Genomic DNA, 115343 nt, shown 5'->3' with positions numbered 1-115343 from the left:
GAAGCAGGGATTCGCGGCGTTGATCCGGGTAACTGGGTGATCACCATGGGACAAAATTTGTTGGCCGGCAATTCCGGCGTCGCCCGCGTTCGTCCGGTCGATTGGCAGTGGGTTGCAAAATTGCAGCACATCCAGCGTCAGGATTTGATGGAAGATGTTATCAATCGTAAAAAAAGTGCGGAAACCGATACCGCATCAATCAGTGGACAAACCCATACATCACCATAAATTATGAATATTACAAATACAGCTGTCAAACGCCCGATCGCCACAACGATGGTATTTTTGATTGTCATTGTTTTGGGTGTGATGGGATTTCGTTTTTTACCGGTCGATTTGCTGCCAAAGATCGAATATCCGCAGCTAACCGTGCGGACCAATTATCCGAATGTGGGACCTGAGGAAATTGAAACGATCATCACCGATCGCGTTGAAAATGCCGTTGCCGGCGTTCCGAATGTTGAGGTTGTGCGATCGCAATCGGAAGAAGGGCAAAGCCGGGTAACGCTGGAATTTACCCAGGGAACCAACATCGACGAAGCCGCAAACGACGTGAGAGCGGCAATTGACCGGATTCGCGATGATTTTCCACCGGAGGTGGAATCACCACGGCTCTGGAAATTTGACCCGGATAATTTTCCCGTGGTTATTTTGGGCGCAAAATCGAGCCGCGATATGGAAGAGCTCACCCGGATTCTCGAACGCGAGATTTCCCAACGGTTTGAGCAAATTCCCGGCGCCGGTTCCGTTGATGTGTGGGGCGGCGTTTACCGCGAAATTCAGGTTCGGCTGAAACGCGACCGGCTGGCATCCAGCCAGCTTTCGGCAACGGATATTCAGCAGGCATTGCTGCGGGAAAATGTTACGTTACCCGGCGGCGATTTGCGCGAAGGCGTCAGCGATTTATACGTGCGCACTCGCGGCGAATTCCAGTCTGTCGAAGAAATTGCCAACACAATTATCACCTTGGTCGATGGCAGACCGATCCGCATCCGCGATGTTGCGGAAGTAGTGGACGGTTATCAGGACCTCAATCGCCTCGTCCAAATTGACGGACAACCGATGGTCCGGATGGGCATTCGTAAACAATCCGGCGCCAATACCGTCGAGGTTGCCGAAAATGCCCGTCGCGTAATGACGGAAATCAATCGCGAACGCGACGATATCGAACTGATGATGGTCATCGACCAAAGCGATTTTATCCAAAATTCGATAAACAACGTTCAGCAATCAGCCATTTGGGGCGGTTTGCTGGCTATTTTAATTCTGTATTTTTTTCTGCGAAACGGTTCGACCACGTTTATTATTGCGCTGTCGATCCCGATTTCGATTATTGCAACCTTTGGCTTGCTCTTTTTCAACGGACTGACGCTCAACCAAATGAGCTTCGGCGGACTGGCATTGGGCATCGGGTTGATTGTTGACAACGCCATAGTGGTGCTGGAAAATATTGTGCGACAACGTGAAAACGATAAACCGTTGGAGGAAAGTGCCCTCATCGGCACACGACAGGTTTCCGGGGCAATTGTTGCATCGACCCTAACCACGATGGTCATTTTCCTGCCGATTGTGTTTATGCAAACCATTTCGGGAATGCTGTTTAAAGAGCTGGCGCTGGTTGTCGTTTTTGCGCTGTTCTGCTCGCTGCTGGTTGCGCTAACGCTGGTGCCGATGCTCGGGAGCCGCTATCTCACTATCAAATCCGGCGATCATCGCGGGACAAACTTAAAATCGCGAATCGGACAATGGCTGGACCGGCTCGAAGATTCTTATGCCAAACTGCTCAACAAAGCCATTCACCGGCGGAAAACGGTTTTCGGCATAACTTCAGCAATGTTGTTGGTTACATTGTTTTTGTGGCCGCTTATTCCGGTTGAACTCGCACCGCAAACGGATGCGGATGAAATTGATGTTGATCTCGAAATGGCGCAGGGCACCAATATTGCCGTGGTAAATGAATATTTGTATGAGCTGGAACGCATCGTTCGAGAATCCACGCCGATGGATCAGGTGCGCCATTTAACCATCGAAATTCGTCCCGGCGATGCGGAAGTTGAACTGTCACTTTTGGGCGCAGATGAACGAACCATCGACAGCTTTGAATTAGCCGACCAGATTCGCCGGAATGTGGAAGGTAAAATTCCCGGCGCAGAAGTGCAGGTAGAAGCACAGTCCGGATTGTGGATGCTGCGGCGATTGTTCGGTTCCGCCGGCGGTCAGGCGGTTCAACTGGAGTTGCGCGGATACGATCTGGCTCTGGCAGATCAGCTGGCGCTGAACATCAAACAAATTATGGAACAGGTGCCGGAAATTAAAGACGTGCGCATCAGCCGCCGCGAAGGACGTCCGGAGCAAAACCTGATTGTTGACCGCGAAAAAATTGCCGATCTCGGGCTTTCCGTGAGAGATGTGGCGGAAGTCATCCAAACCAACGTCGGCGGCAGCCGCGCCGGTGTTTACCGCGAAGGTGGCGAAGAATTTCCGATTGTTGTCCGGTTACAGCCGGAAGACCGGTTGAGTTCGCTGGATTTGGGCAACGTTTCGCTGCGCACCAATAATGGCGAAATTATGCCCGTTTCGTCGGTTGTGCGGAAAGAACGGCGTCGCACGCCAACATCTATCGAACGTATCGACGGACAGCGGGTAACCTATATTTCCGCCAATCTGCAAAGCGGCGCGGCGCTCGGCGATGTGATCCTGAAAGTTCAGGAACGCCTCCGGAATGTGACCCTGCCCGGCGGTTTTTCGCTGGTTTTCGGTGGCGAATTTGAAGAACAGCAAAAAGCACAGGGCGATTTTACGCTTTCCATCCTGATGGCGCTGGTGCTGATTTATATGGTGATGGCAGCGCAATTCGAACGATTTTTAGATCCGCTGATAGTGATGGTTGCCGTTCCAATGGCGATTATCGGGGTGGTTCCGGCGCTGTTAATTACCGGCACATCGTTGAATATCCAAAGCTTGATGGGAATTGTGATGTTGATTGGCATTGTAGTAAACAACGCCATTGTGTTGGTTGACTACATTAACCTGATGCGCAGGGAGCAAAATTTAGGCGTGATGGAAGCTGTGATGCAATCCGGACGATTACGGCTCCGTCCCATTTTGATGACCACCTGCACCACAGTTCTCGGAATGCTCCCGCTGGCATTCGGCACCGGCGCCGGCGGTGAAATTCAGGCTGCTCTGGCGCGCGCGGTTATCGGCGGGCTGACAGTTTCGACCCTGATTACGCTGGTGCTCATTCCTGCGGTTTACATCAGCGCCAATGACCTTCTCGACAAAGTTCGGGCACGGTAAAACCACATAGAAATTTAGTCTAATGCAGAGCGAAGCGATTGAAATCGTTTCGCTCTTTTTTTTGGTCAATCCTCCCCTTCCCGCTTTATTTCAAAATGAAAAATCCGGTTTCATACTGAAACATGGACAAAAAAGGTCGGTTTTTGCAAATCGCTCATAACGCTTTTTTGTTTGCCAGAATTTGGATTTTTACCGCCCAAAATCATTCTTTTTGCCTGTTTCGCCCAAAAACAGGACCAATTATCACTTTGGCACATGATTTGTCATATATCCGTCCTATTTCGAAATGGATAAGTAAATCTTTCACATAAGCAGAGCAGATGGAAAAAAGATGGAAGCACTGATTTACGCATTGAATATAATCCTGCCGGTTTCGTATATCACGGTTACAATTATGTATGGATTATTTTTCTTCCGTTCCGATCGAACATCCAGTAAATACATGAGCAAATTGCTCACCGGAACCGTTACTATCCATTTGATTATTCTGGTGTTACGCGGATATAAATTCGGCTATTTCCCATCAGCCGATATTTTCGAAATGTCCAGCGTTCTGGCATTTGCCGTCGCCGCAACTTATGTGTATCTCCAACATCGCTTAAAAATACAATCCACCGGATTTTTCATTTTAATTGTGGTCTGTTTCCTGCAATTACTGTCCTCCATTTTTATCACTTTCGATCCGGAAATTCCGGAAATCCTGAGAAGCCCGATGTTCATTTTACACACTTCAACGGTCATTTTGGGATATTCCGCATTGTTTGTTTCCGCTGCATACAGCGTGATGTATTTAATGTTGTTTTACGACCTCAAAAGTGCCCAATTCAGCGTCATTTACCGCAAAATGCCATCGCTCGAAGAGCTGCTCGAAATGAGCATGCGATCGGCGTTTATCGGCTTTATTTTCTTCACGATCACCATTTTTTTGGGCATGATGTGGCGCAAATATGAATTTCCCGAACTGTCCCATTTCGACCCGAAAGTGATTACTTCATATGGCATCTGGTTGATTTTCGGAACGGTTCTCTACGGCAAAAAAATTGGCAGCTGGACGGGAAAATGGCTTGCCTACGCCTCCATTGGCGGGTTTTTGTTCATCATTCTTTCGATGGTGTTCATCAAAATGATTGTGGATAGTTTTCACCAATTCGGATAAATCGGTATGAGCGAATTTGACATTTTTATTTTTGGACTGAACCACAAAGTTGCACCGGTTGAACTGCGGGAAAAAGTCGCGTTTAACGAAAGCGAAATCCCGGATATTCTCATTCAACTGGTGACAAAACTGGAATTTTCGGAAGCATGCATCCTTTCGACCTGCAACCGCAGCGAGATTTACGTTGCTGCGCCGTCCACCGAAGATGTCCCGTTTCGGTTGAAAAGCCTGCTCACCGGGTTGCGCGACGGCATCAGCGATGCAGATTTTGAGCATTTCTATTTTTTGCGGGGCGAAGATGCCGTGCAACATTTGTTCGCCGTAACATCCGGGCTGAACTCGATGATTTTGGGCGAACCGCAAATCACCGGTCAGGTGAAAGATGCATTCCGGATCGCCTCAGAAACCGGCACGATCAGCACGCAATTACAGCGATTTTTTGATTCTGCGCTGCAAACCGCCAAACGGGTGCGCACCGAAACAGAAATTGCCTCCGGCGCCGTCAGTGTCGCATATGCCGCAGTTGAGCTTTCGCAGAAAATTTTCCGCGATCTCGGCAAACAGCAGGTATTGCTGATCGGCAGTGGCGAAACCGGACAATTGGCTGCCCGCCATCTCAAAAAGAAGGGTGTCGGCAAAATTTTTATCGCTAATCGCACATTCGAAAAAGCCCACAATTTGGCAAAAGAGCTGGACGGCCAGGCGTTTCCGTTTCCATTGATGAAGGAATTGCTGCCGCAAATTGATCTGGTTATCGGCGCCACTTACGCACCCGAATTTGTGCTGACGAAAAATGATTTCAAAAAGATTCTCCCCTGCCGATCACCCAAACCATTGTTTATGATAGACATAGCGGTTCCGCGAAATTTCGATCCCGAAATTAAGCAATACGAAAATATCTTTTTGAACGATATGGATTCGCTGCAGAAAATTGTGGAAGGCAACCTCAGCCGACGTCAGCAGGAAGTGCAGGCAGCCCAGCGAATCATCCATCAGGAAATGCTGAAATTCCGCCAGTGGCGGCAATCGTTGAATTTAACACCGACCATCGTTTGTCTCCGGAAAAAGCTCGAAGAAATCCGCGATGTCGAATTAAAAAAATACCAACACCGTTCATCACCGCAGGAATTGGAAATGATCGAGCAGGCAACCCGTGGATTGATGAACAAAATTTTGCACCTGCCGCTATCGCAGTTGCGCCGATATGGCAACGGCACGCAGGAAAGCCAGCAGCGGATAAACGTGGTGCGGGAAATGTTTGATTTAACGGACGAACACTATGAACAATAATATTATCATTGGCACACGCGACAGCCAATTGGCACTCTGGCAAACGGAATGGGTAAAATCTCATTTGCAACATCATCTGCCGGAATTGCAGTTTGAAACCGAAGAAGTGAAAACAATTGGTGATCGCATCCTGGACATCCCACTCTCGGACATTGGCGATAAGGGATTATTTACAAAGGAATTAGACGTTGCACTATTGCAAAACAGAATTGATTTGGCAGTCCACAGCTTAAAGGATTTGCCAACAATTCTACCCGATGGATTGACCATTGGCGCAATCACCGAACGATGGGATGTCCGCGATGCGTTCATCTCGAAACATGGGAAAAATTTGGCGGAATTACCGGAAAACGCGGTTATCGCGACGGGCAGTTTACGCCGGAAAGCGCAGTTGCTCAACTATCGCCGCGATTTCAAAATGGTCGATATTCGCGGCAACCTGAACACCCGTTTCCGCAAATTTGACGACAGTAATTGGGACGGGATGATTTTGGCAGTTGCCGGCATCGAGCGGCTCGGCTGGGCGGATCGCATCAGCGAAAAAATTTCGATGGACGTCATGTTACCGGCAGTCGGGCAGGGCAGTTTTGCCGTGGTTTGCCGGGAAAACGATAGCCGGATTTTGGAAATTATTCGCAATATCAATCACCGGCCATCCGAAATTGCCGCGACTGCTGAACGTGCCATGTTGCGCACGCTGGAAGGCGGCTGTCATGTGCCGATCGGCGCATTTGCGCAGGTTTCCGGCCAGCAATTGCACATCAGCGGATGCGTTGCCAGTTTGGATGGCAGCCGGTTGCTGCGCACAGAAATGGACGCATCTATCACAAATGCAGAACATACCGGATTTACGCTGGCAAAAGAATTGCTGAAAATGGGTGCCGGTGAAATTTTGGCAGAAATCAGCAAAAACGAGGCGCAGTCGAAATGAGTGCGCTGAACGGAAAAAATGTGCTGTTCAGCCGACCGCAAAATGCCAGCGCAGCTTTCGAAACCGCGTTTCGATCTGCCGGTGCAAATGTGGCATTTTTCGAACCGTATCGTATCGAATTCGCCGATCCGAAGGAACAGCATATTTCAGAAATTATCAGCGAAATTGACACATTCGACTGGCTGCTGCTCAGCAGCCAAAACGGGGTTGATGCGCTGGTGACTGCACTGGAAAAGCAGCAGATTGATCTGGCAATTTTATCGAAAATTCTGGTTGGAACCGTCGGCGTAAAAGCGGCGAAGCGGCTGATCGAATTGGTACCGGACGCTGAAATTTACGCGAAAGCGGCCAATTTGCAATCGTTGCTGAGCCATATTTCCAAAATTCACCCGGAAGAAACCGTTCAATTGATGCATGTAACCAGCGTTCAATCGCTGGAAAATATTGCACCCGAAATTCCCGTAAATGTTATTTTGCAACGCGTTCCGCTGTATCAAACCATCGCAAACGAACGCTTTGACAGCGATATTTTGGCGGAAATTCTCACCGGAAAATTCGATGTTTTTGTATTCAGCAGCCCGACGTCGTTTGATTATTTCCGACAAATAATTGCCGGAAACGATCTGTTGCCTTCAACTGCAATCGCCGTTTTCGGTGAAACTACAGCCATGCATCTTCGGGAAAACGGCATCGATCCGCAGATTATTCCCGACATCGTTTCGCCGGAAGAATTGTGTAAATCGACCATCGATTATTTTGAACAATCGAGCAAACTTGAACATTTATCGAACCACTAAAAATAAAGCAAGGATATACAGAGCCGATGAGTGAACAAAACAACCACCTGTTTATAGACGCCTGTTTTCGGAAACCGGTTGCACGCACACCGGTCTGGATGATGCGGCAAGCTGGTCGCTATCTTCCGGAATACCGCGCGGTGCGGGCGAATCACGATTTTATAACAATGTATAAAACACCTGAATTGGCTGCGGAAGTAACTTTGCAGCCGGTTGATATTATTGGAGTGGATGCCGCCATTTTGTTTTCCGATATTTTGGTGATTCCCGAAGCGATGGGAATGGAATTGCAATTTCATGAAGGGCGCGGACCGGTATTCCCCTCGCCTATCCGCAGCGAAAAAGATCTGTCCAGATTGCACAATATTGACGCGGCAGCCGAACTGGATTTCGTGATGGACGCGATCAAACTGGTGCGAAACACACTCGACGGCAAAGTGCCGTTGATCGGATTCAGCGGCGCACCGTGGACGTTGGCAACTTACATGATTGAGGGCAGCGGCTCCAAAAATTTCAAACATATTAAAGAATGGCGATATGCGCGACCCGATTTGCTGCACAAATTGCTCCACGCAATTTCCGATGCGGTGATCGATTATTGCCGTGCAAAAGTTACCGCCGGTGCGCAAGCCATCCAGATTTTCGATTCGTGGGCCGGCATTTTGGACGAAGACGGTTTCAACGAATTTGCGCTTGTATATGTTAAACGGATTATTGCAGCGATTCGCCAGCAGGGCGTGCCAATTATTTATTTTGCCAAAGGCGCAATGAGCTGGCTGGATAAAGTGGGCGAAAGCGGCGCCGATGTTGTGGGGCTGGACTGGACGATAAACCTGAGCACCGCACGAAAAACGCTCGGCAATCGCGTTGCGCTGCAGGGCAATCTCGATCCAACTGCGTTGTATGCTTCGCCGCAAAACATTCGTCAATTCGTCAAAAAAATGTTGGCGGAAAACGGCTCTGCAAACGGGCACATCGCCAATTTGGGACACGGCATCTTACCGGATATTCCGGTCGAACACGCCCGCGAATTCATCAACGCCGTAAAAGAAGAAAGCGTTATTTATCATCAATCTTAAACCATTGGGTTAATAAGATGAAGCAAAATTATAAAGTATCCGTCGATTCAGATTTGTTAAAAAAATACAACCAGCCGGGACCGCGCTACACCAGCTACCCGACCGCGCCGCACTTCCACGAAGGCTTTACGCCGGAACATTTTTTACAGGAAATTGAGGTGACCAACGTCAGCAAAAATGCACCGGATTTGTCGCTTTATTTCCATTTTCCGTTTTGCCGAACCCTTTGTTATTTCTGCGGTTGCAACGTGATCATTACCCACAATCCGAAACGGATTGAGCGCTATCTGGACTATCTCAAAAAAGAGATTGATCTGGTGAGTGCGAAAATCAATCCCCACCGGAAAGTTGTGCAATTGCACTGGGGCGGGGGCACGCCGACATACCTCACACCGGCGCAAATCACGGATATTTTCAGCTACATTAAAGCCCATTTCAACTTTGCGAACGATGCGGAAATCAGTATCGAAATTGATCCGCGAACCATTAAAAACTACCATTTATCGACCCTGCGGCGTTTGGGTTTCAATCGAGTGAGTTTTGGTGTACAGGATTTTAATGTGCAGGTGCAGGAAACCATCAACCGCATCCAAACGGACGAGCAAAACCAATTTGTGATCGACGAAAGCCGTCGGCTCGATTTTGATTCCGTGAACGTGGATTTGATTTACGGATTGCCGTATCAAACCGTGGAATCTTACAAAAAAACGCTCGATCGCGTGATTGAACTTTCACCGGACCGGCTGGCAATTTTTAACTATGCGCATGTGCCGTGGTTGAAAAAACACCAGCAGATCATTCCAGAGGAAGCTATGCCGGACACCACTGAGCGACTCGCTATTCTGAAACTGGTGATCGAACGGCTCACCGAAGCTGGCTACGTTTATATCGGAATGGATCACTTTGCCAAACCGGACGACGAACTGACCAAAGCGTTGGCGGAGAAAACGTTGTATCGCAATTTTCAGGGATACAGCACCCGCGCCGGTGCGGAAGTTTACGCAATGGGCATCACCGCCATCAGCCAGTTGGATTATGTGTATGCCCAAAATGTGAAAACCACCAAAGAATACGAAACGATGTTGGACAACGGGCAACTGCCGACAATGGTAGGCTACCAATTAACGAAAGATGACAAAATTCGCCAGTTTGTGATTACCGAAATTATGTGCAACAATCGCGTATTGAAAGAAGAAGTAACCCGACGATTTAGCATCAATTTTGACGAATATTTTGCGGGATTTGAAACAAAACTGGAACCGTTTGTGCTGGATGGATTGGTCGAAATTTTGCCTGATCGTATCGAAATTTCCGATGCCGGACGGTTGGTGGTGCGCAACATCGCGATGGAATTTGACGCGTATCTCGAAAAAGATCGCCAGCGCGAAAAACCGATTTATTCCCGCACGGTTTGAATTAACAGCGGTTTATAAAGGGTTGAGTAGCTACGAATTTTGGGGGCATAAATGAAATCTGAAATAAAAACCGACGTTGCCATTATCGGTGCCGGAATTTCCGGTCTGACCGCGGCGCATTTTCTTGCGAAATCCGGAAAAAGCGTGGTTGTTTTGGAGAAAAACAGCCGCATCGGCGGATCGATCCACAGCGAAAAACGCGACGGATTTTTGATCGAACACGGTCCGAACAGCACACTGGAAACCACACCGATTTTGGGCGAATTGTTTGCCGACCTGAACATACAATCGCAGTTACAATACGCCACAGAAACCGCCAACAAACGCTATATTGTGCGATACGGCAAGCTAAACGCACTTCCGGCATCGCCGCCGGCGTTTATCAAAAGCAGCTTATTTTCGGCATCCGCGAAATTGCGGTTGTTAAAAGAGCCGTTTATCAAACCGGCGCCACCGGAAAAAGATGAATCGCTGGGCGCATTTGTGCAGCGCAGACTCGGGCAGGAATTTCTGGATTACGCGATCAACCCGTTTGTCGCAGGCGTTTATGCCGGAAAGCCGGAAACGCTGTGTATCAAAAGCGCATTTCCGAAGCTGCACCAGTTGGAACAGGAATATGGCAGCCTCATCAAAGGCGCAATTTTGGGTGCGCGAAAACGCAAAAAATCTGCGGAAAAAGCCAAATCGCACGCCAAAATGCTGTCGTTTCAAAACGGTTTGCAGACGGTGACGGATGCCATCGGCAAATCGTTGGCAAAGCAGATTTTCACTGAAACGACTATCGTGAGCATTCGCCGCGATGGCGGACAATTTGAAATCGATGTTCAATCGCCGGACGGCGAATCGCATATTTCCGCAACTTCGCTGTTGCTGACCGTTCCGGCGCATCAGTATGAAAAACTGCCGTTTGAATTCGATTTTCCGTTGCAGGGGCAATTTGAAAATATTTATTATCCGCCGGTGAGCATGGTTTATTTCGGCTACAAAAAACAGCCGGATTGCGTGCCGCTGGACGGATTTGGTTTTCTGGTGCCGGAAAAAGAGCAACGCCAGATTTTGGGAACGTTGTGGAGTTCCAGCATTTTTCCCGGGCGAATGCCCGATGGCGGCGCGGCGCTTACCACGTTTGTCGGTGGTAGTCGACAGCCGGAAAACGCGCTATTGCCGGACGAGCAGTTGAGCGAACTCGTGCAAAACGATCTCCGCGAATTAATGGGCATCAGCCAAAAACCGGATGTGGTTGTCATTCGCAAATGGCAACAAGCGATTCCGCAATACCGGCTCGGGCATCAGCAATTGATGCGCGACATCGAAACATTTGAGCAAAATAATCCGGGAATATTTATTTCCGGTAATTTTCGCGGCGGCATTTCCGTTGCCGATTGCGTCAAACAGGCGCACGGCATGAGCGAAACAATCGCCCGATTTTTAGTTGAAAACAAAAAAGTTACGCTCGAAACCGCGTAATTGAATTACTTCGAGCTTCACTGGAACAACAGAAATTGTTCCACAAAAATATTCGAAAATTTAACGGAGCAAACATGTTTACCCCATATTACCGGATGCGCCGTCTGCGCAAAAACCCGCAAATTCGCAACATGGTTCGCGAAACGATCGTTACGCCAAACGACTTTATTTATCCGCTGTTTGTGATTCCCGGAAAAGATAAAATCAACCCGATCAGCAGCATGCCGGGCAACGCCCAAATGTCCATCGATCATTTGGTGAAAGAAGCAAAAATCGTTCGCGATTTGGGCATTCAATCGGTCATTTTGTTCGGGATTCCGGAACACAAAGATGCCTGCGGCAGCGACGCCACCAGCGAAAACGGCATTATTTGCCGGGCGTTGGTTGCGCTGAAAGAAGCCGTTCCGGAACTCTATTTGATCACCGATGTGTGCTTTTGTGAATACACCGATCACGGTCACTGCGGTCCGCTGAAAGGCAACGAAGTTGATAACGACGCAACGCTGGAACTTCTGCAAAAACAGGTAGTTGTGCAGGCAAAAAGCGGTGCGGACATGGTTGCGCCATCCGGAATGATGGACGGAATGGTCGGCGCAATTCGCGAAGGTTTGGACAGCGAAGGCTTTGAAAATATCCCCATTATGAGCTACGCGGCAAAATTTGCGTCCGGGTTTTACGGACCCTTCCGCGAGGCTGCGGAATCGACACCGCAATTTGGCGATCGCAGCAGCTACCAAATGGACCCGGCAAATGGCAACGAAGCGATTCGCGAAACCGCGCTGGATGTGGAAGAAGGCGCTGATATTATCATGGTGAAACCTGCGATGCCCTATCTCGATATTCTGCAGCGAATCAAAACCGAGTTCGGCTTGCCGACTGCGGCGTATCAGGTTTCCGGCGAATTTGCGATGATTAAAGCGGCTGCCGAACGCGGCTGGCTGGATCATGATCGCGTAATGCTGGAATCGCTGACCTCCATCAAACGCGCCGGCGCAGACCTCATTTTGACCTATTTTGCAAAAGAAGCGGCTGAGCTGCTGGGTTGAAAAAATTGAATTCGATTGATTTTTTGTAAAAAAACGGACGGGTCGCGACCGTTTCGATAGAATCACAGTAACTACCTGTTTATATTTCGGTTGGAGAGAAAATGCGTAACACAGAAAAAAGCAAATTATTATTTCAACGCGCCGCGAAAGTATTGCCCGGCGGTGTGAATTCACCGGTTCGGGCGTTCAAATCAGTTGGTGGCGAACCCATCTTTTTCGAACGCGCCGAAGGTGCGTATTTGTTCGATGCGGATGGGAATAAATACATCGATTACGTTGGCTCCTGGGGACCGATGATCGTGGGTTTTTCCCACCCGCAAGTGATTGACGCGATTCGCGAAACCGCCCAAAAAGCGGTCAGTTTTGGCGCATCCACTGAACTTGAAATCGATTTGGCGGAAAAAGTGATCGACATGGTGCCATCCATCGAAATGGTGCGGATGGTCAACTCCGGCACAGAAGCCACAATGAGCGCCATACGGTTGGCGCGCGGTTACACGGGACGTCACAAAATTATCAAATTCAGCGGTTGTTATCACGGGCATGCAGATAGTTTTCTGATTCAGGCCGGTTCCGGCGCAACCACGCTCGGCGTGCCGAACAGTCCCGGCGTAACACCCGGCAGTGCGGCAGATACGCTGATCGCGCAATTCAACAGCATGACATCAGTTCAGCGATTGATCGATGAAAATCCCGCAGAAATTGCTGCAATTATCGTCGAGCCGATTGCCGGAAATATGGGGCTGGTGCTCCCGAAAGACAATTTTCTGCAGCAATTGCGCGATGTGTGCACCAAAAGCGGCATCGTGCTGATTTTTGACGAAGTGATGACCGGTTTCCGGGTTGCGCGCGGCGGCGTTCAGGAACGTTATGGCGTCACGCCGGATATGACGACACTCGGCAAAATTATCGGCGGCGGGCTGCCGGTGGGCGCATACGGCGGTAAAAAGGAAATCATGGAAATGGTCGCGCCGGTCGGACCGGTGTATCAGGCGGGCACGCTTTCCGGTAATCCATTGGCGATGCGCGCCGGTTTGGAAACGCTGAAACTCATCGACCAACCGGGATTTTACGAATCGCTGGAAACCAAATCTGCAAAACTGGCCAACGGCGTTCGCCAGAATATGGAAAAGCTGGGTGTCGATTTTTATCAATCCCGTTGCGGGTCGATGGGCTGTTTGTTTTTCTACCCCGAACCGGTTCACGATTACGAAACTGCAGTGAAATCCGATACAGCCGCATACGGTAAATACTTTAATTCACTGCTGCAAAACGGCGTATATTTTGCACCTGCACAATTTGAGGCATTTTTCGTATCTGCAGCGCACAGCGATGACGATATCGAAAAAACTATCGAGGCAAATTTTATCGCTTTGCAAAAAGCAATTTCGAAATAAGTGAGGAGTAATTGTGTAGCTGAGCAAATAGCTTGGAGATTCCTGCCTTCGCAGGAATGACCGGTTTATTGTCTCAAAAATGAAAGATCGCTTTCCAAATACATGAGGAAAATATTCGAATGAAATATTCAGAAAATAAACGAGGCGTATTGTTGGTGAATCTCGGTTCGCCGGATTCGACGAGTGTCGCGGATGTTCGCAAGTATCTGCGCGAATTTTTGATGGATGCGCGTGTCATCGATGCCCCGTATCCCATTCGCAAAATGATTGTGGAGCTGTTCATTCTGCCCTTTCGCCCGAAAAATTCAGCGCACGCATATCAAACCATTTGGTGGGACGAAGGCTCACCGCTGATTGTGCTCAGCCAACGCCTGCACAACGGCGTGCAGGAAAAGCTGGAAATTCCCGTCGAATTGGGTATGCGCTATGGCAACCCGTCCATCGAAAGCGGCATTCGCAAGCTGATAAATCAGGGTGTGCAGGAAATTTTTCTGTTTCCGCTGTATCCGCATTACGCAATGGCAACTTACGAAACCGTGGTTGTGGAAGCCGAACGGGTGCTGAAAAAATTGAAATCCGGCGTCAAATTGACCAAACAACCGCCGTTTTTTGATCATCCGGGTTACATTTCCGCGCTGTTCGAAAGTGCCAAAGCATATCTGGAAAAAGAGTTTGATTATCTGTTGTTCAGTTATCACGGCGTGCCGGAACGCCATTGCAAAAAAACCGATCCCACCGGCGAACATTGTTTTAAAGTTGACAATTGTTGCGAAGTGCCGTCACCGGCACATTTGACCTGTTACCGGCATCAGGTATTCCGCAGCACCGAAGAATTTGTGAAATTGGCAAATATTCCCAAAGAAAAATATTCGGTAGCGTTCCAGTCGCGATTGGGAATGGACGCATGGTTGCAACCGGCAACTGCGGAAGAAGTGCTGCGTCTGGCGGAAAACGGCGTCAAAAAACTGCTGGTGATGTGCCCGGCGTTTGTTTCCGATTGCCTCGAAACGTTGGAAGAAATTGGCATTGGCGTCAAACAATCGTTTCTGGATGCCGGCGGCGAAGAATTTACCATGATTCCCTGCATGAACGATCACCCGGAATGGGTTGCGCAACTTGCAGAATGGTGCGAAGTTGAAAGCCCTGTTGAAAAATAATTGATTCGTGTTTATTGGCTTACGTTTCCGTAATTTCCAATAAACAACATCGAGAAACATTTATGTGATGAAAAAGCACATCTACCGGAATTTGAAACTGTTTGTCCGCACGTTAAGTTTCAAACTATTTTTGGTCTTTTTTCTGATCATCGGTGTGCTGTTTGCCATTTATACCCGGCTGAACCACAACCTGCAAATGGATATATTTGAGGAAATGGTTCAGCACAGCGCCTATCGCAGCGGCGATCTGATCAAATATTCCCTCCATCGGTTAATGCTCCTCAACACCCGCGACGACCTCGATGCGACCATCAAAACCATCGGCGATGAACCGGGCATCGAACATATTCGCATCTACAATAAAGAAGGTGAAATCTCGTTTTCGAATATCGATTCGGAAATCGGCGAAGCGGTTGACATGAAGGCGGAAGCCTGTTTTGTCTGCCATTCTGTGGAAGAGCCGTTCAAGGAATTGCCGGTCGAACTGAAATCCCGTGTGTTCCAAAGCCCGGACGATCAGCACCGGATTATGGGGTTGATCATCCCCATTTATAACGATTTGGAATGCAGCAACGCCGATTGCCACGCCCACGATGAAGACCAGGTTGTGCTGGGGATTATGGACGTGCAAATGTCCATGAAAGAAATGGACGAGGCAATTACCGATGGCGAAAATGAGGCGTTATCCATCGGATTTTCCATTTTACTGATCAGCATCGCGATGGTGGCGTTGGCGGTTTACTGGGTCATTTATCGCCCGATTCACGAACTGCGCATCGGCACAGAAAAACTCGCGACCGGCGATATGGATTATCGCATTCAGCTGAATAGAAAAGACACGCTCGGCGATCTCGCCAATTCATTTAATTACATGGCGGAAAACCTGAAAACAGCTTACGGCGAACTCAAAGAATGGTCCGAAACGCTGGAAGAACGGGTGCAGGATAAAGCCGCCGAGCTGGAAAGCATCCACAAAGAATTGCTGCATGTGGAACGCATGACGTCACTCGGAAAAATGTCCGCAACGGTGGCGCATGAGCTCAACAACCCAATTTCCGGGATTGTCAATTACGCCAAATTGCTCCAGCGAAAAGTGGACCGCACCATGCCCGAGGCACCGGAAAAAACACAAATTATCGAACGGCTGGATTTGATTCGCGCAGAAGGATTGCGTTGCGGCAACATCGTAAAAAATTTGCTGCTGTTTGCTCGCGGATCATCCGCACATTTTCAGGAAAACCGGTTGCGGGAAATTGTGGATCGAGCGGTCAGCCTGGTGCATCACCACACAGAACTTGCCGGTATCGACACTTCTGTTGACATCGACATTCAACCGGGAACGCTGGTTTGCGATTTCGATCAATTGTTGCAAGCGATGATTGCGTTGCTGATGAACGCCATCGAAGCGATGCCGCACGGTGGCAAACTGACCATCTCCGCAACAAATCAGAAAGAAAATGTTCTGCTTTCCGTTCGCGATAGCGGTCCCGGCATTCCCGATGAAATTAAGGATAAAATTTTCGAGCCGTTTTTCAGCACAAAAAATGACAACAAAGGCGTGGGGCTGGGTTTGGCTGTGGTTTACGGCATCGTGCAGCGCCATCGCGGAAAAATATGGGTGGAAACGCCACTATCGGGCGGTACAATATTTCAGATATTGCTGCCGTTGCAACAGGAAAAATCGGTTTCAAACACAGTTGTTGAGACATGAGGGGAAAAATGAAGCCTTACAAAATTCTCATCGTTGATGATGAACCATCGGTGTGCAACTCGCTGGGCGAGTGGTTTCTCGAAGATGGATTTAACGTAGAAACCGCGCAAAGCGGTGAGATAGCGTTGCAAAAAATGCACGGTAATACCTTCGACATTATTTTGCTGGACATCAAAATGCCGGGAATGGACGGCATCACGCTGCAGAAAAAAATTCGCGAAATCGATCCTAATATCATCGTGATTATTATGACCGCATTCGCCTCGGTGGAAACCGCTGTCGAAGCGCTGAAACTGGGTGCGTTTGATTACATCACCAAACCGTTCGACCCGGACGATCTTTCCCGGTTGGTGCGAAACGCCATCAAACAAAAGGATTTGAGCGACGAAAATGTGCAGCTAAAAGATCAAATTACCGAACTTCGCGGGATGGACGAAATTGTCGGGACAAGCGATAAAATCCGTGAAGTAATGGAAATGGTACACACCGTTGCCGAAACCGATTCCACAGTGCTGATTCGCGGCGAAAGCGGCACCGGAAAGGAGCTGGTTGCCCGGGCGATCCACAGCCACAGCAAACGGCGCTATCTGCCGATTGTTGCGGTAAACTGCGGCGCGATTCCGGAAACACTGTTGGAGAGCGAGCTGTTCGGTCACGAAAAAGGGGCGTTCACCGGTGCGCAATATCGACGGAAAGGGCGGTTGGAAATGGCCCACGGCGGCACGCTTTTTCTGGATGAAATCGGTGATATTTCGCCAAAAATGCAGGTGGATTTGCTGCGCGTCATCGAAAGCAAACGCTTCACCCGATTGGGCGGCACGGCTGAAATTCAGGTGGATTTCCGGCTGGTTTTCGCCACGAATAAAAATCTGGAAAAACTGGTGGAGGAAGGTCTGTTCCGGGAAGATTTGTATTACCGGATCAACGTTTTCACCATCGTCATTCCGCCGTTGCGGGAACGTCGGGCGGATATTTTGCCGCTGGCGCGTCATTTTATCGGGAAGTATGCCCGGGCAATGGGACGACCGCAAAAGAGCATTTCGCCGGAAGCGGAGGCAATTTTACTGCGCCACCCGTGGCCGGGAAATGTTCGGGAATTGGAAAATGCCATCGAGCGGGCAATGGTTGTCGGCAAAAAACCGGCGGTCGCAGCGGAAGATTTGCCGTTGCAAGTGAATAATTCCAACCACGATTCCGGCGAAACACAAACGTTGGAAGAACTGGAAAAACAGCATATTATTAAAGTGCTCGGCGAGGCAGCAGGAAACGTGACACAAGCTGCCGGTGTGTTGGGCATCGATCGCGTAACGCTGTATAACAAGCTCAAAAAATATAAAATCAGCCGGGATAAGTGAAGGTTTATCTTACATTTATCAACAATCATTTTCCGCCAAACTGGGACAGGCTTGCGGTCGATTTGCAGCGATGCGTGCCCTACGCATTTGCCCACAACCGGCTGGAAATTTCGTTAAAACCGTTTTATTCTGCCGACCGGCAGCAGTATTACTCCACCCAAATTTTGGCGGAATTGCTCAAAAACATGCCACCGGATGGCGCCAAAATTTTGGGCATCACTAATGTCGATATTTTTGTACCCATTTTAACCTTCCTTTTCGGCGAAGCTCAATTAAACGGGCCGGGCGCGCTGATTTCTACTTTCCGGCTGCGCAACGAATTTTACGGACTACCCGCAGATAATGCCCTGCTGTACGATCGGACGCTCAAAGAGGCGTTGCACGAATTGGGGCATACGATGGGTTTGGTGCACTGCCAGAATTTTGAATGTGTGATGTTTTCATCAACTTATGTGGAAGATAGCGACATAAAACAGGCGCAGTTTTGCCCGGCGTGCCAGAATATTTTGGGTATCAATTGCCGTTGAATTTTCGGTTTTGGTAAAAAAAAAACAGCCTGCGACGCTCACCGGTTTTTGAACCGGATACACGCCGCAGGCTGACATTCACTGATCGCATAATGGTTTTCTAAAATAGTGCTTTTACAAGCTCGTCAAACGCCGCTTTCCCGATGACATTTTCCAGATCGGTTTGAACTTCGCCGCCGTCCGCCATCGTAACGCCAACCTGCTGTAAAGCCATATTTTCCAGCTCTTTAGCAAGTGTTTGTTTCAGGTGACCGACCATTTCTTTATGCCATTCCAATCCGCGGGTGTTGCCATATTGTTCGGGAAAATGGAAATTTTTTCCGGCGTCCATCACAAACAAATGTTCATCGTGATTGATGAGTTCCTCAAAACCACGGGCAGCCAATTCAGGATTGACTGCCGTGACCACACCCTCGAACGGCGTATATAACGGAACGGTTCTGCCTTTGCGGATCAGCAGCGCTATCAGTTGATGATTGCGATACATCTGCCCGGTTTGTGGCGGGATGAGCTGATCCACCGGCGCAAGAATTTTGAAACTTAGCGGACTAATGCCGATCTCAATTTGTCCGTTACCCACCGGTCTGCCCCAAAAATGATTGGCAAAATAATAACGGTCCAGATATATCCTGTAATTTGCAAAAAGCGATCGCAAATATTGATGAATCAACGGGACAACCGGTTCATTTTCGTCCAACTGGTCATCTATCCTGTTGCATCCGCACGGTTCCGTAACGGCTATGGATTCGGCTTCGAGCGGCATAATGCCGCACATGACTTTGTGAAAATCACAATGTTCGCACTGAAATTGCATTTCGCATAATTTGTAATTCACAACACCGGCAGTCATCCAGATGCAACGTTCATCATTCGCGACGACATTCTTTTTGGCAATCATGATACACCCCGTTTAATAAGCGGTAACTTTTTTTGTCAAGTCTGCTTTTTTGACAACATTCACCCGAATCACTTTTTGCGCAACGGCCGGCAGTGGTTCGCTTTCTTCAAATATCGGGAAGTTTTTGGCGATAAACCGGAACGCCGCAAAGCCGATCGCGACAATCATCAGCGTAACGCTGGCTTCCATCCACGACGGGAAATAATTTGCCTGCGTATAAGCTTCCATTCCGGTGATCGAAACATTCAACCGGCTCATGATGAATCCGATAACCACCATCAAAGCGCCACCAAACAATGCATGATCGTTTCGGCGAATTTTAGGAATTGCCAGCATTATCATCGGAATGATCAGCCCGATGACAACTTCTGCCCAATAAAACCAGGTTTCTGTGGTGTTAATAAACAGATATCCCAATTTGTCCAACCGGGTGATATCCTGAATTTTTATCAACAACGCGATTGCCAAAATGAATACGAGAATGCGTGCGACTTCCATCAAAATCGGTTTTTCCAACTGTTTGTTGAAAGCTCTGGCGCTCAAAAATGATTCGAAAATTACCATTGCAAACCCGACGGCGACAGCCGTTACAAAGAAGTGAACGGGCAGCAATGAAGAATACCACAGCGGATATAATTTTTCGGGAACGATCAAAAACAGGGAACCGAGTGAAGATTGGTGTAGTGTTGAAAAAATCACACCCAAAATAACCAAAGGAACGGTTATATTTTTGATCCACCGCAGCGGTTTTTCCATCCGCAATTTTTCGAAAACCACCGGACTGAATTCCAGCGCCAGCACAGTGGTGTAACAGGTTACGCACCAGCCAACTTCGAACATCACCGAATGGGGATTCCACATGATCAGCGGATGCCAAACGCGCAACGGCTGACCGAGGTCGAACAACAGCGCGACAATCACCAGCAAATATCCCAAAAATGCGGTCAAAATTGCCGGACGGACAATCGGTTTTAGCCGTTTGATGTTGAAAATATAGACCATCGCCGCCATCGTGAAACCGCCGGCAGCCAATCCGACGCCGCAAAGCACGTCAAATCCGATCCACAATCCCCACGGGAATTTGTCGCTCAAATTGGTTGACGCACCTAATCCGTAATAAAACCGGACGAATGTGGCATACAATCCGAGGATGAGCAAAATGCCAAAAATAGCTGTCCAAAAAGTAAACCGGAAAGGTTTCTGTGATTTCAAGAAGTTCGTTTTCATTATGCTTCCTCCTCTGCAACCGCTTGATTTTCTTCAACTTGTATCTTCTGCAGCGTCATTCTGCGATTGATAATCCACCACAACCCATACATAAATACACCGCTAAAAGACACCACATTCGGGACTTCTTTCATCACTTCCCAGGTCAGTTTCGGGAATGCTTGCTGGAAATTTTTCGATTTGAGACCGATCTGATCCAGCGGGAATGCCGCCAAAATCAGCACAGATGTGCCACCAGCTTCGGTAACGCCGTAAATATAGGGATGGTAACTATCCGGGTCGTTCTGCATTCTGCGCCGGGCGATGCCGATCAGCTCATCCCGTTCGCCAAAAACGGTTGCGCCTTCTTCGCAGGCTTCTGCGCATGCGGGCAGTTTGCCTTCTTTAATGCGATCGTAACACATATCACATTTTTGAACCAACGGCTGGCGGGAATCCCATTGATATTTCGGCACATCAAACGGGCAGGCAAACATGCAATACCGGCAACCCATGCATTTTGAGGGGTCGTAAGTCACTGGACCTTCTTTTGTTTTTTCAAGTGCACCAACCGGACACACAGATGCGCAACTCGGGTTTTCACAGTGCATGCACATTTGGCGAAAATATATTTCTTCATCGTTGATCGCTTTAGTTTTGACAACTGTAAAATTGGTTGCTGATAATTCGTAATTCTCAGTATCCGGTTGGTTATGAACTTCATGGCATGCATCCATGCACGCTTCGCAGCCGATACACCGGGTGGTATCGATTAACATTCCGTAGCTCATTTTTTCTCCTTTTTCAAATTCTTTGCGTCGAACAGTTCAGTTTTGGATTCAGCAAGCGACAATAATCAGCTGCCGGTTTCGCAGAATTCCGTTTCAAATTTTTTCCATACTTTTTCATCAAAATGTGCCAAAACACCGACCGGAATATCCCCGCCATCGGCGAGTGTTAATCCGAGACCGTTATCCGGAACTTGTTCGGCAAAGAAATTTTTGAGCTGTTGAAGTTTTGTTTTTGTCCAGGTTTCTGCTTTTTCAGCGAACTGCCATTGCGGAATTTCGTTGGCAATTTGTTCCGGCTTCAACACAAACAACCAGTTTTTGCTGAGGCTTTCCCAGGTCGGATGTTCGACGACTGAAGAATTGATCGCCATAATTTGTCCGACAACCGGAGATTTGAGAACCAGCGAATGGTTCCCTTTGCGGATGTTAATCAGCCCCTCCCCTTTTGCAATTTGCAATCCGGGTTCGTGCAGTTCGATGGCATCCGGTTCACCGACAACACCCATCAAAATCGGGTGAATGCCAACAGCAATTTCGCCATCGTCCAGAATTTTTGTCCACGTCATCGACGGTTGTAAAAAGATGCCTTTTGGCAATAATGAAAGGGTGCTGGAAATGGGTGATACGCCTAATGCCGGCGATGATGCAAGCCCGATTTGTTTTCTGCGTTGAATAACATAATCAACAGAAATGCCCAGCACGATTGTTAGAATAACCATTAATACGACCATGATATAACTCCTTAATTATAGTTGATTACATTGTAAATCATTTCACATAAGTATAAGACAATTCCTGTGCCATAATATTTACTAATCCATCAAGTAATTGTTTTTATTATACTTAGATGGGTATCATGTAAAAATTATCATCAACTGTAAAAAAACGATCGTTGAATTAATTTACACCGCAATAGCCGCCGCAAACACAGCAAAGCCGCAACGCATTGTTATTAAAAGACTTAGCTTTGTAAAGAAATTCAACGATCGTTGTAAACAAATTCAACGAATTGGAAAATCGGTGTGTTAAATTTTGAAATAGAGAGATTTGCGAAAATGTATTTCGGAAGGAAATGTGAAGCCAATTGTTTGCGAACGATAATCTCGCTAACAAAGCAAGTCAAAATTTTACAACCACTTAACGAATGGATTCAAATTGCCGCATGCACATAAACAGCGCTCGCGGAACATGAAAACAGCCTTTCCACTTGCCGCCTTTCAATTGCAGCAGCGGCTCGCCCCGACGATTGAGATAGCCGAACCATTCGCCAAATTGCGGATCGGGAAAATGCTGCCAGCTGTATTCGTGAACGCGTTGATACCACGCCAGACAATCCGCACGTCCGGTGAGCCGATATGCCATCGCCAGCGCAACCAGCGTTTCCAGATGCACCCACCACAATTTTTGATCCCACTCTAACTGCTGCGGCGGATTGTTGCGCACATCCAAAAAATAGAAAATGCCGCCAACTTCGGCATCCCACCCAAAATCCAGCGTATTTAACACAACCGTGATGCAGCGATCAATCAGCGAAGCATCGCCGGAACGTTCGGCGATATCCATCAAAAACCACATCGCCTCGATGCCATGCCCGGGATTCACTACCCTGCCCTCAAAACAATCCAGTAATTCGCCATCCGGCGATACATTTTCCATCAAAATGCCTTTTTCCGGATGCAGAAATTTGCCGAGCACCTGTTCGATGCACATGTTTGTGGCATCGTCAACGGTTTGTTTATCGAGCATCCACGCCAGTTCAATCGTCAGATTTGCCAAAATCATCGGCAGCGCCAGATTGATCATCGGGCGCGTGCCCGGCACAATTTTATTGTATTTGCCTTTGGGATTATCCGTTCGCCGGAGAATATTGCGAAAAGTCTGTTCAGCGATATCTTTCGCTTTTTCATCATTTGCAGCCAGCGCAAATTGACTGAACGCCATCGCAGCAAAACAATCGGAGAAAATATTGTATGGCTGAACCAGTGGTTTCCCGTCGCGCGTCAGCGAAAAATACCAGTTGCCGTTGTCATCCATCCCATATTTTTTGAGAAATTCTGCGCCGTTTTTGGCGATTTCCAGCCAGCTCTCCCGCTGTTCCAAACGATTGTAAAGCATCGAAAACAGCCAGACCTGCCGCGCTTGTAGCCAGATAAATTTATCGGTATCAAACACGCTGCCGTCGCGATTGAGGCAGGTAAAATAACCGCCCATTTCCCGGTCAATCGAAAATTTTTCCCAAAACGGGATCACATCGCTGAGCAATGCATTGCGATATTGGGCTGCCAATTTCGCACCATCGATTTTCGGGTTGCTGTTCACAATAATGCCTCGGCGTAACGATCAAATAAATTGCGCGCTGCCGGCCACACCGACTGCGGGCTCATAAAATGGGAAAATTCAAACGTAATTTGTTTTTCAACAAATGGTGAAGTGATGCGCAATTTTTCCAGCAATCGCCGGTAATCCGTCGGCGGAAATTTGATCGGAAAATCGCGCGAAAACGTTTCGGTGTTGTTCCACAGCTCAATCCCGGCTTCCGTGCAAACGGTTTTGATGGTTTCCATATACATCGGCAATTGCTCCAATCGGCAGGTGCCATCCTGAAATGCGCAAATATCGATCGATGAAATTTTGCCGAGCATGTTGCGCCATTCATCAGCAAATTCGTCCATATTCCGCACCATTTCGTTTTCCGCATGCACCACACCGCTCGAATAATATGGCGAAATCAGCACCGGTTTTTCCGGCGTAACGTCTTTCATATGATTGCTGATGTGGTGATAAAAATCGCGGATGCCCGGCACAAAAACGCTGGTTTCGTGGGAAATATACCAGCCGTGAAACGCGGGCGAATCGCCGTAGCGTGACAGCACTTCCGCAATAAATTTTTGGTTGGCGGCGACTTCTTCGCGCCACAAATCCCATTTACCCTGTTCAAAAATGCCGGTATCGAAAATGCCAAAATAGAGTTTGACGCCGTTTTTATGCGCCGCATCCAAAAATAGTCGTGCGAGATCGGTCGTATGCGTATCACCGACAATTTTGGAGGGAAAAACGCTGTGGCGTTTGTAGCCGCCGCGAATAATGATTGCCGTATCGATACCGATTTCATTGAAAATTTCAAACTCCCGCTGCCACTCTTTTTTGCCCCAGTTTTGCGGGGGAATGTCAAATGTTATTTCGTCGATAAACGTTCCTGTAATTTTTTTCATCACTCTCTCAAGTCCGTGGAATAGGTTATAATTTCAGCAATATCAGATAGTTATCAAAACTCAATTTTGTATGTTCGGATCTCGTATTTCCCCAAATTCACCGTAAAAGTTGTCTCGTTGTCCGGTGAAACGAGCTCCCCGGTTTCTTCGTTGAGATTGGTTAACTGCACTTTTCGGATCGGTGCAAACGCGGTCGCGGTCGCAGAAATTTGGGTATCGCCCGGATTGTAAATCCGCACGATGATGCCGTTGCCATCATCGGCAATCTTCATTGCGCTGATGCAAATTTCGGGATGATCGAAGTGAATCAAGCTAATGCTTTGCCATTCTTCGGGGAAATTTCCGCTGAACGATTGGGCAAAAACCTGCGTTGCAAAATTGTGCGCCTGATGAAAAACGGCATTGGTGCGCCATGATTTTTGGTGCGGAATCAGCGCATATTCGAACACATGACTGCCGGGACATTGCGCTTCCGGCGTGGCAATTTTGGGTCCCGCCTGAATGACACGCGTGATAAAATCGTTGCGCGACAACCACCCGACACAGCGCAATAGCGTGAGTGCAATCATCGCTTTTCCGTTTTGCTCGATGATTTCGTATTCCGGCAAACCGCGATTGGCGAGCATCAGCCCGGACTGTTCATCCGCAACACTGACGAACGTATTTTGGTGGCGCGTGGCATAATATTCCGACCGCGTCGCAGCCGTCGGTTTGCCCGGATAATAGCACGGTCGTTCGATCACCGCAAAATGGCCGTCGGCAAAACAGGTTTTGGCAGTGCTGCCGCTCGGGAAAAGCACCCGCAGCCGGTGATCTTCCACAGCGTTGTCAAATTCAGTGCGACATTCGATGCGCCGGGTGTTTGCCAAAAGCGTGATTTCCGTGCGCAATTTACACTGCACCATTTCGCTGCTGCGGATTTTGCGGTCGTTGCTCAGTTTCGCCGGCAGCAAAAAATCACCGGAAATTTCGATGGTCGCAGAAAACGCCCCGGATGCCTTCAGCCGGATTTCCGGTTGAAAATTTTCCGTGGTAATCGTTCGACTGTTCTCCGCCCAAGAATAGGTGTATTCGTCGCCAGTATCCTCCGTATCTTCAAAAATATGACAATTTGGATAGTTTACGCCGAATTGTTTATCCACAATATTGAACGAGCCGTTGGGGTTCACATCGATGCGGTAAAACGCATTTTCGAGAAATCTATCACCGGCTCGAAGATCGGTTTCAGTCGCTGCTTCCACATCCGGCACGATATCAAAAATGGCGAACCCGTTTGCCGGAAGTGCATCCGCAGCAACGCGAACATCGTATTCGTGGTAATTCACATCTTTGAATAATTCCATCCGGAATTGCGGTTTTTTGGAAATTATTTGGCAAGGATGCAGTTTGCCCTGCGTGTCTTTCAGCGCAATCGATTGGTGAAATTGCTGCTGCTCGTCCGTTACCGGGATGCGAATTTTTGCAGAAAACACATCGCTCCGTTGCCAGTTTAAGGGATTGAAAACAAACAACTTGCGCGTATCATTGCTATCGGGATTTTTTTCCGCGATATCGAGAATTGCCCGCTCGGAAATGTAATCGCCGATTTGCCGGACACGCTGGAAAAACGTCATATTTTCGCGATGCACTTCGTCGGTGCTGCAACCGCAAATATCATCGTGCGGATGATTTTTGAGCAGCGTGCGCCAGGCTTGTTGCAAAAATGGCGTGAAATCCGAACCGGCTGCCAATTTTGCCAGCACCGAGAGCGGCTCCGCAAATTTTTCGAGCAACTGCTGGCAGTGGAAATTTGCCTGTTTGAGATACATTCGCGCGGAATACACGCTCAGCAAAATCGGGCGATGGTAATTGTCGATCAACTCGCCGCGAATGGTTTTCAGCGATGGATTTGCGGCGATAACTGCGTCCACATAATCCGAAAATGTGCCGTGGGTGAGCTGGATGTTGTCGGAATGTTGATTGACATATTCGATCAGTTCCGGCACTTCCGGCTGAGGTGGCAGATGATCTACACCATTGTTAAACAATAAGTTAGGCGTGGTTGAATCACCGGCAATTTTTTCGATGGACGCCAGTACGTCTTTGAGCGCCTGTTCTTTTTCCGGTTTCCGATTCCGGTAATCGCCGAATTCGAACGGGAATCCCCAACTGGCCAAATTGCCGTAATTATCGCGCTGGTTGAGTGCCAGAATTTGCGATCCGTCCGGCGCTTCCCACTGAAATTCGCTGCCGGTTTGCTCGATTTCCGCGCCCATTCCCCGCGAAAAAATGAACGAACGAATGTCGAACCCGCGCAAAATCTGAGGCATTTGGGCAATGTGCCCGAACGGGTCCGGCACGTAACCTTCTTTCATCATGCCGCCAAATTCGCGGCAAATGCGATCGCCGAGCATCAAATTTCGGATGAGCGATTCACCGCTCACCAAAAATTCATCGGGCAAAATATACCACGGTCCGATGAACAATTTTTTCGATTTGACCAGTCGTTCGAGATCTGCGCGTTTTTCGGGTTTTACTTCAAGATAGTCTTCCAGCACAACCGTTTGCCCGTCCAAAACAAACGCTTTGTAACCGGGAATGGTGTCCAAAATTTCGATAATTTGGTCAACGGTTTGGACCAACCGAATGCGAAACCACTCAAACGGCCAATACCATGCACGATCCCAATGGGTGTGCGAAACAACGAGACCTTGATATTTTTCAAATTTGCCAATCATCGAAAACCCTCTTTTTGAACCCGGAAGAATACGCAGAAATTCCCAGTTTTGCAATATAAAGCAGCTACGAATTCGGTATTCGTAGCTGCTTTTGGAAGTGTATGTTGGGAAAATTCGACAAATAATTATTTAACGAGCAGCATTTTTTTCACGGCGCGGAAGTTGTTGGCTTCCACTCTGTAAAAATACATGCCGCTGGCAAACTGGCTGGCATCGAAAGTGAATTTATGCTCACCGGCCTGCATTTTGCCGTTTTGCAACACAGCAACTTGTTGACCTAATACATTGTAAATCATCACTTTAACATCCGAAGCCTGCGGCAACGAAACCACAAAAGTCGTGGTCGGATTGAACGGGTTCGGATAGTTTTGACCGAGTGCGTATGCCTGCGGAATGGCATCCAGATCGCTGTCGATACCGACGAGCAAGCTGTCGTTCGGAACGATGATATCGAAGCTGTAGCTGCTGATGCCGTTGTTGGTCACCATTTCAACCAGGCTGTTGTTCACCGGATTGAACACCGCCTGCGCCGATGCGTTGCCGTTAGCGTTGGTCAGGTATTTCGGCGTATTTGCCGGCAAAACGGTGAAATCAGTCATCAGGCTGTCGCCGGGTTCGCCGAGTAGTTCAACAATGCGCATGCCCGGGCTAAAACCATCGAGCGCTGCCACAAACCGGCGGGTTTCCGAATCGGTTGTGAAGATTTCGAAATAGCTGATCGACGTGCCGGAGACCAAACCGGTATCGAATGCATAAACTACTTCGCCGCTGCGTTTGATGTAACGCGGCGCTTTTCCGGGCGCGTTGATGAAGAAATATTCGCCATCCATCACCGGGCTGAGCCCGAAACGTGCTGCATCGGCTTCCGGCAGCGGGATTGTATCGGTCACGGAAAAAGTGACGCCATCGGCTGTGCCGAGCACGAATGCGTTGGCGTTGCCATTTCCCGAAACGTAGATTTCCGTGCCGTGATCGTGTCCGCTAACGGAAATCACATCCCCTACCCGACCGTCCAGAATACCGCTGAACGCGGTGGTGAGCATCGCATCTTCATTTTCCCAGCGATACAGCACGAAATCACCGCCCTGCGCAAGGTTGGCTGCATAAATCACGCCGTCTGTTGTGGCGGCAGCCATGTTTAGGTGAATCAATCCGGTGCCGGTAAATCCGGTCATATCCAGATCTTTTACCAATTCGCCGGTTTCCGCGTCGAGCACTTTCACAAAATTGCCACCAACGCGACTGACGACATACAGATGATTGGTTGCCTGGCTATAGGCAATGGTGCGCACCAGATTGTTGGTACCGAACCAATCGGTGCTGTCTGCCAACACACGCCAATCCAACGGATACAGCTCGTATGCCGAACCGTTCAACGCTATTGAAAACGTGCCGTAATTGGTGGTGACGACCAGACTATCGGCAAACGTTCCGGCAGCAGCCGGCGCGAATGCGACCGTCACGAGCAACGTGGAATCCGGCTGGATCAGCTCGTTGCCGAGCAATGTGCTGCTGAACGAGAGCGTATCGCTGAGCGTTGCGCTGAGAATTTGCACATCAGCCGCACCTTGATTTTCGATCGAGAACGAGAGCGTTTCCAATCCGCCGAGCGGCACTTCGCCGAAAATCAATTCATTGGTTGAGAAAACCGGAACACCAATGGCGCCGCCGGGCAGCTCAACATCATACGATGCAATGCCGTTGTTTGTCACCAATTGAAACAGCGTCACAGTGCCGTCATTGTTCATCCGGTATGCCAGATCGCCGGTAGCGTTGGCGTTGCCATTGAATGCAAAGCTCAATTCGCCGGTGGCATATAGCACCGGATCGGTTTCGGAATCAGTGATGTCATAAACCTGAATTTTGTTGCCCAAATCCGCTCCGGGATTTGCTGCAACGGCGATAAATTTACTGCCGCCGCCGGCAAAATAGTTCACGCTAAACCAACTGGACGCAACCACGCCACCGTTGGTTTGGGCAATCACGTTGCCGTTAACATCGATGTGACTGGTGGCAGTACCGGTGCCGTTCACCCACAATTCGCTGCCCATGCTTTCCGGGATTGCTGAAATGCCGCCGCGAGCCAAACCTGCGGCAACCGAAATCGGCGTATCAGCCGTAAAGTTGACGCCGTCGGTAGTGGTCAGCCGAACGATTTCCGTGCTGCCCGAACCGCTGGCATAAATGACTGTATTTGCACCGCTGCCGTAAACGCCCATCGCATCGCCACTGCGTCCGGTAACAATTCCGGTAAAGGCAACGGTTGGCACCGCGCTTTCATCCGCCCAGCGATAGACCTTGAATTCGCCATTGGCGAGCGCCAGGTTACAGGCGTAAATCGCGCCGTCTGCGGCTGCTTTGGCGATATTCAATAAAAATATACCGCCGGAAACGCCGGTCATATCCAGCGAACTGAGCGAATCGCCGGTGGCTGCATCCAATACATAAACATTGGTGCCGCCTTCGCGGGAAACCACCAGCAGATGATCGGTTACAGGATTGTAACCCATGCCGCGAGTGGTGTTGGCGGTGGTCAACCAACTGAAATCGCCAACGCCTTTTTCCCAATTTTGGGTGATGGGATCGGCAACAAACAGCTCGATATCAGCGCTGTCGCGCGGCACCATTTTGTAAGCGCCAAAGGTATAGTGACCGATACCGGTGATGTTATACACCGCGCCGCTGTCCGGGGCAAATGCGAAGATAAAATCATCCACAACTGCCGGACCGCTACCGTCGTTCACTTCCCATTCGCCAAACCCGAGATCGGTATTGGTGACTGCCGCTTCGGAAACGTGAACCAGCACGCCTTCATATTTTTCCTGCGAAAAATCGGCGGTGGAAACCATTTCCGGATCGGGCAGCGTGTTGCCGGTTGAATTGACAACGTATTCCGTCAAGTTAAGCATTTCTGTGACATCGCTAAATTCATCCACCAAACCGGTGATGGTCAGATTATCGCCGATCTGCGCGGAATCCGCAAATGATGGGGAGAAAACCCACAATCCGTTCCATGCGCCGGGCGCATCCTGTAAAAAGAATCCATTGGCGTTTTTGCCGGTTACCGTTCCGGAAGTTTGGACAATCTGTCCGGCGTACGGGGACGGTCCCTCGTTACCATCCGGTGTGGTCTGGATTTGTGCGAGTGATACCATCGGAATAACTACCGGATCGGGAATATCCACGGTGTATGCCGCAATTCCGTTGTTGGTAATCAGTTGGAAAACGGTCAACGTGGTGTCGCCGTTATTGCGAAATCCGAGATCGGCAGTGGCATTCGCATTGGTGTTGTATGCGAAACTCAGTGCGCCTTCGCCCAAAAATGTGGGATCGGTTTCGGAATCGGTGATATCCCAAACCTGCACTTTTGGACCATTGTCTGCGCTGTTGTTTCCGGTGATTGCGATATATTTGCGATCGCCGCCCATCATGTATTGCACGTTGAACCAGCTCGACGAAACGACGCCGGTATTCACCGCGTTGATCACGGTGCCACTACCGTCGATGTGGCTGGTTGCCGTGCCGGAACCGTTAACCCACAATTCTTCGGTTGATACGCGTTCGAATAAACCGGAGGGTATCGGTGAGATACCACCGCGTGCCAATCCGCCCGCAACCGCAATCGGTGTATCGAGCACAAAATTCAGCCCGTCAGTGGTGGTGAAACGCGTGACTTCCGTGCTGCCGGAACCGCTGGCATATAAAATGGTACGTTTCCGGCGCCGGTCACGCCAAAGCTGTCGCCGGAGCGATTGGGAACAATGCCATCGAATGCAACGGTTGGCACTGCGCTTTCGTCCGCCCAGCGATAAATTTTAAATTGCCCGTTGGCCAGCGCCAGATTGCAGCCGTATATCGCGCCGTCATCCGCTACTTTGGCAATATTCAGCAAGAATATGCCGCCGGAAACGCCGGTCATATCCAGCGCGCCGAGCGAATCGCCGGTTGCGGCATCGAGAATGTAAACGTTGGTGCCACCTTCGCGGGAAACCACCAGCAAATGGTTGGTAGCTGCGTTGTAGCCCATTCCGCGTGTCGTGTTTGCGGTGGTCAGCCAGCTAAAATCTGCCACACCTTTTTCCCAAATTGTGGAAACCGGACCCACCGGCGGCAGGCTGTTTTCTGCCTTTGGCGTTCCGCCGTCGATGTAACTGGCTTGCCAGCTTTCCGCTAAATTGTTGTCAGATAACGGATCGATCAACTCCAACGTCGGTCCGAAGCCGTCCGGCTCGGTTGGCCACGGTGCGATATCGTCAAAATTGACGGAATCAACCAACGTGCCCATCGATGTGGCAATGGCAACCGCTTCGCCGCTGTTGCTCAACGCGCCGGCTGTCCACACATAATCCGGGGCGAAACCGTATGTGTTGTGAAACGCTGCGGAGTCGAATGCCACAACCAGATATTCATTCGCACCGACCATTGCGCCGGACGGGAAAGTGAAATCCACACCTGCGCTGAACGCAAATCCGGACAGATCAACCGCTGCCGCTTCCATATTGAGCAGTTCGATGAATTCGGTTGTATCGGTTCCCGATTCAATCGGGTTGTAGTTGATTTCGTTGATCACCAGATTCGGCACAAATTCTTGTGGTACGTCAACCGTATACGCCGCAATGCCATTATTTGTGATCATCGCATAAACCGTCAGCGTGCCGTCGCCGTTATCTTTGTATGCGAGATCCGCTGTGGCGTTGCCGTTGCTGTTTGGCGTATTTGTCAACGAATCGATCGCATACAGCGGCGGCTCGGTTTCGTTGGTGGTGATGTCGTAAAAGTGAATTTTCTGCAAATCTGTCGCACCGGCACTGCCCGCCACAGCGAGCAATTTTGCCGCACCGCTGGCCATGTAGCGCACGTTAAAAAATCCGGATGCGATGGTTGTCGTTGCAACCTGGTTGATCACCGTTCCGGCGGTGTCCACGTGACTGACAGCCGTGCCGGAGCCGTTCACCCACAATTCCCCGGCGTTGCTTTCGGGAATTACGGAGATGCCGCCGCGCGCCAAACCGGCCGCAACCGGCACACTGTTCGCCGGCGCAAAATTGATTCCGTCGGTGGTGGTCAGCCGAGCAATTTCCGTGCTGCCGGAACCGCTGGCAAAAATAACGGTGTTCACACCGGAGCCGCTAACTTCAAATGCATCGCCGGCTCTGGATGTCACCGTTGCAGCGTATGCAACCGTGGGAGCGCTGGCTTCATCCGCCCAGCGATACACCTTGAATTCGCCATTGGCGAGCGACAGGTTACAGCCGTAAATCGCGCCGTCATCCGCACCTTTGACGATGTTCAGTGAAAATGTGCCGCCGGATACGCCGGTCATATCCAACTGACCCACTGAATCGCCGGTAGCTGCATTCAATAAATAAACATTTGTACCGCCTTCGCGGGAGCACACCAACAAATGATCGGTAACGGGATTGTAGCCCATTCCGCGTGTGGTGTTGGCTGTCGTGAACCACGAAAAATCACCGACATTCTTTTCCCAAACGTTCGTAACCTGCGCATATGCAGAGGTTATCAGGAGAAGAAATGTCGCAACGGTAACCCATATTCGTTGCATAAGACCTCCTTTTGGATTAACTGAAAAAACCATGAGTAATTGAAGATTTTTATTTGAACGATAACTGATAACAGATTACACATGCGATTCGTGACCGCGAACCGGGCTTACCGGCAAACCAAAAACCGATTGCAACGCCATCACCACAGCACCTTTAATCCCGGCTTCGCGGCGGAGCACATCCGGCAAAACGCCGTCAAAATCAAACGGGATTTCGTGATTTTCCACATCCAGAATGCCATTGATCCGGGTGATTAACTCGGGAATTTTCTCGATAATTTTGCCGCCCAAAATGATCAGCTTCGGGTCAATGGTTTTGATCATTTGTAAACAAACGCCCGCCATCGCGTGGGCATATTCGTCGATCACAGCAGCAATTTCCGGGCGATTATTTGTCAAATATTGTTCGATATCCGCGAGCGTCAAATCCTCGATTTCCTGCTCACTTTTGCCATTGAGCGAATTTCCATTGATCGACAGCGCCCTTTTGCAAGCCAGAACAAAAGCAGACTCGGAAAGCAGCTCGCCCAAAAACTGTTGATTTTTATAGAGATAAGTATATTTTTCAGAGTTAAAATTGAGCATGTTCTGAATTTTCAGATAGCCAATTTCACCGGCACGCCCCATATTTCCGCGATACAATTGGCGATTGACGATGATGCCTGCACCAATTCCCGCACCAATCCAGATGTAAATGAGGTTGGCAATCTGGCGTCCTGCACCCAACACACTTTCGCCAAACGCCCGGGTTTTCACGTCATTTTCGATGATCACGGGCACGTTGTAGCGCCGCTCGATTTCCGCCGCAATCGGGAAATTATCCCATCCGCGCAGCGTATCCGCAAAACGCACGCGACCATTTTCGTAATCGATAAATCCCGGCAAACCGACGCCGATACCCAACATATCCTCTGTTTTCAGCGATTGCATGAGCATCATTTGGTCAATATCGCGGAAAATCAGCGCCAAAACGCTGCTGGCGGATGCGTTCACTTTGTGCGGGTATTGGCGAATTTCCCGGATTTCCGCATCGAGATTGGCAATCGCCACAATCGTATCGCTGCGGCGAATATCGATACCAACTACAAATTTGTTTTCCGGGTTGAGTTTGAGCAACCGGGGACGTTTTCCGCCACGAACGGATGCCTCACCTTTTCCCACTTCGGTGATAAATCCCGCTTCGTCCAGCCGGTTTACGATTTCCGAAACCGCCACTTTTGAAATACGGCTGAGTTTCGCCAATTCAATTCGCGAAATCGGGCCGTTATCGCGAATCAGGTTGAGCAACCGGATTTCATTGTATTGTTTAATCAGTTGGGAATCTGCTTTTTTAATCATCATTATCCACCTGTAAATACTGATGTTATCGCATCAGCACCATCTTTTTTGATTGCGTTGCATTGCCGGATTTCAACACATAAAAATAAACCCCGCTCGCGAATTTCCTGGCATCCCATCTCCGGGAATAAACACCGGCGGGTAGTTTTTCATTCGCCAAAACCGCAATTTCCTGTCCCAAAATATTGAAAATCGAGAGCCGCACATTGGCTGCGGAATTGAGCGAAAATTTGATTTCGGTCGTTGGATTGAAGGGATTCGGGTAATTCTGAAACAGCTCAATTTCGCCCGGAATTCCGGCGTCTTTTTCGTCGATGCCAACAACCGGCAAACCGGCGCGGTTGCTGTTCAGCAGCATTATTGCATCCGCGAACAGCACATTGGTGCCGATAAATTCATCGGTCAATCGCATTACCAACTGGTTTTGCCCGGCTTGCAGATACACGTCGGCAATTTTATACCAGCGACGATGTCCTTCTCTGGTTTGGTCGACGTAAACCGTGTCTGTCCCAAATTTGTCGAACACCTCAAACGGCGCGGATTGCATTCCGTTAAATTGAGTAATATTAAAATGATAGAGCTCGTACCAACCGCTTTCCGGAATGTCTGCAGAATACTCGATATATTCACCGGTGCCGCCAATAGTGAACAGCGACCGACCGTCGAAACCGGGAATGGTGGTATAAACCGTCCAACCGGATGAGCGTTGCACCGAGGGATCATCTTCGTTGATGATGATCGCCGGTCGGCGCCAGTTTTCCGGCAGCAACGGGTATTCCGCCGGCTGCGAATACACCGTATTTTTCAGGCTGTCGAGATCGTCCTCAACGGTATCCACAAACCAGACCACATGTCCGTTGAGATTCTTAAATCGTGTATATTCAATCATTTGAATAAGATCGCCGGTGGTCACATCCGCATCGTTGGCAACGGTTGTTATGCCCGGATAAAACGTTGCCGGATCGTTCACATGCGCCAGTTGCAAATTCAGTTCGCTGGCATATTGCGATGCCGTGAGGCGATACACCTGTGGCGTTACAAAATCGAGATTGCCGTCGTTGATCCACGGGCGCCAGTCCTGACAAAAATTGCTGTAACCATACGGATAAACAATCGGCGCATTGCTCACCACAATATTCGGATTAACCGCTTTGAACGAATCGTAACAGGCGTCCATAAACGCCGAAAGTTTGTCAGCGCGCCATTGCATCCAGCCGGGATCGGCGCTGTTGTTGGGCGGATTTGCACCGCCATGCTCGGATTGATACACCGCAACCGTCGCGGAATCATAGCCGCAGTTCAGCTCCGGGTAGCGGATGCGATCGAGTTCAACACCGTCAACATCATAATTTTCAATAACTTCCTGAACCATATCGATCAAAAATTGCTGGGCATCCGCGTTCACATGACTGAGCCATTTGAACTGCAAATTGCCGTTGAACAGCACGGAGCCGTCACGTTTTCGGGCGAACCATTCGGGGTGAACATCATACAAATCGTCGTTGCCGCCCTGCCCGGCGACAAATCCGTGTTCGAACCACGCTTCCACATGCAGCCCGCGCCGGTGCCCTTCGGCAATAAATTCTTCCAGAATATCGCGCCCGTTTTCGATGGCCGGATCGGTGTATTTTCCGGTGAGATTAAAAAACGTTTCGCTGCGAAAATAGGGATAACCAAATCGCCAGACATCCACAAAAACCGCGTTAAAATTGGCATCAGCCAGCTTGTCCATAATTTGTGCAATACGTTCTTTGCTCGGCACATTTGCACCGGCCCACGCCAGCCAAACGCCCCGCAACTCCGTCGCCGGCTGCGCCTGCACGGAAAAACCGCTCAACAACAGCACAAACAGCGCACAACTCAACACATTGTTTTTTATATATTTATAACTATTAATCATACACAAATTCTTTTACCCTTTATCCTTAATCCTTTATCCTTAATTTTAAATCTATTTCAACAAAACCATTTTCCGCGCATCCGCAAAAGCGCCATCGGTTTGCAACCGGTAAAAATATACGCCGGAGGCGTAATCGCCCGCGTGCCAGGTTTCCCGGTAAACACCGGGCATTTTGGTTTCATCAACCAGTTTGGAAACTCGTTTTCCGGTAATATCGACGATATCCAGTTGCACATTCGCGGTTTGCGACAACGCAAATTCGATGGTCGTTTCGGGATTGAACGGGTTCGGATAATTCTGGCGCAGCCGGAAATTTTTTGGCAATTCACTCTGCCCCTGATCCGGTTCGGCGATGCCCACCAACACGTCCGGCGATTTTTTGCGATTGATCATCATCATTGCGGCATCGGCGGTGAGTGTTTGTCCGGCGGCGGTCAGTGAGTTGTCAATTTTTAGAACGGTTTGCGTACCCGTTTGCAGAAAAACCGTGGCGATCGGCTGCCAGCCGCGTTCGGAAAACGCGGTTTGATCCACCACAATTTCGGTGGAATCGCCATTGTGATAAACGACATGCCGCGCCTGTTTTGCCGCCAGCGGACCGCTAACAACATATGGATAAACATCGAACCACGCTGCAAATGGCACGTCCATTTTATATTCGATTGCCGCGTAATTGCTGCTGTTGGTCAGCAAAACTCCCGGACGAAAACCGTCGATGCCCGTTTCGGTTTGCCAATCGCCGCTCAGCGAAACACCCGGTTCATCTTCGTTCAGAATCGTTGCTTTCGGTCGCCAGATGTTGTTGCCGTGTCCCGGCGAAACCGCCGGTTCTGCATAAAACGTAGCTTTCAGCGTGTCCGCGAGGCGATCGTTATTGGCCCGTAATCCTTCGTAAAAAAAGAAAATTTCGCCCGGCACATTGCGCTGGCGATTGGCGGCCATCGCGCTCAGCAAATAGCCCGGATCGATCACGTAATTGCCCAACCGGATCAGCATTCCGGCAAAATAGACGTCGCGGTGATTCGGGTAATTCGCCAGCGAATTGTCCAGCGTGAACACATAATCGCTCAGCGAATAGCGATACAATTGTGGAATCACTTCTTCCGCGATACCGTCCTCCATCCAACTTTTCGGGTCCTGCAAATATTCCTGATAACTCCACGGAAACACGCTGGGACTCGACGCAACCTTCAAATGCGCCGCCACCGATTTAATGGTATCGTGGGCCATCTGGTAAAATTTGCTGAGTTTATCGGCACGCCAGCGCATCCAATTCGCATCGCGAAAATCAGCAGGCGGGTTTTGCCCGTTGTGTTCGCTGCGATAAATCGCCACCGTCACAGAATCGTAACCGCCCTCAACCGGCATCGCGGGAATGCGGTCGGAATATTCGACACCGTCGATATCATAATTTTCCGCCACTTCGCGGGTGAGCGCCAAAATAAAATCGCGCACTTCCGGATTGATGGCCGACATCCAATCGAACCCGTTTTTGACGATCAGATTGCCGTTGCTGTCTTTCAGCGCCCAATCGGGATATTTTTGGAGAATGTGCCCGCCGTTTTGCGAATACGATGTAGAAAATCCCATCTCGAACCATGGCAGCACCTCGATCCCGTTGCGGTGCGCTTCGATGAGCACCCGTTGCAGCGCATCGCGTCCGCTGAAGGCCGGGTGAATGGATTTTCCAAAATATTGATCCATCACCGCGCTGGGATAGAGCGTGTAATCGCCATCCGCGCCGTTACTGTTCCACACCACGCACAGCACCGTGTTGATGCCGGTTTCCGCTAAAAAATCCATCGCTCTGGCAATGCCGCCATCGCTGAACATCACATTGCTATCTACGTTAGTGAGCTTGATGCCGCGCATCTCCGCCAACGGTTGGGAAAGCACCCAACCGCTGAACAGAATAAATATGGTGAGAAACCATTTCATTTATTTTACCAACAACATTTTCCGGGTTTTCACGGTCAATCCGTTTGCGGAGAGCCGGTAAAAATATACGCCGCTGGCAACATTTTTCCCGTCGAAAGTGAGCGAATAATTGCCGGCGTTCTGCACGCCGCTGCTCAACGTCTGCACTTTTTGTCCGGTCACATTGTAAATTTCAACTGAAATCTCAGCACGTTTCGGCACAAAATACTCGATAGTTGTGCCGGGGTTAAACGGATTCGGGTAGTTTTGAGAGAGACGGAATTGCTCAATCGGGAGCGATTCGCCATCGCCGATGCCAACGAGTCCGGAGCGGATTTGCACATAATTTGTGTCGGTCGGGAACATGCCGCTGCCGAGGCTGTCCGCGTAAAAATAGTGGGTCAACGCGACGCCGGCACCCAACGGGTTCGCATCCGGGAACGCAGCCAAAACCGACCCGCCCAGTGATTTTTCTGCCACAAACGCAGCAATGCCGATATTTGTAAAATTATCACCAATTCCTGCATCGTTCAGAATTGCAGCGAATTCCGCCAGTTTGCGATTGCCCGCATCCGCGAAAGCCAGCGCGCCTTGCGATGCCAGATTGCCGTCAAACAACGTCACATCCCAACTGCTGCCGTTCCATTTGTGAATGTTGCCGAGCAGAAAATCCGCCTGATCATACGATTCGATTTCGAAAACGACATCAGCGTTGAAGGGCAATTGGCTGACCGCATCGGTTTCCAGCGCAATAGTGTTCGAGCCATTGCTGCCGTCCGGATCGAGATCGAATGCCACATACCAGAAATTGTTGAATGTCGGGTCAATCATGTCATCGCCGGTGATGCCGGCGAACACTTTGCCTTCCGACCAGGTGAGATACATATCGCGACCGTTGCTGCTGCCGACGTGATCGGTCGGGAAAAAGTCGTTGCTGCCATCGACGCTGATTTCCAGAATATCCTGTCGCGGCGTGCTGGCTTGCAGCAGCGAATCCATGCTCAGCGATGCGATGCTGTTGACGCCCATCAGCGTAATCATCGCGTGGCGTTTGGAATCGTACGCCAACGATGCCGTTGCGTTGATGTTCGGGATTATTGATGCGCCGCCGTTGTAAAACAGTGCGCTGGAATCGGAATCTTCGCCGAAATAATCGAACGTAATTGTGCCGATCAAATCTTCAAAATAACGGATGGAACGGATGGTCGCGGTGCCGGTATTTGAATTAGCGACGGTAAGTAAATCGTAATTTCCCAAGGTGGTTTTCACTACTGTTGAGGTTCCGCCCGGTGATGCCAATGTGTCCGGTACTGTCGCGATTATCGTGCCATCGTTGGTGAGCAGCCGCACCGGCGGAAATCCGGATTGTGCGCCGTTCACCCAAATGCGTCCGCCCGGCTCCATCGGAAAAATGCCGTGACGGGCATTTCCGGCGAGCGGCAGAAAAATGTAGGTATCGACTGCAAGTGTGCTGCCACCCGTATCTTTCAAAACTGCGACACTTGGATTGTCCAAACCGGATGAATAGATATAAATTTCGCTGCCGGAACCGCTGACCGCGAACGAATCGCCGTAACGCGCCTCATCCAAAATGCCGTCGTAGACCAGCTCTGCCGGAGCTGCTTCGTTGGCAAATCGATAAACCTTGAAAGTTGCTGCTGGGGTAAATTGCCGCGCCATCAAATTGCAAACGTAAATCGTGCCGTCCGCGGCAACGCCAACCTGGTTCACCGACAGCGTGCCGCCGGAAAACAGGCTGTTGTCCAATTTGCCGAGCGAATCGCCGGTTGCGGCATCGAGGATCATCACATCTGCGCCAAACATCCGGGTAGCAACCAGAACGTGATCGGTGTGCGGATTGTAGGTCAGTCCGCGCGAAACATCGTTGCCGGGATTAATAAAATCGTACTTCACCCAATTTACGGGATATTGATTTTGCGCAACCGCGCTGCCGATTGCCAAAACACCAATCAGCAAAATTGTGTGCAACATTTTCATTATTAGGCCTCCTGAAAATTATATTTGTTTGATTTTCATTTCAAATAATAGCGCAACCCTAACGCAAAATTCAACGTTTGCAACCCGGAAACACCGTCCAATTCGATAGGCGGTTGCAATGTTGGCCACAACTCCCCGACGATGAAGCGATAATTCAGCATCGCATCGAGCGCGAGCGAATTGCCGAACAGCAGTTGCACACCAACGCCGGTTCGTGCGCCCCAATTCCATTCTTCCAACGTGCGTTTCGGGATGAACGGCAGCGCCGGAGAAATCGTGTCGTCAGCAGGAATTTCGCCGCGAACGCCTTTCCAATACAGCACGCCGCCGGCGAGATGGAAATATGGACGGATTGCAGATTCGCTGCCCAGCCAGAACCGTCCGCTCGCCCAAAAAGCAATGTGTTCCAGCGATAAATCAACTTTGCCGGATGGATAACCGCTCAGGTTTTCGCTGTCGAATTTGCTGTATTCTACCAACCCCTCGATGAACCAGTTGGCGTTGAATTGCTGCCCGATTGCAACGCTGTAATTCCCGGCAGGTTTGAACCAGTCGGACAGGCTTCCGATAGGCATCGAATACGCACCGGACGCGGAAATTCCCCACTGCCCTTCGCTTTGCCCATTTGCCGGAAATACAACCGCGATCATCACAACAATAGCAAAAACAGCCATTTTTGCTAACTTTCGGCTGATAATTTTTAATTCACTAAGTTTCATAATTCCAATTGTTTAAAGTATAATTTTTGTCACCATGAGCGTAGTCGAAGGGTGACTTTACAACAATCACGATTAATAGCTAAACGTCAATCCAACACCGACCCGCAGCTTGTTTTTCAACGGAAACCAGCGTTCACCGTCATCCGAAATGCCGAACAAATTTTCCAGCCACTCTACGCTGCCGCGATCAAAATACACCAAATATTGACCGGCGGCGGTGAGTGCCAAACTGTTGCTCAATTGGTAGTTCAACCCAAATTGTGGCGCTGCGAAAATTTTTGATCCCTGTTTTGATGGCGCAAAATGGAGCAGATCGTATTCGTATTCGTAATCCAGCCCGGCAACAGTGGAATCGAGATCGAAGCGTTTGATCCAGTGTTCTTCCATCCGCAACTCGCGCTTAAATTTGCTGATACCGAGCTGCACTCCGATGACGCCGGAAAATTTGCCCGATAGCGACATGCTGTAATCCGTACCGATGCCCAGCGTTAATTCCTTCAAATTCTGGTCGGGTGAAAATCGCGCCGAAAAAAGGCTGTCGTTGCTGTCATATCGCAGGGTTTGGTTGACGATTTCCACTGTCGCGCCGGGCAAAAAATCGATGTAGGTATCCTCCCAATAATCCCATTGCCATTCGTCGAGCACATCTGATTGGGTCAGATTCATCATGTCGCTACCCACCGCAAAATTGAGCCGGAAACGTTTGCCGATATCGTAATTGAACTGCGCAACACCCCCGTAACCGCTGCCCTCGCTTGCCCGCGAATCGCCGGATTGAAGTTGCAAATGTCCTATTCCGGTGACAGACAACCGGCTGTATTGCGCATTTGCAACAACCGACAAGCTCAATATTATCAATAGAATAGAGATGTAATTTTTTCGTTTCATTTTACAGCTCCAGATTCACAGTGGTTCGGACAGTGCTTTCCAGCAAATCGTGATTCATGTATGCCAAATCCAGCCCGACCCGTTTTTGGCTCCACATAAAATTCAGCCCCAAACCGAGCGTGAGATTTTCGTAATCATACCCGAATTTGTACCCGCTTCGCAACACAACCGCATTCATCAGCGTGGCTTCCGCGCCAATATGCAGCCGCTCGTCCGCATCGTTGGCCTGGGCGGCGTCGGCAATCAGCGTCAGGCGGTTTGGCGATACCAGATCACCGATCAGCTCCGCGGAAATTTCCAGCCGCAACTGTTGGGGCATCTTGAATTTTTCATTGGCGTATTGCGTTTCCAATCCGAAGTTTTGCAGAAAGGCACCGACGCGCATACTGTGGAATCCTGTAAAATAGAGAAATCCGATATCGGCGATCACATTGCTGGCGTCGTAATTGTCGATGGATTCCTGCACATATTTCAGCGTTGCGCCAAAAGCAAATTGCGCGGTCAAACTCCGCGACAGCGATACCCCAAACGCGGTTGCACCGGCGGTGTAGCTGCCCTGTTGGGCAAACGGCGATGTTTCATTTGCGGACGGTTCAAAAATACCGGGAATGTAGTTGGCAGTTCGAGGAATCTCGCCGAAATCGAAATTGATCACCGAAATGCCAATCGCACCAACCCCTCGCAAATGATACGCAACGCCCAACGCCTGATGTTTGGTGTCCACATACCAATTGGCGTGGGTCGCGGACAGCGACAGTTGCGCATCGCTGAGCACAACCAGCGCCGGATTGACGAACAACCCGTCCGCGCCAACATTTGACAGCGTGATCCCGGCATCGCCCAATGCGGCGTAACGCGCACTCACGGGAATTTGCAGAAAAGCGAATCCGCTGGTGCCAGATTTCCGGAATTCCTGCGCCAATCCCGATTGACACAAAACAATAGTTAAACAAAGCAATAGGGTTTTTTTGATCATTTCTCGACCGTTAATTGACGATTGCAAATTTACCGCGTTCCACATCACCATTATCATTTTCGATAACGTAAAAATACATCCCGCTTTTCACATATTGCCCGAAATCGCTGATCTGGTTCCAAACCGCGACACCGGAATTCGGGTTATCGTGGCGAATAGTTTTCACCAAATCGCCGCGAACAGTGAGAATACGAATGGTGCAGCGCTGCGGCAGAAATACGAACTGGATATCCCGCTCGCGTCCCGGTTCGGAAAAACCGGAGCTGCGATAAAACGGGTTCGGCACCACCTGAACATTGCTGATATCGCTTTGCGATGGCGAGAGCGTTGTCTGGAAACTGGTTTTGCTGCGATTGGCAAAAATTGACGATTCCAGCGGCGGCACCGCAACTGCGGGATTGATCGCCCAGGCATCGTGTCCGGTATCGAAACTGGTGACGGCGTAATAATAGCCGAAGCCCAACGCGACGTTATCATCAGTAAAAACATAAGCTTGCGAATCCGAATTGAAAAATTGCGGATCACCTTTTGGGATTTCTGCGATCTGTTCCCACGGTCCAAACGGCAAAAAGCTGGAGCGATAAATCCGGTATCCGGCGAGATCGGCAACGCCCTGATGCGGATCGGGAACCAGTTCCGGCGCATTGCTGAAACGGATGATGTTGCCCAATTCACCCGCAACCGTTACCGGCGTAACCGAAAAATCCGGAGCCGGTGGCGGCATGGGCACGCGATAGTTGTTTTCGTAATTAAAACTCACGCGATCGCTCAAATATTGAACGGCGGAATCTCCCGCAGCTTTGATTTCTGCGACGGAAAGCTGGTTGCCACGGGTTTTCTCAAACGGCACACCACCGACAAATTCTGCCAGCACAATTTTGATGGAATCGCGGCGCGGAATGTTGAACGGACCGAGTGAGAAGTTTGCGTACAACCTGCCATCACCCATTTGCGGATCGCTATCATTCGTAAATGCCCGGGTTAGGAGCGAAGGATCAGCCATTGCATCGTATTTATCGTCCAATCCCAACACGTTTTCGAAAGGCCCGGAATCCTGCGACGGTGCGCCGGTGGACCATGCAAACCCGTTTATTTTTGAAACACCGTTGGTGTCTGCGGGAATTTCTAAAAACTTGATACCGACGAATCCCGGCGCCACAAATTCGTTGGTGATCACATTCCGGTCGTTCACCGGATCGTAAGTGACGAAATCGTATGGGTCGAACGTTTCATCGATGCCGGGTGAACTGGTGTAATCGCCGGCGTACGTGCTGATCAGCCATTCATCCGGCTGCCATTTGCCGATCGTGTTTCGCGCACCGTCGGTGAGGTTCGGATTGGTCAATCGCCAACCGCGATGGTTCGGCGACAGTGCCCAACTGAACATCAGGTACACGCCATTAAGCGGATCGCGTCGCAAAAAATTAGTGACGGTATATTCGACGATCAGATAATCCTCGTCCGCCCGCGAGCCCGACCACTGACGAACGGTGCGTTTCACAGTGGCGGGAATCGCCTGATTATCATCCGGCAAAAACCACGCACCGTTGATGCCCCACTCGCTATCGATGATTTCTTCGGCTTCGTTGGGATTGGCTGCCAGCCAGTAATTTTCGCCGTTTTTCCAGCGCTTTTCGTGCTTACTCACTAAATAACGAAAGTTGTCGCCTTCCCATGCAACCATGTTATTGCTGTTCACATTTCGCGCGAAATCTGCCCATCCCCAAACTGTGCCGCTGTCGGTTTTGGCGGTGAGGTAAAATCCGCCGGAAACAAGGTAGCTGTTGCCACCGCCGATCGATTGGCGCACTTCCTCTGCGTTGAATCCCGGCCAATCCAGCCCGTAAGTCACCCGCCGCCAATCGCTGACCGGCTCGCATTCCTGCGAATGGTAAAAGGTGTGCCACAGCCGCCCGCGATCCAGCGTTACCCGAAAATTTCGCTCCTGCGCGTTAATTCCTGTGATCACAAAAACGACACAGGTTAGACTGATAAAGTAGTTTTTCATAATTTTGAATATTTCGTATTTAGTTTTGTCACCCTGAACGCAGTCGAAGGGAGCTTTCCTCAAAACTGCATCCCGAACGAAAAGAACACCTGCCGGGGAATATTTTTGTAAACCTGAAAATAATTGTACAGCCGAACATCGCGAACGGGATTGTTATCCGCATCTGCATAAGTTGCGCCGCGCAACACCCAGCGATCGAGTTCTTCTGATCCGCTAATCGGGGTTAAGTGTTTGTTATCAAATAAGTTGAGGATACGTATTCCCATCGTGAAATCGTAATCGAGCCAGCGCAGCTTTTTCTCCAATCGCAAATCGGTTTGCGACTCCAGCGGGTAACGGCGATTGTTGCTCACATCATTTTGGAACTGGAAATCCGGTGCCCAAAAATAAGGCACACCGCTGCTCACCCGGTAAATCACACTCATCGAGAAATTTTCCAACGGGTGAACGCCCAACCAACGGAATCCACCATGTTTTGGCATCGCGTAAGTGAGATACATATTGAATCGACCGGAGCGATCCTCCGGTGCAAGAAAATCTGCCGCTGAGTATTGCGTCCGCTGCAAAGTTATATCCGACAGATTTTCGCCGATCAAACGCGAGCCGAAATTCCCGTTTTTGGTTTGGCTGATCGCATACGAAAACTGGTAGCGCCAGCGCCCGTCCGTACGATTCCGGAAGGTAACTTCCACGCCTTGCGAATTGCCGTAACCGTTATTTTCGTAAGTGAGGTAGGTATCCTGCAAATCCTCCAGCGGACGTGCCGCAGAAACCGAACCGGTGGTCGCATCCACATAAACCACGGAAATCTGGTCTTTCAAATCATTATAATAGGTGACGATATCGAGCTGGTGAGTATCCCACAAATTATGCTGCAATCCCACTTCGTAATTAATGCTCAATTTGGGTTTGAGATTCGGATTGCCGTAGCTTCCCCAACCATTGTAGGTTTGATTATCCAACGCCTGATTGAACGAGGGCATCGACCGGAAATGACCGTATTGCACACGAAACGCGGTTTTTTCCGCAATCGGAAATGAAATGCCCGCACGCGGCGAAACCGTCACCCGCGTTTTGGCCGGCTTCGTTTCCGGGTTGCCGACATCCTCCGACCCGGTTGCCGGATAAAACACCCGATAGCGATCGACCGGCACATCCGCACCGAAATTGTAGGCATCCAGCCGCGCACCGAGGTTTGCCACCATTCCGGCAAATTCCAATTTATCTTGAATGTATCCCGCAGTATACCATGTTTTAGCTTTGTAATTGGTTGCAAATCCGTTTCGCCAGATAAACGCAGAAACCGCCAATGATGACGATGCATTGTAATTCTGATCCATCGTCCACGATTCGACGCCGATTTTCAGCAAATTGGTTTTGCTGAGTTGGGAGGAAAAGCTCATTTTGCCTTCCCAATAATCCGTGATCGATGCCTGATTATACAGTCGCGACCATGTAAAATACGGGCGATATTTTTCGAACCACGGACCGGGATCTTCCAGCACGCGATCATTTTCCGGTAACCGAACATCTTTTGCAGTTGCAGGTGTTGGTGTTTGGAGCGCGTACAGCGTTTCCCGCTGATGGGTGATTGTCGCTTCCACATACGATCGCGGCGACGCAATAAATTTATACGACAGCCCCTGCGCAAAAACGGTTTCCTCACGCGGCGAATCGTATACCAAAGTATATTTTCGTTTAGCGCCTTCGATGCCCCACAATCCCGACCAGCGAATATCATCTGAACCGCTGCCCATTCCCGACAAGAAATTCTGGTACAGTCCGGTCAATTTAAATTGATGCGAAGGATGCGGTTTAAAACTGAGCACCAATGAATAATTGTCCAATTCCTGAACCCGCTCCACGGTGGGTAAACGGGTCGGTTTGTTTTTCATTTCGCCGCTGAAAAAGAAGGTCACTTTGTCGCCGTTTTTGCCGAGCGGTCCGCCAAAGCTGAATAAATACCGGGTGTAGGGATCTTTTGTGTAGTCGTATGCGCCCAAAATATTGTCTTCGGATGGCGTATGATTTTTCGCCCAAAGATCGTAGTTCCGCTGTGCCGCCGCTGTGTTGACAGCACCGGTTGTATCATTTTGATAATAGGGGTACCACGCTGCGACATTGCCCCATTTTTCCCACTCAAACTGTTGTTTTGAATAGATATAGTCGCCCCAATGATATTGCCCGGCCGGGCGATATTCGGCGATAAATCCACCGTTGAATGTTGCGCCGCCATCTTTCATCACCACATTCACCACCCCGGATTGCGCATTGCCATACTCCGCGTTGAAGCCACCGGAAACCACTTCCAATTGCTGTACCGCCAGCGGATTGATGTCATATTTCCAGCTATTTTCGGCTTTGTCGCCGGTGCCGTAAGCCGGAATACCGGTGTTTGTGTTCAGACTTTTGATGCCGTTGACGTTGAAATTCACTTCGTAATTGCCGCCACCGCGCACGCTGATAGTGCCATTCGCATTGCGATTGATGCCGGGCGACAGCTCCATCACATTCCGCAAACCTTCCACCGGCAGATCTTCCACTTCGTCGCCGCCGTAATGCGTTGATGAAAACGTTTTATCAATTTCCACAATCGGGCGCTCCGCTTCAACCGTCACTTCCGTGCCGATATCCACCGTTGCTGAACTTAATTTGGCGTTATATGTAGTTGTCCGGTCAATTTTTACCAATAAATCTGTAACCGTAAGTGTAGAATAACCAATATATTCGAAGTGCAATGTATGGTTACCCGGTGGTGCGTTGAGGATGACGTAATAACCATCGCCATCGGATGTTGCACCCAAAATGGTTCCCTCAATTAACACATTTACCCCTACCAGCGCTTCCCCGCTTTGTGCATCTGTGATCACGCCGGTAATTTTTCCGGTTGTTTGACCAAATAGATAAATTGGGATAAACAACACAAAACCGACAGCACAAATCAGTGCCGATTTGAGTTGTTTTTGTTTCTTTTTAATAAATATGAAGCTGTGTTGCATGATGAAAACCATCAAGTTGGTTATGAAATCGAGCTATTTTATTTTCGAAATTCCTGTTTCGTCAGAATTTCGCATAGTTATTTTGCCGGTTCCGCGTAAACGGTTTGCAGCAGTAGCTTGGCCAATTCGTCGTTATTTTCCCGCAAGCCTTCGTAGAAGAAAAACACTTCCCCATTGAATCCTTTGGCGCGATGATACTTTATTGCCGCAATTAAAAAGTCACCAGAAATGCGATATTTGCCGACTTTTATCAATATTCCGGCAAAAATTTTGCGTTGCTGATCCGGGTTTGTGCCCAAAAATTCCATGCCCAAAGCATCAACTGTTTGTTTGTACTGATCGAGTTCGTAACGGTAGATTTGGGGAATAATTTCGTCCGCATAACCGTTTTTCAGCCAGTTCGGCCAATCCTGCAAATATTCATCAAACGACCACGGATACACGCTTGGCGCCCACGAAACCGCGATATCCGGCTTCCGTGATTTTACAGTTTCGTACAGCCGCTTCGCGAACGCATTTAATTTGTCGCCACGCCAGCGCTGCCATTGTAAATCGCGGAAATCCTGCGGCGGCGGGTTGCCGCCGTTTTCAGCGCGATAAAGACTGTCGGTATAATTCGAATAGCCGCCCTCGATCGGTTGTGCCGGCAAACGATCGTCACCCTGAACACCGTCAACATCATATTTTTCAACAACTTCCATCACTAAATCAATCATAAATTGCTGCACTTCCGGATGATAGGCATTCATCCACTCGAACCCGTTTTTAGTGAGCAAATTGCCATCGCGATCGCGCGCTGCCCAATCCGGTTTGATTTTCAACAGATAACCGCCGTTCATTTGATACGACGATGAAAAGCCAAATTCAAACCACGGAATGACCCGCAAGCCGTGACGATGCGCCACGTCAATCACTTCCTGCAATGGGTCGCGCCCGACAAACCGCGGATCGATTGGATCGCCAAATTCGCGTGCCATAACTTCGCTGGGAAAAAGCGTGTGCGCTTTATTCCAAACCACCGGATACACCGTATTAAAATGATGATCTGCCAAAAATTGCATTGCTTCATCAATCGCGGCTTTGCTGAAAAGAACATCGCTATCCACATTGGTTAACCAAACGCCGCGCAGCTCTTTCGGCTGTGGTTGGGCGACACATGCCATCGCAAAAAAAAGTATCAGAATTGCAAATAAGATTCCAAATTTCATGAGCGACCTTTATTAAATGAATGCGACTGTTGCCCGATTGGAATGGCAAACGGTTGAAATACGGTATCGAGAATCATTGCAAATTCCTCGCGAGAAACGGGCTTGTCCGGCGCAAAAAGCGGCGGTTGAACCCAATTCACGCCAAAACCCCGCTCAAACAAAAATTGGATTGCCGGGAAAAACCGATGTTTTTCCGGTACATCATCAAAGATGGCATTTTGAAGCCGGACAGGTGTTTGCCCCAATAATTCCCAAACGATTTGGGCAATCATCCCTCTGGAAAGCGAAAAATGGGGACTTTTGAGTTCGATACTGAGTTGCGTCAACCGAAATCTATCGATGATTTTTGACAACGTTTCTGCGGCATCAGCCAGTGAAACCGGTTTTTCGGGATCGAACCGCAGCTGGTTTTCCCAACCGGATGGCAGCGGAAATCCGGTCATCCAACCGCATAACCCGATGCGCTGAATCGCCTGAAATGATTTTTCGTTTGGCGAAATTTCCGCAAACGGCATCAGCCAGCAACCGGCATCGAGCAACGTTTGCTGTAACTCGCGAATGTTTACATTTTTAGGTTGAATATTTTGTTGAACACAGATCGCAGCAGCAGCACCGGCAGCTTGCCCGATTTGCATCACCACGGGTTGCAATCGCGTGCAACCATTTACGATATGCGTCACCGAAATGCTTTTTTCCGCGACCAGCAGCCCATCCATTTCCGCCGGCACCAAACAGCCGAACGGCACGTTGAACGCGGGAATTTGTGGGAATTCCTCAAATATATTATGCGGATGTTGTTTGTGGTGATGGTCAAGCGGATAATCGCCAACGGCAATGCCATCGCGAAAATACGAAAAATTGTAAGGCAATTCGATGTGATTTGACGTCAACCGAACAACGCCTTTGACGCGCCGACTTTCGCGAATATAGGGAATAAACGGGAGCAAATCCGGTGTCGGGAATTCATCCTCGGCAAGCCCGAGATGAGGCATCCCCAATTCTGTCTGGATAAAATAAACAAAGCCAAGTGTATGATTTTTAGCGATTTGCAGTTTTGATTTGCGTTCGTCTGTCGTCGCAGTTGTGAGATCCAAAAAGTAATCATTACCGTTGTTTGGCCAATTTATCATGAATTTATTGTTTGGCAAACGACCGTATTCGAGCATCTGTTTGGCATCAACGGATTCAGGATTTCCGCCCGCTTCCCGGCAACAGCCGCGATATTTTTCAGGATTGTAGCCGGGCGGTTGGGGAATTGTTTTATCTGCATCTGCGCCAAAATCTTTTAAAATTGCAACGTAAGTCAAATCCTGAATAATGTTATCCGGCTGTACCGGAGCAAAATTTTCGCCGGATTCTGCGCGACTGTCTCGACCCAAATCGAAGCTGCAACCGGCGATTGCCAAACCATCACCAAACTCTGTAGCATCGATGGTGATGCCTGCTTCGCATCTCAGTATAATTCCGAAAGCGTCCGTAAATTCTGCGCCCAACACGCGATTACCGTCCGTAATCATATCGTGTAAATCTAGTTTAAACAACACTTTCAGATTCGCTTCATTCCGCGTCATTTCTCGAAGTATATCTGCGCCAACTTTGGGCTCAAAACAACAATTGCTCACCCATCCGGTCGCCAGTTTTTCTAAACTGCCGTAATGTGCAGCCAACTTTTCGCGAAATTCGCCCCACAAACCCGATGGCAAGCGATGGTTACCATCAACGCAACTCACGCCTGCGGCGGTCAACATGCCACCCAACCATGGTGAAGGTTCAATCAAAACGGTATTCGCCCCCATTCGCGCAGACTGAATTGCAGCACAAACGCCGCTGGCACTGCCACCGATAACCAAAACTTCGCACAGAATTGTTGAATGGGTGTGGTTCATTTTCTGTTTAACTGAGCTTTGTTGTTTGCGTTGATTGCTGGTACAGAAGATCATTTTGACTGCCACTGCAATATAATGTAAAAACTATTTGAATTTCAAGAGGAAAGTTAGTAAAGTAAACTAACTTTCTAAAATCTTTCGATATTTCGAAAATTTTGCTAACTTTGGCGCATTATGGAATGGTTACAATTAGCTCTGATGATCGGCGTTTTTTTGCTTATGGCGCTGCTGATGTTTTTCCGAATAATTCCGGCGTTGATTGCGCTGCCACTGATGGCGTTTGGCATTCCGCTGGTTGCTGGCGTTTCAATTGATGATACCATGCAACATGTCATTGGCGGCGGCGCAACCCGGCTTGCGAACGCCTACACTGTTGCCCTGTTCGGCTCGATGCTCAGTATTTTGTTGCAAAAAACCGGCGTTGCGGAACAGTTTATCAAAAAAGGTGCGGAGCTATCCGGCGACAATCCGTGGTTTATTGCAATTATTATGCTATCGTTAATCACAATGTTATTTACCACACTCGGCGGATTGGGCGCGATTATTATGATTGCCACGGTTGTGCTACCAATTATGTCATCGGTCGGCATCGGTTCGATGACTGTTGTGGGCATTTTTCTATTCGGATTGAGCATGGGTGGCATTCTGAACGCCGGAAATTGGGCGCTGTATATTGATGTAATGAAACTCTCACTCGACCAGATACGCCCGTTTGCGCTGACGATGTTCGGCATCACTTTTGTCGCTTCACTGGTTTATGTAACTGCGCAATTGTATCGCGATGGACATGACCTTAAATTGAAGAAAATCATTGGATTAAGTGCGTCAATTATCGCCGTTGTTCTCGGCGGTGGTGTGATTTATTTGCTCCTGCCAGCCGAAACACAAAGTGTTGTTCAATCTGCATTTCAAATGATGTTGAGCGGTTTGAAACATCTCGCCGCTGCCGGGATGATAATGTTGCTGTTAATCACTGTTTTTCAACGATTTATCCGCAACAATCGTAGCGAAACCGTAGGGTGGACAGCTTATTTCACACCGATAATTCCATTATTTTTAATCCTCATTTTTAACGTCAATTTTATTGCTGCATTTATTTGCGGATTGGTTTACGGATTTATCGCCACTTTCCGCAAAGGCAGCTTGAATATTTTTGTGCAATCCGTGCTGGAGGGCGGCGCAGTTGTGATGCCCGCAATTGTGCTCATGCTAGGCATCGGGATGCTGCTGAACGCGATTATCGGTCCCGGCGGCGCGTGGAATGCAGCCAATCCGGATGGCTGGCCGGTGCTTAATTTGCTCAAACCGGTGATGGCGCAAATCGTTCCGGAAAACGGATTTAGCTACATTTTATTATTCGGATTTGCGGCACCGTTTGCGCTGTATCGCGGACCGCTGAACGTTTGGGGAATGGGCTACGGACTCGCTGCAATTTTTCTGGCCAGCGGCATGCCCGCAGCCGCAGTGATGGGGCTGATGCTGGCAGTTGGACAAGTGCAGGGCATCAGCGATCCGACCAACACCCACAACGTTTGGCTGGCAAACGAAATGCAACAGGATGTCCAAAAAGTGCTCTGGAATACCCTCCCCTACACTTGGATTTTGGCTGTGTTGGGTTTGGTCGCCGCAGCGCTGATGTTTTATTGAAATAATTCAACATCAAGATAAACAACTATTTATCGATCACTTGTGAACAGAAAAATCAAAATTGGTATTGACGTTGGCGGCACGTTTACCCACGCGGTTGCGGTGGATATCGCCAGATACGATATCATCGGCAAAGCCTGCGTGCCCACCACCCACACTGCCCGCGAAGGCGTTGCCAAAGGCGTGGTGACATCACTACATTTGTTGCTCGAGCAATCAGCCATCGATCCGGCAGAAGTGGTGCTGATCGCCCATTCGACAACTCAGGCAACCAACGCGCTGCTCGAGGGCGATGTCGCCAAAGTCGGTGTGATCGGCATGGGCAAAGGCGTTGAGGGCAAAATTGCCAGTCGCCAGATTAATCCGAGCAACATCGAACTGGCACCGGGAAAATTGCTGCAAACAACGTATCGATATGTTGATGTCAGCGAAAAAATCACCAAATCAACCGCCGAAACATTGATTCGCGAGTTGCGCAACGACAGCGCAGAAGTGATCGTCGCATCTGAAGCGTTTGGCGTCGATCATCCCGAAAACGAGCAACTAGTGGCGAAAACCGCATCGGAAATGGGCATTCTATCCACCGCTGCCAGCCGGATTTCCCAATTGTACGGATTGCGGATTCGCACCCGAACCGCCGTGATCAACGCCAGCATGATGCCCAAAATGCTGGAAACAGCAAACATGACCGAACAGTCCGTTCGCGAAAGCGGCATCGCTGCGCCGCTGATGATCATGCGTTCCGACGGCGGTATAATGGACATCGACGAAATGCGCCGCCGACCGATATTAACGATGCTTTCCGGACCTGCCGCCGGTGTCGCTGCCGCGCTGATGTATGCCCGCGTTTCCGACGGCATTTTTATCGAAGTGGGCGGTACTTCCAGCGATATTTCGGTGATCAAAAATGGCAAACCGCAGGTGAAAAGCGCCCAAATCGGCGGCAACCGGTTGTATTTGCGAACACTGGATGTGCGCACGCTGGGCATTGCCGGTGGCTCCGTTCCGCGCATTTCCGGCAACAACATTATCGATGTCGGGCCGCGAAGCGCCCACATCGCCAATTTGAATTACATCGCGTTTGCGGAAAACCCCGATTTTGGCGATATCGAACTGGAAATGCTGCAACCAAAACCCGGCGATCCGGCAGATTATCTGAAAATCCGTCGCAACAATGACGATTCGGCATACGCGATCACGCCAACCGGCGCATCCTATTTTCTAAATCTGGTGAAAAATGTCGGGCACGGCGCAGCCAATCGCGAGGCAATCGGGCAGTTTTTCGGCGCATTCGCCAAAATGCTCAATCGCGATGCGAATGAGATTGCCGAAGAAATGTTGACCATCAGCTCCGAAAAAATAAAACCGGTGATTCACCAACTGATGCGCGAATACAAACTCGACGAAAACCTGATCCGCTTTGTCGGCGGCGGTGGCGGCGCGTCGGCGATTGTGCCGCATCTCAGCAAATATTTGAATATTCCCCACGAGATTGCGGAAAACAGCGAAGTGATTTCGGCGATCGGTGCGGCGCTGGGCATCATCCGCGACACCGTTGAACGCAGCGTCATGCAGCCCACCGAACACGATATTTTGAGCATCCGGCAGGATGCCATCGCTTCGGTGGAAAAAATGGGCGCAGTGCCGGAAAGCATCGAAGTCAGTGTGGAAGTGGACACCCGCAACAAACGGCTGATCGCCATCGCCACCGGTTCCAGCGAAATGCGCGCCCGCGATGTGAATTCGCAAAAGCTCGATACAAACGCGTTATTGGAAATCGCCGCAACATCAATAAAAACAACCCCAACAGAAGTTAAAATTGCCGGACAAACCGCATTTCTCAGCGCAATTGTTCATCAATTTTCCGAACGGAAATTGTTCGGATTGATCCGATCCGATATTACGCAACTGCGGGTAATCGACCGCGAAGGCGTTATCCGGCTGCAGCTCAACGATTGTCTGGTTGCCGGAATTTCCGCCGAAGATGTCCGTTCTCAAATCCAGCAATTCACCAAACAACTCACCAATTACGGCGATGCCGGCGCGCTGGTACCGGACATTTTTCTGCTGGTTTCCGCCAAAATAATTGATCTCACCGGACTGGTGGATGCGTCGCAAATTATGGCGCTGGTGGATATCGAATTGCAAAAAATTCCCGCTGCCGAACCGGTTGTGGTGATTGCCGCACAAAAAAAATAGGTCAACATGTCTATTCTCGATTACAGTATTATCGCGCTTTATCTGGCAATGATGGTTGGCGTCGGGCTGTATTTTCAACGAAAAGCATCCGACGGGATCGACGCCTATTTTTTGGGCGAACGCAAATTGCCGTGGTGGGTGTTGGGCGCGTCCGGAATGGCGTCCAATCTGGATGTCAGCGGCACGATGATCAACGTAGCGTTCATTTACGCGCTCGGCACGATGGGATTTTTTGTGGAATTGCGCGGCGGCATCGTGTTGATTATGGCATTTTTCATGATTTTTATGGGCAAATGGAATCGCCGCGCTCAGGTGATGACCATGGCGGAATGGATGGAATTTCGCTTTGGCGATGGCAAACAGGGCAAAGTGGCGCGGGTGATTGCAGCGTTGGCAGTGTTGACCAGCGCCGTCGCGATTGTGACCTATTTTGCGGTGGGCGCGGGTAAGTTTATCGGAGAATTTTTGGGATTACCGGCAATTTTGGGCTTTTCGCCGGAATTTTTGGCAGCATCTCTGATGATCGGATTGGCGATGATTTACACCGTCGCCAGCGGATTGTTCGGCGTGGTGTGGACGGATGTGGTGCAGGGCATGCTCATTTTTATTACCATTTTGATCATCTGCGGGATTGCCATCGCCAATTTTTCGGTGCCGGAAATGTTCAGCGTTTCCGTGCCGCTTCGCGATGGGGGATTTCTGGAAATCGCCACCAATCGCAGCCAATGGACACAACTACTTCCCGACTGGCAGCTCGATTTGCCGAAAAATACAGCGTATTCGGTTTACAATTTGTTTGGCATCACAATCATTTTTTATCTGATCAAAACGATAATCGAGGGCAGCGCTGGCAGTGGCGGTTACATGGCGCAGCGCTATTTTGCCGCCCGCAGCGATCGCGAAGCGGGTTTGCTATCGCTATTCTGGACGACGTTGCTGGCGTTTCGCTGGCCGTTTATCGCGGCGATTGCACTCATGGGCGTCGCCATCGGCGTTGAACAGGGGCAACCGATTGCAGATCCGGAGCAGGTGCTGCCGATCGTCATCAACCAATTGGTGCCGATAGGCTTGAAAGGATTGCTCATCGCCGGATTGATGGCGGCGTTTATGTCCACATTCGATTCGACGGTGAACGCTGCGGCATCGTATTGGGTGCGCGATATTTATCAGGCATTTCTCAACCCGCTAGCTTCGGAAAAACAACTCCTTCGGCATAGCCGGTGGGCATCGGTGATCGTGGTTGGTGCGGGTCTGTTTCTCACCAGCAATGTTTCAAGCATCAACGATATTTGGGGTTGGCTGACGATGAGCATCGGCGCGGGGCTGTTTGTGCCGCTGTTGCTGCGCTGGTACTGGTGGCGGATGAACGGCTACGGCTTCGCGATCGGAACGCTGGCGGGAAATCTGGCGGCGATCGCCCAGCGCATCTGGCTGCCGGATGTCCCGGAATATTGGCAATTCCTGCTCGTTTCCGGCATCGCGTTATTCGGAACCGTCGCCGGTTCGCTCGCCACAAAACCGACCGACGACGCTGTGCTGAGCCATTTTTTCAAAACCACCCGCCCATTCGGTTTCTGGCGACACATCCGTGAAAATTTACCGGAATCGCAAAAAATATCGATTCGCACAGAGAACCGCCGGGATATCATTGCGGTTTGCATTGCGGTGCTGTGGCAATTGTCACTTTTTTTGATGCTGATGCAAATAATTTTCAAACAATGGCATTACTTTATTTACCTTTTTGCAATTCAAATTTTTCTTTCAACGGGATTGTATTTTTTCTGGTTCCGGCACCTATCCGACGAAATTCCCACAGATTTTAAATAATTTGCAAAAATATTCGTGCGACATCCCGCACATCGCCAACCGTGTTACATGTTATTTTTAACCCGTTAGTAATTTAATTTGAAAACAACACACACGGAGGTGTACTGATGAAATCATATTTCCAAATTCCCGCGTTATTTTTGTTTTTCCCGTTGCTTTTCTCGCCGCTTTTTGCGCAATCCAACAGCACAGAAAACAATAGCCGTTTTGAGTTGGATTCGGTTAAACAGGTCGTTTACGATCACGGAAAAAAGTTGGTTTGGCAACAATCCGGTTCCACTGATTTGTTGATGGGTGATTTTGTCCAATCATATGTGGACAGTTTGAACAGCATTGCATTTGGCGGTTACACCGACTGGCGTTTACCCACCAAATCCGAAGCGCAATCGCTGATTACGAGCGAAGTGAAACGCGGCGATGAGTTAAAAATCGATCCGGTTTTCGATACCGAACAAGCATGGATTTACACCAACGAAACGGATCAGGCAGAATGGCCGACCATTATTTATTTCACCAGCGGAAAAATCAGCACCGAACCTATCGGGTATTTCGGTTCTTTTGTCCGATTGGTCCGAAACAGCACAAACACTAATATTGCTGAACTTGCACACTCAGACAAATAAAACTTACATTGAAACAAACCAACGCCGTCGCATATAATACGACAAAAGCCGTCCGGCAATTTTCTGCCGGGCGGCTTTTTTTTCAATTTTAATCAATAAGAGCCTTATTTCTCAGCAATGATATCTTTCCAAAAATTACGCGCCGGTGGGCACCCAAATGTTTTTCACCTGCGTTGCTTCGTGCAAAAATTCGTGCCCCTCCCCTTCCTCGGCTAAACGCCAATTCCGCTCGACGCCGTGGCTGACAAAGGTGCGTTTCATATTTGCGGCGGATTCGTATTCGGTGTGATAGCTGCCTTCGGCGCTGCCGAAATACCACATAGCGTCCACATCTTCGTGCTGGATGAGCGTTTTGGAGAGGTGATCACGATTACCCGTGACGATGTTCACCACACCGCCGGGCACGTCGGAAGTATCGAGCACCTGATAAAAATCGGTGGCACTCAGCGGATATTTTTCGCTGGGAATCATCACCACGCTATTGCCTCGTGCAATTGCCGGCGCCATCAGCGAGACAAAACCGAGCAACGGTTCATCATCCGGGCAGGCGATGCCGATCACGCCGATCGGTTCATTCACCGCAACAGTGATACCCCGAAGCGTGGTTTCCTGCACCGTTCCGCCGAATTTATCTGCCCATGCAGCGTATGTAAACAACCGTTGGACGGACAAATCGACTTCGGTACGGGCGGATTTCGCGGATTTTCCGGTCATCGCTACAATTCGCGCCGCGAATTCATCTGCGCGGGCATCCAGATTTTCACCGATGAAATACAAAATTTGGGCGCGATTGTGCCCGTGACGCATCGACCAACCCGCTTTTGCGGCATGCGCGGCATGTGCAGCTTCCACCGCATCGCGGATATCTTTGCGATTGCCGTCGCCAACCTGCCCGATCAATTTGCCGTTTTTATCGAGCACTGCGGCAACATAATTTCCATCCGGACGCACCTGTTTGCCGCCGATATACATTTTCGGGGTGCGGTCGATATGCGATTGCCCACCGTTCCCGCCGACAATCGGCACCGGTCCGGGCGGCACGTGGCTGCCCCATTTGGCAGTTTTCCCGTTTTCTGATATTTCCGGTTTGGCGATTTTCCCGCGCTTTTGCCACGCCGGACGCAAATATTCAAACAATCCTTCCTTCCCGCCTTCGCGACCGTAACCGCTTTCGCGATAGCCGCCAAAACCGGATGCCGCGTCAAACAAATTGGTGCTGTTCACCCACACTGATCCGGCTTTCACTTTGCTGGCAACGTCCAACGCAAGATTGATATTTTCGCTCCAGATGCTGGCGGCAAGTCCGTAACGGGTGTTGTTCGCCAGTTCGATGGCTTCTTTCGGCGTGCGGAACGTCATCGAAACGAGCACCGGGCCAAAAATTTCCTGCTGCACCACTTCAGCCGCCGGATGCACATCGGTGATCAGCGTCGGCGGATAAAAACAGCCTTTTTTCGGCATATCGATTTCCGGCTGGAAAACCGTTCCACCTTCCGCAATACCGTTTTTTACCCAGTTGTTGACGACATCCCATTGCCCCTGATCGACCACCGCGCCAATGTCCACACATTTATCCAGCGGATCGCCGACGCGCAGTGTTACCATGCGCCGTTTCAATTTTTCGTGAAATTTTTCAGCGATACTTTCCTGCACCAACAACCGCGATCCGGCGCAGCACACCTGTCCCTGATTGAACCAGATCGCATCGACAACGCCTTCCACAGCGCTGTCCAGATCCGCATCGTCGAACACGACAAACGGTGATTTCCCGCCCAATTCCAGCGACAATTTTTTGCCGGTTCCGGCGGTGGCGCGGCGCAAAATCCGCCCGACTTCCGTCGAACCGGTGAAAGCAATTTTATCCAATTTCGGGTGATTGACGATCAGCGAACCGGTTTCGTCTGTGCCGGTCACAATGTTCACAACGCCGGGCGGCAATCCGGCTTCCGCCAGCACTTCGGTAAACAGCAACGCGCTGAGATTGGTGAACGGTGCCGGTTTCAGCACAACGGTGTTGCCCATTGCAATCGCCGGGGCAATTTTCCACGCCAGCATCAGCAGCGGGAAATTCCACGGGATAATTTGCCCGATCACGCCAACCGGCTGATAATCGCGCAGTTCGCTTTCCATCAATTGCGCCCATCCGGCGTAATAATAAAAATGGCGGGCAACCAACGGAATATCGATGTCCCGCGATTCGCGGATCGGCTTGCCGTTGTCCATCGTTTCCATTACCGAAAGTATCCGGGCATGTTTTTGGATGTTCCGGGCAATCGCGTACAGAAATCGCGCGCGATCTTTTCCGGGCATTTGGTGCCAATCGGCGAACGCTTTTTGGGCAGCATCCACCGCAGCGTCCACTTCTTTTTGACCGGCAATCACGGTTTCTCCGAGTTTTTCACCGGTGGCAGGATTAAAGCTGCTGTGGAATTTCGCGCCTTTCGGCGTCACCCATTCGTTATTAATGAACAGCCCAAATTTGCGGTTGTGCTGCTCAAGCCATTGATTCACCGCATCTGCGGATTCCGGCGCGGGTCCGTATGTCATGGTTTCAAAAACCTCTTTTACTCGCATTGATTTCTCCTGAATTATCCCATCGGAATGTGATGTCGCGCGGCATAATGCCCGGTCGCAAAGTGATACAACTGGCGTTCGAGATCGTTCACCAGACTGCTCGCGCCGATGCGGAACAGATCCGGTTTCAGCCAATCGTCGCCGAGTTCATCTTTCATCAGCGCCTGCCAAACCATCGTTTGTTTGGCGTTGCTGATGCCGCCGGCAGGTTTGAACCCGATTTTGTAACCGGTTTTTTCCAAATATTCGCGGATTGCGCGAACCATCACCAAACCGAATTCGATGGTGGCATTCACGCTCTCTTTTCCGGTCGATGTTTTGATGAAATCCGAACCGGCCATCATCGCCACCAGACTGGCCTGATACACTTGCGTGAGCGTTCCCAAATCGCCCGTTGCCAAAATTGATTTCATGTGCGCATCGCCGCACGCAGCCCTAAATTGCTTTATTTCATCGTATAACGCTTTCCAGTTGCCATTAAGCACATGTGCGCGGGTAATCACGATGTCGATTTCCTTTGCACCATCGGCGACTGCCTGCTCAATTTCACCGATTTTTTGCGGCAGCGGAATGAGTCCCGCCGGGAAACCGGTAGCCACAGATGCCACCGGAATATTCGTTCCGCGCAGCGCTGCAACGGCATCTTTTACGCAACCCGGATAAACACAAACCGCGCCAGTGGTGATGTTCAAATCTGCCACATCGAGCATTTTAAGCACGCTCTCGCGAATCGGTTGTTTCGCTTTTGCGCAAAGCCGCTGCACTCGTCCGGGCGTGTCATCGCCGGCAAGTGTGGTCAAATCGACACAGGTTATCGCGCGGAGCAGCCACCCTGCCTGCCACTCTTTTTTCACGGAACGCCGTTTCGGCAAGGTTTCGGCACGGCGCTCCACCGCACTGCGATTGATGCGCGATCCGACCACCCAATCCAGATCCAGCGGCATACCGGGATTCCGTTCGTGATGACTTGTGGCAACAATTTTTTCGTCCAAAACTGCGTTGAGATCGTTATTCGATGCCATCATTTTCCTCAATTTGTGAATGAAAATTTGGAGATGTTGCGGAATAAACCTTCGCCGATTTCGCAGCTAAAGTGAATAAAAATAAAGCTAAACGATATGCTGAATCTCCAATTGAAATTTAATCATTTAATTACGTTTGTCAAAAATTTCTTTGAAAAAGATCGGAGATCACGCGGCACGGCGATCTGATAATCTGTTTTCTTTTCGCAGAATCGCATCGTAAATTCTGCATTTCCGGTAACAGCCGCACGAAAAATGAATCCAACTTATGTTGATTCAATAATTTGCTGATAATAAACAAATCAAAATCGATAAACGGAGGACCTTTAATGCATGTTTTGAAAAATGCCCTGGACGCGATCGGGCACACACCGATGGTCAAATTGAACAAAATTCCGGGCAATTTGAAATCGAATATTTATGTAAAACTGGAATATTTAAATCCCGCCGGTAGCGTAAAAGACCGAATGGCGAAATTTATCGTCGAAGACGCGGAAAAACGTGGGCTGCTAAAACCCGGCGGAACCATTGTTGAAAATTCATCCGGCAACACCGGTTCCGCACTGGCGATGATTGCGGCAATCAAAGGCTACAAATGCATCATCACGATGCCGGACAAAATGAGCGACGAGAAGAAAAACCTGATGCGGGCGTTCGGCGCTGAAGTGGTGATCACTCGGACCGACGTTCCGGCAGAATCGCCGGAGAGCTATTACAGCACCGCACGGCGCATCGCCAGCGAAACGCCCGGCTCGTTTTATCCCGATCAATATAATAATCAAATGAATATCGAAGCGCATTACCGAACCACCGGACCGGAAATTTGGGATCAGGTGGATGGCAATATCGATATTTTTGTGGCGGGAATCGGCACCGGCGGCACCCTCAGCGGCGCAGGAAAGTATCTGAAAGAGAAAAAACCGGAAGTGAAAATCGTCGCAGTCGATCCCGAAGGTTCGGTATTTTACGACTATTTCAAAACCGGGAAATTGCCCGAACCGCACGTTTATGCGGTTGAAGGAATTGGCGAAGATTATCTGGTGAAAGCAGTCGATTTCAACACGATTAACGAAATTATTCAGGTGAACGATCAGGAATCTTTTGAAATGGCGCGCCGATTGAGCCGTGAAGAAGGCATTTTTGCCGGCGGATCGAGCGGTTCGGCAGTGCTCGCCGCGGTTCGCTACGCGGAAAAAAATGATAAAGAGCAAAATATTGTGGTGGTTTTGCCCGATTCCGGCAGCCGCTATCTCAGCAAAATTTTCAACGATGAGTGGATGAAAAATCGCGGTTACATCGATTAATTCCACAGGAGGATCCATGAAATTTGAAACCCGCGCCATTCACGTTGGCGAAGAACCGAATTTGAAAGACGGCGGCACCGGCGACGTTGCTATGCCGATACATCTCGCGTCCACTTACGCACGCAAATTGGTGGATGTGCCCACCGCCGGATACGAATATTCCCGAACGGATAATCCCACCCGCGACGCATTGCAACACCGGCTGGCAGCGCTGGAAGGTGCAAATCACGCGCTCGTTTTTGCGTCCGGTTTGGGCGCAGAAACTTCGCTGATTTTGTCGCTGCTATCTTCCGGCGATCACATCGTTGCGTTCGACGATTTATACGGCGGTACGCGCAGACTGCTTACCCGCGTTTTCGCTGAGCGATTCGGCATCGACGTGACATATGTGGACGCCCGCAATCCGCTGGAAGTGGAACGCACTATTCGCCCGTCCACCCGATTGATCTGGCTGGAAACGCCCACTAATCCCCTGCTTAAATTGTGCGACATTCGCGCGATTTCCAAAATTGCACATCAGCACAATGCATTGGTGGTTGTGGACAATACATTTATGAGTCCATATTTCCAGAATCCGTTGGCGCTCGGCGCAGACATTGTTCTGCACAGCACCACCAAATACATCAACGGGCACAGCGATTCCGTCGGCGGTGCGCTCATGTTCAACGATGCGGAAATCTATGAAAAAATTAAATTTACGCAAAACGCAGCCGGTGCAATTTTGTCACCTTTTGACAGTTTCATGATTTTGCGCGGCACCAAAACGCTGGCCGTGCGGATGCGCGCCCATCAGGAAAACGCCACGAAGATTGCCAAATTTCTGGAAGATCACAAAAAAGTTCGGCGGGTCATTTATCCGGGACTGGAAAGCCATCCGCAATTTTCGTTGGCCAGCCAGCAGATGAGCGGCTTTGGCGGGATGCTTTCGTTTGAACTCGATGGTGATTTACAGGCTGCAAAAAAATATGTCGAAAGTCTGCAATACTTTGCTTTGGCGGAAAGTTTGGGCGGTGTGGAATCGCTGGCGGAGTTGCCCGCGCTAATGACACACGCGTCTGTTCCGCCGGAGGAACGCCGGAAAATCGGGCTGGCTGACGGATTGATTCGCCTGTCCGTCGGTATCGAAAATGTGGATGATTTATTGGAAGATGTTGAGCAGGCGTTCGAGAAAATTTGAGATTTCCATCGGTCTGAATGACGTATTGAAAACATCATCCATGCGTAAGCATTTCAATAATATTTTTGTGTTGGGGAAATCGCGTTAGCAAAATTTCGCGATTTCCCATTTCAAAATCTGCGAAATCAAATCCGGGTGCGACAGTGCAACCAACCAATGCGAAGCTCGCAGGCGTTTGCACATTTGCACCAAACCAACTGCCCGCCGGCACAACTGCCTGAAACATCTCACCGGAATCAAAATCGTTACCCAAAAAAATATGTGACAACACACCGTTTGGATTGATCGAATAAATGGTCAGCGGCGATCCGGCGTAAAAATGCCAGATTTCATCGGATGCAATGCGGTGCAGTGCGGAAAACTCGTTGCTTTTGAGCAGAAAATAAATGGATGTGCCAAAACTGCGGGCGCCGCCGAATCGCTGCGGCAGCGCATCGCCAATAACAGATTCTGCTGATCGGTAAATTTCTTTAAAATATCCACCTTCGGGATGTTTTGTGAGGTTCAGTTTGTCGATCCAATAATTTGCGGAATGCACGGTTTGCAAATCAGCTCTCCTCCCCAACCTGCAGCACAATTTTACCGATATTCTGATTGTCTTCCATCATCCGGTGAGCCTGCTTCACCTGTCGCCACGGCAAAATTTCGTGGACAACCGGCTCGTATGTGCCTTCTTCGAAACCGGATAAAATATTGCGGACAAAATCATTGGTAAGCTGTTGTTTATATTCGAGATCTCGGGCGCGAAGGGTTGTGCCGATAACGCGCAATCGCTTCACCAGAATTTTACGCAAATCGAGTGAATCCACTTTTCCGCCGCCCATCGTTGCCAAAATAATCAGCCGCCCGTCGGTTGCCAGCGCATCGATATTTTGCGCCCAGTACGGCGAGCCGACGAAATCCAGAATGATATCGACGCCGCGATTTTCAGTGGCTTCCAGAATATCCGGCAGGAAATCACCGGCTTTGTAATTGATGGCCATTTTTGCGCCGAGTTGTGTGCAGAAATCCAGTTTTTTTGCCGATCCGGCGGTCACAAACGGCACGCCGCCCGCACCGCGAACCAGTTGAATCGCTGCCGTTCCGACGCCGCTGGCACCGGCGTGAATCAGCACATTGTCGCTGGATTTGATACCGCCGAGCCAATAGAGTGCCTGAAACGCGGTTAAAAACACTTCCGGAATGGCTGCGGCATTTTCATAACTCATATTTTCCGGAATCGGGATGGCCATTTTTGCGGGAATTGTCACATATTCGGCGTAGCCGCCGCCGGGAAGCAACGCGCAAACGCGGTCACCTTTTCGCCAGCCGGAAACCGCCGAACCGACTTTTTCCACTTCGCCGGCCATTTCCAGACCGAGTACCGGGCTTTCGCCTTTTGGCGGCGGATATTTGCCTTCACGTTGCAACAAATCCGCCCGGTTGAGCGCTGTGGCTTTTACGCGAACCAACAATTCATGTCCGGCAGGTTCGGGTGTGGGATATTCGACCATCACAAGAACATCCGGTCCACCGGGTTCTTTTGGTAAAATTGCTTTCATTTGATCGCCTGTATCACATCGGAAAGTGCGTCAACATATTCCTGTGTTTTCGCGCTGCCACCGAGATCCGGGGTAACATGTTTACCCTCACCAATCACTTTGCTGATGGCTTTACGAACGCGATCTGCGGCGTCGTGTTCTTCCAACAATTCCAGCATCAAACAGCCACTGAGGATGAGCGCGGTGGGATTGGCAACACCTTTTCCGGCGATGTCCGGTGCGCTGCCGTGAACAGCTTCAAAAACCGCGTACCCGTCACCCAAATTGGATGCCGGTGCAACGCCAAGCCCGCCAATCAGTCCGCTGGTGAGATCCGAAATGATATCGCCAAACAGGTTTTCCATCACCAAAACATCGAACTGCGACGGGTTAATCACCAGTTTCATCGCGGTGGCATCGACAATTGATTCATCGTATTCGATATCCGGATAATCGCGGGCAACTTCGCGGGCGACTTCCAGAAACAAACCGTCGCTGAGTTTGAGAATATTCGCTTTGTGAACTGCCGTTACCTTTTTACGGCGATAACGTCTGGCAATTTTGAACGCCGTTTCCATAATTCGGCGCGAGCCTTTTTCGGTGATGATCCGCTGACTTTCGATCACGCCGGGCACAACAATGTGTTCCAATCCGCTGTAAAGTCCTTCGGTATTTTCCCGAACGACAATGAGGTCAACATCTTCGTATCGGCTTTTAACGCCCGGAATGGAACGCGACGGGCGGAAATTACAGTAGAGATCGAGCCGTTTGCGCAAGTCCACATTTACCGATCGAAAACCTTTTCCGATAGGTGTGCCAATGGGTCCTTTCAGCGCAATTTTATTTTTCCGAACAGATTCGAGCGCTTCTTCCGGGAGTGGTGTGCCGTAACGATTGATCACATCCGACCCGGCCATTTGCACATCCCATTCGATCTCGATGCCGGTTGCGGCGAGCACTTGCTGGGTTGCGCGGGCAACTTCCGGCCCTATGCCATCACCTGGAATCAACGTAATATTATATGCCATTTTCCCTCCGTGTAACTTTATGTTTTATTTAATGTTAGTCGAGCAAATCTTGCAAAGCGGGTTTTAGGCTGGGATAGGAAAATCGAAAACCGTTTTCCATCAATCGGCGAGGTAAAATGCGTTGGCTCACCAATGCGGTTTCCTCCGCCATTTGCCCCATCACCAGCTTCAGCATAAATGCCGGCACCGGAATCCACGACGGGCGATTGATCACGCTGCCCATCTGCTGACAAAAATCGGCCATCCGCAGCGGGTCGGGCGAAACGAGGTTGTAAACACCCTCCGCGCCATCGTTTTTGAGCAGATGAAAAATGATGTTCACTTCGTCTTCGATGTGAATCCATGAAAACCACTGTTTCCCGCTACCGGGCGTGCCACCTACAAACAATTTGAACGGAAGCGACAATTTTTTCAAAATGCCTTCGTCTTTTCCGAGAACAACGCCGGTTCTCAAATAGCAAACCCGAACACCCATTTTTTCGACGGATTTGGCGGCTGCCTCCCACTCGTCAACAACGTCGGCCAAAAAACTATCACCTTTAGCAGAACTTTCATCCAACACTTCGTCGCCGCGACTGGCGTAAATGCCGGTTGCGGAACCTTGCAACAGCACTTTGGGTTTTTCGTCGGCAGCTTCTATTGCCATTACCACCGCTTTTGTGGCGCTGACGCGACTTTCAAGTATTTGTTTTTTATAACTTTCTGTCCATAAATTATCGGCAATTCCAGCACCTGCCAAATTGATGATGGCATATGCCCCCTCTGCATATTCCTGCCAGCCGTTGTTGGTTCTCGCATCCCATTCGACGCATGTTACCATGCTGCCAAAATTTTTCCGTGCTTTGCTGGCATTGCGGGTCAGCACAACAATTTCGTAATTATGCTCCAATAATAATTTGCACAAATAATTCCCGATAAAGCCAGTTGCTCCGGTGATAATAATTCGCATATTTTAAATTTAACCGTTACGTTAACGTTATGATTTTCAATTAGTTAAACATCAATTTTAAATACGTCATCGGCGAGAGCAACTCGCGGCGGCTGATGTTTCCGGCAATCATTCCGGAAATCCAGTCGGATACCTTGGGATTTTTGCTGGCTTTTTTGACCACCAGATTCACCAAAGATTTGTACCGTGCGGTGCGTTGTAATTTGTATGCAGTGCTGAGTTCGTTACCCAATCGCTTCCACAAACGCTCCTCATAAATTTGTAACGAATTTGCATCGAAGGAAGCATTGCTGTTCACCAATTCAGAAATGCATTCTGCGGCAATTTTTGCAGAAGCCATCGCATTTCCGATGCCTTCGCCGGTAAACGGGTCGATCAGTCCGGCAGCATCGCCGATGAAAATGACGCCATCGCTGTGAACTTTCCGGCGTTTGCTGCCAGCCGGTAAATTCCATCCAACGATATCGCCAATCAATTCCGCATTCGCAAAACGGTCGCGAAATTCCGGTGAGTTCACTGCATCCAAATGCGCCTGGCGCAGTTTCACATTTTTGCGTTTTAATTCGCCAACAACCATTCCGATGCCCACGTTTGCCATCCCGTTTTCCAACGGGAAAATCCAGAAATAACCGGGATTTACGGATTCAACGTAGTGCAATTCAATCGCGTTAGTCATGCCTTTTACGCCGGTATAATAGGCGCGGGTTGCAACCAGCATGTGTTCGGGATCGTTGTCATACATTCCCAATTTTCGCAAAAGAATCGAGTTGTAACCGTCCGCGCCAACCACTACTTTTGCGGTGATTTCGTGCGTTTTTCCCTCATTATCTTCTCCGGTTACGCCGTAAACTTGACCATTTTCGATCAAAACATCTTTTACCGAAAAACCCTCACGCGTTTCGACTTTTTCTTTGGCAGCCTGAAAAAGGATGTTGTCATAAACTTCCCTGCGGCAAACGAATCCCTGAGAAACGTTTTGTGCCGATGCCACCAATTTGATTTTCACATGTGTATTATTTGGGGATGAGAACAAAATGGAATCGACAAACGCCTGTGGCGAACGCTCGAGTTGCTCAATTAATCCCAGTTCGCGAAGGAATAAAATGCTTTTTCCGGAAATCGCATCTCCGCAAATTTTATCCCGCGGAAATTGTTTTTTATCCAAAAGCAAAACGTTTAATCCCAACCGCTCTGCGTATAATGCGGTTGTCGCTCCTCCCGGACCGCCACCGACAATAATTGCGTCGTACTGATGCTGCATAAATTGAGATTCCTCCGCTCAATCTGATAAATAAAACCATTTCCTGTTCAGGAAAAAAACCGGATCAAATGTAACTGGCAATCGTTGCCGAATACGAAGATCAAGCCAGAATATACTGGATAAATTGCGGTTTTACAATAGAGTTGAAAATTCAATTCAGGTGGGAAAAACGGGGTTAATCGGCTATTTCGCTGCCAAGAATGATAATGCCGGAAGGTTTATCTTTGTCATCAAATATTGGGCGAACGGACAAATCGAGCCAGCCATTTTGATCGTCCGGGCGAGTGAAATTGAAATGCTTTAGCCGAATCGGGCGTTCTTCTTCAATGCAGGTTGAAATCGTTTTCACCAATTTATCCCAATTCCAGCGAATGCCGCACCGCAGCAACGGCTGCCCGATAACCTTTTTGTGCGAAATGCCGGTCACCCGTTCTGCAGCTTCGTTCCAATGGGTGATGCAATCATTTTCGTCCACACCGATCAGCATTTGCGGAATCATCGCTATCAAATCTGCATTCAACCGGCTGATTTTCCGCATGGCTGTTTCGGCATGCATGCGATAGGCTTTTTCTTTTTGGAAAATTTCCGGGGTAATTTCCTTTTTCTGAAAATTGCGTTCGAGCTCAAATACTGCGAGGTTCACCTCGTCTGCGGTAATTTCCCATTCAAAAATATCGAGTATGGCGCCTTCCACGCTTTCAATATCACCGCGTGCGTTGTAAATGGCGCTGGCATTCAGGTTCACATAAATCATGTTTTTGTTTTTGTTTTTCAGATGCGCCTCAAAATTTAACGCCTGTCCGCGCGTTTTCAAGTCAGCCCGCAACTGATGGTATTCCTTAATATCAAAAAACAACTCGCTGATAAGTTTGCCCTGAATTTCGTTGGCGGAATAATCCGTGTAATTTGAAATTGCCGGACTGATATATTGCAAAATACCATCTGTGCTCACTTGAAATGCGATATCCTGAACTTCGCCATACAATTTGCGGAATTGTTTGTCCCAATCCCGGAGCGATCTGGTGAGTTGCTGAAAATTATCAATGATACCGATAAACCGCTCCCGTGCCTTTTTTAACTCATGATTGCGCGATTGCAGTTTTTTGTTGTGGCGCTTCAGTTGCTCATTTTTCTTTTGGTGATGGCGAATTTGCAGACAGGACAAACATGCATCGGCTAGTTTATGATTGAATGGTACCAAATCTCGCATTACTTTTTCAGACATCGGTTCGTTTGGCGTAATTAACATCAGCAATCCCACATCAGGCAACGCCATCAAATTTGCGAAATCGCCTTCCGGATCTTCGACAACTCGTGGCAGCGTTGCTAAAAATTGTGACAGTACGCTTTCATCAATATTTTTGGGAAGGTTGAGCAAATCGGAATCATCGTAAAGCGCCTGTTTTTTGCCGAGCCGATGAAAGCCATACACCCGCTTAAATTCAAATTCCTGCGATTCACTTTTTTTATTGAAATATACTTCCCCGGCAACTGCACCACATTGTTGCAAATATGCGTTCAAACTTTCTGATAATAGCACATCCAACTCTGTCGAATTACCGATACCCATTGCAATCTGCAATTTTGCCTCTGGGGATAGTGAAGGCAGGCTCATTCATGCACTCTTGTTTAAATTGTTTGTTGAAACGCGATAAAAAATGTTATTTATTTCAACTTCTCAGTGAATTTTTGAGCACCAAAAAAGTGTAAAAAATGCGTTTCTTCTCTGTTCAATTGAATAGCAGATTGAATTATCGGAAAATATGGTGGTGTGATTAATGAAAAATGCGAAAGCAACATGTTTGCAATCATAGATTTAGAAACAACCGGACTTGATCCGGGAACTGACCGGATTTTCGAAATCGCTATTTTGCAGTTCGACGGACAGCAATTAACGGACAGCTTTTGCACCCTCGTCAACCCGGAATTTCAATTGCTGCCGGGCATCGAGCGGCTCACCGGCGTTGTTGACAAACAATTATCGGACGCTCCAAAATTTTTCCAAATTGCCCGGAAAATTGTCGAATTGACTGAAAATCGCATTATTGTCGCGCACCATTCCCGGTTCGATTATGCTTTTTTGCGAAAAGAATTTTCGCGGTTGGGCTACAATTTCAGCAGACAGCAACTCTGCACCGAACGGCTCAGCCGCAAACTGTTGCCGGATTTTGGATCGTACAAGCTGAGCCATTTGTGCAAAAAATTGAACATTCCGTTAAACGGTGCCCACCGCGCATTGGCAGATGCGAATGCAACGCTGCAACTGTTTCAACACCTTCAGATATTGGAAAAATGTCCGGTTTCCGAAACAGAATCGCTGAAAGAAAACATCCGGGAAAACATTTTGCCTCCGGGACTTAACCGCAATGATATCAACAAGTTGGCAGAGGGTTGTGGCGTCTATTTTTTTTATGATGAACGTGACCGGTTAATTTATGTGGGTAAAAGCAAAAATATTCGCAAACGGGTGCAGAGCCATTTTTCCGGCGATTTGAAATCGCAGAAATCGTTAAAAATGAAGCACCACATCCGGCGCATCGATTACCAAATTACCGGCAGCGAACTGATTGCGCTGCTGCTGGAATCGGATTTAATAAAAACGCATCAGCCGGTTTTTAACCGCAGCCAACGTACGATTCGCTATCGCTACGGTCTATTTTCCCAACTTTCTGCTGATGGATATTTGACGTTTTCACTGCAGCGATTTGGCCCGAAAGGACCAAACGGTATAGACGGGGAACTGGTGATTGCCTTCTCCAACAAAAAGCAGGCGCAATCTTTTCAGGATCGGATTATAACCAAATACCGGCTGTGCCAAAAATTGTGCGGGTTGTATAAAAATCGCGGACCGTGTTTCAATTATCATCTCAAATTGTGCAACGGGGCGTGCGTCGGCAGCGAATCGCCGGAAGATTACAACCTGCGCGCAAATCAGGCGATAGACCAGTTTTGTTACGATTTCCCGGATTTTCTGATTGTCACAAAAGGCAGAAATGCGGATGAAAAAGGTGTGGTGCTGATCCGGCAGGGGTTGTATCGCGGGTTTGGTTTTCTCCCTGAAGATGCGATTTCAGCATTGGCGATAGACACCGTTGGCGAACACATTCAGCAGCGCGCGGACAATCAGGATATTCGCAAAATCATCAACGCGTTTCTGGCAAAACATCCCAAAACCCGCATTATTGCGTTGGATAAATAAAAGTGTTGATCAAAAAAAACGCCAATCGCAAAAATTTGGATTGGCGTAACTGTAACATTTCAATTATTAGAATTGTCTGAGATTTTTATTCAATATTTTGAACCTGCTCGCGCATCCGCTCAATTTCTTCTTTAATGGCAACCACGCGGTGGCTGATCTCGATCAGCGTATTTTTGGAAGACATCGTGTTCGCTTCGCGATGCATTTCCTGCAAAATAAAATTGAGCTTTTTGCCGATGGGCGAACCCTGTTCCAAATCTTCTTTGAACAATTCGATATGGCTGTTCAGCCGGACAATTTCTTCGCTGATATCTACCCGGTCGGAAATTAGCGCAACTTCCATTTCCAGCCGATTGCGATCGAGCTTGTTATCATCAATCAAGTTTTTGAGCCGTTCCATCTGTTTCTGAAATTCCATCCGCGAATTTTGGGCTGCGTAAGTTTGTACTTCGTTAGCCATTTGCATCACATTGTTGAGGCGACTGAGCATGTCTTTTCGCAAATTTTCACCTTCTTCGGATCGCGCAACATTAAGTTGTTTGATGGTCTGAACCAGCAAATTCTCAACAACTTGTACTAATGAGTCGTCTACCACGTTTTCCGCGATATTAAATAAATCTTTGAATTGCAGAAAATCGGAAATTTTCAACGGTTCTTTGATGTCCGCACTCATCCGGAGATCTTCGAGCAAACGGCGATACATTTTAACCAACGGTGCATTGATTTGCATCATATCCGGCAGCACTTCGGTTTCTGAAATTGTAATTACACAATTTACTTTTGCCCGGTCAATATGCTTTCGGATCACGTTTTTAAACGCGTCTTCATAATTGCGCAATTGCTGCGGCAATTTTAGGTATATTTCCAAATAGCGTGAATTAAGTGTTCTGAATTCGCAAGTAATTTCACCGTTGGATAACGCGCTTTTTTCGGTAGCGTAACCGGTCATGCTGTAAATCGGTTTCATAAATTTCCGTTTTGATTAATATGAATGATATGATTTTTTCTACTCAATAAAATAAAAAGTGCTGAAATATTGCCTAAAAACCTAACTTGTATCCCAATGTTTTGGCATCAAAAAATAGCATTATTTTCGCAAAAATAACGGGAAAATAAAAAATATACTGCGGTGTATTTCTTTTAGCAACAATTTTCCGCTCAACTCAAAGCAGTTTTATCCGAAAAAGAATAAATCGATGTTTCCAGTTTCAATATTTTATTATTATTTAACCGTATTTTTGATAATTTCCGGGTTTGTTAAATTGAAAAACTTCTGTTCTCAAGACCGGCAATGTGTTATAATTGGACGGTCCAATCAAATAACTGCCTGTTTTTTTGAATAAAAATCATATCGTGTTTAGATTAAGGAGATCACCAAATGCAGTATGTTGGGTCTATTAAAGTTATCCCAGAATTGCCATCCGAGATAAAACGGCTGGAAGAACTGGCAAAGAATTTGTCGTTTGCATGGACACCGGAAGCGCGCCAGCTTTTTCGCCAGATTAATCCGGCGCTTTGGACAAAAACCAACCACAACCCTATAAAATTTTTGCGGGAAGTTCAACAGCGCGATTTGGACCGCTGTGTGAATGATCCGGAATATTTGTCGATGTATAAACGAGTGGTTCGCGAATTTGACGAATACATTTCTGAAGAAAATACCTGGTATAAACAAACCTTTCCAAAAGATCGCAATAAAGTAATTGCCTATTTTTCCGCTGAATTCGGCTTTCACGAATCGTTACCCATTTATTCCGGCGGACTTGGCGTTTTGGCCGGCGATCACTTGAAATCTGCCAGCGATTTGGGATTGCCGCTGGTTGGCGTGAGCTTGTTTTATCACCAAACTTATTTTACCCAGCAGATTGACGCACATGGCAATCAGATTGCGCTTTACATTCCGCACAACGGCAACGATTTGCCGCTGCACAAGGTAACCAAAGAAAACGGTTCGGATTTGATTGTTACTGTCCCGTTGGGTCTGCGCGATGTTAAATTTGCCATTTGGCGAGCTCAAATCGGGCGCATTCCGGCATATTTGCTGGATGCAAATTTACCCGAAAACCCGCCGGAAGATCGCATGATTACCGCCCGTTTATATGGCGGCGATGAAGAAATGCGCATTTCACAGGAAATTTTATTAGGCATGGGCGGTGTTCGCGCGCTCCGCGCGATGGGCATCGAACCGCAAGCCTGGCACATGAACGAAGGGCACTCCGTTTTTCTGGCACTCGAGCGCATTCGTCAGTTGGTGAAAGAGAAAAAAATGTCTTTTTACCAGGCTTTGGAAGCTGTTGCCAGCAATACAATTTTTACCACACACACGCCGGTTCCCGCCGGAAACGACGCATTTCCGCTCCATTTTGTTGAAAAATTTTTCCAGCGGTACTGGGAATCCGTTGGCATTCGCCGTTATCAATTTATGGAATTGGGCTCGCAAGTGCAGCCGGAAGGTTACGAGATTTTCAACCTGACCGTGCTTTCTCTGAAACTCTCCAAATTCCGCAATGGTGTGAGTAAGCTTCATGGCAGCGTTTCGCGGGATTTGTGGAAAGATGTGTGGTCCGGCATTCCGGTGGATGAAATCCCCATCGGGCACATTACTAACGGTGTGCACGCCAGCACCTGGACAGTTTACGCAATGCGCAAGTTGTACGAAAAACATTTGAGCCCGGATTGGCACGAGCATGTGGATGAGCCGGTATATTGGCGCGGCGTTTTCGGTATTCCTGATCAGGAATTGTGGGATGCCAAAAACAGTGTCAAACAAATCATGCTCAACCATGTTCGCGAACGTATCCGCTCACAAAATTTGCGCAACAAAGTAGGTACATTGCATCTCCACCGGTTGGAGGACATGCTCGACCCGAACATTCTCACCATCGGATTTGCACGCCGATTTGCAACATACAAACGCGCGATGCTCATTTTCCGCGATAAAGAGCGCCTCAAACGCATCCTCAACAATCCGGAACGACCGGTTCAACTGGTGTTCTCCGGAAAGGCTCACCCGAAAGATATGGGTGGTCAGGAATTGATTCGTTTTGTGAGCACATTAGCAGCGGAAGAAGGTTTTCGCGGCAGGGTTTTCTTTGTGGAAAATTATGATATGAGCGTTGCCCGCGACCTGATTTCGGGTGTTGACGTATGGTTAAACAACCCGCGCCGTCCGCAGGAAGCATCCGGTACCAGCGGACAGAAAGTCGGGTTGAACGGTGGAATCAACTTCTCCGTTCTCGATGGCTGGTGGGTCGAAGGCTATAACGGCAAAAACGGTTTTGCTTTTGGCGATCGCGAGGATTACCGTAGTTTGGAAGAATTGGATAATTGGGACAGTGAAGCCATTTACGATATCATGGAAAATGATCTCGCCCCGCTGTATTACAAACGCGGCGCGGATGGCTTGCCAACCGATTGGATCAAAATGATGAAACACTCGATCGCCAGCGTGATGCCAAATTTCAACACCCACCGGATGGTGAAAGATTATGTGAACCAACTGTATCAACCGGCGATCCGGCAGGGTGAAAAATACAGCCAGGATAGCTATCAGCTTGCCAAAGAATACGCCGCATGGTGCGAAAAAATGCAGCAACAATGGATGAATGTTCACGTTGAACTGACAGATATGAATTTGAACGAAGAAATTGTTCTGCAATACAACGATCCGCTGAAAATTCGTGCGAAAATCAAAATCGGTGAAATCGATCCTGCGGATGTTAAAGTTCAGGTTTATCTCTTCAAAGAGCGCACAGACGCACTACACAACGACGAATTTGAACTGGTGGATATGAATCGCAAAAAGCAGCTCGAAGACGGTGCATACGTTTACGAAGCTGCGATAACGCCATCGAACAGCGGTAATTATCGCTTTACGATCCGCGTGCTGCCATTCAACAAATCGATGCCAAATCCGGTGGAACTGGGATTGATTCGCTGGCTCGAACAACCGCAATTTCACGGATAATCACATTTCGAAAAATAAAAAAAGCCCGCTTTTGGAAACGAAAGCGGGCTTTTTTATTGACACATTTTTGGTCGAAATCGCTAAAATCCGCCCCCGAAAAATGTATTCAACACATCTTTATTGAACAAATATTCTTCCTCGGAAATATCATCGTAGGTGCGCAACCGGTTCAAAATAACGCGCGAACGCCAGCGCAATTCCCGTCCGGATTTGGTTGGATTCATGCGAATGGGATTGGGAATTATCGCGACGAGTCGAACCATTTCATCTAATGCCAGTTCGGAAATGCTTTTCCCAAAATATTTTTGGGATGCTTTTTCGACACCGAAAACGCCGTCGCCAAATTCAATTATATTGAGGTATATTTCAATAATCCGTGATTTGGAAAGGTTTTCCTCAAGTTTTTTGGCGATAAAATATTCGCGTATCTTACGGATATACGATCGTTCCGGTGTGAGAAACAAATTTTTTGCCGTTTGTTGGGTGATAGTGCTCGCCCCGCGAAACGGCTTGCCGGATTTCCAGCTTTCATCGAGCGCTTTTTCCAATTCCTCCCAATCTACGCCTTCATGTCCCCAAAATCCGGCGTCCTCGCTGAGCGTTACCGTTCGGACAAATATTTCGGGAATCTGCCGATATGGCTGCCATTGTTGTTTGACAGCATATTTTTTGCCGGCAGCTTCAGCTTCCGCTTTGCGAAATTCCATTAGCGATGTTGTTGTGGGATTTTCTTTTTTGAGATATGCAACATCGGGAATGCTGAGCCAAATGTAGCCCGCAAACACCGCAAAGCAACCGATCAATATTGCGATTGTGATCAACACTATTTTGATAAATCTTTTCATAAAAACAAAACGGGATACCGAAAGTATCCCGCCATTAAGTTCAAAATAAACAACAGGTTATTTTTCCTGAGAAAGCTCCAGCAAAATGCCGTTCATGCTTTTGGGATGCACAAAAGCAATCTGTTTTCCTTCGGCACCGGTTTTGGGTTGTTCATCGATTAATTGCATGCCGTTGGCTTTCATATTTGCCAAAACCGCGTGAATATCGGCGACGCCTACGCAGAGATGGTGCATGCCCTCTCCCCTTTTTTCCAAAAATTTGGCAATCGGGGAATCCGGCGATGTCGGCTCGAGATACTCAATATTCGATTGCCCAACTTTGAAACCGACAACTTTTACTTTTTGCTCGGGCACTTCTTCTTCAAAAACGGGTGTTAAACCGAGCACATCTTTATACATTTTTTTTACAGAATCGAGCGAGTGAACCGCAACGCCAACATGGTCTATTTTTTCATATTGCATTATTTAGCCTCGATCGGTTTATTCAGAAATCAAGAACTGCGCAATTTGTAGTTTGGCGATTCTTTGGTAATTTCAACATTGTGCGGATGACTTTCGCGCATCCCGGCACCTGTAATTTTGATAAAGCGGGATTTTTGCTGCAACTCCGCAATCGTTTGGCATCCGGTGTATCCCATTGCGGAGCGCAGTCCGCCGAGCATTTGGAAAATAATGTCGCCGACATGTCCGCTATATGGTACTCGTCCTTCAATTCCTTCAGGAACGAGTTTATCCGCTTCGGTAACTTCACCCTGGAAATAACGGTCGCGGCTGCCTTGCTGCATGGCGCCCAAAGAGCCCATGCCGCGCACCTGTTTGTAGCGTCGCCCATCCAGTAAAATGGATTCGCTGGGGCTTTCTTCGGATCCCGCGAAAAGGCTGCCGATCATCACCGTATCAGCGCCGGCGGCAAGTGCTTTCACAATATCGCCGGTGTGTTTGATGCCGCCATCGGCGATCAACGGGATGCCGGCTTGGCTGGTGGCTTTGTGCACTTCCATGATTGCAGAAATTTGCGGCACGCCAACGCCGGTAACAATTCGGGTTGTGCAAATGGAACCGGGTCCGATGCCTACTTTTACGGCATCTACACCGGCATCGATTAAAGCTTTTGCCGCTTCGTAAGTTGCTATATTTCCTGCAATTAACGCGACATCGCCATATTGTTTTTTGAAACTCGCAACTGAATCGATAACCTTTTGGGAATGTCCGTGTGCTGTGTCGATGACGATAACATCAACACCGCGCTCAATCAATTTTGCAGCACGAACCAACCCATCTTCGCCAACGCCGGTCGCAGCGCCAACCCGCAATCTGCCAAAATTGTCTTTGCAGGCTGCCGGATAATCTTGTTTTTTCTGAATATCTTTTACAGTGAGCAAGCCTTTCAATTCACCGGCTTCGTTGACAACCAATAATTTTTCGATGCGGTGCTTTTGGAGGATGGCTTTGGCTTGTTCGAGCGTTGTGCCAACAGGTGCGGTAACCAGATTTTCTTTGGTCATCAGGTTGTCAATCGGTTGATCAATATTTTGTTCGAAACGCAAATCGCGATTGGTGATGATACCGACCAACCGTTTTCCCTGGACAATCGGGATGCCGGAAATATGGTATTTTCCCATTACTTCCAACGCAGCGCGAATCGGGCGATCGGCAGTCAGCGTAATCGGATCGATAATCATCCCGCTTTCTGAGCGTTTTACCAGATCGATTTGGGTCGCTTGTGCTTCCAGTGACATATTTTTATGAATGATGCCGATGCCGCCTTCGCGGGCAATTGCAATGGCCATCGCAGATTCTGTCACAGTGTCCATCGCCGCAGAAAGCAACGGCGAATTCAACCGGATTCTATTTGTCAGACGAGTGCTTAAATCCGCGTCCTTCGGCAAAATTTGGGAATGCGCCGGCTGGAGCAACACATCATCAAATGTCAGTCCTTCATACACAACTTTTGTCATGCCCTTCTCCTGGGTCTTTGTTTGCTGCACAATTTAATAAGTGAAGCGGATAGCACAACATTATTTTCAAAATAGTTCGGGCTACTTTGGCAGAATCCGGTCATATTACATGCGATGTTTGTTGCGTTAAAACGCATTTGTATTTTTTTGCGTTATAACACACAAAACTTTGGATTTTGTGCTAAATTTGCAATCGAAGTTGAATAATATTTACTGATCGTTTAAATCGTTGTCGACAGCCATCAACAACAAAGCTCAGGAGGTTACGGATGGTTTGCCCAAAATGCGGGACGCAAAACAGCTCAGAACATACCATTTGCCGCAAATGCTTACATCTTTTACAACCATCTCCTTCTGCTACCAGAACACAACATGCGCCGATTTTCCAAACACCGTTACGACAGGCCGGTGAACCAAATATCAAGGTGCGACCCAATACGGAAAATCCCGGTGGCGCGGAAAATTCCGGTGATCATCCGACCGGATTTTATTCCAGATATCAAACCAACCCCGAAATCAACTCCGGTGAAACAACAGTTAAAAAACCGGTTCGTAAAACCGGTTTAATGTTGGGCATCAGCAGCATTGTTTTGCTGGTTGCTGCCGCATTTGCGTTTATTTTTACTGGAAAAACCACCACCGGAAACGATAGCGATTTTTTCTCCGCTGCGGAAAAAGTGTATAACAGCGGCAATTATGCCCAGGCGATGATCGCATACCAAAAATTTATTGTGGATTTTCCGGAATCACCGCTCAGCCCAATTGCCCGAGAACGTATCAATCAAATCCACACGAATATTAAATCTCAGGAAAAACAATCACTTACACCCCGAATTACGGCGCTACTCGAAAGCGCAAATATTGCATTTGAACGCAAACGGTATTCATTGCCTGAATCGGACAATGCTGTTTTATACACCTCAGAAATACTCCGGTTAGATCCCGCAAATTCAGAAGCATTGGCTTTGCAGGCTCGAATTGTTGCGTTTTACACAGAAAAAGCCGAAGATGCCGCGCGTCAACGCCGGTATCGTACGGCGTTAAGCAATTATAAAATTGTAAATTCGATTTTACCGGGAGATCAGGAAACAAAAGGAAAAATTTTGGCGTTGGAAAAACAATTAGGGATTAAATAACCGGCTTAATTTGATGCTTCAAAAATGTCGTTTTTCACCAAAAAACGCCCGTTAAACTGCATTGGGATACCGGATCGATCCCAATATTGACGAACACGCGCATCGGTTGCAGGGATAGTTGCCTGAATGTGCAAATGCGGCTCGCTGACATCACCACTACAACCTACTGCGGCAATTTGCTGTCCTGAAAAGATCGTATCACCCAATCTAACGGAAATGCTTCCCTGCTTTAGTTGCGCCAGCATAATTTCGAGCGAATCATTTTGAATGATGATACGGTTACCATAAGCTTCATTTTCATCCATTTTTGGTCCCGCGGAAAGGGAATCGACATATTGATCAACAACTGCAGTTACGATACCATCGATCGGGCTAAAAACGGATTTTCCGAATACATAATATTCATCCGGCGATTCCGGAAAAAAACCAACGGAGCGTTTGCCAAATTCGCCGATTGCAATGATATCTAATGCATATTTTTGCGGAACCGGTGGAAGTGCATGATGTGTTGTGTTAATCAATGGCGAATCACCGCCTTCTAGAATGTAATATTGGCCGTTTTTTAACGGGAAAGCGAGAGAAACCGATGTACCGGAATGAAAATTTCCTGAAACAGCCCAGATGGCAAAAACAGCGAATAAAAAAGAAATAGCGCTAATAAAGAATCTCCCGAATCGTAATCGATTTTTTGCAACAATACCCGGCTCCGGATGGTTCTTTTTCCGAATACTTATAACTTGAGAAATGGTAGCTGTCAACCAAAAAATCGGGAGCAAATATCGCCAGTAATATCCATAAATTGCCCAATCAGCAGTTTCGTAAACAAAAATGGTATAAACGCCGCTTAACAGCGACATCAAAATGGCATCAACAATTTTTGTGTATTTTCCACGGGATTGCCAAAAATACAATCCGGCGGGAACTAAAAGATCTTTGGCAAGCAACAAAAACAGTCGGTACATCAATCATCCAATCCGTTATTTTGGGTAATTGTCCTGCGCTGCACAACACAACAGTATTCAATAAATCGATTATTGGCTTCGAAGCATAATATTTCAAAAGAAAATATCCAACAAAAAATAAAATGCAGCTGCTGGCAACATACGATGCATTTTCACATTGAAAGATTAACCGGTTATTAACTGATTAATAGGGAGTTAGCAACAAAAAACGCCGAACACAAAACAGGGTTTTAAATTTTCGCAGTGACAGATGTCACAACAACAAGAAAATATTTTTTATTTTTTTTGTGTGAAACTATTGCACACGTTTAATTTTTTTGGTATCTTCACCCCGAGCGATGGACAGGAATTGATTAATACTTCTGCTTCTTTATTTTACTGGCTGAAACTGCTGCTTCTTCAATTACTGCGTCTTCAAGGGAGTGAATTCATAACAAATTTTTTGTACTCATCCGAAATGGTAGATTCATTGGAGGCGACCTATGCGTAATAGAGATATGAGAAAAGTTGTACTTATTTTGTATGTCTTAACATTGCTTTTGTTAGGCATCATTTATGTTCAGGGTTCTTTACTCGCAGATCCCGGAGCAATTGCAACGCTGCAAAACGCCGCCCAAAGCGCAAACAGCGCCGGCGGGTATTATGCGAACCCGTTAGTTGATATCCAAATCAGCGGTGATTCCCTTTGGGCTGTTGTTGGCGTCGTAACCGCTTTTTTCGGATTTGTGTGGCGAATTGTTCGTACGCGCCCTTACGAAGCATAATTCATAGTTTGTAATCACTTTTGCAACACAGGGATTCTCCCAATCCTGAAAATACCTGAGAATCAGGTATTCCTCTTTACAGCAGATTCTTTTCACAAAAAATATGTTTTTCTTCTTTTCTGGTAATAATTCCATTACCAGTAATTGTTTTTGAACACGGAAACAATTATTATTGGTTTTGTAAATTTGAAACAGAAACAGGGAAAACGTAGTGACATTTTTGCGTGTTGATCAATTACCCAATTACCGCTGTCGATATATTTTGCTCGGTATTGCTGTTTCAACACTTTTGTTGTATTGGTTAATTCCCCTGCCAACTCCTTTATTTCCAAATGATTACAGCACCGTTATTTTAGGTGATCCGTCAACCGATAGCACACGACAATTCCCGATTTTGCGTGTCTTTCTCAATCAAGATGAGCAGTGGTGCCTCCCTCCAAATCCTGATCTGAAAATTCCGGATAAGCTAAAAACGACCGTCCTTTTTTTTGAGGATCAGTATTTTTATTATCACCCGGGAGTAAATCCCGGAGCGGTGGTGCGCGCGTTTTGGCAAAATGTCAATTCAGAAAAACGCGTCAGTGGTGCCAGCACAATTACGATGCAGGTTGCCCGATTATTTAATCCAAAATCACGCAATTATGCACACAAAATGCTGGAAATCCTTCAAGCGTTGAAAATGGAAATACGCTATTCGAAGGAAGAAATTCTGCAACTGTATTTGAATCACGCGCCATACGGCGGAAATATTATTGGCTACCAGGCTGCATCTTTGCGTTATTTTGGCAAATTACCCGATGCACTAACCTGGGGCGAAGCCGCGACTATCGCCGTTTTGCCCAATGCGCCAGGACTTATTTCTCCGGATGCGGCACCGGATAAACTACGGGAAAAACGCAACAAACTGTTGCGCAGGATGAAGGATGCCGGAATTATTTCCGACGAAGCGCTAGCGCTGTCCATTCTCGAGCCTACGCCGGAATCCTCTCACCCGTTTCCATGGCAGGCACCACACTTAAGTCAATGGTTGAAAACACGTTACGGAGAAAATGGCGGATTGCTAAAAACCACCATTGTTCCCCAAAATCCAATCGGAAACTGAGCGATTGTTGGCGGAGCATATTTCATTCATAAATCCGCAGGGCATTCGCAACGGCGTTGCGTTGGTTGTGGAAACACAAACAGGAAACGTTCGTGCTTACGTCGGTTCTCAGGATTTTTTTGATGCAGGGTCGCAAGGACAGGTTGACGGCATTCGCGCAGCGCGTTCATCCGGTTCAATTCTGAAACCGTTTTTATACGCACTCGCGATGGACGACGGGCTCATTCTCCCGCAAACGGTGCTGCACGATGTGCCAACATTTTACGGCGCATTTTCTCCGCAAAACGCCAGCCAACAATACGATGGCATTGTTCCCGCACGCCAGGCGCTGATTCGCTCGCTCAATGTACCGGCAGTGCGATTGCTCAATAGCTACGGACTTTATCCGTTTTATCGATTTCTGCAACAGGCAGGGGTTGGGACATTATTTCGCAATGCGGATGATTACGGTTTGCCGTTAATCATCGGCGGCGCAGAAGTGACGCCGTGGGATGCGGCGACGCTATTTCGCGGTTTGGGAAACGGCGGCAATTTCTCACCACTGACCGTTTTGCAGAAAAATGGCGCAGAATCTCAACAGCGGGTATCAGCGACAATCAGTCCCGGCGCCAGCTTTTTGACGCTGGAAATTTTGCGAGATTTGAAACGTCCGGGTGCAGAATTTTATTGGGAATTATTCCAAAATCAGTTTCCGTTGGCGTGGAAAACCGGCACCAGCTACGGACAGCGCGATGCCTGGGCGGTGGGGGTCAGTCCCGAATGGACGATAGCGGTTTGGGTCGGCAATTTTTCCGGTGAAGGAAATGCCAATCTTGCCGGTTCGAAAAGTGCCGGACCGCTGCTGTTCGACATTTTCAATTCGCTCCCCAAAAATCCGAAATTAACCTGGTTTGCAGCACAGGACATCGATTTGCAAGATGTTGAAATTTGTCGCGAAACCGGATTTCTCGCCTCCCAAAACTGCCCGAATCCCATTTTCGCATCGGCACCGCGTCACGCTAAACCATTGAAAATTTGCAGCTTCCATCGAAAAATATTTATTTCTGATAAAACCGGATACGAAGTTTGCTCACGCTGTTGGAAAACTACCGAATATCAAGCCCGACAAATGCTGATTTTTCCACCGGATGTGGTTCAATATGTTCGCGGGAGGGGGCAAATGGTTGGCAATTCGCCGGTTCACAATCCCGATTGCAATGCAATTGCCGGAAATTCACCAATCGAAATTTTGTATCCACAGGAAAACGCCCGACTTTGGGTTCCCCGCGATTTTGGCAGCGTTCTGCAAAAAGTGACTGCCCGGGCTGCGCATCGTGACAACCGCCATAAAATTTTTTGGTATTTGAATGACCGCTTCCTCGGCACCACCGAAAATCGCCACGAAAAACCGTTGGAATGCCGTCAAGGGTGGAATGAACTGGAAATTATCGATGAAACCGGATTCAGTGATTTACGGAAATTTTTTGTCACAATTCGGCAGTAGTCGGAACAGGATTTCAAAATTACCGTTGACTAATTTGGGTTTTATGACGATCTTTTTAGCGAACGAAACAAAATGCAAAACGGAAATCGATGAATTTTTATCGCACTAAAACACTGAAAATCCTGATGTTAACTTATTTTTTAACATGGGTAATTGCTTTCAGCTCGATGGCGTTTTGCTGCTGTTTATTGACCAATCATAAAGCATGTAACCACGAAAACAACGTTGCAGCCGCCGAAAGCTGCCATAAAATGCCTGAAGAGCAGATGAATTCCGGCAAAGAATGTTGCGATTCAGCCAAAAAAACAACCGGACAACAAGAATCCACATTGGATAGCAACCCAAATTTGTTAAAAAACTGCACCACGAAATGTCAGGTGCGTTTGTTGTCAGCCCAATTAATGAAGGTTGAACAAACCGGTAACTCTCAAAATGTATCGTTGTCGATTGTTAAATTTTTGCCCATAGATGCAACCGCGGCAAATTTTGTCCCCAAAAAACTGACACACAGTTTTGCAATCCCCATAAATTCCCACGCTCCTCCCCTATTTACCCAACATTGTGCATTTTTGATTTAGCATCTCCTCTCTCCAATTTTCATTCTATAAAATTGCATTAATCTAATGCTGTGGCTGTTTTTTTTATTGAAAACAGAACCGCATGTGAACTTTTTTTTCTGACGGAGTGGTTATGCGAATGATCATTTTGGGCTGCATTTTAGCGGCAACAATTGCCGGATTTGCACAGCCCGACGACCCAATTACAGCCGGAAAAGCAAGCTTATCCGAAGCCAGTAACCTCGCAGCGCTGATTAAGTTTGCGGAATCACAAAATCCCGGCCTACAATCGGATTGGGCAAAATGGCAAGCTGCAACGCAACAGGCGAACAGTTCCGGTAAGCTGCCAAATCCAACAATTACATACGGTTACATGGCGCAATCTCTCAGAGATTTCGGTGAAACGCGGGAGAACCGTTTCACAGTAAATCAGGGATTTCCCTGGTTTGGCACGCTGCGCCAGCAACGCAAAATTGCAGACGCAGAAGCCAATCGCGAATTGGCACGATACGAACGCACCAAACGCGATTTACATTTTCGCATCAAAGCATCGTATTTTGAATATGCACTGATTCGCCAAAAACTGGCGATAATCAGCAACAATATTCAATTGATGCAGGATGTGGAAGAGGTTGTCCTCGCCAAATTTCGAACCGGTGAAAATACTTACGCAACACTGTTGAAAATTCAGGTTGAATTGGAACGGCTGAACGACGAGCAAAAAAGCTACGAGCAATTATTGCCGGTAACACACGCCCGGCTGAATTATCTGCTTAATCGTCCGGCGGATGCCGTTTTGCCGGTCGATCCGCAAATTGAGCTGGACACAATCGCGATCGATTTCGAAACACTTACGGCTGCGCTATCCGAGAAAAATCCCGAGATGCAAATCGCGACTGCGACATCCGAACAAAGCCGCAGTGCGTTACAACTGGTTCAAAAAAGCAATTATCCGGCGTTTGGGCTGGGCATCCAATATCAGCAAATGGGAAATATGAACGGCGTAAATCTGCCCGATCCGGTGATGATCAGCGTTTCGATGAGCCTGCCGCTTTGGTTCGGCAAAAACAAAGCCGCCGTCGCTGCTGCCCAAACGCGAAAAAAAGCAGCGGATTTTTCGATCGAAAATGTCCGGAATTCTTTGCTTTCGGAATTGCAAGTCACATTATTTGGTTACAAAGATGCGTATCGAAAAATACGATTATATGAGAACAAACTGATTCCAAAAGCGCGGCAGGCGCTCGAAGTTTCCCAAACCGCATTTGAAACCGGGAAAATGGATTTTCTGGATTGGATTGACGCACAACGAACGCTGCTCCAGTTCGAACTGGAATTGGCGGACAGTCGCAATCGCTGTGCCCAAAAACGCGCAGAACTTGAAAAATTGACCGGATTTTGAATCGCTAATTTGAAAAGGAAATAAAATGAATCCGATAAAAAAATTATGGGTATCAGACCTCCGTTGGTTGGTTTTCGGTTTGCTGGTGCTAGCATTTGGCGCCGGTTATTGGCTGAACAGCTCGCCAGCGGATTCCCACGATCACTCAGCTGCATCGGGCGACGCTGCCACAGAATGGACGTGCTCGATGCATCCGCAAATTCGCCAACCCAATCCCGGGCAATGCCCGATTTGCGGGATGGATTTAATTCCCGTATCCAATGCAACTGTGGACGATGGTAATCCGCGATCGTTGAAACTGTCGCCGGTTTCGCAGCAATTGGCGAATATCCAAACGGTTCCGGTGGTGCACCGGTTTGTGGATCGCGAGGTGCGGATGTATGGCAAAATCGCTTACGACGAAACGCGTGTTCGCACAATTTCCGCATATTTGCCCGGAAGAATCGACCGGCTTTTTGTGAATTACGTCGGTATCAAAGTTGCCCGCAACGATCATTTGGTGGAGCTGTACAGCCCTGATTTAATTTCTGCGCAGCAGGAATTTCTCACCGTGATGCGCTCCAACCCGAACGAACGCACCCGGAAAGCCGCGCACGACAAGTTGGCGCTGCTCGGATTAACCGAAGCCCAGATTCTTCAATTAAAAAAATCCGCTGAGCCATCAGACCGGCTGACCATTTATTCCCCGATGAGCGGCATCGTCATCGATCGCCATGTTCGCGAAGGCGAATATATCCAGACTGGCAGCAAAATTTACACGATAGCCGATCTCTCGCAGGTGTGGCTGCAACTTTCCGCGTATGAATCCGATTTGCAATGGATTCGCTACGGACAAAATGTTGATTTCGAAACCGAAGCTTTTCCCGGAAAAATATTTGAGGGAACGATCGTTTTTATCGATCCGATGCTCAATCCGCGCACCCGCACGGTTCAGGTTCGCGTGAATGTGCAAAATGACGAAGGGTTGCTGAAACCCGACATGCTCGCCCGCGCTGTGGTCAAATCGACGCTAGCATCCGGCGGTTTGGTGATGGACAAAAATCTGGCCGGAAAATGGATTTCGCCGATGCATCCGGAGATCATCAAAAACAAACCCGGCACCTGCGACGTCTGCGGAATGAAGTTGGTGCGTGCCGAAGAGCTCGGGCTGGTCAGCACAACGGATACCAGCAAAGCACCGCTGGTAATTCCCGCTTCTGCGCCGCTGATCACCGGAAAACGGGCAGTTGTGTATCTCGCAGATCCAACCGAAATCGGTACATTTTACGGACGCGAAATTGAGCTTGGCCCGCGAGCCGGTGATTTTTTTGTTGTGAAATCCGGGTTGAACGCAGGCGACCAAGTTGTTGTAAATGGTGCATTTAAGCTCGATAGCGATTTGCAAATCAAAGCCCGCCCAAGCATGATGAGCATGACAAGCAAGGCTATGCCGGAAAGCCACGATCACAGCGAGATGGGACATTCAGCCGAAAAGATGACCGCACCGGATGCCTTCCAAAAACAATTGGGACATCTGGCTGATCCGTATTTTGAGATTCATACCGCGCTCAGCAAAGATGAGGCAAACAATGCCAAAACGGCGGCAACCGCGTTCGCTGAAAATCTTAAAACAGTAGACATGACGCTGCTCGGCAGCGAAAGCGCGCATGCAAAATGGATGGCACTTCACGAGCAGTTGAAACGCAGCGCAGGAAATTTAACCGAGGCAGCAGATATCGCCGCTGCGCGAACGGCGTTCGAGCCGCTTTCCGATGCGCTGACCGACGCGTTCCGGATTTTTGGGGTGCAAACTGATCAGCCGGTCATCCGCTTTTTTTGCCCGATGGCGTTCGACGACAAAGGTGCATTTTGGCTGCAAAATCGTGAAGGTGTTGAAAATCCCTATTTCGGTTCGGGAATGTATCGTTGCGGCGAGCAAACAGAAATTCTGAAATAACAACGGTTTACGAAAGAATATTGAACAATGCCCAATAAAATAAAACCTGAAAACATCATCGACCGGTTGATTTTGTTTTGTCTGCAAAACAAGCTGGTCGTGGTGTTGATTACGCTGATCATCATTGCGTGGGGCGTGCTGGTCGCGCCGTTCGATTGGCAAATTCCCGGCGTTCAGCGCAATCCTGTTCCGGTCGATGCCATTCCCGATCTCGGCGAAAACCAGCAAATTGTATTCACGGAATGGAGCGGGCATTCCCCGCAGGATATCGAAGATCAGATCACATATCCGATGACCACTGCGTTGCTCGGCATTCCCGGCGTGAAAACCGTGCGCAGTTTTTCGATGTTCGGATTTTCCAGCGTTTACGTCATTTTCAAAGAAGATGTCGATTTTTACTGGTCGCGCTCGCGGATTTTGGAAAAACTCAACAGCCTGCCGCCCAACTTGCTGCCGGAAGGTGTGCAACCGACGCTCGGACCCGATGCAACCGCGTTGGGACAGGTGTTTTGGTACACGCTGGAAGGTCGCGATCCGCAGGGAAATCCCACCGGCGGATGGGATTTGCACGAGCTGCGATCCGCACAGGATTGGTATGTGCGCTATTCCCTGCTCTCCGCCGAGGGCGTGAGCGAGGTTGCTTCGGTTGGCGGATTTGTACAGGAATATCAGGTCGATGTCGATCCGGACGCGATGCGGGCGTACGATGTTTCGCTGGCGGAAGTGTTCGCCGCTGTGAAAATGTCCAACCTCGATGTGGGCGCTCGAACCATCGAAATGAATCAGGTGGAATACGTGATTCGCGGTGTCGGCTTTGTCAAAAAAATAGAGGATATCGAAAATTCGGTGATCAAAACGCGCGATAATGTGCCAGTTTACATCCGCAATGTTGCTAACGTTGCGATGGGTCCGGCGCTGCGGCGCGGTGCGCTGGACAAAGGCGGTGCTGAAGCGGTTGGCGGTGTGGTGGTGGTTCGGTACGGCGATAACCCGCTGCAAGCCATCAAAAATGTAAAAGCCAAAATCGCCGAAATTGCGCCGGGTTTGCCGAAAAAAATTCTGCCGGACGGCACCGTCAGCCAATTGACCGTTGTGCCGTTTTACGATCGCACCGGACTGATTTACGAAACGCTGGACACGCTGAACAGTGCATTGGTGCAGCAAATTCTGGTCACTGCGATTGTGGTGATTTTGATGGTGATGCACCTGCGCAGCTCGCTGCTGATCGCCAGTTTGCTGCCGCTGGCTGTGCTGATGACCTTTATCGCGATGAAATACGCGGGCGTGGATGCCAACATTGTGGCGCTTTCCGGCATCGCGATCGCGATCGGAACGATGGTTGATATGGGTATTGTTATCACCGAAAATATTTTGAAACACCTCGACGCCGCCAAACCGGAAGAATCACGAATGGCGGTGATTTACCGGGCATCCAGCGAGGTCGGCAGTGCGGTTATTACGGCGGTTGCCACAACGGTGGTCAGTTTTCTGCCCGTTTTCACAATGGAAGCTGCGGAAGGCAAGCTGTTCAAACCGCTGGCATACACCAAAACGTTCGCGCTGATTGCCTCTGTTTTTGTGGCGCTGACGCTGATTCCACCCTTCGCACAACTGCTGTTCACCGGGAACATTCGCCGGAAAAACCTGAAAACCGCACTCAGCTATTTGACCGTTTTGGCCGGTCTGGCAATCGTTCTCTTGTTGAATATTTGGCTCGGTATTGCGTTGATTATATTTGGTTTATATCAAATTTTTCAATCGCGACTGCCGCTGTCGATCACCAAAAATTCGGAGCGATATGCCAATTACATCGCCATCGCTGCGGTTACGTTCATTCTCACAGATATCTGGATGCCGCTCGGTGTCGATCGTGCTTTTCTCGTCAATTTGTTGCTGATTTTGCTGATGGGCGCATCCGTTTTGCTGGTGATGGTTGCTGTTCAACGCAATTACGAACGACTGCTGAACACGGTGCTTGACCATCGCCGAAAATTTCTGTCGTTTATTTTCGGCATCATTTTCACCGGTGGATTGATTTGGCTCGGCTTCGATTTTTTCTTCGGCTGGCTGCCAAATGCAATCCGCTCATCGCGTCCGGTATCCGCTATTGCACACACATTTCCGGGATTGGGAAAGGAATTTATGCCCGCGCTGGACGAAGGTTCATACCTTTACATGCCCACGACAATGCCGCATGCATCCATCGGCGAGGCGTTGGATGTATTGCAAAAACAGGACATGGCGTTCACGGCCTTGCCGGAAATTGAATCGACCGTCGGGAAAATCGGGCGTGCGGAAACACCGCTCGATCCCGCACCGGTTTCGATGATTGAAACGGTGATCAACTATCACCCGCAATTTTTACTCGACGAAAACGGAAGGCTGCGAACGTTTCGTTTCGATGCGAATTCGCTGGATGTTTTCCGTTCTAAAAATGGTGAACCCGTGCCAGCACCGGACGGTGAGCCGTATGTTGTGCGCGGTGCATTTTTGCGGGATGCAAACGGCAACCTGATCCCGGAAAGCGGCGGACAGCCGTTCCGGATTTGGCGTCCGGCACTCGATCCGGCGCTGAACGAGGGGCGAAAGGCGTGGGCGGGCATCCAAAACCCGGATGATATTTGGGATGAAATTGTGGCATCCGGGCAAATTCCCGGCAGCACTTCCGCACCAAAATTACAGCCGATCGCCGCCCGGATTGTAATGCTGCAAAGCGGCATGCGCGCACCGATGGGCATCAAAATAAAAGGGCCGGATTTGCAGACCATTGAGGCGGTCGGGTTGCAAATGGAGCAGTTGCTCAAACAGTTGCCGACCATCGAACCGGCGACGGTTTTGGCGGATCGCATCATCGGCAAACCATATCTGGAAATCGAAATCGATCGCGAAGCTATTTCGCGATACGGCATCCGGCTGCAAACTGTTCAGGAAGTAATTATGGTTGCGGTGGGCGGCATGCCCATCACGATGACGGTTGAGGGACGCGAACGCTACCCGATCCGGGTGCGATACCTGCGCGAACTCCGCGGGAACATCGACGATCTCGAGCGAATTCTGGTGCCAGCGCCCGATGGTGCGCAAATTCCGTTGGCACAACTGGCGCAGATTCATTACATCCGGGGTCCCCAAATGATCAAAAGCGAGGATACGTTCCTGACCGGATACGTTGTTTTTGACAAAAAAGCGGGACTCGCCGAAGTGGATGTGGTTCAGCAAGCTCAACAATTTTTGCAGGAAAAAGCCGCTGCCGGTGAGTTGAAAATTCCTGCAGGCGTAAGTTACAGCTTTGCAGGCACTTACGAAAATCAGGTTCGCTCCGAAGCACGGCTGCGAATCATTTTACCGCTGGCGCTGGTAATTATTTTTCTGATTCTTTATTTCCAATTCCGTTCCGTTCCGGTCACTGCGCTGGTTTTTTCCGGCATTATTGTCGCATGGTCCGGCGGGTTCATTTTGCTATGGCTGTATGGACAAAGCTGGTTTCTGAATTTCTCGCTGTTCGGTGCAGATTTGCGGAACCTGTTTCAGATCGAGCCCATCAATTTAAGTGTGGCGGTGTGGGTGGGATTTCTGGCATTGTTCGGTATCGCATCGGATGACGGCGTTCTGATCGCCACGTATCTCACACAAACTTTCCGACGCGATAACCCGCAGAGTATCACAGACATTCGCGCCGCAACCGTAGAAGCGGGCAAAAAACGCGTTCGCCCGGCACTGATGACTTCCGCGACGACCATTCTGGCACTGTTGCCGGTACTCACCTCCACCGGACGCGGGTCAGACATTATGGTGCCAATGGCAATTCCCACATTTGGCGGAATGCTGATCGCGATAATCACCCTTTTTGTGGTGCCGGTGCTCTACTTTTCATTGGCTGAACGCGGTTGGCTGAAATTCGGGGATGATGAAGCATGATTCAAAAACAATCTCATGTTCAAAGTTCAGCTTTGAACGGTCAAAATCTCAAAATAAAAAAATTATCGTTCCAGGCTGGAGTCTGGTACGAGACAGTGACATTAAAAATTTACTTATCAAAAAATGGAGAAATTACCATGCGTAACTTACTGATTGTTTTAAGCTTAATCGTATTGCTCGCCGCATGTGGCGCAAATGACAAACCTGCTGCTGAATCGAATCAACCGAAAGCGGAGCAAATTGCAACAGCAGTTGACACCGGTTTAAACAGTATTTTGACGGCATATTTTGCATTGAAGGATGATCTGGTCGAAAGCAACAGCGCCAACGCCCAAAACGCAGCCAAAACGCTGACGGCAAAAATCGATGCGATGGCAGACGAAGCCACTGGAATGAATGAATCGATGGCAACGGCAAAAGAACTCGCCGGAAAAATTGCCGCAGAAAGCGATCTCGCCAAACAGCGCGAAATGTTTTTGCCGCTCTCCGAAGCGATGATCAGCGTGGCAAAATCAGCCGGATCTTCCGGAAATACGTTATATGTGCAACATTGTCCAATGGCGTTCGATAATACAGGCGGCGACTGGCTGAGCAATTCAAAACAGATTATGAATCCGTATTTTGGGGATAAAATGCTGCATTGCGGCAGCGTAACCGAAACGCTTGCAGGAAATTAATCGATCTTCGGCGTTGGTGTTTGGAAGCTTCTCACACCAACGCCGGAATTTTTAGCGAACACTCATTTCGTAAACAACCGGCGATTTGGAGGGATCGGTTGTACTGAAACGCAACTCGATTTTCCGGTTTGATGTGCCGGTTTCCGGCAACGGAATTTTGGCACGAAAAACCTGGCTTCGTCCGGTGGGAAGCGCGTTTTCGATGGAAAGCGGCTGCGGCGTCGCGCGGTTGCCGGATTGCAGCAATACTGAAATTTCCGTTCCGTACGGTTGTTCGTAAACCAGTTCAAAAATTGTCGCATTTTTTGGAATTGCGTTAGATAACCAACTTCCGCTGCCGCGAAAAACCGGAACGGTAGTTGCCGCGCCAATTTGCCATCTGCCGCTGCCGCCGCAATAATACAGGCTCATCCGCCCTTCCATATACACCAGTTGCGGACGCACCAAATTCCCTTTCTCCCAACGATCGGTGGGCTGCAAAATATCCTCCGGCTCGCCCCATTTGATGCCATCCGGCGATGTTGCCCGACAAATTTTGGTGCCCATCCCCTTTTCGCCGATGACGGCTTGCACAAAAAACATCTGCCAGGTTTCGCCATTGTAAATTACATCCGGTGCAATCACACCCGGCAATCGGCTGAAAACCGGCTGTTCACCGCTGTGTTGCCAATTAATGCCGTCGGAAGATGTCGCCAGTCCGATCGATGAAAACGGCCCCTGAAATCCGGTGTAATACAACCGATATTCGCCGGTTTCCGGCAGAAAAACAATGTCACCGTAAATTTGCCCGGAGGCATCCCAAAATCCAGGCTGGCTCGGCAACACCGGATTTTTTACATAATATTGCCAGTTTTTCCCATCGGTTGATGTCGCAACACCGGTTTCGTAACCGAGTTCGCTATCTTCGTCGTTGCCGGAATAAATCATCAACCAGCGATCCGGTTCGCGCAAAACGATCGGTGAAAGCTGGTGAAATGCGTCCCACGCGCCGCCGCTGCCGGAAATAATCTTATCCCGCTTTTTCCAGAACCAGCCTGTTTCATCCCGAACCGCATAACCGATGTGATATTGTTCATCGCTGCGGCTGCTGCCGGAGTAAAAGAGCATTAGCGAATCACCACTTTGCAGGATGAACGGATCGGAAACATCTTCCGAATCCCAGCCCATTCCGCCCGGCTGAAAAATTGGATTTTTGGGGAGTTTGCGAAAAGTGCCGGGAACATCGTGTTTCAGCAACATGGTTCCGGCAAAGGAGTGAACATCAATATTTTCAATACGTTCCGCTCGATGAAACGGCAGCGTTTGCGGTAGCGCAATCGTGCTCAGCAGAACAATCGTTAGCGTCGTCAACCATTTAGTGTTGATCAAAATTACGTTTCTCCGTTGTTATTTTCGGCGGATAATGTAAACGGAGATTCGTGTTTCGCGACCGTTCCGGGTCACTTTTTTTGGAATCATTTCCCAAACAAAATTGTTATCGGATAACACCTTAAAAAAATCTTTGGCGATCGGGCGATTCGGTTCTGCCAGCCAAATTTCCCCGCCGGGCGCCAGCATCGTCCGGAACGTATGCAATAACGGTTGATAGATTGCCAACTCGTAGACCACATCTGCCGCGAGAATCAGCGAAAACTGGCGCTGAACCGGCGCTATCCAATCGAATTGCAATACTTCCGGCACCACCGATAAATTGATCAAATAATTCAACTCAGCCAATCGCAACGCATCGTCCTCACGATCGTTTAACACCACAGATGCGCCGAAGTGCCCGGCAACAATCCCGACCAAACCCATTCCGCAACCCAATTCGAGCACCGTTGAGTGGTTGGGAATAGCATTTTCTGCAACAAATTCGCTCAACGCGATGGCCGACGGCCACAATTCCGCCCAATAGGGCGTCGCAAAACTGTCCATCGAATTCGCTGCGACTGCCTCTTCCAAAGCGGCTGTCGGATCGGTAATTTTATTTATTTGAAAGGTGTGCCCGCCGATTTCAATGTGCTCAACTGTCATCGGATATTTGCGGCTGAGCCATTGGTAAAGGCTGTCGAAACGCCAGCCCAATTCTTCCGGTAATCCAAAATTATTCATATCATATAAAATAAGCCCCGTAATACCGGGGCTTTAAGGTTTTTAAATATTTTATTATCAACGGTTTAGCGTTGCACTTGAATGTTGCCGTCTTTGTCAAAGTTCAACGTGGTGCCTTTCAGCAGCGGCAACGATGTGCCAAAATCCAGATTGCCTTTCAGGTTGTAATTCAACTGGTCATCGCCTTTGAGCATGTTGTAAAGGGTCATCCCCATTTCCATAAAATTTAACTTGAACGGGATTTTGAGCTCGCCGGTGCCTTTTTCGTTGACGCTCATCATTTGATCGGCAACACCGCTGCCCCAGTTTTTATCGTTCACGTTGAAATTGTAATTTAATTTGGAAAGGTTGAGTCCAAAAACATTGGGATTTTCCACGTTGAGTTTCAATTCCAGATCTGCACCGGAAAGGCTGAGGTTGTTGAGTTTCAATCCGCCAACGCTGATTTTCGGCAATTTTACGTTAGGAATACTGCCCGCCTTGCTGACCGGAATGCGCACGGCACCCAAAACCGGCACGTTAAATGCAAAACCAGCGCTCAGCTCATAGCCGGTGCTGTCCTGTTTTTGCACACCCGAAAAGGTGTTGTAAATGTCTGAAAATTTTAATGTTAGCGGCAGATTCACCGTTTTTTGACCATTGGCGGCAATTTCCAATCCGTCCTGATTGTCACCGCTTAAAAAAGAATTTCCGTTGATATTCAGGTTGTAATCGAAACTGTTCAAATTGATACCGACGGTGTTGGGATTTCGCACATCAATATCAAACATCAGATCGATTGTGTTAAACGACAATCCGGTCACGCGAACATTTTGCACCCGAGCTTCGGGTTTTTGCATTTTGGCAAGCTGGCTTAATGTGCTGCAACCGGAAATCACTCCAACCAAAACAATAAACAATAAGGATTTTAACCATTTCGAACGGGTTTCCATTCATTCCTCCTGATTCATTTTCAATTTATTGTTGCAAGTATAGTAAATTAACGACGTTTCACCAACCAAATTTTTTGTACAACTTGTAGTTTTATCCATATTTATCAAAAATAGCCGAAGGTTGATTTTTTTTGTTTTTTTTTGATCGAATGAAAGTGTATTTTGGGCGTCGTAAACGCCGCACGTATTTTAATATTCATAAACAAATGTATAGGCTTTTAGAATGAGCACAAACACAACTGATGGTATTTTGGAAATTATGGATGGCGGACATGGCTTTTTGCGCAATCCGCTAAAAAATTTCCAGCCGCAAAAAACGGATATCTTTGTTCCCGGTAAAATAATCAAAGAATTTAATTTGAAAGATGGTCATCACGTTTTGGGAAAATTAGGGAAAGCACCCAACCCCAACCAATCGAAACCGTTGAAGGAAATCGTTAAAATTAATGGACTTACGATTCAAAAATACGAGAAATTAAAAGAGTACAAAACATCCGTCGTTATCGATCCCGAAGAACCGCTGAAAATGCAGATGAGTGAAAATGATATCACCGGACGGATGATCGATTTATTCACGCCGATCGGCAAAGGGCAGCGGGGAATGGTCATTTCGCCCCCCAAAGCCGGAAAAACCTCCATTCTGAAACACGTCGCAAAAGCGGTGCTGCAAAATCATGCAGATGTGGATGTGTTCGCGCTGTTGATCGACGAGCGTCCGGAGGAAGTCACCGATTTCCAACGGGATTTGCCCGGCGCAACGGTATTTCATTCGTCATCCGATCAGGATGTGGAGAAACATTTGCACATCACCAGTTTGGCGATGAACACGGCCATTCGCATTGCCGAAAGCGGCGGCGATGTGCTGGTAATTATCGATTCGCTAACCCGGATGGGTCGCGCGTTCAATAAAGATGCGGATTCCGGCGGAAAAACCTTAACCGGCGGACTGGCTGCAAATGCGCTGGAATTTCCGCGCCGTTTTTTTGGCGCCGCACGGAATATTGAAAATGGCGGCTCGTTGACCATTGTCGCAACCATTTTAGTGGAAACCGGCAGCCGGATGGATGAGGTAATTTTTCAGGAATTTAAGGGAACCGGCAATATGGATCTGGTTTTGGCGCGCGAATGCGCCGAACGGCGACTGTTTCCGGCAATCAACATCCGGGAATCCGGCACACGGAAAGAACACAAATTGCTCGATATGGAAACGTTGGACGATGTGAATTTTCTGCGCCGGAAAGTTGCCGGCTTAAAGACCGCCGAAGCACTGGAATACGTGCTCAAAAATATGATCTGATTATTCTTTTTCCGGAGGTTTGGGCGGCTGATGATCCGCAGCAACGTATTTGCCGGGGCTCAACTTCTCCATCAAAATTTTCGGCTCATTGATCGACGAAAATCCATATTGTTGATACAGATTATGGGCATCCCTGGTTGCCAGCATCCATCGCCGGATGGTTTGCAACTGCGGATGCGCCATAATACATTCCATCAGCCATTTGCCCAATCCCCTACCCTGATGCGTTGCCAGCACAAACACATCGGCTAAATATGCAAATGCTGTAAAATCAGTAATTACACGAGCATAGCCGATTTGTTTACCGTTTTCGTACATCCCAAAACAGAGTGAATTGGCGGCAGCTCGTTTTACAACGTCAACCGGAATTCCCGGCGACCAGTAGGAATTGCTCAAAAATCCGTGAATCACATCAAAATTTAAACGGGTGGGGTCGCAACTCACCAGCAGGTTTTCGCGTTGGTATTCAACCGATTCCGGCGCCTCGATTTTTTTTGGGATAGCATCCAGTTTCAGCCCGAGAATCATCTTTTTCAGCTTTTTTTCTCCGAGTCGTTCTGCTGCTTCTTTTTGGGAAACCCACTCGCGTTTGCGGTAGGATTTTTCCAGCCAGTTTTTGTGGATTTTGTTCACCTGCAAACTGTAAACTTTCACTTTGCAGGTGCCGCTCCATTTGTTGTAGCGATATTTTCCGAGCGGTTTTTCGCTGAGCAGACCTTCCACGCCAGCTTCTTCCAACGCCTCTTTTTTGGCGGATTCACCGGGCGATAAATCGGGTTCGATTACGCCTTTGGGGATAATCCATTTTTTCCCCTTCCGGGAAGTGATCAACAATACTTCAAATTTTCCGTTTCGGATACGAAAAGGTATTACAGCAGATTGTTTAAAAAACCATTCGGGAACCGTTCGCATAAACGCCTCACATTTATTCCAGAAATTTTTCCCGCACTTCGGGTGAGGGTAACTGGCAACTGTCAAATTTGCCAAACCATTGGTAGCGGTGGGTTGCAAACCAGACATAAATCCGGTCGCGGAGAGCATTCGGCACAATCGACATCAACCCTCCCAAAACTTTCCATTTGCCACCAATCGCAAATAGGATTTTAATCGCAGCGGTGGATTTTTCAAACACATTTTCATCTGCCGTTTGAAAATTTTCCACAAAAAGGATGGTTTCCGGCATTTCGGCATTCAATTTCAAATGGTGGTTGCTGGCAATGTTCGCCGCGGTTTCCCCCTGCAACGCAGCGAAGGATAACACATTTGCCGTGTCTATTTTCAGCAAAAATTGAACAGTGCGGTCGCAAAATCCGCAAACACCGTCATACAAAACCAGATTTCGATGTGCTTTTGCCATAGCCAACTTTCGTTTCAGGGTGCGACTGATTGCATCAAAATACCGCAGAGCCATGCGCCATAAGTGCCCAACGCATAACCCAAAACTGCTAATAAAACACCAACCGGCGCCAATGCCGGATTAAATGCCGATGCGACAATCGGCGCGGAAGCTGCGCCGCCAACATTTGCCTGGCTGCCAACCGCCAGGAAAAAGAACGGGGCGCGGATCGCTTTTGCAACGCCAATCATAATCGATGCATGGATAAACATCCAGATCAACCCGACGAGGAAAAGCCCGGGGTTATCAAAAATGGACAGCACATTCATTTTCATCCCGATGGAGGCTACCAGCACATACAACAGCAAGCTTCCTATGCGCGAAGCACCTGCGCCTTCAAGTTTTCGGGCGGGCGTAAACGAAAGCAACAAGCCTCCCGTTGTGGCAATCACCACAATCCAGAAAAATGATGATGTGAGGCTAAAACGGCTCAAAGTGGGTGCATTATTTTCAATCCACGGGGAAATGATATCCGCACCAAAATGCGCAAGTGCTGTAATACCAAAACCTACTGCGCAAATCGAAACGGTGTCCGTCAACGTTGGTAATTTGGCAATGCTGGAGCGATAATCTTCAATTCGCTTGCGCAAATCGACAATCGCGGAGGTGTCGCCTTTTAATTTACTGTCGATTCGATCGGTAATTCCGGCACCATAAAGCAAAAACGCCATCCAGATATTTGCCACAATAACATCCACAGCGATCATCGCCGGAAAAATAGCATCGCTGACTTCGAACACCTCTTTCATCGCGGTTTGGTTGGCGCCACCGCCGATCCAGCTACCGGCAATTGTGGTTAATCCACGCCAAACGGCATCATTTCCGACACCGCCAACAATATCCGGTGCAAAGCTGGAGACAATTAAAATGGCAATTGGTCCCCCGATGATAATGCCTAAAGTTCCCGCAAAAAACATGATAATTGCTTTGGGACCCAGCCGGACAATTCCTTTGAAATCGATGCTTAATGTGAGCAGCACCAAACTGGCCGGCAGCAAATATCGCGAAGCCACGAAATACAATTTGGATTGTTCACCGGAAATAATATTCAGCGAATTGAAAACCGATGGCAAAAAATAGCACAACAGCAATGATGGGACATATTTATAAAATTTCTGCCAAAACGGTTTTTCGCTGTGCGATGTTTGAAATACGAAGGCTAAAATCCCCAGCAAAATTCCCAGAACAACCGCGTCATTTGTAAATAATGGCGTCATTATTTTTCCTCATTTTGAACAGATGATTGTATAAAAAAGAAAGGCTAATATAACACAACTGCACTGAAATTCAAATTGAGGCAGCAAATTACTGCATCCGCTTTTAGATAATGTTTTGGGATTATCTGCGGAGCTAAAACTATAAAATTTATTTCTTTAGAATTTTGATGCTAATAGGCGAACCATTATATTCTCAGGTTATTCGGAGCCGCCGACAGTAACTGAAGATTGCAAATTATATGTAAACGAAACGTATGCATGATACGTCTGAAAGCTAATTAAACAAGGAGGCATTATGTTCGGTGGACATCCTCGCGGATTAGGCACCTTATTTTTTACAGAAATGTGGGAACGGTTAAGTTATTACGGTATGCGGGGCATTTTGCTGCTGTTTATTGTTGCAGCAACAACCGGCGAAAATCCCGGGTTTGGGATGGACGGGCAAACCGGCGCGGCTATTTACGGTATGTATACCGCTTTGGTATATTTGCTGGCATTGCCGGGCGGGTGGATTGCCGACCGTTTAATCGGGCAACAGCAAGCTGTTTTTTACGGCGGGATTATCATTGCTGCCGGGCATTTTTGCATGGCAATTCCCGGAAAATTCTTTTTCTTTACCGGATTGATTCTGATCGTCATCGGTACTGGTTTATTGAAGCCGAACGTCAGCGCAATTGTCGGCGATCTTTATCCGGAAGGCGGCGCACGTCGCGATGCCGGATTTTCCATATTTTATATGGGGATAAATCTTGGCGCATTTATCGGCCCGCTCATTTGCGGTTATCTTGGTGAGCAGGTTAACTGGCACCTTGGCTTTAGCGCTGCCGGTTTCGGGATGGCGTTTGGGGTTATCCAGTATAAATTAGGCTTAAAACATTTGGGCGATGCCGGAAAATTGAAAGCGACCGATCCGGCGCAACGCAAAAACGATATATCCTCACTGATCCGCGGCGTTGCCGGATTGCTGACCATTTTTGCAGTACTTTGGGTAATCGATTATGCGGGAATTTTGAAAATAACCTTAACCGGCGTTGCCGGTGCAACTGGCGTTATAATTGTTGGGCTTGCGCTGCTGTACTTCCTTTTTGTTATTTTCTTTAAAGATTTATCTTCGATGGAAAAAAAGCGCGTTGTTGTGATCGCAATTTTATTTGTCGGCGCAGCACTTTTCTGGTCAGGTTTTGAGCAGGCCGGTTCATCAATGAACTTGTTTGCCGAACGATTAACCGATCGGAACATCTTCGGTTGGGAAATGCCGGCAAGTTGGCTGCAATCGGTGAACGCGTTGTTTATCATCATCATGGCACCGATTATGGGAAGTTTGTGGGTAATGCTGGGCGCTCGCAATCCTTCCATCCCCACCAAATTCGGGCTCGGACTGGTATTGCTCGGATCCGGTTTTCTGGTGCTGGCATGGGGTGCGCAATACACAACAGATGGCGGTCCCGGAGTTAGCCCGATGTGGTTAGTCGCTACATATTATTTGCACACCATTGGCGAATTGTGCTTGAGCCCGGTTGGATTAAGCTCCGTCACAAAACTTTCACCAAAACCATTGGTTGGGCAAATGATGGGAACCTGGTTTATGGGAACCGCATTAGGAAATTTGATTGCTGGATTGGTTGCCGGACAGTTTGAAACACTGCCCATCACAGAGTTATTCGGCAACGTTGCCACAATTGTTGTGGTTGCCGGCGTCGTTTTCCTGATTTTCGCCAAACCGATCAAAAACAAATTGATTGGCGACATTCAATAGCTTTTTTGAACCAACTGTTTATCTGCAAACGCCGCTTTTTAGTGGCGTTTGTTGTTTTAGCGAAATCAATATTTTATAGCATCATTTAAATTCGACGGGAACGGCCTGGTCTGCTGCCAGCTTTTGTTTAATTTCCTTGTATTCTTCGAACATCTTGCTTTTCAAGTCATCAGCTTTGGTTTTTTTATTTTCACTGATATGATGCGTCATTTCAATTAAATGCTCCATTTGTTTACGCAAACCTCTCCAATTTATAAGATGTGTTCCGGCATGCCCAAGATCCACACTATCAGGATAATGTGGCGAGGTTTGATAATCCAAATCTAATGATTGAATATATCGCATGAATTTGCTATTGTATTCAGAGCAAAGTTGGATGACATGTCCAATCATTTTGGTTGGGAAATAAGGGAGGTATTTATTCAGCAACAAATAGAATTTTGTCAATTTGTCGTTTTTCATACCAAGTTTGGTGAGCAATAACTGTTGGGGAATAAAAATAAATTGAAAATTCGTATCGATAAACGTTGGTGAAGCTACGATCGCCGCTTTACAAGCGCTGCAAACGCCTTTTTTAGTATTAGCTTCTCTGACGCCGAAATCGAAATAGCGAATCTCATTTCGATAAAATTTCATACGGCAATTAAAGCACCAATGGCATTCCTGAGGCATAATTTCCTCCTGACGTATAAACCGGAACAATTTTGGTATGATTGACTTTAAATTACCACAAATAACAAAAATACGCAACATTCGGAATTAAATAATGAACCGTTTTGTGAAATACGCTTTACCAATTGCAGTTATGCTGTTGTGCTCACACACGAATCCGTTATCTGCGCAAACCGATGGCGACTCGGTGAGGGTTTCCCACCTTTATTTTGATGAAGAAATTAATCCGGTTGATGAAACCGATCCCGAATTCGGGCGATTTGACGCATACGAAGTCAGTTTCTCGAAAGGGGATTTGCTGTTGGTGCAGGTTAAAGCAACCGGTTTCTCTCCGGCAATTGTGCTGATCGCGCCGGACGACACAACTTATCTGGCCAAATTTCCGAATGAAAACGGCAGTAATTCGCTTACATATGCGGTAGAAATCCCGTTTGCCGGGGAATGGCTGCTGGTGGTTCGGGCGGATACTAACGCCATCGGCAGTTACCGGATGCGGGCTTGGTGGGCGGACGTCGCGTCGCGCTCGCTTCCGGAGGAAGCGGATTTATGCGATGCCATCAATTTTGTAATTGCCCACGCCAACGCCGATTTTTATTTCATCACGCGTGGCGAAGGCAACAATTTGTATCCCAACGTTCAACTGCCCGGGGCAATCGTTTCGCGAATATCGCCGGAAAATAATTTTGTGTCGCGATTTTATCAGGGCAACCAAAAATCGCAAGCTCGCGACATTTACAGCAATCTGGTTGGTAAACTCAAATTTTGTAACGGGGATACATGGACTGAATCGTTCAAAGATTGGCAAACCATCGATGTGTTGAGCGGACGAAAAGCGCTGCGATACGAATTGCGGGAAAAAGAGCGGGACGATTACCGGAGCGTCAGCGTCATGTTTTATGACGATTCGGCAAATCCTACCGCACGAAATAAGTTTGTGGTTGAGGTTCAGGTGAGCCGGAATGCTGTTGCGGAAAATTAGCGCAACAGAAGGTGTTACAGGAGATTCCCGCATTCGGCGCGGAGCAGAAATCTCCATAGACTGTTATCCAAACACAAACAATTAAAGCTCCTCGATGCGCAGCACATTGGTCGGGCGGCGTTGGGTGAAAGGCAAACCTGCTGTAAACACCACATTATCACCGGATTCGGCTAAACCCATTTCGATCATCCGCGCTTTTAATGTTTCAATTGCGTCATCCACATTTTCATAAAATTCATCGACCAGAAATGCGCGAACGCCCCACAACAGCGCCAATCGGCAATAGGTTTTTTCCTGCCAGGTCATCGCAATGATGGGCAGCATCGGGCGAAACCGGCTGATCATCCCGGCAGTTGAGCCGGATTGGGTGAGACAAACAATCGCGCTGGCATTTACCATTTGTGCAGCGTGGCAGGCGCAATACCCGATGGTCGATGCGATCGGATAGGTTGCATCGCGCTGGCGACGTTTCAGCTCCCAACGCGGTCCGCTTTTCGATTCAGTCATCCGGATGATACGATCCATCGTTTGCGCCGCTTCCAACGGGAATGCGCCGGATGCGGTTTCGCCGGAGAGCATCACGGCGTCCGTGCCGTCGAGAATGGCGTTGGCAACATCGGACGCTTCGGCGCGGGTCGGGCGTGGGTTGTGGATCATCGAATCGAGCATTTGGGTTGCGGTAATCACCGGAATAGCTTTGCGATTGCACAAGCTGATAATCATTTTCTGAATAGATGGCACTTCTTCGGCGGGCATTTCCACGCCCAAATCGCCTCGGGCAACCATCACCGCATCGGTCAGATCGGTGATTTTATCGATCGCTTCAACCGCCTGCGGTTTCTCGATTTTTGCGATCACCGGGGTTTGTTTGCCGTGCGCTTCGATAATCCATTTTATTTCATTGATATCTTCCGGTTTTTGCACGAAAGACAACGCAACGTAATCAACATTCATTTTCAGCCCGAACTGCAAATCCTTGCGGTCTTTTTCGGTGAGGCACGGCACGGAAAGAATCGATCCCGGTAAATTCAAACCCTTTTTATCTTTCAAAATACCGCCATATATCACTTTGCAATGGACATCCAATCCGTCGATTTTTTCAACTTCCAGCTTCAGGTTGCCGTCATCGAGCAACACCGCGTCGCCCGGTTTCACATCCTGATAAAAGGATTTGTACGATACCGAAACAATTTCTTCGGTGCCGGTAACATCGCGCACAGTGAGAATGAATTTGGCACCATCCACCAGCTCAATTTGTCCGTTTTCGAAAGTTTGGACACGAATTTTTGGTCCCTGCAAATCCTGCAGCACGGCAATCGGTTTGGCAATATCGCGGGAAACACGCCGCACCGTTTCAATCAATGCTTTGTGTGTCTCATGTTCGCCGTGCGAAAAATTGATTCGCGCGACATCCATTCCGGCTTTGGCCAACGCCAAAATTTGTTCGTATGTATGGCTGCTGGGTCCAAGTGTGCAAACAATCTTGGCTTTGCGGTGCTGTATATCAAAGTTCATCAAATGGTATCTCCTGGTATTTCCACTTTTACCTGCAAAAGGTTACAATACAGTTTGTTATCGGAACAATTCGGGTTCGCAAAAACCAAATTTACGTAAATTTATGACGCATCAAAGCGAAAAGTAGCGGTTGTATGGCGCTGTATTGCCTGTAGAGACCATTCGTGAATTACATGTAGAGGCAATTCATGAATTACATTAGATGTAAGGCATGAATTACATGTAGAGGCAATTCATGAATTACATGTAGAGGCAATTCATGAATTGCCTCTACTTAAAGGATTATCGAATAATTTTTGATTTACAGCGTTGATACCTTAAATTATGCCATTATTAATTAAAAAAAGCAGCGATGGAAAACAGAAAAAAAATAGCTTTTTACACCTTTGGTTGCCGGTTGAATCAGGCTGAAACGGCAATTATGCAACAAGGTTTTGATGCAAATGCACATCAGGTGGTGAATTTTAAAGATACGCCCGATGTGCTGGTGGTAAACACCTGCACCGTAACCGAAAACGGCGATGCGGACACTCGCAAACTGGTCAACAAGGCATTGCGGATAAATCCCGATGTGCAAATTGCGCTGGTCGGTTGTCAGGCGCAGGTGCAGCGGGAAAAATTGCTGGAATTGCCAAATGTGCGCTGGGTTGTCGGTAACGAGCGTAAAATGGATATCGCCGGAATTTTGCAGGAAACCACAGCACAAAATGAACCGCAGTTGATTACGCCGACCATCCAGCGCAAAAGCTTTACGATTCCTTTTGTGGGATTTGACGATCTGCATACGCGTGCCAACCTGAAAATTCAGGATGGCTGCGACTTTTTTTGCGGCTTTTGCGAAATTCCTTATGCGCGCGGTCGTGCCCGAAGCCGTGAATTTGAGGATATTTTGAAAGAAGCCCGCAGCCTGACAGCAGCCGGACATCATGAACTGGTGCTGACCGGCATTAACATCGGCACTTACGATTTTGAAGGGAAAACGCTGGTGGATGTGCTTTCTGCGTTGGCAACAATTGAGGATTTGTGGCGCATCCGCATTTCATCGATCGAGCCGACGACCATTGCCGATGCGGTTGTGCAACAACTGGCGACCACCGGAAAATTGTGCCGCTATCTACACATTCCCATTCAATCGGGCAGCGACGCCATTTTGCAGGCGATGAACCGCAAATATACCGTTGCGGAATTTGTCGATTTTCTAATGATGGCGCATCGCACCAATCCGGAAGCCTGTTTGGGAACGGATGTGATCGTCGGCTATCCCGGCGAAACGGACGCATTATTTGATGAAACCTACGAACTGTTGCTGGATTTGCCGTTTGCCTATTTTCACGTGTTCAGCTATTCCGATCGCGATCATGCGCGGAGCAGCAAACTGCCGGATCAGGAAAAAATCAGCCGGGAAACGATTATCGAACGCAGCCGGCGACTGCGGGAATTGAGCGAGCGGAAACGCACCGTTTATCACCAGCAATTTTTGGGAAAAACCGAATTCGTTTTATTCGAACAACAAAAGAATGGATTTTGGAGCGGATTAACAGACACTTATATTCGCGTAAAAGTAGCTTCCAGTCACGATCTGAAGAACAGAATGCTACCGGTACGATTGGAAGCATTAGATAAACACGGGGTAATTGGAACACTGAAATGAACCGGACATTGATTCGATCCACGGAAAGGGTCCAGTTGGGTATCGCAGTGCTGTGCGTTTTGCTGATGCTGATGTTGATATTTTTACCCGGCATTTTTCCGGCAGTTGAACAACCGCTGATCGACTGGCGTTTTGGCATTATCGTTGTTTTCGTGATAATGTATTTGACCAGCGTTTTCATCGCAGCAAAAACAGCACGAACCTATCGCTCGTTGAGCAGGGACCAAAAGCTTATCGGTTTGTTGCCGATGCTGTTTTGTCTGATCGCAGCGTTGATTTTGTTTTTTTACTACACCGGCTGCGTTCAGCAATATTTTGATTAATCCGTTTCTGTTTTAACGGCAAAGGTGAGTAGCTTTATCTATCCGCTTTAATGGTAAAAAACCCGGAGATCCCTGCCTTCGCAGGAATGACCGAGTATTACAGCTTCAAAATTCTATCCGCCAAACAACCATCCAACAGCGATTCAATTTCGGAACAATATCTGTGGAAAAATGTCCCGAAACTGAATCGCGGGTTATCCTACTCTATCTCACCAAGCTGACGATATTTTTGCAAATATTTTTCATATAATTGTGTGTGGCGGCTGCTCAAATCGACATGCCGCCGGCGATAAACATATGCTCAACCTGGGTGGTAATTTCCAACGGATCACCGGTGGTAACGATCAGCGTGGCATCCTTCCCTACTTCCAGCGAACCGACCCGTTCTGCAATCCCAAATATTTGCGCGGGATACAACGTCACCGATTTCAACGCTTCATCTTTTGGTAATCCATAAGCTGCGGCGGTTGCTGCTTCGTATGGCAGGTTTCGGGAATGTCCCGGATCACTAACGCCTTCTGCTGGTGCGATGCAAAAACGAACACCTGCGGCATGTAATTTTGCAGGTCCGGTGAACGGCGTGTCGTATCCTTCCCAACGACGATCCGGCAGTGAATGAACGTTGTGATAAATCACCGGGATATCCTGCGCTTTCAATTCATCCGCGATGCGCCATGCGTCATATCCGCCAACCAGAATCATTTGCAATTGCTCTGTTTTCGCCCAATCCATCGCCGCCTGAATCTGGCGAATATCATCTGCGTGAATAAACACCGGCTCTTCTCCGGTGATAAACGGCGCCATCGCTTCCAACCGAGTGCTCGATTCAAACGGTTGACCGGATGACTTTAATTGATGATACGCCCGCGCATCTGCGAAAAATTTGCGAAGATTTTCCAACTGCTCGTCGCGATCTTTCAATTGATCTTCAGCGCTTTGGCGCATCCATATCCGTTCAATGGCCTTCATTTGCGGCCAGCGGATGTGCAATCCCACCGGCGATTTTTCGGTCATATTTTCCCATGTCCAGCCATCGAGCGACATTAGTGCGGATGTTCCGGAGATCAATCCGCCCTGCGGTACGCTTTGGGCAAGTGCGACGCCGTTGGCGCGGGTTACGGGGAGTAATTCGCTATCGGGATTATAGGCAACTTCCGCCCGCATTTCCGGCGTGAACCTACCGACTTCGCGATAATCGCGGGTGGCGCGAACGGCATTGATTTCCGATAAACCGAGGATAGTGTTTGCCGCAATCATTGCCGGATACACATGTTTTCCGTTGATATCAATGATTTCCGCATTTTCCGGTAACGCAGCTTCTCCGCCGATGAAGGTAATTTTGCCGTTATCGAACAAAATGGTGGTTGCCGGCAAGGTAGCACCGCTGACGGTGTGTGCACCGTGCCGTTGACCAATGCAATGGGATGATCCTGCGGCGGTGCAGGCACCTGATCGCTGGCGAAAGCCACCCAACCAAACCCGGTAAGCAGAAATATTGCCAGCGAATGCCGGCAGATTTTCCGGGCATTTGATTTCATTATAAATAACAGGGAAATCAGTATCATCTAAAAGTGCTCCAATTTATTTTTCAGGTTTTGAATGTTTCATTTTCAGAGTTTTGTGTTGTAATTATGGAACATCTACGATGTTCGGTCTTTTGTTTAATGTTACCAAATTCTACAATTGTTGAACATCTACGATGTTCGGTGTTGTGATTTATGGTATCGAATTCTACAATAATGGAACATCTACGATGTTCGGTCTTTTTTAATTCTATCTGGTGCTACAATAATGGAACATCTACGACGTTCTTTTTATTTTATATCAATGCGGTAAATGTTTACCTCGTAGAGGTTTTATTATTGTAGTCTATCATAAACCGGAACATCTAATCCTCGTAGAGGATTGATAATTCTATGTTAACAATCGTTCAAATTAACACAATTATCCCACCCATCGGGAACTCAGGCAACCATCATTTTTGATATATGGGGTCGTTGAAGATTTGGGCTGCCAAATCTGTCATCAATTGTTCCCAGCGTTGGGTGCCGATGTATTTTTCCAGCTCGATCGTTTCCGCAGCGGTAACGCCTTTTTGGACAACTTTGCCATCGCGATTATCCCATAGCACATAGCGCAAACAATGTTGGGTGAGCCCGGTTGCGGATACATCAAATACATCCGTCAATCGATCTTTAATATTTTTGCCGGTGTGCTGAATATCCAGTCGGGAAAGAATGAGCACAAACGGATAATCACCGCCGGGAAGATCGAAACGGGTAGACAATGCGGGCACCGGAATTGTGACCGTTGCTTCTACCTGCGGCAGTGATTCGGTTTTCCATTGGATATCCGCCGCGTTATCGATTGAATAAACCAATGCGGCATCTTTAAACACGGTGTTTTCGCGAATGGCAACCGGAAACTGCCGTTTTAAATAATAGCGATAGCGCTGCACCGGAAAATCTTTTATATCTCGATCATAGGTGATTTGCAGGCTATCGAGCATTACGATTGCCAGCCGCGTATTGGTTAATTGCGCCTGTTGGTAGCTTGCATCTTTTTGGGATTCCGGCTGAATTAACTTTGTTCCGGCACAACTGGCGATAAAGAGCATCAGAAAAAAGGTTGAGCATTTTTTGACCATCGATGACATACAAACCTCGGTTGTGATTACATCATTAATTTTATTGGCATACTGTTTCGTTTTCCAAAATTCAAATACCAAAACACAAATACCAAAATTCAAGATTTACTGCATATGACCATAAGCTTAACCTTTTCCCAAATGAGAATGAGATTCCTGCATTCGCAGGAATGACAATTCAGAGGTGGTTTGTCACTCCTGCGAAGGCAGGAGTCTCCAGCTCGAAAAGTAAAGATCATACTCGTTTATCGTATAAATAAGGGCTTCGACTTTTTAATGATCGTGCCCATCGTGTCGGCAGGAGTATTCCCCGGATTTTTTCATGGTAAACACTTTGCCGCCGGATTTACCGTTAGCTGTCGCCAGATATCGCTGAATGAGATCCGCGCGTTCAGTAGCCACCTGCTGACGCAATTGCATATCGTCTTCGCGATCGAACATTTTGCGACCATCCACCCAGGTTTGTTCGCAACGGGTATATGTGGACAACGGATCGCCATTCCAAACGGCAATATCCGCATCTTTGCCCACTTCCAGCGAACCGGTTTTATCGGCAATGCCCAACTGGATTGCAGGATTGAGCGTCACAAATTTGAGCGCTTCCTGCGGTGCGACGCCGCCATATTTTATCGCTTTTGCCGCTTCGGTATTTAATCGCCGGGCGAGCTCGTTGCTGTCTGAATTAAACGATACATTTACGCCAACGCGATGCATAATTGCCCCATTATATGGAATAGCATCATATACTTCAAACTTAAATGCCCACCAATCGCTGAACGCGGATGCGCCGATAGCTGCTTCTTTGATGGTTTCCGCAACTTTGTATCCTTCGAGAACATGCTGGAACGTGCCGATCTTGAAACCGAAATCCTGCGCGATCCTGCAAAGCATCAATATTTCATCCTGGCGATAGGAATGGGAATGCACCAGTCGTTTTCCGTTGATAATTTCCAATAGAGCGTCCAGTTCCAGATCGCGGCGGGGCGGCACGGTGCGCAACTGGGCTTTTTTATTGAGTGCATTGTAACGATTCCATGCATCGCGATAATCGCGGGCGGCACGAAAACGATCGCGCATGATCGTTTCCACACCCATGCGGGTTTGGGGATAGCGAGTGGTATTATCATCGCCCCAGTTACTTTGTTTCACATTTTCGCCGAGGGCGAATTTGATGCCGCCGGGCGCTCCGGCAATTTTCATGGCTTCGGGCATTGCGCCCCAACGCAATTTGACCACTGAGTTTTGTCCACCCATGGGATTTGCCGATCCGTGCAACTGGTTGGCGGCAGTTAATCCGCCGGCAAGCTCCCGATACCAGGAAATATCGTAACTATCCACGACATCGCCGATGCGCACTTCCGCGGTTACAGCCTGGGTTGCTTCGTTTACGCCGCGATCAATGCCCGTATGGGAATGTGCATCGATTAATCCGGGTGTGATGTGTTTACCGGTTGCATCAATCACGAGTGCGCCCTTTGGCACACTGATGTTTTGTCCGATCTCGTCAATTTTACCGGCGCGAATGAGCAAATCGGCATTTTGCACTATTCCCTGCGATGCGCTGGTCCAGATGGTTGCATTTTTAAACACAACTACGGCGGGTTGCACCGGCATTGCTTTCCGGTTATATGCCCCCCACCCTGCTTTCGGTTGATATGGCTCCACCTGCACAGTATCTTTTTTGGATTTCTTTTCCACCGGAGCCGGTGGTTCGGTTTGGGTTGCCATCCATTCAAATGATTGTCCGTCCGGTGCTAATCCGCTGCCTTTCCAATTATTGCCGTCACGTGCAGCGGAAAGCAGCAACATCCCGGGCAAACCGAGGCTATCGCCGGAAAGATTCAGGAACAATCGCCGATGATCGAGTTTGATGTTGTCAAACTTGATCTTCTTTTCTGTCACGGTCTCCAGTTCCGCAGACAGTTTTTCCGGTTTTCCGGTTATATTGAGCGTTCCGCTGACGGACAGCGAATGTTGGGGTATATTCAGCTTTAGATCATATTTTCCACGGGCATCCAGCTCCGGCGGCGCGGTTATCTGGCTGCGTTTGCCGTTTACCCACACATCGATAATGGTGCGATCGTCATCAAACAGATTGCCGTTGGTAATGAGCAGGTCTGCGCGTTTGCCGTTGGCGATGCTGCCGATTTGATCATCTACGCCGAGCAACGTTGCCGCCTGAGTTGTGAGCGCAGCCAACGCTGCATCTTCGGATAAACCCCGTTCGATGGCTTTGCGCAATTGTTTATGGAAATCCTGTTTTTTATCCAATCCATCGCGGGTGAACAATTGCGATACATTGTGTGCGGCCAGAATTGCAGGGTTTTCCGGTGCGAAATACCAATGCTGCAATTCCTGCAAATCGAGATCGATCGCGTCTTCCGGGGTTTCCGCATTCAGTTTTTCCGGGAAATTGAGCGGGGTGATCACCGGAAAAGCATATTGCTGCACGGCATCGGCAATGCGATATTCCATTCCGCTGGCTTTCACCCAAATATTCAGATTGAATTCCTTTGCGATGGCGACCGCACGCAGATATTCCAGATCGTCGCCTACTTCAAAAACAACCGGCTGCTGTCCGGCGATGGCATCGGCAAGTGCGGCAAGTGCATCGTTGGTTTCCGGTGCGGGTTGCGCCATGTTCAAATCCCATGCGCTGTGGGCTTGCTGATACCATTTGGCATCCAGAAATGTTTGGCGAATAAGCGCGATAATGCCCATCAACGATGAGGGATAACCGCCGCCGGAGCGTTGAAATGAGATGTGCTGGGCAACATCCTGCCGGATAATCTGTTCCGATAAATCGCTGCCGCCCAATGCGATAACGGCGCTGTTCCCGCGAAAATTACCGGATTGCGGGACGATCCACGCTGCGGTAAATCCCTGTTTGTGCAAATTATTGAGATCGCTGTCTTTTACACTGAATGCATCGGTTGCGCGATGTTGGGCATCGACCTTTTCGTTCCAATGGGCTGCGCCGCCGGTTTCATTTTTATGCTCACCGTTTTTTTCGGACATACCGAGATTGCTGAATACATCAATTAATCCGGGGTAGATGGTTTTGCCGCTGTAATCCCAAACCTGGGCGGCTTGCGGCGGTGTGATGGCTGTGCCAACGGCTTCGATAATGCCATCGCGGATGATAATTGTGCCGTTCTCTAACACATCGCCCGGTGCGCGCACGACTTTGGCGTTGGTAAGCGCATGTAATCCGGGCAGGTGATCGCGCAAACCTTCTACGGGTTTGGTTTGGGCGATTATGGCGGGCATGATCATCATTATTATTGTAATGGCATAACGCATCACCGCGATTGGTTTATTTGTCATTTTTGTATCGGTCAGTGTTGTTTTTCTGATCCGGGAAACGATTTTCATTGAGCATCTCCGGCGCTTCTGTTGTTGTTGTTGATTGACGGGCGAATATACCAATTTCTTTTGAAATAGAAAAGATGGTGTGACATTGGGTGTTGGAAATTAGCGTTTTTATGTATCCTCTACGAGGATATATTTTGTCTATGACGAACAATTCTACAATAATTAAACATCTACGATGTTTTTTTTATTTCAAATTATTGCGATAGATAGTTACCTCGTAGAGGTTTTATTGGTGTAGCCAATCAAAACCGAAATATCGAATCCTCGTTGAGGGGTGATAATTTCATGCGTTACATTCGATCAATCTAATAATGGAACATCTACGATGTTCGGTCTTTTTAATTGTTTATGGCTACAATAGTTGAACATCTACGATGTTCGGTCTTTGATTTATGGTATCGATTTCACAATAATTGAACATCTACGATGTTCGGTCTTTTGATTTATGGTATCGATTTCAATAATTGAACATCTACATGTTCGGTCTTTGATTTATGTATCGATTTCTACAATAATTGAACATCTACGATGTTTTTTATTTCAAATTATTGCGATAGATAGTTACCTCGTAGAGGTTTTATTGGTGTAGCCCATCAAAACTGAAATATCGGATCCTCGTTGAGGGTGATAATTTCATGCGTTACAATCAAAATTCTACAATAATGGAACATATACGATGTTTGGTCTTTTCAATTGTTTGGGCTACAATAATTGAACATCTACGATGTTTTATTTCAAATTATTGCGATAGATAGTTACCTCGTAGAGGTTTTATTGGTGTAGCCAATCAAAACCGGAATATCGAATCCTCGTAGAGGATTGATAATTCCATGCGTTACAATCGAGCAACTCAATGGAACATCTACGATGTTCGGTCTTTTCAATTGTTTATGGCTACAATAATTGAACATCTACGATGTTTTTCGCAAAAACCCCGGCACCGTCGACTTGTAGAATCTTTTTTACAAAGCGGTTTTGAAGTTTCAACGTCGGTTTTTCATTTTGAACAATGCGTGTTTAAAGCGTTGAAATCGGTTTTCATTTTGAACAATGCGTGTTTAAAGCGTTGAAATCGGTTTTCATTTTGAACAATGCGTGTTTAAGGCTTTGAAATCGGTTTTCATTTTGAAAGCGTGTTTAAGGCTTAAATCGGTTTTCATTTTGAACAAAGCGTGTTTAAGGCTTTGAAATCGGTTTTTCATTTTGAACAGTGCGTGTTTAAGGCTTTGAAATCGGTTTATTTTTTTGCAAAGCGTGTTTGGAGCCAATGTTGGGTGATGTTCCGGTTTGTCGTTTTGTAAAGCGGAGCTTTTTGATAATAGCGTTCAGGCGGAGCCTGGAACGAGGAGTGCGATTATTTTTTGCAAAGCGTGTTTGACCAATGTTGGTGATGTCCGGTTTGTCGTTTTGTAAAGCGAGCTTTTGATAGGGCTTCAGGCGGAGCCTGTTTGAAATCGGTTTATTTTTTTTGCAAAGCGTGTTTGGAGCCAATGTTGGGTGATGTTCCGGTTTGTCGTTTGCAAAGCGGAGCTTTTTTGATAAGGGCGTTCCAGGCGGAGCCTGGAACGAGGGGGGGGTGCTTTCCCGCAAAGCGGGACTCAGCATGACAGGTGATTAACCGCTATGCTTTGGCTTCGCTCTGCTTGTGTGTGCTATGTGGTGAAATCGAGGGGGCTTTTTACGCCTTTGCCGCCTTTGTTTAGCACGTGGGTGTAGATCATGGTTGTGCTGACATCTGCATGTCCGAGCAATTCCTGAACGGTGCGGATATCGTAACCTTCTTCTAATAAATGTGTGGCAAAACTGTGGCGCAGGGAATGGCAACTGGCGTTTTTGGTGATTGCAGCATCGCTGATAGCTTGTTTTACAGCGCGTTGAACGCTGTTTTCTGCGGCGTGGTGGCGGCGGATGATGCCGCTGCGGGGATCTTCGGAGCGCCGGACAGATGGGAATACGTATTGCCATCCCCATTCTGCTGCTGCGTTGGGATATTTTTTGGCGAGGGCAAAGGGCAGGTAAACGCTGCCGTATCCTTCGTGCAGGTCTTGCTGATGTAATGCTTTTACCCGGTTGAGATGCAGCTGCATATCGGTTGTTAAGGATTGCGGAAACATGGTTACGCGATCTTTTTGCCCTTTTCCGTCGCGAATGGTAATTTGGTTGTATCCGAAATCGATATCTTTTACGCGAATGCGCAATGCTTCCATTAACCGAAGCCCGCTGCCATACATTAATCCGGCGATCAGTTTTTGGGTGCCTGATAGATGCCGGAAGATGCGGGTTATTTCGTTTTTGGTGAGGACGACGGGCACACGGCGGGGTTTTTTGGCGCGAATGTTTTCTATTTTGCCGAGTTCTTTGGGCAATACAATTTTATAGAGAAACAAGATTGCGGAGAGCGCCTGGTTTTGGGTTGCGGCGGCTACGTTTTCTTTTACGGCAAGATGGGTAAGAAACTGGCTGATTTCTTTTTCGGCAAGGTTATAGGGATTTTTGGCGTTGTTGAATTGGAAGAATTTTTGAATCCATTTCAAATACGCTTCTTCTGTTCGATAGGAGTAGTGCAGCAGGCGAATTTTGTTTTTCACCTGCGCTAACAATTCGGATTGTTGCGGATTCATATGCAGTGATCTTGTTATGTTGGGTGACTGTTGTTTTTACGTGCACGGGAATATACTAATTTTTGATTCGTTTTGCAAGAGGGGGGATATTTGATATTGAATATTGAATATTGATTATTGATTATTGAATATTTGGTAGAGGTAGATATTGAATGATTGGATATGCCTTAAAGAAGAGATTTTTCGTCGCTTCACTCCTCAAAATGACCACTTTGTCATGCCGGGGATCCCGGCTTGCCGGGAGACGAAGCATCTGAGTTTTGAGATATCAATCAAATAGTGACGCTACCGAAAATTTAATATTGAATATGATTGGTTATTGGTTATTGCTCATTGGTCATTTTTTGCTTGTGATTGTTTTCCGGTTTCTATACATTAATAATGTTGTTTGACTTGCCCAATTTAACCTTAACATTTTTGTGCCTATTGTTTTTTGAAATCCGTTGGACGATGCATTTTGAAAACATTAAAGAAGATTAATCCGGGTGAAGCCGGCAGTAAGAAGCTGATGAAACGTTATGGCGATGCGTTGGTTTGTGTGCGTTATCGTTATGATGCGGATCGGCAGCGCCGTTTTACGACTGTTGAATTGATTGTTGATGAGGGTGAATGGCAAAAGCGCAATACGAGCTATAAGCCTGATGATATTGTGTATTTAAAAGTTAGTTATGGTGAGGTTAGTGTTGGCGTTTTGATTCGGCAGGCTGGCGGTAACTGGAATGGTTCCATCGGCTATTGGGAATTGCCTTATGAGCGGGTAGTTGCATTGAATCTGGAGCATCGGATTGCCGAAGTGTGATTTACGGCGATGTTTTTTTGTTATTGGTGTTGTGTTGGACATTTTACTTGTGATGCAGTTATTTTTAACAGGATTACAGGTAAAACTGGTTTTGTTTGACAGGATTACTGGTAAAACAAATTTTGTTTGACAGGATTACAGGAAATACAGGTTTAAAATAAATAAATAAATATTTCTAATAATAGACAC

Annotated in this window: 84 protein-coding genes and 1 pseudogene (1 of these 85 running past the window's edge); 38 read left to right on the top strand and 47 right to left on the bottom strand. The window is 48.2% G+C overall.

Going from position 1 to position 115343, the window contains the following annotated elements; translation table 11 throughout:
* The 15 genes from H6629_23280 to H6629_23210 form a co-directional block, all read left to right on the top strand.
* Positions 1-228: the end of an efflux RND transporter periplasmic adaptor subunit gene (locus tag H6629_23280; protein ID MCB9070710.1), read on the top strand. The gene continues 1134 nt to the left of window position 1, outside the view; the window shows 228 of its 1362 coding nt (coding positions 1135-1362); its start codon lies beyond the left edge, outside the window; the stop codon is at positions 226-228.
* Between the two features lie 3 nt (positions 229-231).
* Positions 232-3300 (top strand): efflux RND transporter permease subunit, encoded by a 3069-nt coding sequence (locus H6629_23275; protein ID MCB9070709.1) that lies wholly within the window; start codon positions 232-234, stop codon positions 3298-3300.
* Between the two features lie 331 nt (positions 3301-3631).
* Positions 3632-4456, top strand: a complete 825-nt coding sequence (ccsA, locus tag H6629_23270) for a cytochrome c biogenesis protein CcsA (protein MCB9070708.1) — start codon at positions 3632-3634, stop codon at positions 4454-4456.
* 6 nt (positions 4457-4462) lie between these two features.
* The gene (locus tag H6629_23265) at positions 4463-5746 is read left to right on the top strand and encodes a glutamyl-tRNA reductase (GenBank protein ID MCB9070707.1); all 1284 of its coding nucleotides are present in this window, start codon (positions 4463-4465) and stop codon (positions 5744-5746) included.
* Positions 5736-6677, top strand: coding sequence for a hydroxymethylbilane synthase (hemC, locus tag H6629_23260; protein ID MCB9070706.1), 942 nt, complete (start codon positions 5736-5738; stop codon positions 6675-6677). The genes H6629_23265 and hemC overlap by 11 nt, the downstream gene beginning before the upstream one ends.
* Positions 6674-7474 carry a uroporphyrinogen-III synthase gene (locus tag H6629_23255; protein ID MCB9070705.1) on the top strand — a complete coding sequence of 267 codons (801 nt, stop codon included), beginning with the start codon at positions 6674-6676 and terminating at the stop codon, positions 7472-7474. The genes hemC and H6629_23255 overlap by 4 nt, the downstream gene beginning before the upstream one ends.
* A gap of 26 nt (positions 7475-7500) precedes the next feature.
* On the top strand, positions 7501-8553 hold the full coding sequence (locus H6629_23250; GenBank protein MCB9070704.1) for a uroporphyrinogen decarboxylase: 1053 nt from the start codon (positions 7501-7503) through the stop codon (positions 8551-8553).
* 17 nt (positions 8554-8570) lie between these two features.
* Positions 8571-9968: an oxygen-independent coproporphyrinogen III oxidase gene (hemN, locus tag H6629_23245; GenBank protein ID MCB9070703.1), complete on the top strand. Its 1398-nt coding sequence runs from the start codon at positions 8571-8573 to the stop codon at positions 9966-9968.
* Between the two features lie 51 nt (positions 9969-10019).
* Positions 10020-11435, top strand: a complete 1416-nt coding sequence (hemG, locus tag H6629_23240) for a protoporphyrinogen oxidase (GenBank protein ID MCB9070702.1) — start codon at positions 10020-10022, stop codon at positions 11433-11435.
* 74 nt (positions 11436-11509) lie between these two features.
* The gene (gene hemB, locus H6629_23235; protein ID MCB9070701.1) at positions 11510-12481 is read left to right on the top strand and encodes a porphobilinogen synthase; all 972 of its coding nucleotides are present in this window, start codon (positions 11510-11512) and stop codon (positions 12479-12481) included.
* A 101-nt stretch (positions 12482-12582) separates the two neighbouring features.
* Positions 12583-13878, top strand: coding sequence for a glutamate-1-semialdehyde 2,1-aminomutase (gene hemL / locus H6629_23230; GenBank protein MCB9070700.1), 1296 nt, complete (start codon positions 12583-12585; stop codon positions 13876-13878).
* A 119-nt stretch (positions 13879-13997) separates the two neighbouring features.
* On the top strand, positions 13998-15035 hold the full coding sequence (gene hemH, locus H6629_23225) for a ferrochelatase (GenBank protein MCB9070699.1): 1038 nt from the start codon (positions 13998-14000) through the stop codon (positions 15033-15035).
* 67 nt (positions 15036-15102) lie between these two features.
* Positions 15103-16746, top strand: a complete 1644-nt coding sequence (locus H6629_23220) for a HAMP domain-containing histidine kinase (GenBank protein MCB9070698.1) — start codon at positions 15103-15105, stop codon at positions 16744-16746.
* A gap of 8 nt (positions 16747-16754) precedes the next feature.
* Positions 16755-18101, top strand: a complete 1347-nt coding sequence (locus H6629_23215; protein ID MCB9070697.1) for a sigma-54-dependent Fis family transcriptional regulator — start codon at positions 16755-16757, stop codon at positions 18099-18101.
* A complete protein-coding gene (locus H6629_23210) occupies positions 18098-18628 on the top strand; it encodes an archaemetzincin family Zn-dependent metalloprotease (protein ID MCB9070696.1) in 531 nt (176 codons plus the stop codon). Before H6629_23215 ends, H6629_23210 begins: the two co-directional genes overlap by 4 nt.
* Before the next feature lie 100 nt (positions 18629-18728).
* Here the strand turns inward: H6629_23210 and H6629_23205 are convergent, their stop codons facing one another.
* The 20 genes from H6629_23205 to H6629_23110 all read right to left on the bottom strand — a co-directional run bounded on the left by H6629_23205 (position 18729) and on the right by H6629_23110 (position 50852).
* Positions 18729-19526: a hypothetical protein gene (locus H6629_23205; GenBank protein ID MCB9070695.1), complete on the bottom strand. Its 798-nt coding sequence runs from the start codon at positions 19524-19526 to the stop codon at positions 18729-18731.
* A 12-nt stretch (positions 19527-19538) separates the two neighbouring features.
* On the bottom strand, positions 19539-20738 hold the full coding sequence (gene hybB, locus H6629_23200; protein MCB9070694.1) for a Ni/Fe-hydrogenase cytochrome b subunit: 1200 nt from the start codon (positions 20736-20738) through the stop codon (positions 19539-19541).
* Between the two features lie 14 nt (positions 20739-20752).
* Entirely contained in the window at positions 20753-21523 is a 771-nt protein-coding gene (locus H6629_23195; GenBank protein ID MCB9070693.1) for a 4Fe-4S dicluster domain-containing protein, read from the bottom strand.
* 65 nt (positions 21524-21588) lie between these two features.
* Entirely contained in the window at positions 21589-22254 is a 666-nt protein-coding gene (locus tag H6629_23190; protein ID MCB9070692.1) for a hypothetical protein, read from the bottom strand.
* Positions 22255-22660: 406 nt separating this feature from the next.
* Positions 22661-23734 (bottom strand): AGE family epimerase/isomerase, encoded by a 1074-nt coding sequence (locus H6629_23185; GenBank protein MCB9070691.1) that lies wholly within the window; start codon positions 23732-23734, stop codon positions 22661-22663.
* Positions 23735-23838: 104 nt separating this feature from the next.
* Positions 23839-24735 (bottom strand): DUF4434 domain-containing protein, encoded by an 897-nt coding sequence (locus H6629_23180; GenBank protein MCB9070690.1) that lies wholly within the window; start codon positions 24733-24735, stop codon positions 23839-23841.
* 53 nt (positions 24736-24788) lie between these two features.
* Positions 24789-27452 (bottom strand): hypothetical protein, encoded by a 2664-nt coding sequence (locus H6629_23175; protein ID MCB9070689.1) that lies wholly within the window; start codon positions 27450-27452, stop codon positions 24789-24791.
* A 125-nt stretch (positions 27453-27577) separates the two neighbouring features.
* Positions 27578-31090: a T9SS type A sorting domain-containing protein gene (locus H6629_23170; GenBank protein ID MCB9070688.1), complete on the bottom strand. Its 3513-nt coding sequence runs from the start codon at positions 31088-31090 to the stop codon at positions 27578-27580.
* A 5-nt stretch (positions 31091-31095) separates the two neighbouring features.
* Entirely contained in the window at positions 31096-33015 is a 1920-nt protein-coding gene (locus H6629_23165) for a DUF4623 domain-containing protein (protein ID MCB9070687.1), read from the bottom strand.
* A 75-nt stretch (positions 33016-33090) separates the two neighbouring features.
* On the bottom strand, positions 33091-34353 hold the full coding sequence (locus H6629_23160) for an ROK family transcriptional regulator (GenBank protein MCB9070686.1): 1263 nt from the start codon (positions 34351-34353) through the stop codon (positions 33091-33093).
* A 25-nt stretch (positions 34354-34378) separates the two neighbouring features.
* Complete coding sequence (locus H6629_23155) at positions 34379-36253, bottom strand: family 10 glycosylhydrolase (GenBank protein ID MCB9070685.1); 1875 nt, start codon at positions 36251-36253, stop codon at positions 34379-34381.
* A gap of 51 nt (positions 36254-36304) precedes the next feature.
* On the bottom strand, positions 36305-38191 hold the full coding sequence (locus H6629_23150) for a family 10 glycosylhydrolase (protein MCB9070684.1): 1887 nt from the start codon (positions 38189-38191) through the stop codon (positions 36305-36307).
* A complete protein-coding gene (locus H6629_23145; GenBank protein MCB9070683.1) occupies positions 38192-40168 on the bottom strand; it encodes a T9SS type A sorting domain-containing protein in 1977 nt (658 codons plus the stop codon). It abuts the gene before it with no gap.
* Between the two features lie 35 nt (positions 40169-40203).
* A complete protein-coding gene (locus H6629_23140) occupies positions 40204-40887 on the bottom strand; it encodes an outer membrane beta-barrel protein (GenBank protein ID MCB9070682.1) in 684 nt (227 codons plus the stop codon).
* A gap of 72 nt (positions 40888-40959) precedes the next feature.
* The gene (locus H6629_23135) at positions 40960-41775 is read right to left on the bottom strand and encodes a hypothetical protein (GenBank protein ID MCB9070681.1); all 816 of its coding nucleotides are present in this window, start codon (positions 41773-41775) and stop codon (positions 40960-40962) included.
* A 1-nt stretch (position 41776) separates the two neighbouring features.
* Positions 41777-42751, bottom strand: a complete 975-nt coding sequence (locus H6629_23130; GenBank protein MCB9070680.1) for a PorV/PorQ family protein — start codon at positions 42749-42751, stop codon at positions 41777-41779.
* 10 nt (positions 42752-42761) lie between these two features.
* Positions 42762-44759: a hypothetical protein gene (locus H6629_23125; protein MCB9070679.1), complete on the bottom strand. Its 1998-nt coding sequence runs from the start codon at positions 44757-44759 to the stop codon at positions 42762-42764.
* 59 nt (positions 44760-44818) lie between these two features.
* On the bottom strand, positions 44819-47758 hold the full coding sequence (locus H6629_23120; protein ID MCB9070678.1) for a TonB-dependent receptor: 2940 nt from the start codon (positions 47756-47758) through the stop codon (positions 44819-44821).
* 77 nt (positions 47759-47835) lie between these two features.
* Positions 47836-48921: a family 10 glycosylhydrolase gene (locus H6629_23115; protein ID MCB9070677.1), complete on the bottom strand. Its 1086-nt coding sequence runs from the start codon at positions 48919-48921 to the stop codon at positions 47836-47838.
* Positions 48922-48962: 41 nt separating this feature from the next.
* Positions 48963-50852 carry an FAD-dependent oxidoreductase gene (locus H6629_23110; protein ID MCB9070676.1) on the bottom strand — a complete coding sequence of 630 codons (1890 nt, stop codon included), beginning with the start codon at positions 50850-50852 and terminating at the stop codon, positions 48963-48965.
* A 174-nt stretch (positions 50853-51026) separates the two neighbouring features.
* On the opposite strand from H6629_23110, the gene H6629_23105 reads away from it, so the two are divergent.
* The 4 genes from H6629_23105 to H6629_23090 all read left to right on the top strand — a co-directional run bounded on the left by H6629_23105 (position 51027) and on the right by H6629_23090 (position 57148).
* A complete protein-coding gene (locus tag H6629_23105; protein MCB9070675.1) occupies positions 51027-52499 on the top strand; it encodes a citrate transporter in 1473 nt (490 codons plus the stop codon).
* A 42-nt stretch (positions 52500-52541) separates the two neighbouring features.
* A complete protein-coding gene (locus H6629_23100; protein ID MCB9070674.1) occupies positions 52542-54698 on the top strand; it encodes a hydantoinase in 2157 nt (718 codons plus the stop codon).
* A 6-nt stretch (positions 54699-54704) separates the two neighbouring features.
* Positions 54705-56525, top strand: coding sequence for a sodium:solute symporter (locus H6629_23095; GenBank protein MCB9070673.1), 1821 nt, complete (start codon positions 54705-54707; stop codon positions 56523-56525).
* A gap of 107 nt (positions 56526-56632) precedes the next feature.
* The gene (locus H6629_23090) at positions 56633-57148 is read left to right on the top strand and encodes a DUF1566 domain-containing protein (GenBank protein MCB9070672.1); all 516 of its coding nucleotides are present in this window, start codon (positions 56633-56635) and stop codon (positions 57146-57148) included.
* Between the two features lie 135 nt (positions 57149-57283).
* On the opposite strand, the gene H6629_23085 is transcribed toward H6629_23090, so the two are convergent.
* Together H6629_23085 and deoC are read right to left on the bottom strand one after the other, a co-directional pair.
* Complete coding sequence (locus H6629_23085) at positions 57284-59722, bottom strand: aldehyde dehydrogenase family protein (protein ID MCB9070671.1); 2439 nt, start codon at positions 59720-59722, stop codon at positions 57284-57286.
* Between the two features lie 14 nt (positions 59723-59736).
* Positions 59737-60744, bottom strand: a complete 1008-nt coding sequence (gene deoC, locus H6629_23080; protein MCB9070670.1) for a deoxyribose-phosphate aldolase — start codon at positions 60742-60744, stop codon at positions 59737-59739.
* Positions 60745-61073: 329 nt separating this feature from the next.
* Between deoC and H6629_23075 the strand changes: the two genes are divergently transcribed.
* Positions 61074-62048 (top strand): cysteine synthase family protein, encoded by a 975-nt coding sequence (locus H6629_23075; GenBank protein ID MCB9070669.1) that lies wholly within the window; start codon positions 61074-61076, stop codon positions 62046-62048.
* Positions 62049-62064: 16 nt separating this feature from the next.
* Positions 62065-63225, top strand: coding sequence for a PLP-dependent transferase (locus tag H6629_23070; protein MCB9070668.1), 1161 nt, complete (start codon positions 62065-62067; stop codon positions 63223-63225).
* Between the two features lie 34 nt (positions 63226-63259).
* On the opposite strand, the gene H6629_23065 is transcribed toward H6629_23070, so the two are convergent.
* From H6629_23065 to H6629_23040, 6 genes are all read right to left on the bottom strand, one after another.
* A complete protein-coding gene (locus H6629_23065) occupies positions 63260-63763 on the bottom strand; it encodes a cupin domain-containing protein (GenBank protein ID MCB9070667.1) in 504 nt (167 codons plus the stop codon).
* Positions 63764-63773: 10 nt separating this feature from the next.
* Complete coding sequence (locus H6629_23060) at positions 63774-64766, bottom strand: NAD(P)H-quinone oxidoreductase (protein ID MCB9070666.1); 993 nt, start codon at positions 64764-64766, stop codon at positions 63774-63776.
* Positions 64763-65773, bottom strand: a complete 1011-nt coding sequence (locus H6629_23055; GenBank protein MCB9070665.1) for an isocitrate/isopropylmalate dehydrogenase family protein — start codon at positions 65771-65773, stop codon at positions 64763-64765. Before H6629_23055 ends, H6629_23060 begins: the two co-directional genes overlap by 4 nt.
* A gap of 34 nt (positions 65774-65807) precedes the next feature.
* Positions 65808-66722 carry a TIGR01777 family protein gene (locus H6629_23050; protein MCB9070664.1) on the bottom strand — a complete coding sequence of 305 codons (915 nt, stop codon included), beginning with the start codon at positions 66720-66722 and terminating at the stop codon, positions 65808-65810.
* A gap of 40 nt (positions 66723-66762) precedes the next feature.
* Positions 66763-67983 (bottom strand): NAD(P)/FAD-dependent oxidoreductase, encoded by a 1221-nt coding sequence (locus H6629_23045; GenBank protein ID MCB9070663.1) that lies wholly within the window; start codon positions 67981-67983, stop codon positions 66763-66765.
* A 175-nt stretch (positions 67984-68158) separates the two neighbouring features.
* Entirely contained in the window at positions 68159-69598 is a 1440-nt protein-coding gene (locus tag H6629_23040) for a PAS domain-containing protein (protein ID MCB9070662.1), read from the bottom strand.
* A gap of 183 nt (positions 69599-69781) precedes the next feature.
* Here H6629_23040 and H6629_23035 point away from each other — a divergent pair, with 183 nt between their 5' ends.
* Positions 69782-71182 carry a GIY-YIG nuclease family protein gene (locus H6629_23035; GenBank protein MCB9070661.1) on the top strand — a complete coding sequence of 467 codons (1401 nt, stop codon included), beginning with the start codon at positions 69782-69784 and terminating at the stop codon, positions 71180-71182.
* 85 nt (positions 71183-71267) lie between these two features.
* Here the strand turns inward: H6629_23035 and H6629_23030 are convergent, their stop codons facing one another.
* Positions 71268-72149 carry a YicC family protein gene (locus H6629_23030; GenBank protein ID MCB9070660.1) on the bottom strand — a complete coding sequence of 294 codons (882 nt, stop codon included), beginning with the start codon at positions 72147-72149 and terminating at the stop codon, positions 71268-71270.
* Positions 72150-72560: 411 nt separating this feature from the next.
* Between H6629_23030 and glgP the strand changes: the two genes are divergently transcribed.
* Complete coding sequence (glgP, locus tag H6629_23025; protein MCB9070659.1) at positions 72561-75149, top strand: alpha-glucan family phosphorylase; 2589 nt, start codon at positions 72561-72563, stop codon at positions 75147-75149.
* A gap of 80 nt (positions 75150-75229) precedes the next feature.
* Here the strand turns inward: glgP and mtgA are convergent, their stop codons facing one another.
* The 3 genes from mtgA to guaB are packed head-to-tail and all read right to left on the bottom strand — an operon-like array spanning position 75230 to position 77952.
* Positions 75230-75994 (bottom strand): monofunctional biosynthetic peptidoglycan transglycosylase, encoded by a 765-nt coding sequence (gene mtgA, locus H6629_23020; GenBank protein MCB9070658.1) that lies wholly within the window; start codon positions 75992-75994, stop codon positions 75230-75232.
* Positions 75995-76051: 57 nt separating this feature from the next.
* A complete protein-coding gene (gene mce, locus H6629_23015; protein ID MCB9070657.1) occupies positions 76052-76456 on the bottom strand; it encodes a methylmalonyl-CoA epimerase in 405 nt (134 codons plus the stop codon).
* Positions 76457-76485: 29 nt separating this feature from the next.
* The gene (guaB, locus tag H6629_23010) at positions 76486-77952 is read right to left on the bottom strand and encodes an IMP dehydrogenase (protein ID MCB9070656.1); all 1467 of its coding nucleotides are present in this window, start codon (positions 77950-77952) and stop codon (positions 76486-76488) included.
* A gap of 425 nt (positions 77953-78377) precedes the next feature.
* On the opposite strand from guaB, the gene H6629_23005 reads away from it, so the two are divergent.
* A complete protein-coding gene (locus H6629_23005; GenBank protein ID MCB9070655.1) occupies positions 78378-79088 on the top strand; it encodes a hypothetical protein in 711 nt (236 codons plus the stop codon).
* 5 nt (positions 79089-79093) lie between these two features.
* Here H6629_23005 and H6629_23000 read toward each other — a convergent pair whose 3' ends face one another.
* Positions 79094-79609 (bottom strand): M23 family metallopeptidase, encoded by a 516-nt coding sequence (locus tag H6629_23000; GenBank protein MCB9070654.1) that lies wholly within the window; start codon positions 79607-79609, stop codon positions 79094-79096.
* Positions 79610-80532: 923 nt separating this feature from the next.
* Between H6629_23000 and H6629_22995 the strand changes: the two genes are divergently transcribed.
* The 8 genes from H6629_22995 (at position 80533) to H6629_22960 (ending at position 91883) form a co-directional block, all read left to right on the top strand.
* Positions 80533-80814 (top strand): hypothetical protein, encoded by a 282-nt coding sequence (locus H6629_22995; GenBank protein ID MCB9070653.1) that lies wholly within the window; start codon positions 80533-80535, stop codon positions 80812-80814.
* A gap of 394 nt (positions 80815-81208) precedes the next feature.
* Positions 81209-81916 (top strand): transglycosylase domain-containing protein, encoded by a 708-nt coding sequence (locus H6629_22990; GenBank protein MCB9070652.1) that lies wholly within the window; start codon positions 81209-81211, stop codon positions 81914-81916.
* The gene (locus tag H6629_22985) at positions 81888-83399 is read left to right on the top strand and encodes a hypothetical protein (GenBank protein ID MCB9070651.1); all 1512 of its coding nucleotides are present in this window, start codon (positions 81888-81890) and stop codon (positions 83397-83399) included. The genes H6629_22990 and H6629_22985 overlap by 29 nt, the downstream gene beginning before the upstream one ends.
* Before the next feature lie 89 nt (positions 83400-83488).
* Positions 83489-83977 carry a hypothetical protein gene (locus H6629_22980; protein ID MCB9070650.1) on the top strand — a complete coding sequence of 163 codons (489 nt, stop codon included), beginning with the start codon at positions 83489-83491 and terminating at the stop codon, positions 83975-83977.
* A 112-nt stretch (positions 83978-84089) separates the two neighbouring features.
* Positions 84090-85355, top strand: a complete 1266-nt coding sequence (locus H6629_22975) for a TolC family protein (protein ID MCB9070649.1) — start codon at positions 84090-84092, stop codon at positions 85353-85355.
* A 25-nt stretch (positions 85356-85380) separates the two neighbouring features.
* Complete coding sequence (locus tag H6629_22970) at positions 85381-87291, top strand: efflux RND transporter periplasmic adaptor subunit (protein ID MCB9070648.1); 1911 nt, start codon at positions 85381-85383, stop codon at positions 87289-87291.
* 27 nt (positions 87292-87318) lie between these two features.
* Entirely contained in the window at positions 87319-91206 is a 3888-nt protein-coding gene (locus H6629_22965; GenBank protein MCB9070647.1) for an efflux RND transporter permease subunit, read from the top strand.
* Positions 91207-91343: 137 nt separating this feature from the next.
* Entirely contained in the window at positions 91344-91883 is a 540-nt protein-coding gene (locus H6629_22960) for a DUF3347 domain-containing protein (protein MCB9070646.1), read from the top strand.
* Positions 91884-91934: 51 nt separating this feature from the next.
* On the opposite strand, the gene H6629_22955 is transcribed toward H6629_22960, so the two are convergent.
* The 3 genes from H6629_22955 to H6629_22945 form a co-directional block, all read right to left on the bottom strand.
* Positions 91935-93251, bottom strand: a complete 1317-nt coding sequence (locus H6629_22955; GenBank protein MCB9070645.1) for a hypothetical protein — start codon at positions 93249-93251, stop codon at positions 91935-91937.
* A gap of 18 nt (positions 93252-93269) precedes the next feature.
* Positions 93270-93974 carry a methyltransferase domain-containing protein gene (locus tag H6629_22950; GenBank protein MCB9070644.1) on the bottom strand — a complete coding sequence of 235 codons (705 nt, stop codon included), beginning with the start codon at positions 93972-93974 and terminating at the stop codon, positions 93270-93272.
* A 65-nt stretch (positions 93975-94039) separates the two neighbouring features.
* A complete protein-coding gene (locus H6629_22945; protein ID MCB9070643.1) occupies positions 94040-94906 on the bottom strand; it encodes an LEA type 2 family protein in 867 nt (288 codons plus the stop codon).
* Positions 94907-95129: 223 nt separating this feature from the next.
* Here H6629_22945 and rho point away from each other — a divergent pair, with 223 nt between their 5' ends.
* Complete coding sequence (gene rho / locus H6629_22940; GenBank protein MCB9070642.1) at positions 95130-96203, top strand: transcription termination factor Rho; 1074 nt, start codon at positions 95130-95132, stop codon at positions 96201-96203.
* Here rho and H6629_22935 read toward each other — a convergent pair whose 3' ends face one another.
* The 4 genes and pseudogenes from H6629_22935 to H6629_22920 form a co-directional block, all read right to left on the bottom strand.
* Positions 96204-96731, bottom strand: coding sequence for a GNAT family N-acetyltransferase (locus H6629_22935; GenBank protein ID MCB9070641.1), 528 nt, complete (start codon positions 96729-96731; stop codon positions 96204-96206).
* Positions 96729-97115, bottom strand: a pseudogene (locus tag H6629_22930) (NUDIX hydrolase). The gene H6629_22935 and the pseudogene H6629_22930 overlap by 3 nt, the downstream one beginning before the upstream one ends.
* Before the next feature lie 13 nt (positions 97116-97128).
* Complete coding sequence (locus H6629_22925; GenBank protein MCB9070640.1) at positions 97129-97560, bottom strand: DUF393 domain-containing protein; 432 nt, start codon at positions 97558-97560, stop codon at positions 97129-97131.
* Between the two features lie 14 nt (positions 97561-97574).
* The gene (locus H6629_22920; GenBank protein MCB9070639.1) at positions 97575-98816 is read right to left on the bottom strand and encodes a DUF819 family protein; all 1242 of its coding nucleotides are present in this window, start codon (positions 98814-98816) and stop codon (positions 97575-97577) included.
* A 295-nt stretch (positions 98817-99111) separates the two neighbouring features.
* Here H6629_22920 and H6629_22915 point away from each other — a divergent pair, with 295 nt between their 5' ends.
* Entirely contained in the window at positions 99112-100572 is a 1461-nt protein-coding gene (locus H6629_22915; GenBank protein ID MCB9070638.1) for a peptide MFS transporter, read from the top strand.
* An 81-nt stretch (positions 100573-100653) separates the two neighbouring features.
* On the opposite strand, the gene H6629_22910 is transcribed toward H6629_22915, so the two are convergent.
* A complete protein-coding gene (locus H6629_22910; protein MCB9070637.1) occupies positions 100654-101244 on the bottom strand; it encodes a hypothetical protein in 591 nt (196 codons plus the stop codon).
* Between the two features lie 94 nt (positions 101245-101338).
* On the opposite strand from H6629_22910, the gene H6629_22905 reads away from it, so the two are divergent.
* Positions 101339-102223 carry a hypothetical protein gene (locus tag H6629_22905; protein MCB9070636.1) on the top strand — a complete coding sequence of 295 codons (885 nt, stop codon included), beginning with the start codon at positions 101339-101341 and terminating at the stop codon, positions 102221-102223.
* 81 nt (positions 102224-102304) lie between these two features.
* Here H6629_22905 and pyk read toward each other — a convergent pair whose 3' ends face one another.
* Entirely contained in the window at positions 102305-103738 is a 1434-nt protein-coding gene (pyk, locus tag H6629_22900; GenBank protein ID MCB9070635.1) for a pyruvate kinase, read from the bottom strand.
* Positions 103739-104090: 352 nt separating this feature from the next.
* Between pyk and mtaB the strand changes: the two genes are divergently transcribed.
* Positions 104091-105389, top strand: a complete 1299-nt coding sequence (gene mtaB / locus H6629_22895) for a tRNA (N(6)-L-threonylcarbamoyladenosine(37)-C(2))-methylthiotransferase MtaB (GenBank protein MCB9070634.1) — start codon at positions 104091-104093, stop codon at positions 105387-105389.
* Positions 105386-105712, top strand: coding sequence for a hypothetical protein (locus H6629_22890; GenBank protein ID MCB9070633.1), 327 nt, complete (start codon positions 105386-105388; stop codon positions 105710-105712). The genes mtaB and H6629_22890 overlap by 4 nt, the downstream gene beginning before the upstream one ends.
* A 267-nt stretch (positions 105713-105979) precedes the next feature.
* Here H6629_22890 and H6629_22885 read toward each other — a convergent pair whose 3' ends face one another.
* The 5 genes from H6629_22885 to H6629_22865 form a co-directional block, all read right to left on the bottom strand.
* Positions 105980-107185, bottom strand: coding sequence for an amidohydrolase family protein (locus H6629_22885; protein ID MCB9070632.1), 1206 nt, complete (start codon positions 107183-107185; stop codon positions 105980-105982).
* Positions 107186-107687: 502 nt separating this feature from the next.
* Entirely contained in the window at positions 107688-108368 is a 681-nt protein-coding gene (locus tag H6629_22880) for a hypothetical protein (protein ID MCB9070631.1), read from the bottom strand.
* Between the two features lie 264 nt (positions 108369-108632).
* The gene (locus tag H6629_22875) at positions 108633-111686 is read right to left on the bottom strand and encodes an amidohydrolase family protein (GenBank protein MCB9070630.1); all 3054 of its coding nucleotides are present in this window, start codon (positions 111684-111686) and stop codon (positions 108633-108635) included.
* A 1266-nt stretch (positions 111687-112952) separates the two neighbouring features.
* On the bottom strand, positions 112953-113339 hold the full coding sequence (locus H6629_22870; protein ID MCB9070629.1) for a hypothetical protein: 387 nt from the start codon (positions 113337-113339) through the stop codon (positions 112953-112955).
* Between the two features lie 47 nt (positions 113340-113386).
* The gene (locus H6629_22865; protein ID MCB9070628.1) at positions 113387-114355 is read right to left on the bottom strand and encodes an integron integrase; all 969 of its coding nucleotides are present in this window, start codon (positions 114353-114355) and stop codon (positions 113387-113389) included.
* Between the two features lie 508 nt (positions 114356-114863).
* Between H6629_22865 and H6629_22860 the strand changes: the two genes are divergently transcribed.
* Complete coding sequence (locus H6629_22860; GenBank protein MCB9070627.1) at positions 114864-115154, top strand: hypothetical protein; 291 nt, start codon at positions 114864-114866, stop codon at positions 115152-115154.
* Positions 115155-115343 lie beyond the last annotated feature (189 nt).

The organism is Calditrichia bacterium, from assembly GCA_020634975.1.
In the GTDB taxonomy this organism is placed as follows: Bacteria; Calditrichota; Calditrichia; order RBG-13-44-9; family J075; genus JACKAQ01.
This window is presented reverse-complemented; position numbering and strand designations above follow the sequence as displayed.

Coding starts and splice junctions, on each gene's coding strand:
- H6629_23120 (MCB9070678.1), bottom strand. CDS start 47,758: ATGCAACACAGCTTCATATTTATTAAAAAGAAACAAAAACAACTCAAA.
- H6629_22915 (MCB9070638.1), top strand. CDS start 99,112: ATGTTCGGTGGACATCCTCGCGGATTAGGCACCTTATTTTTTACAGAA.
- H6629_23215 (MCB9070697.1), top strand. CDS start 16,755: ATGAAGCCTTACAAAATTCTCATCGTTGATGATGAACCATCGGTGTGC.
- H6629_23265 (MCB9070707.1), top strand. CDS start 4,463: ATGAGCGAATTTGACATTTTTATTTTTGGACTGAACCACAAAGTTGCA.
- H6629_22970 (MCB9070648.1), top strand. CDS start 85,381: ATGAATCCGATAAAAAAATTATGGGTATCAGACCTCCGTTGGTTGGTT.
- rho (MCB9070642.1), top strand. CDS start 95,130: ATGAGCACAAACACAACTGATGGTATTTTGGAAATTATGGATGGCGGA.
- H6629_23155 (MCB9070685.1), bottom strand. CDS start 36,253: ATGATTAATAGTTATAAATATATAAAAAACAATGTGTTGAGTTGTGCG.
- mtgA (MCB9070658.1), bottom strand. CDS start 75,994: ATGAAAAGATTTATCAAAATAGTGTTGATCACAATCGCAATATTGATC.
- H6629_23145 (MCB9070683.1), bottom strand. CDS start 40,168: ATGAAAATGTTGCACACAATTTTGCTGATTGGTGTTTTGGCAATCGGC.
- H6629_23095 (MCB9070673.1), top strand. CDS start 54,705: ATGTCTATTCTCGATTACAGTATTATCGCGCTTTATCTGGCAATGATG.
- H6629_23105 (MCB9070675.1), top strand. CDS start 51,027: ATGGAATGGTTACAATTAGCTCTGATGATCGGCGTTTTTTTGCTTATG.
- H6629_23110 (MCB9070676.1), bottom strand. CDS start 50,852: ATGAACCACACCCATTCAACAATTCTGTGCGAAGTTTTGGTTATCGGT.
- H6629_22950 (MCB9070644.1), bottom strand. CDS start 93,974: ATGAATAATTTTGGATTACCGGAAGAATTGGGCTGGCGTTTCGACAGC.
- H6629_23205 (MCB9070695.1), bottom strand. CDS start 19,526: ATGATTGCCAAAAAGAATGTCGTCGCGAATGATGAACGTTGCATCTGG.
- H6629_22965 (MCB9070647.1), top strand. CDS start 87,319: ATGCCCAATAAAATAAAACCTGAAAACATCATCGACCGGTTGATTTTG.
- H6629_23090 (MCB9070672.1), top strand. CDS start 56,633: ATGAAATCATATTTCCAAATTCCCGCGTTATTTTTGTTTTTCCCGTTG.
- H6629_23175 (MCB9070689.1), bottom strand. CDS start 27,452: ATGATTGGCAAATTTGAAAAATATCAAGGTCTCGTTGTTTCGCACACC.
- H6629_23180 (MCB9070690.1), bottom strand. CDS start 24,735: ATGAAAAAAATTACAGGAACGTTTATCGACGAAATAACATTTGACATT.
- hemH (MCB9070699.1), top strand. CDS start 13,998: ATGAAATATTCAGAAAATAAACGAGGCGTATTGTTGGTGAATCTCGGT.
- H6629_23160 (MCB9070686.1), bottom strand. CDS start 34,353: ATGATTAAAAAAGCAGATTCCCAACTGATTAAACAATACAATGAAATC.
- hemL (MCB9070700.1), top strand. CDS start 12,583: ATGCGTAACACAGAAAAAAGCAAATTATTATTTCAACGCGCCGCGAAA.
- pyk (MCB9070635.1), bottom strand. CDS start 103,738: ATGAACTTTGATATACAGCACCGCAAAGCCAAGATTGTTTGCACACTT.
- H6629_23030 (MCB9070660.1), bottom strand. CDS start 72,149: ATGAAACCGATTTACAGCATGACCGGTTACGCTACCGAAAAAAGCGCG.
- H6629_23115 (MCB9070677.1), bottom strand. CDS start 48,921: ATGGCATGTGTCGCCCAACCACAGCCGAAAGAGCTGCGCGGCGTTTGG.
- H6629_23040 (MCB9070662.1), bottom strand. CDS start 69,598: ATGAGCCTGCCTTCACTATCCCCAGAGGCAAAATTGCAGATTGCAATG.
- hemB (MCB9070701.1), top strand. CDS start 11,510: ATGTTTACCCCATATTACCGGATGCGCCGTCTGCGCAAAAACCCGCAA.
- H6629_22960 (MCB9070646.1), top strand. CDS start 91,344: ATGCGTAACTTACTGATTGTTTTAAGCTTAATCGTATTGCTCGCCGCA.
- H6629_22910 (MCB9070637.1), bottom strand. CDS start 101,244: ATGCCTCAGGAATGCCATTGGTGCTTTAATTGCCGTATGAAATTTTAT.
- H6629_22860 (MCB9070627.1), top strand. CDS start 114,864: ATGAAACGTTATGGCGATGCGTTGGTTTGTGTGCGTTATCGTTATGAT.
- H6629_23125 (MCB9070679.1), bottom strand. CDS start 44,759: ATGAAAAACTACTTTATCAGTCTAACCTGTGTCGTTTTTGTGATCACA.
- H6629_22935 (MCB9070641.1), bottom strand. CDS start 96,731: ATGATTCTCGGGCTGAAACTGGATGCTATCCCAAAAAAAATCGAGGCG.
- H6629_22870 (MCB9070629.1), bottom strand. CDS start 113,339: ATGCTGAGTCCCGCTTTGCGGGAAAGCACCCCCCCCTCGTTCCAGGCT.
- H6629_23085 (MCB9070671.1), bottom strand. CDS start 59,722: ATGCGAGTAAAAGAGGTTTTTGAAACCATGACATACGGACCCGCGCCG.
- H6629_23130 (MCB9070680.1), bottom strand. CDS start 42,751: ATGATCAAAAAAACCCTATTGCTTTGTTTAACTATTGTTTTGTGTCAA.
- H6629_23070 (MCB9070668.1), top strand. CDS start 62,065: ATGAAATTTGAAACCCGCGCCATTCACGTTGGCGAAGAACCGAATTTG.
- H6629_23050 (MCB9070664.1), bottom strand. CDS start 66,722: ATGCGAATTATTATCACCGGAGCAACTGGCTTTATCGGGAATTATTTG.
- hemG (MCB9070702.1), top strand. CDS start 10,020: ATGAAATCTGAAATAAAAACCGACGTTGCCATTATCGGTGCCGGAATT.
- hemN (MCB9070703.1), top strand. CDS start 8,571: ATGAAGCAAAATTATAAAGTATCCGTCGATTCAGATTTGTTAAAAAAA.
- H6629_23150 (MCB9070684.1), bottom strand. CDS start 38,191: ATGAAATGGTTTCTCACCATATTTATTCTGTTCAGCGGTTGGGTGCTT.
- H6629_23035 (MCB9070661.1), top strand. CDS start 69,782: ATGTTTGCAATCATAGATTTAGAAACAACCGGACTTGATCCGGGAACT.
- guaB (MCB9070656.1), bottom strand. CDS start 77,952: ATGACAAAAGTTGTGTATGAAGGACTGACATTTGATGATGTGTTGCTC.
- H6629_23140 (MCB9070682.1), bottom strand. CDS start 40,887: ATGAAACTTAGTGAATTAAAAATTATCAGCCGAAAGTTAGCAAAAATG.
- H6629_23255 (MCB9070705.1), top strand. CDS start 6,674: ATGAGTGCGCTGAACGGAAAAAATGTGCTGTTCAGCCGACCGCAAAAT.
- mce (MCB9070657.1), bottom strand. CDS start 76,456: ATGCAATATGAAAAAATAGACCATGTTGGCGTTGCGGTTCACTCGCTC.
- H6629_23045 (MCB9070663.1), bottom strand. CDS start 67,983: ATGCAGCATCAGTACGACGCAATTATTGTCGGTGGCGGTCCGGGAGGA.
- H6629_23075 (MCB9070669.1), top strand. CDS start 61,074: ATGCATGTTTTGAAAAATGCCCTGGACGCGATCGGGCACACACCGATG.
- deoC (MCB9070670.1), bottom strand. CDS start 60,744: ATGGCATCGAATAACGATCTCAACGCAGTTTTGGACGAAAAAATTGTT.
- H6629_23135 (MCB9070681.1), bottom strand. CDS start 41,775: ATGAAACGAAAAAATTACATCTCTATTCTATTGATAATATTGAGCTTG.
- H6629_22865 (MCB9070628.1), bottom strand. CDS start 114,355: ATGAATCCGCAACAATCCGAATTGTTAGCGCAGGTGAAAAACAAAATT.
- H6629_22875 (MCB9070630.1), bottom strand. CDS start 111,686: ATGACAAATAAACCAATCGCGGTGATGCGTTATGCCATTACAATAATA.
- H6629_22880 (MCB9070631.1), bottom strand. CDS start 108,368: ATGTCATCGATGGTCAAAAAATGCTCAACCTTTTTTCTGATGCTCTTT.
- H6629_23055 (MCB9070665.1), bottom strand. CDS start 65,773: ATGGCATATAATATTACGTTGATTCCAGGTGATGGCATAGGGCCGGAA.
- H6629_22890 (MCB9070633.1), top strand. CDS start 105,386: ATGAACCGGACATTGATTCGATCCACGGAAAGGGTCCAGTTGGGTATC.
- H6629_23165 (MCB9070687.1), bottom strand. CDS start 33,015: ATGCAACGAATATGGGTTACCGTTGCGACATTTCTTCTCCTGATAACC.
- mtaB (MCB9070634.1), top strand. CDS start 104,091: ATGGAAAACAGAAAAAAAATAGCTTTTTACACCTTTGGTTGCCGGTTG.
- hemC (MCB9070706.1), top strand. CDS start 5,736: ATGAACAATAATATTATCATTGGCACACGCGACAGCCAATTGGCACTC.
- H6629_22980 (MCB9070650.1), top strand. CDS start 83,489: ATGAATTTTTATCGCACTAAAACACTGAAAATCCTGATGTTAACTTAT.
- H6629_23275 (MCB9070709.1), top strand. CDS start 232: ATGAATATTACAAATACAGCTGTCAAACGCCCGATCGCCACAACGATG.
- H6629_23060 (MCB9070666.1), bottom strand. CDS start 64,766: ATGAAAGCAATTTTACCAAAAGAACCCGGTGGACCGGATGTTCTTGTG.
- H6629_22995 (MCB9070653.1), top strand. CDS start 80,533: ATGCGTAATAGAGATATGAGAAAAGTTGTACTTATTTTGTATGTCTTA.
- H6629_23185 (MCB9070691.1), bottom strand. CDS start 23,734: ATGGGCGGTTATTTTACCTGCCTCAATCGCGACGGCAGCGTGTTTGAT.
- H6629_22905 (MCB9070636.1), top strand. CDS start 101,339: ATGAACCGTTTTGTGAAATACGCTTTACCAATTGCAGTTATGCTGTTG.
- H6629_23250 (MCB9070704.1), top strand. CDS start 7,501: ATGAGTGAACAAAACAACCACCTGTTTATAGACGCCTGTTTTCGGAAA.
- H6629_23190 (MCB9070692.1), bottom strand. CDS start 22,254: ATGGTCGTATTAATGGTTATTCTAACAATCGTGCTGGGCATTTCTGTT.
- ccsA (MCB9070708.1), top strand. CDS start 3,632: ATGGAAGCACTGATTTACGCATTGAATATAATCCTGCCGGTTTCGTAT.
- H6629_23195 (MCB9070693.1), bottom strand. CDS start 21,523: ATGAGCTACGGAATGTTAATCGATACCACCCGGTGTATCGGCTGCGAA.
- H6629_22945 (MCB9070643.1), bottom strand. CDS start 94,906: ATGGAAACCCGTTCGAAATGGTTAAAATCCTTATTGTTTATTGTTTTG.
- H6629_22920 (MCB9070639.1), bottom strand. CDS start 98,816: ATGACGCCATTATTTACAAATGACGCGGTTGTTCTGGGAATTTTGCTG.
- H6629_22925 (MCB9070640.1), bottom strand. CDS start 97,560: ATGGCAAAAGCACATCGAAATCTGGTTTTGTATGACGGTGTTTGCGGA.
- glgP (MCB9070659.1), top strand. CDS start 72,561: ATGCAGTATGTTGGGTCTATTAAAGTTATCCCAGAATTGCCATCCGAG.
- H6629_23220 (MCB9070698.1), top strand. CDS start 15,103: ATGAAAAAGCACATCTACCGGAATTTGAAACTGTTTGTCCGCACGTTA.
- H6629_22975 (MCB9070649.1), top strand. CDS start 84,090: ATGCGAATGATCATTTTGGGCTGCATTTTAGCGGCAACAATTGCCGGA.